Source organism: Brevundimonas sp. ZS04, assembly GCF_001956865.1.
Classification (GTDB): domain Bacteria; phylum Pseudomonadota; class Alphaproteobacteria; order Caulobacterales; family Caulobacteraceae; genus Brevundimonas; species Brevundimonas diminuta.
This window is the reverse complement of sequence record NZ_MTHE01000008.1, coordinates 56,204-157,550: the sequence shown is the minus strand read 5'-3', so window position 1 is coordinate 157,550 and position 101,347 is coordinate 56,204. Positions and strand designations below refer to the sequence as shown.

General features: G+C 65.9%; 85 protein-coding genes, 1 tRNA gene and 1 pseudogene (1 of these 87 only partly in view). 43 read left to right on the top strand and 44 right to left on the bottom strand.

Annotated features, from left to right (window positions below; genetic code table 11):
* On the top strand, positions 1-853 hold an 853-nt coding region (locus BJP32_RS11880; protein ID WP_076224267.1), incomplete at its 5' end, for an NAD regulator.
* A 98-nt stretch (positions 854-951) separates the two neighbouring features.
* Positions 952-1,041: transfer RNA gene (locus BJP32_RS11875), tRNA-Ser, on the top strand.
* Positions 1,042-1,100: 59 nt separating this feature from the next.
* On the opposite strand, the gene BJP32_RS11870 is transcribed toward BJP32_RS11875, so the two are convergent.
* Both BJP32_RS11870 and BJP32_RS11865 read right to left on the bottom strand, forming a co-directional pair.
* Positions 1,101-2,351 carry an FAD-binding oxidoreductase gene (locus tag BJP32_RS11870; protein WP_076224265.1) on the bottom strand — a complete coding sequence of 417 codons (1,251 nt, stop codon included), beginning with the start codon at positions 2,349-2,351 and terminating at the stop codon, positions 1,101-1,103.
* Complete coding sequence (locus tag BJP32_RS11865) at positions 2,348-3,523, bottom strand: Xaa-Pro peptidase family protein (protein WP_076224264.1); 1,176 nt, start codon at positions 3,521-3,523, stop codon at positions 2,348-2,350. Before BJP32_RS11865 ends, BJP32_RS11870 begins: the two co-directional genes overlap by 4 nt.
* 237 nt (positions 3,524-3,760) lie before the next feature.
* Here BJP32_RS11865 and BJP32_RS11860 point away from each other — a divergent pair, with 237 nt between their 5' ends.
* The 6 genes from BJP32_RS11860 to BJP32_RS11835 all read left to right on the top strand — a co-directional run bounded on the left by BJP32_RS11860 (position 3,761) and on the right by BJP32_RS11835 (position 11,364).
* Positions 3,761-4,108 (top strand): hypothetical protein, encoded by a 348-nt coding sequence (locus BJP32_RS11860; RefSeq protein ID WP_083673977.1) that lies wholly within the window; start codon positions 3,761-3,763, stop codon positions 4,106-4,108.
* Positions 4,109-4,162: 54 nt separating this feature from the next.
* Positions 4,163-5,416 carry a TolC family protein gene (locus BJP32_RS11855; RefSeq protein ID WP_076224260.1) on the top strand — a complete coding sequence of 418 codons (1,254 nt, stop codon included), beginning with the start codon at positions 4,163-4,165 and terminating at the stop codon, positions 5,414-5,416.
* On the top strand, positions 5,416-6,591 hold the full coding sequence (locus BJP32_RS11850) for an efflux RND transporter periplasmic adaptor subunit (RefSeq protein ID WP_076224258.1): 1,176 nt from the start codon (positions 5,416-5,418) through the stop codon (positions 6,589-6,591). The genes BJP32_RS11855 and BJP32_RS11850 overlap by 1 nt, the downstream gene beginning before the upstream one ends.
* 12 nt (positions 6,592-6,603) lie before the next feature.
* Positions 6,604-9,825: an efflux RND transporter permease subunit gene (locus BJP32_RS11845; RefSeq protein WP_076224257.1), complete on the top strand. Its 3,222-nt coding sequence runs from the start codon at positions 6,604-6,606 to the stop codon at positions 9,823-9,825.
* Positions 9,822-10,439, top strand: a complete 618-nt coding sequence (locus BJP32_RS11840; protein ID WP_076224255.1) for a cation transporter — start codon at positions 9,822-9,824, stop codon at positions 10,437-10,439. The genes BJP32_RS11845 and BJP32_RS11840 overlap by 4 nt, the downstream gene beginning before the upstream one ends.
* Before the next feature lie 91 nt (positions 10,440-10,530).
* Positions 10,531-11,364, top strand: coding sequence for a Ku protein (locus BJP32_RS11835; protein ID WP_076224254.1), 834 nt, complete (start codon positions 10,531-10,533; stop codon positions 11,362-11,364).
* 3 nt (positions 11,365-11,367) lie between these two features.
* Here the strand turns inward: BJP32_RS11835 and ligD are convergent, their stop codons facing one another.
* The 4 genes from ligD to BJP32_RS11815 all read right to left on the bottom strand — a co-directional run bounded on the left by ligD (position 11,368) and on the right by BJP32_RS11815 (position 19,130).
* Entirely contained in the window at positions 11,368-13,899 is a 2,532-nt protein-coding gene (gene ligD / locus BJP32_RS11830; RefSeq protein ID WP_076224252.1) for a DNA ligase D, read from the bottom strand.
* 51 nt (positions 13,900-13,950) lie between these two features.
* Entirely contained in the window at positions 13,951-15,630 is a 1,680-nt protein-coding gene (locus tag BJP32_RS11825; protein WP_076224250.1) for an alkaline phosphatase, read from the bottom strand.
* Positions 15,631-15,641: 11 nt separating this feature from the next.
* On the bottom strand, positions 15,642-18,200 hold the full coding sequence (locus tag BJP32_RS11820; protein ID WP_076224249.1) for a TonB-dependent receptor: 2,559 nt from the start codon (positions 18,198-18,200) through the stop codon (positions 15,642-15,644).
* Positions 18,201-18,533: 333 nt separating this feature from the next.
* Complete coding sequence (locus tag BJP32_RS11815; RefSeq protein WP_076224247.1) at positions 18,534-19,130, bottom strand: TetR/AcrR family transcriptional regulator; 597 nt, start codon at positions 19,128-19,130, stop codon at positions 18,534-18,536.
* Between the two features lie 141 nt (positions 19,131-19,271).
* On the opposite strand from BJP32_RS11815, the gene BJP32_RS11810 reads away from it, so the two are divergent.
* Positions 19,272-19,988 (top strand): lysozyme inhibitor LprI family protein, encoded by a 717-nt coding sequence (locus BJP32_RS11810; RefSeq protein WP_076224246.1) that lies wholly within the window; start codon positions 19,272-19,274, stop codon positions 19,986-19,988.
* Positions 19,989-20,000: 12 nt separating this feature from the next.
* Here BJP32_RS11810 and BJP32_RS11805 read toward each other — a convergent pair whose 3' ends face one another.
* The 4 genes from BJP32_RS11805 to BJP32_RS11790 form a co-directional block, all read right to left on the bottom strand.
* On the bottom strand, positions 20,001-20,513 hold the full coding sequence (locus BJP32_RS11805; RefSeq protein WP_143255464.1) for a hypothetical protein: 513 nt from the start codon (positions 20,511-20,513) through the stop codon (positions 20,001-20,003).
* A 38-nt stretch (positions 20,514-20,551) separates the two neighbouring features.
* A complete protein-coding gene (locus tag BJP32_RS11800; RefSeq protein ID WP_076224243.1) occupies positions 20,552-21,124 on the bottom strand; it encodes a hypothetical protein in 573 nt (190 codons plus the stop codon).
* A gap of 50 nt (positions 21,125-21,174) precedes the next feature.
* The gene (locus BJP32_RS11795; protein WP_143255463.1) at positions 21,175-21,639 is read right to left on the bottom strand and encodes a hypothetical protein; all 465 of its coding nucleotides are present in this window, start codon (positions 21,637-21,639) and stop codon (positions 21,175-21,177) included.
* A gap of 87 nt (positions 21,640-21,726) precedes the next feature.
* The gene (locus BJP32_RS11790; protein ID WP_076224240.1) at positions 21,727-22,467 is read right to left on the bottom strand and encodes a hypothetical protein; all 741 of its coding nucleotides are present in this window, start codon (positions 22,465-22,467) and stop codon (positions 21,727-21,729) included.
* Between the two features lie 403 nt (positions 22,468-22,870).
* Here BJP32_RS11790 and BJP32_RS11785 point away from each other — a divergent pair, with 403 nt between their 5' ends.
* From BJP32_RS11785 to BJP32_RS11775, 3 genes are all read left to right on the top strand, one after another.
* Positions 22,871-25,396: a TonB-dependent receptor gene (locus BJP32_RS11785; RefSeq protein ID WP_233126822.1), complete on the top strand. Its 2,526-nt coding sequence runs from the start codon at positions 22,871-22,873 to the stop codon at positions 25,394-25,396.
* Between the two features lie 14 nt (positions 25,397-25,410).
* Positions 25,411-28,023, top strand: coding sequence for a M14 family zinc carboxypeptidase (locus tag BJP32_RS11780; RefSeq protein WP_076224237.1), 2,613 nt, complete (start codon positions 25,411-25,413; stop codon positions 28,021-28,023).
* 299 nt (positions 28,024-28,322) lie between these two features.
* The gene (locus BJP32_RS11775) at positions 28,323-30,116 is read left to right on the top strand and encodes an ABC transporter ATP-binding protein (protein WP_076224235.1); all 1,794 of its coding nucleotides are present in this window, start codon (positions 28,323-28,325) and stop codon (positions 30,114-30,116) included.
* Positions 30,117-30,138: 22 nt separating this feature from the next.
* Here the strand turns inward: BJP32_RS11775 and BJP32_RS11770 are convergent, their stop codons facing one another.
* A complete protein-coding gene (locus BJP32_RS11770; RefSeq protein ID WP_198935289.1) occupies positions 30,139-31,185 on the bottom strand; it encodes a PAS domain-containing sensor histidine kinase in 1,047 nt (348 codons plus the stop codon).
* A gap of 79 nt (positions 31,186-31,264) precedes the next feature.
* Complete coding sequence (locus BJP32_RS11765; protein ID WP_198935288.1) at positions 31,265-32,536, bottom strand: sigma-54 dependent transcriptional regulator; 1,272 nt, start codon at positions 32,534-32,536, stop codon at positions 31,265-31,267.
* 81 nt (positions 32,537-32,617) lie between these two features.
* Between BJP32_RS11765 and BJP32_RS11760 the strand changes: the two genes are divergently transcribed.
* From BJP32_RS11760 to BJP32_RS11750, 3 genes are read left to right on the top strand one after another with little or no spacing between them, the layout of a single operon-like run.
* Positions 32,618-33,931, top strand: coding sequence for an efflux RND transporter periplasmic adaptor subunit (locus BJP32_RS11760; RefSeq protein WP_233126821.1), 1,314 nt, complete (start codon positions 32,618-32,620; stop codon positions 33,929-33,931).
* Complete coding sequence (locus BJP32_RS11755; protein WP_076224230.1) at positions 33,928-34,608, top strand: ABC transporter ATP-binding protein; 681 nt, start codon at positions 33,928-33,930, stop codon at positions 34,606-34,608. Before BJP32_RS11760 ends, BJP32_RS11755 begins: the two co-directional genes overlap by 4 nt.
* 17 nt (positions 34,609-34,625) lie before the next feature.
* Positions 34,626-37,040: an ABC transporter permease gene (locus tag BJP32_RS11750; RefSeq protein ID WP_076224228.1), complete on the top strand. Its 2,415-nt coding sequence runs from the start codon at positions 34,626-34,628 to the stop codon at positions 37,038-37,040.
* 457 nt (positions 37,041-37,497) lie between these two features.
* Here the strand turns inward: BJP32_RS11750 and BJP32_RS11745 are convergent, their stop codons facing one another.
* Positions 37,498-38,406 (bottom strand): alpha/beta hydrolase-fold protein, encoded by a 909-nt coding sequence (locus BJP32_RS11745; RefSeq protein ID WP_076224226.1) that lies wholly within the window; start codon positions 38,404-38,406, stop codon positions 37,498-37,500.
* 148 nt (positions 38,407-38,554) lie between these two features.
* Between BJP32_RS11745 and BJP32_RS11740 the strand changes: the two genes are divergently transcribed.
* The gene (locus tag BJP32_RS11740) at positions 38,555-38,857 is read left to right on the top strand and encodes a PadR family transcriptional regulator (RefSeq protein WP_076224225.1); all 303 of its coding nucleotides are present in this window, start codon (positions 38,555-38,557) and stop codon (positions 38,855-38,857) included.
* Complete coding sequence (locus tag BJP32_RS11735; protein ID WP_076224223.1) at positions 38,854-40,020, top strand: hypothetical protein; 1,167 nt, start codon at positions 38,854-38,856, stop codon at positions 40,018-40,020. Before BJP32_RS11740 ends, BJP32_RS11735 begins: the two co-directional genes overlap by 4 nt.
* An 18-nt stretch (positions 40,021-40,038) precedes the next feature.
* Here BJP32_RS11735 and BJP32_RS11730 read toward each other — a convergent pair whose 3' ends face one another.
* The gene (locus BJP32_RS11730; RefSeq protein WP_076224221.1) at positions 40,039-40,284 is read right to left on the bottom strand and encodes a hypothetical protein; all 246 of its coding nucleotides are present in this window, start codon (positions 40,282-40,284) and stop codon (positions 40,039-40,041) included.
* Between the two features lie 14 nt (positions 40,285-40,298).
* On the opposite strand from BJP32_RS11730, the gene BJP32_RS11725 reads away from it, so the two are divergent.
* Complete coding sequence (locus BJP32_RS11725) at positions 40,299-40,811, top strand: thioredoxin family protein (protein ID WP_233126823.1); 513 nt, start codon at positions 40,299-40,301, stop codon at positions 40,809-40,811.
* Positions 40,812-41,100: 289 nt separating this feature from the next.
* On the opposite strand, the gene BJP32_RS11720 is transcribed toward BJP32_RS11725, so the two are convergent.
* Together BJP32_RS11720 and BJP32_RS11715 are read right to left on the bottom strand one after the other, a co-directional pair.
* Entirely contained in the window at positions 41,101-42,252 is a 1,152-nt protein-coding gene (locus BJP32_RS11720) for an NADH:flavin oxidoreductase (RefSeq protein ID WP_198935287.1), read from the bottom strand.
* On the bottom strand, positions 42,249-42,641 hold the full coding sequence (locus BJP32_RS11715; RefSeq protein ID WP_076224218.1) for a RidA family protein: 393 nt from the start codon (positions 42,639-42,641) through the stop codon (positions 42,249-42,251). Before BJP32_RS11715 ends, BJP32_RS11720 begins: the two co-directional genes overlap by 4 nt.
* A gap of 146 nt (positions 42,642-42,787) precedes the next feature.
* Between BJP32_RS11715 and BJP32_RS11710 the strand changes: the two genes are divergently transcribed.
* On the top strand, positions 42,788-43,708 hold the full coding sequence (locus BJP32_RS11710) for a LysR substrate-binding domain-containing protein (protein ID WP_076224216.1): 921 nt from the start codon (positions 42,788-42,790) through the stop codon (positions 43,706-43,708).
* 223 nt (positions 43,709-43,931) lie between these two features.
* On the opposite strand, the gene BJP32_RS11705 is transcribed toward BJP32_RS11710, so the two are convergent.
* Both BJP32_RS11705 and BJP32_RS11700 read right to left on the bottom strand, forming a co-directional pair.
* A complete protein-coding gene (locus BJP32_RS11705; protein WP_143255462.1) occupies positions 43,932-44,759 on the bottom strand; it encodes a hypothetical protein in 828 nt (275 codons plus the stop codon).
* A 30-nt stretch (positions 44,760-44,789) separates the two neighbouring features.
* A complete protein-coding gene (locus BJP32_RS11700) occupies positions 44,790-45,308 on the bottom strand; it encodes a hypothetical protein (protein ID WP_076224212.1) in 519 nt (172 codons plus the stop codon).
* Positions 45,309-45,359: 51 nt separating this feature from the next.
* On the opposite strand from BJP32_RS11700, the gene BJP32_RS11695 reads away from it, so the two are divergent.
* The 3 genes from BJP32_RS11695 (at position 45,360) to BJP32_RS11685 (ending at position 48,109) form a co-directional block, all read left to right on the top strand.
* The gene (locus BJP32_RS11695) at positions 45,360-45,644 is read left to right on the top strand and encodes a helix-turn-helix domain-containing protein (RefSeq protein WP_232624015.1); all 285 of its coding nucleotides are present in this window, start codon (positions 45,360-45,362) and stop codon (positions 45,642-45,644) included.
* A 190-nt stretch (positions 45,645-45,834) separates the two neighbouring features.
* On the top strand, positions 45,835-47,031 hold the full coding sequence (locus tag BJP32_RS11690) for a hypothetical protein (RefSeq protein ID WP_128720227.1): 1,197 nt from the start codon (positions 45,835-45,837) through the stop codon (positions 47,029-47,031).
* A 1-nt stretch (position 47,032) separates the two neighbouring features.
* Entirely contained in the window at positions 47,033-48,109 is a 1,077-nt protein-coding gene (locus tag BJP32_RS11685; RefSeq protein ID WP_076224207.1) for a hypothetical protein, read from the top strand.
* A 105-nt stretch (positions 48,110-48,214) separates the two neighbouring features.
* Here the strand turns inward: BJP32_RS11685 and chrA are convergent, their stop codons facing one another.
* Both chrA and BJP32_RS11675 read right to left on the bottom strand, forming a co-directional pair.
* A complete protein-coding gene (gene chrA / locus BJP32_RS11680) occupies positions 48,215-49,408 on the bottom strand; it encodes a chromate efflux transporter (protein ID WP_076224205.1) in 1,194 nt (397 codons plus the stop codon).
* Positions 49,409-49,550: 142 nt separating this feature from the next.
* On the bottom strand, positions 49,551-49,826 hold the full coding sequence (locus BJP32_RS11675; protein ID WP_076224204.1) for a metal-sensing transcriptional repressor: 276 nt from the start codon (positions 49,824-49,826) through the stop codon (positions 49,551-49,553).
* A 66-nt stretch (positions 49,827-49,892) separates the two neighbouring features.
* On the opposite strand from BJP32_RS11675, the gene BJP32_RS11670 reads away from it, so the two are divergent.
* Positions 49,893-51,224 (top strand): MFS transporter, encoded by a 1,332-nt coding sequence (locus BJP32_RS11670; protein ID WP_076224202.1) that lies wholly within the window; start codon positions 49,893-49,895, stop codon positions 51,222-51,224.
* A gap of 65 nt (positions 51,225-51,289) precedes the next feature.
* Here the strand turns inward: BJP32_RS11670 and BJP32_RS11665 are convergent, their stop codons facing one another.
* The 7 genes from BJP32_RS11665 to BJP32_RS11635 all read right to left on the bottom strand — a co-directional run bounded on the left by BJP32_RS11665 (position 51,290) and on the right by BJP32_RS11635 (position 59,354).
* Positions 51,290-51,931 carry a transmembrane anchor protein gene (locus BJP32_RS11665; protein ID WP_076224200.1) on the bottom strand — a complete coding sequence of 214 codons (642 nt, stop codon included), beginning with the start codon at positions 51,929-51,931 and terminating at the stop codon, positions 51,290-51,292.
* A gap of 14 nt (positions 51,932-51,945) precedes the next feature.
* Positions 51,946-52,677 (bottom strand): HupE/UreJ family protein, encoded by a 732-nt coding sequence (locus tag BJP32_RS11660; RefSeq protein ID WP_076224198.1) that lies wholly within the window; start codon positions 52,675-52,677, stop codon positions 51,946-51,948.
* A gap of 111 nt (positions 52,678-52,788) precedes the next feature.
* A complete protein-coding gene (locus tag BJP32_RS11655; RefSeq protein ID WP_046653314.1) occupies positions 52,789-55,974 on the bottom strand; it encodes an efflux RND transporter permease subunit in 3,186 nt (1,061 codons plus the stop codon).
* Positions 55,975-55,988: 14 nt separating this feature from the next.
* On the bottom strand, positions 55,989-57,248 hold the full coding sequence (locus tag BJP32_RS11650; protein WP_076224196.1) for an efflux RND transporter periplasmic adaptor subunit: 1,260 nt from the start codon (positions 57,246-57,248) through the stop codon (positions 55,989-55,991).
* Positions 57,245-58,564 carry a TolC family protein gene (locus tag BJP32_RS11645; protein ID WP_083673975.1) on the bottom strand — a complete coding sequence of 440 codons (1,320 nt, stop codon included), beginning with the start codon at positions 58,562-58,564 and terminating at the stop codon, positions 57,245-57,247. Before BJP32_RS11645 ends, BJP32_RS11650 begins: the two co-directional genes overlap by 4 nt.
* Positions 58,565-58,625: 61 nt before the next feature.
* Positions 58,626-59,000, bottom strand: coding sequence for a hypothetical protein (locus BJP32_RS11640; RefSeq protein ID WP_232624029.1), 375 nt, complete (start codon positions 58,998-59,000; stop codon positions 58,626-58,628).
* Positions 59,001-59,126: 126 nt separating this feature from the next.
* Entirely contained in the window at positions 59,127-59,354 is a 228-nt protein-coding gene (locus tag BJP32_RS11635; protein WP_232464046.1) for a hypothetical protein, read from the bottom strand.
* Positions 59,355-59,590: 236 nt separating this feature from the next.
* On the opposite strand from BJP32_RS11635, the gene BJP32_RS11630 reads away from it, so the two are divergent.
* Positions 59,591-60,073 (top strand): hypothetical protein, encoded by a 483-nt coding sequence (locus tag BJP32_RS11630; protein WP_076224193.1) that lies wholly within the window; start codon positions 59,591-59,593, stop codon positions 60,071-60,073.
* Between the two features lie 165 nt (positions 60,074-60,238).
* Positions 60,239-60,568 carry a helix-turn-helix domain-containing protein gene (locus BJP32_RS11625; protein WP_052748048.1) on the top strand — a complete coding sequence of 110 codons (330 nt, stop codon included), beginning with the start codon at positions 60,239-60,241 and terminating at the stop codon, positions 60,566-60,568.
* 310 nt (positions 60,569-60,878) lie between these two features.
* Here the strand turns inward: BJP32_RS11625 and BJP32_RS11620 are convergent, their stop codons facing one another.
* From BJP32_RS11620 to BJP32_RS11605, 3 genes are all read right to left on the bottom strand, one after another.
* Positions 60,879-62,207, bottom strand: a complete 1,329-nt coding sequence (locus BJP32_RS11620; protein WP_128720229.1) for an integrase arm-type DNA-binding domain-containing protein — start codon at positions 62,205-62,207, stop codon at positions 60,879-60,881.
* Between the two features lie 468 nt (positions 62,208-62,675).
* The gene (locus tag BJP32_RS11610; RefSeq protein WP_076224188.1) at positions 62,676-63,311 is read right to left on the bottom strand and encodes an NrsF family protein; all 636 of its coding nucleotides are present in this window, start codon (positions 63,309-63,311) and stop codon (positions 62,676-62,678) included.
* On the bottom strand, positions 63,301-63,843 hold the full coding sequence (locus tag BJP32_RS11605) for a sigma-70 family RNA polymerase sigma factor (protein WP_076224277.1): 543 nt from the start codon (positions 63,841-63,843) through the stop codon (positions 63,301-63,303). The genes BJP32_RS11610 and BJP32_RS11605 overlap by 11 nt, the downstream gene beginning before the upstream one ends.
* 152 nt (positions 63,844-63,995) lie before the next feature.
* Here BJP32_RS11605 and BJP32_RS11600 point away from each other — a divergent pair, with 152 nt between their 5' ends.
* From BJP32_RS11600 to BJP32_RS11535, 14 genes are all read left to right on the top strand, one after another.
* Positions 63,996-64,289, top strand: coding sequence for a DUF2282 domain-containing protein (locus BJP32_RS11600; RefSeq protein ID WP_076224187.1), 294 nt, complete (start codon positions 63,996-63,998; stop codon positions 64,287-64,289).
* Complete coding sequence (locus BJP32_RS11595; protein ID WP_076224185.1) at positions 64,289-65,158, top strand: DUF692 domain-containing protein; 870 nt, start codon at positions 64,289-64,291, stop codon at positions 65,156-65,158. The genes BJP32_RS11600 and BJP32_RS11595 overlap by 1 nt, the downstream gene beginning before the upstream one ends.
* The gene (locus BJP32_RS11590; RefSeq protein WP_076224184.1) at positions 65,155-65,919 is read left to right on the top strand and encodes a DNA-binding domain-containing protein; all 765 of its coding nucleotides are present in this window, start codon (positions 65,155-65,157) and stop codon (positions 65,917-65,919) included. The genes BJP32_RS11595 and BJP32_RS11590 overlap by 4 nt, the downstream gene beginning before the upstream one ends.
* Positions 65,916-66,344 carry a DoxX family protein gene (locus BJP32_RS11585; RefSeq protein WP_076224183.1) on the top strand — a complete coding sequence of 143 codons (429 nt, stop codon included), beginning with the start codon at positions 65,916-65,918 and terminating at the stop codon, positions 66,342-66,344. The genes BJP32_RS11590 and BJP32_RS11585 overlap by 4 nt, the downstream gene beginning before the upstream one ends.
* A 308-nt stretch (positions 66,345-66,652) precedes the next feature.
* A complete protein-coding gene (locus BJP32_RS11580) occupies positions 66,653-67,228 on the top strand; it encodes an RNA polymerase sigma factor (protein WP_076224182.1) in 576 nt (191 codons plus the stop codon).
* Positions 67,225-68,190: a FecR family protein gene (locus BJP32_RS11575; protein WP_076224180.1), complete on the top strand. Its 966-nt coding sequence runs from the start codon at positions 67,225-67,227 to the stop codon at positions 68,188-68,190. The genes BJP32_RS11580 and BJP32_RS11575 overlap by 4 nt, the downstream gene beginning before the upstream one ends.
* A 70-nt stretch (positions 68,191-68,260) precedes the next feature.
* A complete protein-coding gene (locus tag BJP32_RS11570; RefSeq protein ID WP_076224178.1) occupies positions 68,261-71,341 on the top strand; it encodes a TonB-dependent receptor in 3,081 nt (1,026 codons plus the stop codon).
* An 85-nt stretch (positions 71,342-71,426) separates the two neighbouring features.
* Positions 71,427-73,055 (top strand): alkaline phosphatase family protein, encoded by a 1,629-nt coding sequence (locus BJP32_RS11565; RefSeq protein WP_076224176.1) that lies wholly within the window; start codon positions 71,427-71,429, stop codon positions 73,053-73,055.
* A 356-nt stretch (positions 73,056-73,411) separates the two neighbouring features.
* Positions 73,412-74,038: a DUF4129 domain-containing protein gene (locus tag BJP32_RS11560; protein WP_076224175.1), complete on the top strand. Its 627-nt coding sequence runs from the start codon at positions 73,412-73,414 to the stop codon at positions 74,036-74,038.
* A complete protein-coding gene (locus tag BJP32_RS11555) occupies positions 74,035-75,261 on the top strand; it encodes a DUF4350 domain-containing protein (RefSeq protein WP_076224173.1) in 1,227 nt (408 codons plus the stop codon). Before BJP32_RS11560 ends, BJP32_RS11555 begins: the two co-directional genes overlap by 4 nt.
* Positions 75,248-76,204 carry a MoxR family ATPase gene (locus BJP32_RS11550; protein ID WP_076224172.1) on the top strand — a complete coding sequence of 319 codons (957 nt, stop codon included), beginning with the start codon at positions 75,248-75,250 and terminating at the stop codon, positions 76,202-76,204. The genes BJP32_RS11555 and BJP32_RS11550 overlap by 14 nt, the downstream gene beginning before the upstream one ends.
* A complete protein-coding gene (locus BJP32_RS11545; RefSeq protein ID WP_076224170.1) occupies positions 76,201-77,517 on the top strand; it encodes a DUF58 domain-containing protein in 1,317 nt (438 codons plus the stop codon). The genes BJP32_RS11550 and BJP32_RS11545 overlap by 4 nt, the downstream gene beginning before the upstream one ends.
* Positions 77,514-78,518, top strand: a complete 1,005-nt coding sequence (locus BJP32_RS11540) for a stage II sporulation protein M (protein WP_076224169.1) — start codon at positions 77,514-77,516, stop codon at positions 78,516-78,518. Before BJP32_RS11545 ends, BJP32_RS11540 begins: the two co-directional genes overlap by 4 nt.
* A complete protein-coding gene (locus BJP32_RS11535; RefSeq protein ID WP_233126820.1) occupies positions 78,508-79,389 on the top strand; it encodes an RDD family protein in 882 nt (293 codons plus the stop codon). The genes BJP32_RS11540 and BJP32_RS11535 overlap by 11 nt, the downstream gene beginning before the upstream one ends.
* A 12-nt stretch (positions 79,390-79,401) precedes the next feature.
* On the opposite strand, the gene BJP32_RS11530 is transcribed toward BJP32_RS11535, so the two are convergent.
* A complete protein-coding gene (locus BJP32_RS11530; RefSeq protein ID WP_083673974.1) occupies positions 79,402-80,379 on the bottom strand; it encodes a hypothetical protein in 978 nt (325 codons plus the stop codon).
* Positions 80,380-80,441: 62 nt separating this feature from the next.
* On the opposite strand from BJP32_RS11530, the pseudogene BJP32_RS17900 reads away from it, so the two are divergent.
* Positions 80,442-80,582, top strand: a pseudogene (locus BJP32_RS17900) (hypothetical protein); the annotation flags it as partial.
* A 300-nt stretch (positions 80,583-80,882) separates the two neighbouring features.
* Here the strand turns inward: BJP32_RS17900 and BJP32_RS11525 are convergent.
* The gene (locus tag BJP32_RS11525; RefSeq protein ID WP_076224166.1) at positions 80,883-83,009 is read right to left on the bottom strand and encodes a phosphocholine-specific phospholipase C; all 2,127 of its coding nucleotides are present in this window, start codon (positions 83,007-83,009) and stop codon (positions 80,883-80,885) included.
* A gap of 96 nt (positions 83,010-83,105) precedes the next feature.
* Positions 83,106-85,232: a TonB-dependent siderophore receptor gene (locus tag BJP32_RS11520; RefSeq protein WP_233126819.1), complete on the bottom strand. Its 2,127-nt coding sequence runs from the start codon at positions 85,230-85,232 to the stop codon at positions 83,106-83,108.
* A 43-nt stretch (positions 85,233-85,275) separates the two neighbouring features.
* Between BJP32_RS11520 and BJP32_RS17525 the strand changes: the two genes are divergently transcribed.
* The gene (locus BJP32_RS17525; RefSeq protein ID WP_198935290.1) at positions 85,276-85,518 is read left to right on the top strand and encodes a hypothetical protein; all 243 of its coding nucleotides are present in this window, start codon (positions 85,276-85,278) and stop codon (positions 85,516-85,518) included.
* Positions 85,519-85,564: 46 nt separating this feature from the next.
* Here BJP32_RS17525 and phnE read toward each other — a convergent pair whose 3' ends face one another.
* The 3 genes from phnE to BJP32_RS11505 are packed head-to-tail and all read right to left on the bottom strand — an operon-like array spanning position 85,565 to position 88,325.
* Positions 85,565-86,587, bottom strand: a complete 1,023-nt coding sequence (phnE, locus tag BJP32_RS11515) for a phosphonate ABC transporter, permease protein PhnE (protein ID WP_076224163.1) — start codon at positions 86,585-86,587, stop codon at positions 85,565-85,567.
* Positions 86,577-87,344, bottom strand: a complete 768-nt coding sequence (locus tag BJP32_RS11510; protein WP_076224161.1) for a phosphonate ABC transporter ATP-binding protein — start codon at positions 87,342-87,344, stop codon at positions 86,577-86,579. Before BJP32_RS11510 ends, phnE begins: the two co-directional genes overlap by 11 nt.
* 9 nt (positions 87,345-87,353) lie before the next feature.
* Positions 87,354-88,325, bottom strand: coding sequence for a phosphate/phosphite/phosphonate ABC transporter substrate-binding protein (locus tag BJP32_RS11505; protein WP_255370627.1), 972 nt, complete (start codon positions 88,323-88,325; stop codon positions 87,354-87,356).
* 215 nt (positions 88,326-88,540) lie between these two features.
* Between BJP32_RS11505 and BJP32_RS11500 the strand changes: the two genes are divergently transcribed.
* Entirely contained in the window at positions 88,541-89,341 is an 801-nt protein-coding gene (locus BJP32_RS11500; protein WP_198935286.1) for an HAD-IIA family hydrolase, read from the top strand.
* Here BJP32_RS11500 and BJP32_RS11495 read toward each other — a convergent pair.
* The 3 genes from BJP32_RS11495 to BJP32_RS11485 form a co-directional block, all read right to left on the bottom strand.
* Complete coding sequence (locus tag BJP32_RS11495) at positions 89,338-90,198, bottom strand: MurR/RpiR family transcriptional regulator (protein WP_076224157.1); 861 nt, start codon at positions 90,196-90,198, stop codon at positions 89,338-89,340. The two genes, BJP32_RS11500 and BJP32_RS11495, sit on opposite strands and share 4 nt — an antisense overlap.
* Before the next feature lie 501 nt (positions 90,199-90,699).
* Positions 90,700-92,637 (bottom strand): DKNYY domain-containing protein, encoded by a 1,938-nt coding sequence (locus tag BJP32_RS11490; RefSeq protein ID WP_076224155.1) that lies wholly within the window; start codon positions 92,635-92,637, stop codon positions 90,700-90,702.
* Positions 92,638-92,663: 26 nt separating this feature from the next.
* Positions 92,664-93,404 carry a hypothetical protein gene (locus tag BJP32_RS11485; protein WP_076224154.1) on the bottom strand — a complete coding sequence of 247 codons (741 nt, stop codon included), beginning with the start codon at positions 93,402-93,404 and terminating at the stop codon, positions 92,664-92,666.
* Between the two features lie 147 nt (positions 93,405-93,551).
* On the opposite strand from BJP32_RS11485, the gene BJP32_RS11480 reads away from it, so the two are divergent.
* On the top strand, positions 93,552-94,271 hold the full coding sequence (locus BJP32_RS11480) for a DUF3592 domain-containing protein (protein WP_158043309.1): 720 nt from the start codon (positions 93,552-93,554) through the stop codon (positions 94,269-94,271).
* 57 nt (positions 94,272-94,328) lie between these two features.
* Here BJP32_RS11480 and BJP32_RS11475 read toward each other — a convergent pair whose 3' ends face one another.
* The 5 genes from BJP32_RS11475 to BJP32_RS11455 form a co-directional block, all read right to left on the bottom strand.
* Positions 94,329-97,292, bottom strand: a complete 2,964-nt coding sequence (locus BJP32_RS11475; protein WP_233126818.1) for a TonB-dependent receptor — start codon at positions 97,290-97,292, stop codon at positions 94,329-94,331.
* 218 nt (positions 97,293-97,510) lie between these two features.
* Positions 97,511-98,614 carry a sugar kinase gene (locus BJP32_RS11470; RefSeq protein ID WP_198935285.1) on the bottom strand — a complete coding sequence of 368 codons (1,104 nt, stop codon included), beginning with the start codon at positions 98,612-98,614 and terminating at the stop codon, positions 97,511-97,513.
* A gap of 2 nt (positions 98,615-98,616) precedes the next feature.
* On the bottom strand, positions 98,617-99,831 hold the full coding sequence (locus BJP32_RS11465; protein WP_076224147.1) for a GDSL-type esterase/lipase family protein: 1,215 nt from the start codon (positions 99,829-99,831) through the stop codon (positions 98,617-98,619).
* Between the two features lies 1 nt (position 99,832).
* Positions 99,833-101,077 carry a GDSL-type esterase/lipase family protein gene (locus BJP32_RS11460; RefSeq protein WP_076224146.1) on the bottom strand — a complete coding sequence of 415 codons (1,245 nt, stop codon included), beginning with the start codon at positions 101,075-101,077 and terminating at the stop codon, positions 99,833-99,835.
* A gap of 15 nt (positions 101,078-101,092) precedes the next feature.
* Positions 101,093-101,347, bottom strand: the end of a protein-coding gene (locus tag BJP32_RS11455) for an SDR family NAD(P)-dependent oxidoreductase (RefSeq protein ID WP_076224144.1). Its footprint extends 498 nt past the window's final position; only the last 255 of its 753 coding nucleotides appear in the window; its start codon lies off the right edge, out of view — the gene reads right to left on this strand; the stop codon is at positions 101,093-101,095.

Here is a 101,347-nt window from a genome sequence, read left to right as displayed (position 1 = left end):
CGCCCCCGCCCTGCCCTTCGGCCCCTTTGACCCCGCCCGCGACCGCACGTTCGAACTGGCCCTGCGCGCCTTCGTGGCCGACCAGACCGGCTTTCCGCTCGGCTTTGTCGAGCAGCTCTACACCTTCGGTGATCTGGGCCGCGACGCCCCGCGCGCCACGCCCGGCCCGGATCAGGCGCGCGACATCTCGGTCGGCTATCTGGCACTCACCGCCGATGCGCCCGATGACCCCAGTTTCGGCGCCTCTGGCCGCGACGCCGCCTGGACGCCCATCTTCCACGTCTTTCCCTGGGAAGACCGCCGCCGAGGCCCGCCTGCCGTTATGGAGCGCCTCGCCCCCGGTCTGACCGCCTGGGCGGGCGACGACGCCGCACGCAAGGGTCGCGTGGACGCTCTCTTCGCCCTCTCGCCCGGCGCCCGCTGGAACGAAGAGCGCGTGCTGGACCGCTATGAGCTGCTCTATGAAGCCGGCCTGGTCGAGGAGGCCGCGCGCGACAACGGCCGTCCCGTGCCCGCTTCTCCGGGCGACCTGCCCATGGCGTCGGACCACCGCCGAATCCTGGCCACAGGCGTCGCCCGCCTGCGCAGCAAACTCAAATATCGGCCTGTCCTGTTCGACCTGACGCCCCCGACCTTCACCCTGTCGGCGCTACAGGCGGCGGTAGAGGCGGTGGCGGGCCTGTCACTGCACAAGCAGAACTTCCGCCGAGGGGTCGAACGCACCGGCCTGGTCCAGCCCACCGGCGTTTTCACTAGCGACACCGGCGGCCGCCCCGCCGAACTGTTCCGCCACGTCCGCCCCGAACCGGGCGACGGCGGCGCCTTCGGCCTGTCGCTGCCCGGACAGCGTTGAACAGCCGTTCAAATTTCTTCGCCGTCATGGCTTGCGGCCATCGCAGCCTTTGATTAGAGAAGCCGCTCGCTCAGCCCCATTAGGGACTTTCGGCCTGCGGAGAGGTGGCAGAGTGGTTGAATGTACCGCACTCGAAATGCGGCGTACGTGGAAGCGTACCGGGGGTTCGAATCCCCCCCTCTCCGCCATTACTTCCTGACAAGCTGACCCGCCCGCCAGGGCGCACGGGCCTGATCGCACGCTTTGATCAGTCGAAACGCTCGATGCGCAAGGCCTCCATCCATCGCGGAGACGGCCGCCCAAGGGCGATCTGCTCCATCGCCTCCGCCGTGACGGCGGCCAGGGTCAGGCCCAGGTGCTGGTGCCCGAAGGCGTAGTGGATGGCCGGATGAGCCTGCAGCCTGCCGATCGCAGGCAAATAATCCGCCAGGATCGGGCGCGGCCCGCACCAGCGGTCCGGCGCGTCGGAGAAGGCGATGCCCAGCGCTTTCACATGCCGCTCGATCTGACGCCATTTCCGCGGGTCCGGCGGCGCCGACGGCCGCCCGAACTCGACATGGCTAGAGGCGCGCAGCCCCCCATTGAAGCGCGCCACGGCGAGGGCGCGATCCTCGAACACCGTCAACGGCAAGGCTTCAGGCCAATCGTGCTGCGCGGACTGGAGCGAATAGCCGCGCTCCCCGATCAGAGGAACGCGTACGCCGAGCGGCGTCAGCAGCGACGCTGACCACGCCCCCGCCGCGACGACGACCCGCTGGGCGTCCACGGTCGCGCCGTCTTCCAGAGCGATCTCGACGCCGTCGTCTACGAGCCTCAGGCGGCGCACATCGGCCTGAAGGATGCGCCCGCCCTGCTTCGTGAAGGCGATCGACAGGGCGTCGCGGACGCTCTGGGGTTCGCTGGCCTGTCCCGTGCCGGTGAAGCGGATGCCCCCGGCAGGGCGCGCTTTCAGGACCGCGTCATAGGCGGCCAGTTCCTCCGTCTCCATGGGGCGGAAGCGGGCGTTTCCCGTGCGCGCGCCGCGCCAGGCTTCAAGGCCCCGTCTCGCCGCCTCGGGCGTGGACCAGACGACCGCGTGGCCGGTCGGGCGGATCAGGCCGTCCGGCGCTTCGGCCAGGGCCGCCAACCGCATCCAGGCGCCCAGAGGATCATCGAGAAGTCGCGCCAGGATCTCGGCGCCGTGCGCGGCCTCCGCGGGGCGAGAGGCCGCCAGGAATCGCAGCGCCCACGGCCCCCACGACGCCACGTCTCGCGCCCGGAAATCCAGCGGACCGCCGAAAGCGAACAAGCGGCCGAACGCGCTTTTCAAGGTCGCGGCCGAGGGCATGGGTTCGCACTGCTCGGCGGCGATATGGCCGATGTTGCCGAAGGAGGCGCCGCGTCGCGGATCGCCTCGGTCAATCAGAATCGTCTCGAAACCCGCCGCCTGAAGCCTGAGAGCCGTCGCCGTTCCGACCAGGCCGCCGCCGATGACCGCCCAGCGCTGCGGCGTCCTCATGCAGAGGCGCCCTCGCCGAAGGGGTCGTCCAGGCTGTGCGACGGTTCGGTGAACCAGACCGGCCCGCCCTCGGTCATGTAGAAATGATCTTCCAGGCGGACGCCGAATCGGCCGGGAATGACCAGCATCGGCTCGTTCGAGAAACACATGCCGGGCGCCAGCGGCGTGGCGTCGCCGCGCACCAGGTTCGGCGCCTCGTGGATGTCCAGGCCGATGCCGTGGCCGGTGCGGTGCGGCAAGCCCGGCAGACGGTAGTCAGGGCCGTAGCCGAGGCCGGCCAGATAGCCGCGCGCGGCGTCATCGACGCTGTGACACGGCGCGCCGATACGGGCGGCAGCGAAGGCGCGAGCCTGGGCCTCCTTCTCGTGCATCCAGACGCGGCGGAAGTCGTCCGTCGGTTCGCCGAAGACATAGGTACGGGTGATGTCCGAGTGATAGCCGTCGACCAGAGTGCCCGTATCGATCAGCACCACGTCGTCAGCCTGCAGAGCGCGGTCGCCCTCGCCGCCGTGGGGCAGGCAGGTGTCGTCGCCGAACGAGACCAGGCAGAACCACGACCCGCCCCCTCCGCCCAGGGCGCGGTGTTCGGCGTCGATGAAGGCCATGACTTCAGACGTGCGGACCCCTGCCTTCAGCCAGCGGCGGGTGCGGCGCTGGACCTCCAGCGTGATGGCCTTGGCGCGTGTCAGCAACGCGATCTCGGCGTGCGACTTGAGGCTGCGCTGGGCCAGGATCAGCGGCGCGCCGTCGATAACTCGCTCCGCGCCGAGCGCTCGGCTGAGGCCCAGCCAGATGAAGGTCGCCGCCTGATCGTCGACCGCCAGGACGCCGCCTTCTGGCAAACGTCCCGCCGCCAAGGCGTAGGGGCTCTCTTCCTCTTCCCAGGTCAGGATGTCGCCGGCGGTGGCGTTCGACGCCGCCGTCAATCCCGCGACCTTATCCAGTTCAAACTGGGGACAGACGTACTCCACCCGACCGTCGGCGTGGATCAAGGCCCCGGTCAGCCGTTCAGAAGGATGCCAGTCCAAGCCCGTATAATAGCGTAGCGACGCCGTAGGACCGAGAAGCAACGCCGCCGTCCCTTCCGCCTTCAGCCGTGCGGCCAAGACCTGAATGCGAGCGCGCCGCTCGGCAGCAGTGATGGGACCGGCGGCAGGGGCAAGAAACGTCATGCTATCAACGTATACAGTATATTATTTATCGTTCTGTTTCTCTCATGGCTTGGGGCATCGAGCAAGAGCCGGACAGACGCGCTCCCCCGAAAACCCGCCATGCGCCCGAGCCATGATCCGTTCGGCGAGCAGCCTCAAGGCGTGACGATATGGCGCAAAAACGCCCTTTCGGACGAACCTTATAACAGATTGCCTTCAACTCGGCCCTTTCCTACCTAGGCGGCCATGCCTCGGTCGATGATGAAATTGGCGAACCTCTTCGCGGCCTTGATGCTGGTCATCGCCGTATTTGTGGTTGCGCCTGCGGCGGATGCGGCGACCTGCGCGCCCGACGCCGCGATCGCGCATCAGGCCATGGACATCGCCCACGGCGAGAATGGGGAACACGTCCAGGACGGATCCAAGGGCGATCACGACCGCATGGGCGGCGAGATTCACGGCCACTGCCATCACCCCGGCGAGCGCCCGTCCAGCGGCGATTTCAACATCGCCAGGCCCCAGGTCCAGGCCAGCCGCTACATCCTGCGCGACGACAGCACCGTGTCGTTCGCCTCTGACGGACTGAAGCGCCCTCCCAGAAGCTGATCGGAAGTCTGCGCCCTCGCGCGCCCTTCTTCTGATCATCTCTGGAAATCAAACATGTCTCCGACACATCGTCGTCGGCCGCGTCTGGCGGTCGGCTGCGCGCTCGCCGTGGTCGCCGTTTTCGGCGCCGCCCCAGCGTGGGCTGATCCCGCGCCCTCCTATGGCGAACTGCTCGCCCAACTGGGCCGAACGCCCGCCGCCGTCGAAGCCGACGCCCTCAGCGACGCCGCCGAAGCGCGCGTCCGTCAAGCGCGCGTCCGGCCCAATCCCAACCTGTCCATCAACCTTGAGAACGTCGTTGGGTCCGGCCCCTATTCCGGTCTCAGCGCAGGCGACCTCAGCTTGGCGTTCAGCCAGGATCTGGAGCTGTGGGGCCGCCGTACCGCAAGAGTGAACGCCGCCCGCGCTGATGCGGGCGCGGCGGCGTTGCGCCGCGGCCTGACCGTGGTCGAAACGGCCGCGCGGCTGGCCCTGGCCTATGCCGAGGCCGAGGCCGCCCAGCGCCGCGCCGCCCTTGCCGAGGAAGCGCTGACACTGGCCGTGGCCGACGCCCGCGCGGCCCTGGCCCTGGTCGAGGAAGGGCGCGAGCCCCTGCTGCGCGGCATTCAGGCGGAAAGCGAGGCCGCCGCCGCCCGCGCCAGCCTCGACGAAGCCAAGGCCGAGCGCGACGCCGCCTTCGCCCGTCTGAGCGCCGTCGCCATGCTGCCGACGCCCGCCACCTCGATCGAGGCCGGACTGTTGGACGCGCCGACGACGCCCTCCGCCCGATCCGAACGCGAGGCGCCGACGGTGCGGGCAGCCGAGGCCGAGGCCACGGCGGCCGAGCGCCGCATCGACGTCGAGCGCATCAACGGCCGTCCTGACGTCACCGCCAGCGTCGGCGTGACCCGCTTCGGCGAGAACGATGAGACGGCCATGACCTTCGGTCTCAGCCTGCCCTTGCCGCTGTTCGACCGAAACCGGGGCAACATCGACGCCGCGCGCGCCGAACACCGGGCCGCCGAGGCGCGCGTCATGCAGGCGCGTCAGGACGCCGGAGCCGACCGGGCCGCCGCTGGAGCGCGCCTGGCCTCTTCGGCCAGCCGGGTATCGGCCGCCGACGCGGGCGTGACCGCCTCCGAGGAGGCCTATCGCCTGTCGCGCATCGGCGCCGAGGCCGGGCGCATCTCGCAACTGGAGCTGCGCACCGGACGCGCCGCCCTGATCAACGCCAGATCCGCAGCCGTCGACGCCCGTATGGCGCGCGTCCGCGCCGAGATCGATCTGGCGCGCCTGGAAGGCCGCGCCCCCTTTGAAGGAAGCCGCTGATGCGCAAGCTGTCGTCAAACAAGAAGGTCAACATCGCCGCGGCCGCCGCCGTGCTGCTTCTCGGAGGAAGCGCGCTCTATCTGGGCGGCTTCCGATCGGACCCGTCTCCCGCCCCCGAGGCGACGAAGACCGAGACGAAGGGCGAAGCCGCCGAGGCGCCCGAGGGCTTGGTCGAACTGACCGCCGAACAGCTTCAGGCGGCCGGAATCTCGGTCGTCGCCGTCTCGCGCGGCGGAGGCGGCGAGACGCGCCTGTCCGGCCGGGTGGAGGCCATGGTCGACGCGCGCGCCGCCGTCGGCGCCGTGGTCGGCGGCACGGTCGAGCGTGTGCTGGTCGCGCCGGGTCAGACGGTACGCGCGGGCCAGCCGCTGGTCAGCCTGATCAGCGGCGACGGCGCCGCCCTCAGGGCCGAGATCGACGCGGCCTCGGCCGCCGCGACCGCCGCGCGTCAAGCGCACCAGCGCAACCGCAACCTGGCCGATCAGGGCGTCGTCGCCCGCCAGGAAGTCGAGGCCTCGCAGGCTCAGGCCGCCAGCGCCGAGGCCCTGGCCCGCGCCGCGCGGGCGCGGGCGGCGGCGGCCGGGTCGCCCAACGCCTCGGGCCGGATGAGCGTGGTCAGCCCCATCTCAGGCGTCGTGACCAATGTTCAGGTCGGCCCCGGCGGCTTCGTCGCCCAAGGCGCGGTGGTGGCCGAAGTGACCAATCCGGCGCGGGTCGAGCTGGTCTTCAGCGCCCCGCCGCATCTGGCGGCCCAAGTGCGCCTCGGCTCGCACGTTCGCGTCACCGGTCCGCAGGGCGAATTCAACGCCCTGGTCACGGGCGTCGCCGCCGACGCCGGTCTGCAAGACAGCGGCGCCACCGTGATCCGCGCTCGGCCCGAAGGCGGCCGCCTGCCGCCCGCCGGATCGCCCGTCACCGGCGCGGTCGTCACCGAAGGTCAGACCGGCGGCGCCCTGACCGTGCCGTCCGAGGCGGTACAGACGGTCGACGGCACCACGGTGGTCTTCGTCCAGGCGGACGGCGGCTTCCGCGCCCAGCCGGTGCTGGCGGGGCGTCAGGCCGGGGGGTCCACCGAGATCCTGCGCGGCCTGACCGGGAGCGAGAAAGTCGCCTCGACCAACGCCTTCCTGCTCAAGGCCGAACTGGCCAAGGGCGAAGCCGAGCACGGCCACTAAGGGAGGGCGATCATGTCCAAAGTCATCATTGAAGCGTCCGTCCGCTTCCGCTGGTTCATCGTCCTGGCCACGACCCTGGTCGCGGCGTGGGGCCTGTTCCAGCTGACCAAGCTGCCGATCGACGCCGTGCCGGACATCACCAACCGTCAGGTGCAGATCAACACCGTGGCCCCCGCCCTGGCCCCCGAACAGATGGAGCGTCAGGTCACATACCCGCTGGAAACGGCGATGGCGGGCATTCCGGGAATCCAGAGCACCCGCTCCCTGACCCGCAACGGTTTCAGCCAGGTGACGGTCATCTTCAGCGACGCCACCGACATCTATTTCGCCCGCCAGCAGGTGGCCGAGCGGATGGCCCAGGCGCGTGAGAACCTGCCCGAGGGCGTCGAACCGGCCCTATCGCCCATCACCACCGGCCTGGGCGAAGTCCTGATGTGGACGGTCGACCTCACGCCCTTCGACGCCAAGACGGCGCGCGCGGGCCGCCCCGGCTGGCAACCCGACGGCGCCTATCTGACGCCCGAGGGCGAGCGGCTGGACACGCCGCAGGCGCGGGCCACCTATCTGCGCACCGTGCAGGACTGGATCATCGCGCCCCGGATGCGGACTGCGCCCGGTCTGGCCGGCGTCGACGTCAACGGCGGCTATGTGAAGGAATACGCCGTCCGCCCCGATCCGGCGCGGCTGGCCGGCTATGGCCTCAGTCTGAATGATCTGATCCAGGCGCTGGACCGCGCCAACACGCAAGCCGGCGCGGGCTATATCCAGCGTGCGGGCGAGGCCCTGACCGTGCGCACCGACGCCCTGGCCCAGACCGTCGACGATCTGGCCCAGGCGCCCGTAGTCAACCGCAACGGTCTGGTCGTGCGGGTCGCCGATGTGGCGACGGTCGAGATCGGCCGGGCGCCGCGTCTGGGCGGGGCCAGTCGCGACGGCCATGAGGCGGTCATCGGCACGGCCCTGATGCTGGCCGGCGAGAACAGCCGCACCGTGGCCCAGGCCTCCGCCGAACGGCTGAAACAGATCAGCGCCAGCCTGCCGCCCGACATCGTGGCCGAGCCGGTGCTGAACCGCAGCGCCCTGGTCAACTCGACCATCAAGACGGTGGCCAAGAACCTGACCGAAGGGGCGCTGCTGGTCATCGTCGTGCTGTTCCTGCTGCTGGGGAACATCCGCGCGGCGACGATCACGGCCCTGATGATCCCGATCAGCTTCCTGTTCGCGGTTATCGGCATGAACCGCTTCGGCATCAGCGGAAACCTGATGAGCCTGGGGGCGCTGGACTTCGGCCTGCTGGTCGACGGCGCCGTGGTGGTGGTCGAGAACACCCTGCTGCGCCTGGGCCAGAAGCGCGCCGACCTGGGCCGCGCCCTGACCCGCCACGAACGGCTGGGCGTCGCCGCCGGCGCCGCCCGTCAGATGGTCAAGCCCGCCGCCTTCGGCCAGCTGATCATCCTCTTGGTCTTCACGCCCCTGCTGATGCTGGAAGGGGTCGAGGGCAAGACCTTCATCCCCATGGGCGCCACGGTCATGCTGGCCCTGGTCGGCGCCTTCATCTTCTCCTTCACCTTCGTCCCGGCCATGGCCGCCCTGCTGGTGAAGGAGCCCAAGACCGTCCACGTCGATGAGAACGGCGAAGCGGAGGAGCACGAGACCTTCCTGCTGCGCCACGCGCGCCGCTGGATCGAACCAGCCATCCGCGCCGCCGTTGCGCATCCGAAGACGGTGCTGGCCTCGGCCTTCGGGGCCCTGCTGGTCGGCGCTCTGGCCTTCACCCTGCTGGGGCGCGAGTTCATCCCGACCCTGGACGAAGGCGACATCGCCATGCAGGCGCTGCGCGTACCCTCGGCCTCGCTGGAGCAGTCGCTGGCCATGCAGATGGCGTTGGAGCGGGTCATCAAGGCCCAGCCGGAGGTGAAGACCGTCTTCTCGCGCACCGGCACGGCCGAGGCGGCGGTGGACCCCATGCCGCCGAACATCTCCGACGCCGTCATCGTGTTGAAGAAGCGCAAGGAATGGCCCGATCCCAAGCTGCCGAAGGAGGAGCTGATCGCTCGTATCGAGAAGGCCGCTTCGACCCAATTGGGCAACGCCTTCGAGTTCAGCCAGCCGATCGAACTGCGCTTCAACGAGCTGATCTCGGGCGTCCGCACCGATCTGGCGGTCATGGTCTATGGCGACGACTTCGCCCAGCTTCAGGCGACGGCCGATCAGGTGGCCAACGCCCTGCGCGATACGCCCGGTTCGGCCGACGTGCGGGTAGAGCAGGCGTCCGGCCTGCCGACCCTGACGGTCAGCGTCGACCGCTTCGCCGCCGCCAACTACGGCCTGTCGGCGGCCGACGTGTCCGAAGCCGTCTCGGCCGCCATCGGCGGCGCCGAGGCAGGCCAGATCTTCGAGGGCGACCGCCGCTTCGACGTGGTGGTCCGCCTGTCGGACGCGGAACGCAACGACCCCGCCGCCCTGAACGCCCTGCCCGTCACCACGGCGAGCGGCGCGACCATTCCCCTGTCCTCGGTCGCCCGCATTCAGGTGAAGGAGGGCCAGAACCAGATCAGCCGCAACGACGGCAGCCGCCGCATGGTGGTTCAGGCCAATGTGCGCGGCCGCGATCTGGGCGGCTTCGTCGCCGACGCCCAGAAGCAGGTCGATCAGCAGGTCAGCTTGCCCGCAGGCTATTCGCTCAAATGGGGCGGGCAATTCGAGAACCTGAAGCGGGCCGAGCAGCGGTTGGGCCTGGTCATCCCGGTGGTCTTCGTCCTGATCGGCATCCTGCTGTTCATGGCGCTGGGGTCATTCGCGGAGGCGGGACTGGTGTTCGCCTGCGTGCCTCTGGCCCTGGTCGGCGGGGCGCTGTCGCTGTTGCTGAGGGGGATGCCCTTCTCGGTCTCGGCGGCGGTCGGCTTCATCGCCGTGTCGGGCGTCGCGACCCTGAACGGCTTGGTGCTGATGCAGGCCATCCGCGAGCGGTTGCAGGCGGGGCAGACGCCGCGCGACGCGGCCCTGCTCGGCGCCTTCAGTCGTCTGAGAGCGGTGCTGACCACGGCCCTGGTCGCCATTGTCGGCTTCATCCCCATGGCCATCGCCACCGGGGCCGGCGCCGAGGTTCAGAAGCCGTTGGCCACCGTGGTCATCGGCGGCCTTCTGACGGCGACCGCCCTGACGCTGCTGGTGCTGCCGACCTTCGCGGCCAAGGCCGTCAAACACCGCAAGACGGAAGGAATAGAGGATTGAGCGGATCGCATCATGGAGAGGGGCTTCAGCGCCGCACCCTGCTGATCGTGCTGGTGCTGAACGTCCTGCTGTTCGTCATGCTCGGACTCGGCGGCCTGTTCGCCGAGTCCAGCGCCCTGCTGGCCAACGCCGCCGACAACGGCTCGGACGCCATCGTCTATCTGATCAGCTTCCTGGCGGTCGGGCGGGCGATGGCGTGGAAGCGCGGCGCCGCCCGGCTGTCGGGGATCATGCTGCTGATCTTTGCGGCCGGGGTGCTGATCGACGTGGGGCGGCGCTGGATCGTCGGGACCGAGCCGGTCGGTTGGACCATGATGGGCCTGGCCGTCATCGCGGCGGCGGTGAACCTGATCTGCCTGATGCTGATCCGGCGTCAGGGCGGCGACGACGTCAACATGCGCGCGGCCGAGACCTTCAGCTTCAACGACTTCGCCTCGAACGGCGGCATCCTGATCGCCGGGGGTCTGGTCATGGCGCTGAACCAGGCGTGGCCGGACTTGGTGGTGGGGCTGATCGTGGCGGCCATCGCGGTGAAGGGCGGCGTCGACATCCTCAAGGACGCCCGTGAGAGTCGGCCCGTTTCGCAAGAAACCGAGGCGAACGCCGAAACCTGAACCGTCGCGGGCAGCCGGGGAGCCCCCGCGCTTGCCCGCGATAGCGAACATTTGTCGGCGCCGGGCATTTAGCCTGTCGAGGAGAACCGACATGGCCGCTCGCCCCACATGGCAAGGACACCTGAAACTGTCGCTCGTCACCTGCCCGGTGGCGCTCTACACCGCGACGACCAGCGCCGCCGACGTGCGCTTTCACCTGATCAATCCGGACACCCACAACCGCATCCGCATGGTGCCGACCGACCCCGACGCCGGTCCGGTGGAGCGCAGCCATCTGGTGCGCGGCTATGAGGTGTCCAAGGACGAATACGTCCTGTTCGACGACGCCGATTTCGACCAGGTGCGGCTGGACAGCACCAAGACCATCGCCATCGACAAGTTCGTGGACGAGACCGACATCGACCGCCTGTATTGGGACGATCCCTTCTTCGTCGTTCCCGAGAAGGGCGCGGGCGTCGAGGCCTTCGCCGTCATCCGCGACGCCATGCAGAAGCAGGGCAAGGTCGCGCTGGGTCAGCTTGTCCTGCGCGGCAAGGAACGCCAGCTGGCGCTGGAGGTGCGCGGCAAGGGCCTGCTGGCCTACACCCTGCGCGCCCATGACGAGGTGCGCGACGCCGACGACTATTTCGACGACATTCCCAAGGTGAAGCCCGACGCCGACATGGTCGAGATCGCCGCCCGCATCATCGCCCAGAAGGAGGCAGACTTCGACCCGACCGCCTTCAAGGATCGCTACGACGACGCCCTGCGCGAGATGATCAAGGCCAAGACCAAGGGCGGCAAGGGCCTGGTCGACGTGGCCGAGCCGGACGACACCAACGTCATCGACCTGATGGCGGCGCTGAAGAACAGCCTGAAGGGTTCGGCCGGCGCCGCGCGCAAGCCGGCGTCCAAGAAACCCTCGCCGCGCAAGAAATCGGCCTGATCGTCACTCCATGCCCATCTTGCGCAGGGCGGGTCTCAGGCTGACGGCGGCGGCGCGGAAATCGGCCCAGGGATCGGGCCGCTCAAGCAATTCGGGCCAGACCCACAGATTGTAGTCCGCGGGCCTCAGTCCCGGCTTCACCTGATCCCACGACAGGGGAAAGGCGATCCCCGCCGCCGGCCGCGCACGCGGCGACCAGGGCGCCACGGCGGTCGCCATCCGGCCGTTGCGCAGATAGTCGATAAAGATCTTTCCGCCGCGCGCCTTCTTGGCCAGGGTGGTGGTGAAGCGGTCCAGCGCCTCGGCCTTGATCGCCTCGGACACGACCTTGGCGAAGGCCTTGTTCTGCTCCCAGGTCACGCGGGAACGCCCGTCGGCGCGGATCGGCGCGACCACATGAAGACCCTTGCCGCCCGTCGTCTTGACGAAGGGCTTGAGGCCCAGCGCCTCCAGCTTGGCCTTCACCACAAGAGAGGCCGCGATCACGTCGTCGAAGCCCAATCCCACGTCGGGGTCCAGGTCGAAGGTGATCTGCTCCGGCGTCTCGGGATCGCCCGGCTTGCAGCCCCAGGGATGCAATTCCAGCCCTCCCGACTGGGCGACGGCGGCCAGGCCGCCCACATCGACGACGGCGACATAGGGCGTGCGCGCCTTCACATCGATCAACTTCAGACGAGGGTTCGATCCGGTCATGGCGTGGCGCTGGAAGAAAATCTCGCCTTCGATGCCGTCCGGGGCGCGGATGATCGACGTGGGCCGGTCAGCCACATGGGGCAGCAGGCGCTCGGCCGCCGCCTCGTAATAGCGCGCCAAGTCGGCCTTGGTGATGGGCGGACGACCTTCGCTCGCCGGCCACAGCACCTTGTCAGGGCTGGAGATGACGACGCCCGCCACCATGACCTTGCCGCCCTTTTTCGACGTCGACGGCGACGCGGGCGGCTGGGGCGACTCGGTGACGTCCTCAGCGGTCTTGTCGTCGCGCAGGCCCTTGAAGGCCGCCTGCCGCAACGAACCTGACTCGGTGTAGCCGCCGTGCTCGATCTCGGCGACCAGCCTGGGTTTCACCCAGTGAACGTCCGGGCCGCCGTCGGGCGCGCCTGCGCCGGTGAAGGGGCTCTTGTCCGCCGCCTCGGCCTTCAACGCGGGGATCAGCAACCGCGTCGCCGCCTCGCCGAAGCCCGTCCCGACGCGCCCGAGGTATTTCAACCCGCCCTTCTCGCGCACCCCGACCAGCAACGACCGGAACCGACGGCCGCCCTCCGACGACCAGCCGCCGATGACGACCTCGTCGCGCCCCCGGCACTTCGACTTGACCCAGGTCGAGGACCGCCCGGCGTGATAGGGCGCGTCCAGCTTCTTGGAAATCACGCCCTCCAGATGCATCCGGCAGGCGCTTTCCAGCACCGCCTGCCCCGTCGAGGCGAAATGCTCGACGTAGCGAAGACGCCCTCCAGCCTTGGCGCCGAGGCGGTCGATATAGGCCTGCAATCGCGCCTTGCGGTGCGACAGCGGCAGCTTACGCAGATCCTCCGCCCCCTCGAACAGCAGGTCGAAGGCGAAATAGACCAGCCGCCCCGTCTCCCCCTCGGATATCGCCGCCTGCAGGGCGCTGAAGTCCGGCATGTCATCCTCGTCCAAGGCGCACAGTTCACCGTCGATCACCGCATCGGGCCAACCGGCCGCATCCGCCGCCAGCTCAGGGAAGCGATCGGTCCAGTCCAGGCCCTTGCGGGTCCGCAGCACCGCCTGACCGCCGCCGACCCCGATCTGCAGCCGATAGCCGTCGAACTTGATCTCATGCGCCCAACCAGCCGCCGAGGGCGGATGATCGACCGCCTTGCATAGCTGGATCGGCACGAAGGCGTGCGGCTGCTTCGCCTTGGACGCCGCCTTGGACGGCGCGGGCATCGGCGGCGCCTTGCGGCGGGTCGGCTTGGAGGATGTCCATTGCGCGTCCCCCTCGGCGATCTGGGCCAGCGAGCGGCCGGTCGTCACCGAGGCGTCGATCTCGGCCAGGGCGTCGCCCTCGCCAGCCACGGCGTATGCGTCCTTCTCCTTCAGCAGCAGCCAGTTGTTGCGCTTGGACGGCTTGCCCCGATCGCTCTTCAGCCGGATCAGCGCCCATTTGCCTTTCAGTCGCTCGCCGTGAAGAATCATCTTGATCTGGCCGCGCGCCCAGGCGGCCTCCAGGTCCGGCTCCAGCGGATCCCAGGTTCCAACGTCCCACAGCTGCACCGTGCCCGCGCCGTAGTTGCCCGCCGGGATCGTCCCTTCAAAGTCGCCATAGTCGAGCGGATGGTCCTCGACCTCGACCGCCAGGCGTTTGACCGACGGGTCGCGCGACGGGGCCTTGGTCACGGCCCAGGACTTCAGCACCCCGTCCCCCTCGATGCGGAAGTCGTAGTGCAGTCGGGTCGCCGCATGGCGCTGGATTACGAAGCGCCGCGCGCCGTCTCCGGCCCGCTTGGCGCCCTTGGGTTCCGGCGTCTGCTCGAAACGCCGTTTGGCCTGATAGGTCTTCAGTTCGCCGCGCATGGGCGATTAATCCGCCCGCGAGGAAACCGTTGCGCGGGGGGCCGGCGGCGATCAGACGCCCGTGATCGCTCCATCGGCGCGGCTCACGCCGACCCGCTTCAACGTCGTGACCTCGAACGGCTTGGCGAAGATGGTCGAGACCTGCATCAGGGCCGCCTCGGCCCGGTTCTCGGTCAGGGTCAAAAGGATGAAGCCCTTGGCCGACTGGTCGCAGAAGCGCACCTCGTCATTGGCCTGCATCAGCGCCGCGCCCAGGGGGAAGCCGCCGATGGCGTCGCCGATCGAGGGACTGGAGACCGCGCTGGTCCCGAACTCGACCGCCCGGCGCGCGCCGTCCGCGTCCTTCAGCTCATTGACCCAGAAGGCATGGCTGTCGCCGGCCAGGACGATGGGCTGCACCCCCGCCTCGGCGAAGGCGGCGTAGAGCCGTTCGCGCCCGGCCGGATAACCGTCCCAGGCGTCGAGGTTGAACGGCAGGCCCATCTTGAACAGGAACAGGGCCTGTTCGAACTGGTCGCGATAGGCTTCGGGGATTTGGGCCATCAGGCCCTGGACCTGGGCCTCGGTCAGGGTGCGCGACACGTCGGGACCGGCCACGCGGGCCATGACGACCTGATTGCCCAGCACCTGCCACGGACGGCCCTTGGCCTTGGAGGCGGCCAGTTCGCGCTTCAGCCAGTCGCGCTGCTGCGGCCCCATCAGGTCGCGGGACGGATCGTTCAGCTTGGCGCGGAAGGCGTCCAGGTCCAGCACCGGCTCGCCGTCCGGGCCGTCCTTGGCGGTCAGATCCCTGTCATAGGCCAGCGGTTCGGTGCGGCCGGTCAGGCGGGTCTCGACCATCATCAGGCTGGCCAGATCGCCGAAGTGGAAGCTGCGGTGGATCGCCTCCTTCAGCGCGCCGGGCGCGGCTTCGCGGATCGGCATCCACTCATAATAGGCCTTCAGCGCCGCCGCCTTGCGTTGGGCGAAGTCGCCTTCGGTCTCGGGCTGATGGTTCTCGGCGCCGTGCAGCCAGGCGTCGTTGGCCGTTTCGTGATCGTCCCAGACGCAGATGAAGGGCGCGCGGGCATGGGCGGCCTGAAGGTCGGCGTCGCGCTTGTACTGGGCGTGGCGCAGCCGATAGTCGGCCAGGGAGACGATCTCGTGCGCCGGTTCGGGCACGCGACCCAGCTTCGGCCCCGTCGCCATGCCATAGGCATCGGAATCCGCCCCGTATTCGTAGATGTAGTCGCCCAGGTGGACCACGGCGTCGAGGGTCGGCAGGGCGGCGATCGACTCATAGGCGTTGAACAGGCCGCCGGGGTGCAACTGGCACGACACCACCGCCAGATTGACCGGCGTGATCCCCTCCGCCGCCAGAGTGCGGGTGCGGCCCATGGGCGAGCGCGTCTCGCCCACAGCGAAGTCGTAGCGATAGTCGCGGCCGGGGCGCAGGCCCGCCGCGTCGACCTTGACCGTATAGTCGCGTTCAGCCCCCGCCTCGAACCGGCCCGAGGCGACGACGCGGTCGCCCTGCCCGTCCAGCACGCGCCAGGCGACCGAGACCGGCCCGACATGACCGTCCGCCGGGGTGACGCGCGTCCACAGGATCACCCGGTCGGTCGCCGGATCGCCCGAGGCCACGCCGTGGGCGAAGACGACGGCGACAGCTTCGCCCGTCGGGACCGTAGCGCAGCCCGCCGCCGCGCCCGCGCCGAACAGGCCCAGAAGGCCGCGACGGTTCATGGTCATGGCTCTGGTCCTCAGTAGCGCAGGGTGAAGGCGACGCCGTAGCTGGCGCCCCGCCCGGCGATGAAAGTCGGCAGGCCCAGCGCATCGCCGGTGTTGCCCGCGTCCTTGATGTATTCCTCGTCCAGGATGTTGTCGCCGAAGGCCTCAACGCCCCAGTTCCCCGACGACGGGGCGTAGCGCACCCGCAGGTTCAGCAGGCCGTAGCCGTCCTGGTACTCGTCCTGCACGGTGTCGGCGACGAAGTTGCCGGTCTGCAACTCCGGGCGGTCGTTGTCGTCGTCGAAGAAGACCTTGGACTGCCAGGTGTAGGTCGGCTGGACCTCGATGGTCCCGGTCTCGACCGGCAGGCGCCAGGTCGCCCCGATCGATGCCATGTGGTCCGGCGACAGGCGGAAGCGGTTGCCGTCGCGCGCGCCTCCGTCGAAGCGCGAGTGGTTGTAGCCGTAGGTGCCGAACAGATCGAAGGTCGGCGTCGCCGCGAAGGCGACCTGGCCCTCAAACCCATAGGCGTTGGCCTTGCCCGCATTGACAGTGACGAAGCGGGTGCCGTCCTGCTCGGTCGTCTGGAAGTTGTCGTAGGCGTAGTGGAACACCGCCCCGTCCAGGCGCAGGCGGCGATCCATCAGCGCCGTCTTGTAGCCGACCTCGAAGCTGTCGACGGTCTCGGCGGGGATGACTTCAAAGGTCGGGGCGCCCAGCGGAACGGACGGGCCGCGCACCTCCAGCACCTCGGGGCGACGGCCGCGCGCATAGTTGGCGTAGAGGCTGGCGTCGTCCGACAGGGCGTAGCGCGCCGTCAGACGCCAGGTGAAGCCGTCGTCCTCGTGATCCGCCTGGATCAGGTCGCCGTTACCAGCAGTCGGCTGGGCGGTCAGGGCGAACAGCGGCAAGCCCGAAGCTGCGGGCAGGTTGGCCGCGCCCGGCGTCGCCAGGCCCGTCAGGATGGCCGTGATCTGCTGCTGCAGCCGCTGGGCGCCGGCCATGTCGCCGGCCAGGGCCAGGCGTTGCGCCTGAGCGCCGAGGGTCTGCACCGCCACCAGGCCGCCGGCGATGGAGCGGCCGTTCAGCACCGCCGCCGAATAGCCCGTCGTCTTGTCGTCGCGCGTCCAGCGCACCCCGCCCGAGAACTCCAGACGATCGGTCGCCTTGAAGGTCAGGTCGCCGAACAGGTCATAGGAGGTCAGGTCGGCCCGGTTGGTCGCCGTCTCGATGTGAGCGGGCTTCAGATTGCCGACGATGCCGGGGATCAGCGGATGCGCCGCAGCGGGCAGCATGGACTGCAGGATGCCGCCCATCAGCAACGGTGTCGGCGCGGCGTAGACCATCTTCAATCGCTGGTCGCCCAGCGGCGTCGCCAGTTGCAGCAGAGCCAGACGCTCGTCGAACTGGGTCGGCATCCGTTGGAAGCCTTCCTCGCTGAAATAGCCGGCACCGACGAAGCCCGAGAAGCGGCCGCCGTTGTCGAAGTTCAGGCGGAACTCCTGGCTCCACTGTTCGCCATAGGCGTGCTCGGCCGCCGTCAGCAGCGGCAGCGACGTGCCGTCCGGATCGAACACCTCGGTCGAGTCGAACTGGCGATAGGCCGTGGTCGAGTTCAGCGTCAGCGACGGCGACAGATCCCACTTCACCAGGCCCGTCACGCCCCAGACCTCACGATCCAGACCCAGGCCGACGCCGCCGTCAAAGTCCGCGCCCGACGTCAGGGCCGCCCCGTCCCAAGGCGCACGCCCGCCCAGGGAGGCGCCCGTCCTCGGATCGAACGGATCATAGGCGATCGACTTGAACGAGGTGCCGCTGGCCGAATCCGTCTGATAGTTGGCGATCAGATCGGCGCGCAGATTGTCGGTCGGCGCCCAGGCGCCCGACAGGCGCAGCGCCTTGGTCTCGATCGAGTTGTAATCCTCGCCGCCCAGCAGGTTCTCGACCGTGCCGCCGCGCGTCTTCATCCGCGCCGCCAGGCGCAGGGCGCCGGTCTCGCTCACGGGCGCGTTCACGAATCCCTCGACGGCGCGATAGTCCAGGTCGCCCGCCTCGATGCGAGCGCCGGCGTCGAACCGGCCCGGACGGGCGCGGTTCTGCACCAGATTGACCGCGCCGATCAGGGCGCCGCGGCCGTAAAGGGTCGACTGCGGCCCCTTGGCCACCTCGACCCGCTCCATGTCGAACAGTTCGACATAGGAGCCGCGCGACTTGGAGATCGACACCCCGTCCTGGAACACCGACACGCGCGGCTCGGCGGTGGCGGCGCCAGAGTCCGAAGTGATGCCGCGCATCACGAAGCCCGGATTGTTCGGCGACTGGTTCTGCACCAGGAAGCCCGGCACGAAGGCCGACAGCTGGTCGAACTCCTGCACCCCCAGGTTTTCCAGGAAGTCGCCGCTGTAGGCCGTCAGGGCGAAGGGCACCTCGATCGGATCTTGGGCGCGCAGCTGGGCCGTCACCACGATGTCGTCCACGGCGGTCGTCGTCTCGCCCGGCGAAACGCTTTGAGCATGGGCGGCGCCCGCCGCCATCAGGCCCGCGACGGCGGCGCCCGCCAGAAATCCACGCTTGAGGCTGATCGGCTTCATGGTCTTACCCCCTGAGAAAGCAGGGCAGACCTAAAGACGCTGAATGTCGCGGGCGCGACGCGGCGGTCACGGGCGAATGAAGCTGCAACGGCAGAACCGCGAAATTCGCTCGCCGCACAGCCTATCTTTCAAATCGCGTCAGGCGTACAGTCTATCGAACACTAGGGCTTCAGACCGCTGGCGGCCTCGAAGCCATGAGCCGTCCGCCGACATCGATACGCCTTCGCGTTTAGGGCTGTCTCAAGAGTTTGGCCGCCGAGACGACAGAATGCTCACCGTCTCGCGCCAGTTTCGTGAAGACCGCATCCAACACCGCAGCCCATCGGGCGGTCGCTAGGCCGCACCGGCCTGAGACAGGCTTTCGCGGACACGTTCCAGTGCGAGCTCGACAGGCTCTTCGATGTTCATCAGAGCGAAGCTGCCGTTCAGGTCGAAGACACAGTGGCCGTGGACGACGGCGATCAGAGAACGCGCCAGACGCGGTGCGCCGGGCTGAGCCTTCGCCGGCAAGACAGCCGTCACCTCGTTGACGATGATCTGGGTCAGGTCGCCGCGACGCTGGTTCTGCTCGTCGGTCAGGGCGACGTCCGGCGGCAAATGGTGTTCATAGATGGCGCGCCAGCTATGGGGATTGGCGCGCGCGAAGCCGAAATAGGCTTCGACCAGGCATCGGATGCGGTCTGGGCCGCTGCCTTCCAGCGCCTGACGCACCTCTTCCGCCCAGAGCTGGAAGGTTCGCGTGTTGATGGCGATCAGCAGCTGATCCAGCGTACCGAACACGTTGTAGAGGGTGCCGATCGAATAGCCGACGCGCTTGGCCACCTCGCGCGCCGAGAAGCGCGCAAAGCCCACCTCGGCCATGTGCTTGTGGCCTTCGACCACGAAAAGCCGCTCCAGCTCCTGCCGCGTATGATCCGATCGCCTTCCCATTAACCCTGCATAGCAGAAGCTGCGCAGAGAGCGGGAAGAAACGTCAGTTTTCGTTTTTTATTGATCGATGCTCATTTAAGGATATGAATTGCGCCCGACAGGGTGCTTTCGCGCCCTTCCGCATTCGCCTTGAGGCTTCCCATGACCGCGCTTCGCTTCCCGTCGTCCGCTTCGACCGCCGTCCTGCTTCTCGGAGCCGCCCTGGCGGCCTCGGTCGCTCAGCCTGCGGCCGCCGAAAGCGCTGACTGCCGACGCGCCTCCGGTCCGGTCGAGACCGCCATCTGCTCGACCCCGGCCCTCGCCGCATTGGACGCCAAGATCGCTGAACGCTATGGAACGGCGATCAGGGGTTATGACGCCGCTAGCGCCGAGGCGCTTCGTCGCGACCAGCGCGCCTTTCTTGCGGCCCGCAACGCGGTCGGCGCGCGGCTGACGGGCGCCGACCTGATCGAAGAACTGACCGATCAACTGACGCGGCGTGAAGCATTCTTGACCGATCTGGGCAACGACCCGCTGGTCAGCGTGGTCGGCCGCTGGCGCAATCTCAACGGCGAGATCGTCGTCAACCAATGGGCGACCGGCGTCCTGACGTTCACGGCCACGGCCGCCGACCCGCGCGGCGATGGCTGGTCCTGCGAGGTCGACGGCAGCGGCGACTGGATCGACGAAGACGAAGCCCGCTTTGACGACATCAGCGGCGCCGCCGCCTGGTCGCTGAACGTAAAGGCCCAGGGCGCGACGCTTGTCGTCAAGGAGACGATCGAGAACGGCGCCGACGCCGTCCCCTATTGCGGTGCGGGCGGCACGCTCTCGGGAACCTACTTCCAGGCGGTGCGTCTGCCGGACCCGTCGCGATGATCCGCGCGGCCCTTAAGGGATGGTCCTCGGGCTGGCGAGAACGCCTGGGCTGATGAACTGTCGGCGCCCGGTCCAGGTCAGCAACTTGACCAAGGTTCCGCCCGGCTTGGCGAAGTCCTCGCACGCTTCGGGGCGGGGAGGCTCAGGCGCGGCCGCGACCAGCGCGCCTTGCCGCAGCCCTTCGTAGTAGAGGGCGAAATCCGCCTGCTGCGCTTCGGACAGCACGGACTGCCCGAACGCCATCTCCTCGCGGGCGCTGTCGATGATCAGGCGACTGTCGTCCTCTGACAGACGTTCGCACAGCAGGCCGATCATGACCAATCGCTCGATACGGACGGCCAGTCCCGCCTGAGCCTTGACCAGATCATACTGGAGCTTGGCGTACTCGGGACTGGCCGCCATCCATTCCTTCAGGGCGGCCCGGGCGGCCTCTTCGTCGGCCCCGGCGGGTTGAGCTGCGGCGACGCCGGCCGCACTCATGAACAGCGTCGCAACCAACCCGCTCGCGAAACGACGAAGCGCCATCAGATGCCCCTTGCAATGCATACGCGCCTTCCCCGGCCTCAGCCCGGAATCGGGCCGATCGGCCAGTTGCTCAGCGATTCCATATCGCCTTCCTCGGAGGGACAGGGCGTATAGAGGGTGAAGGCCACATCGCCTTCGAAATACCAGTCAGCGCCCTTCTCATAGCCGACGATGCCGGTGGAGTAGCAGACCGCCGCCTTGCTGCCGTCCGGGATCATCAGAATGGCCCAGTTGGTCGACCCCGCGCCCGCCGGATCATAGCCGTGAAGCAACAGACGCCCGCGTGTCTCCGTCACCACGCCGACGACGTTGCCGTCAAAGACGATGGACTTCTGGATGTCGCGATCCACGCCCGAGGCGACCATGGCCGCACGCACGTCCGGATGCTGGAAGAAGGTGACGCCCTGCACCGGCTCAGTAGGATGCTTGCCGACATAGGCCGACAGCGGCGGCGCCTCGCCGTTCCGGTCAGGCGCAGTTGCCGGCGCTGCGGACGACGCCGGGACATCGGCTTCAGCCGGGGTCGGGGCGGCGGCCGCCCCCTCTTCGGCCTGCGAACAGGCGGCGAGCGTCGCGGCCAAGGCGAACGCGAGCAAGGTTCTCAGGGTCATGCAAATTTCCTTCGACGCTTAAGCGACAGATCCTCGCCCAAGGGCAGGACTTATTGATCCACGGCGCGCATCTCGATCGTCAGCGGCTCTTCAGCGGTTCCACGCCCGAAAAGGCTGGCGGTGATCATCTGCCCTTGCGACGCCGCAAACGGCGCGCTCTTCATCGAACGGCCGCCGTCGAGTTCATCGTCGAACACGGTGAAGCGCGTGCACGTCGCCTCACCCAGGCGATCGGCGAACGCCTGATCGATCTCGCCGCGCCAGCCCGGCAGGGTCGTCGGCGCGGACATTTCGATCGTCTTGCCGACGATCCGGCCGTCGCGCCGCCAGCTGTAGCTCACCCCATCCGACGCCGCGGCCGTACAGCCCGTCCGGCCGCAATGCAGCGCGCCCACGGGCGCCTGCTCGCGAAGCTGCTGCTGTTGCGCCTGCGACAGCGTCTGGCCGATGAACAGGTCGCCCTTGTCCAGCGACGTACAGACGGTGCTTTGAGCAAAGGCGCCCGTCACCGCCAAGGAAGCGGCCGCAGTCAGGCTCATCATGAAAATACGCACGCAGACCTCCTTGGTCTCTGGCGTCGCCGCAGCGACGCTGATGTCGTCTTAGCAGCTGGGAACGCGGCTCTGGGCGTCCAGTCGAAACTGGCCGTCGGCGCCGCGCGTATAGGTCTCTTTGAAGCTGGCGGAGCCGGTGTAGGACACCGTGAAGCTGCGGCCCTGTTCGGCGGCCGTGATCACCCCGTCGACGCCCGCCTCGCCGTCATCGGCGCTGGCGTCCGAGAAATAGGTCTGGATGCGCGCGATCCGCACCGGGCCGGACGGGGTCAACTCCGTCAGTTCGGCATAGCCGCACCCGCGCCCCTGCCACACGCCGCCAGCCTCGGTATAGAGGACCGGATTGGCCGCGATCGCCTTCGTCCAGCCCCATCGCAGAGCCGGGTTGCCGACAACGCCCGCCGCGCCGACATCCAGCCACTCGCCCTGAAGCGCATAGGGGTAGCGCGGCGCGCCCGCGTCATGGTCGAGATAGTGGACCGCGTTCATGCCGCTGCAGGCCTGCCCCGTGCATTCGTTGGCTCCCGTGCTCACCAGGGCGACGCGCGTGTCGGACAGCGGAATGAAGGCCAGCGGCACAAAGCTGTAGACGTCGTCGCCGACCTTTCGCACCGCCTCGTTCCGTTGAGCCTCAGGGAAGGCGACGACAAAGGCGGCCGGTGTTCCCGTCAGGACATTGTCACGGTCCACATCCTGGATTTCGATCAGCGACTGAGCCGAAGCCGGCAGCGCCGCGGCCACGGCGAACGCAGCGAGACACACGGCGGCGATGGTCTTTGAGGATTGCATACGAGACTCGTTTCTCGACTGGAGACAGGGATCGACTAACGCCGCAACGCATGGCGCGAAGACAATTAAACACTGTTCATAATCGATGACAACCCGCCTTTTTCCATCGCGTGACCAGGGCTTGCACGCCCGGATCGGCGGACCGCGCCGCCGTGCGATCTCGGACACAAAAACTCGTCATGAAATTAGAAATTCTACATTAGAAACGCGCCGCTCACGTGCCTTATTGCGCGCCCAATTGTGACTTTTATTGCGGTGCAACATTTCCATGATCAGGCCATCCCTGACCGTTCTCGCCTTCTTCTCAGCCGCTGGAGCGTGCAGCGCCGCACACGGGGAAGTCTCTGAGAATCTAACAGATCAATCCGCAACGACGTCGGCCTACTCCGTCTCGGATGTCGTCGTGACAGGCTCCAACATCCGCCGCGCCAACACCGAGGGCTTCAACCCGGTCCAGGTGATCGGGCGCGAAGAGCTGGAGAGCTCGGGCAAGTCGACCACGGCGGACCTGCTGCGCTCGATCTCGGCCAATACCGGCAACGGCTCGAACGAGACCCAGAACAGCGGCTGGTCGTCGGGCGCGGCGGGCATCGGCCTGCGCGGCCTGTCTCAGAAGAACACCCTGGTGCTGCTGAACGGGCGGCGCGTGGCGAACTACGGCTTCCCCGGCGGCGGCCTGTCGGACACCTTCGTCAATCTGAACGCCCTGCCGATGGTCGCGACCCAGCGGCTGGAGGTGCTGAAGGACGGCGCCTCGGCCGTCTATGGCTCGGACGCGGTGGCGGGCGTCACCAACATCATCACCCGCCAGAACTTCCAGGGCCTGGAGTTCGGCGCCAGCTATGGCGTCGCCGGTCAGGGCGGCCTGGAAACCTCGACCGCCAAACTGGTCGTCGGCCACGGCGATCTGGAGACGGACGGCTACAACATCCTGCTGTCGCTGGAGGCTTATACTCGCAACCGGCTGGATCAGGACCAGCGCGACCTAACCAAGTCGGGCATCTACACCGACCTGCCTGGCGGCCGCTGGAACGGCTGGTCGGCCAAGGGCGCGCGCTTCCTGGTCGACGGCAAGTCCGTGCCCTTCCTCGACGTCCAGGGCCAGTGCCCCGAAGGCATGGTGCTGACCGCCAGCGCCCCGATCGACGGCCTGGCCGGCGACACCTGCGCCATCAACTTGGCGCCGCACACGACCCTGATCCCCTCGACCGACCGCTATCAGGCCTATCTGTTCGGGACCAAGCGTCTGACGCCGCAGATCGAGGCCTTTGGCGAGGTGCTCTATTCCTATGTCGAGGGGGCGTCCCTGTTCGGCTCCAGCCCCTTCTTCACGCTGGAAGGCGGGCGGTTCGCGCTGAACGCCGAGACCGGGCTGGCCGAGCCGGTGTCGAACCTGCTGCCCGCCAACAATCCCTACAACCCCTACGGCGTCGCCACGCCGATCGAATACACCTTCTTCGATCTGGGTCGGACGCTGAAGACCAATGAGTCGAAGTCCTATCGTGCGCTGGGCGGGGTGCGCGGCCGCCATGACCGCTTCGACTGGGAGGCCGCCGTCTTCGCCTCGGGCAGCGACGAGCGCGAGACGGTGTCGGGCGGCTTCGCCCATCGCTGGAACCTGGTCGACGCCCTGGCGAACGGCACGCTGAACCTGCATGAGCCCGGCGCCACGCCGCAGGCCGTGCTGGACGGCATCCGCCTGTCGACCCTGCGTCCGGCGGAATCGCGCCTCTATGGGGCCGACTTCAAGATCTCGGGCGAGCTGTTCAACCTGCCCGCCGGTCAGATCGGCTACGCCGCCGGGGTCGAGTTCCGGCACGAGAGCCTGGTCTCAAGCAATCCGTGGCAGATCGACGCCGGGCTGCAGATCCGCCCCGCCATCGCCGCCGTGGACGGCGAACGCGACGTCTGGGCCGCCTATGCCGAGTTCAACATTCCGGTCCTGAGCAACCTCGACGTTCAGGTCGCCGCGCGAGCCGATGAATACAGCGACTTCGGCAGCGCCTTCTCGCCCAAGGCGGGCGTGCGATGGAAGCCGCTGGACTGGCTGGCGCTGCGGGCCTCGGCTTCGCGCGGCTTCCGGGCGCCGTCGCTGTCGGAGAACTCGGCCTCGACCATGATCTCCTACGGCTCGGTCATCGACCCCTATGACCCCGACCTGCCCAATTCACGCCAGAGCCCGACCTTCTTCACCGTCGGCAACACCAATCTGGAGCCGGAAAAGACCCGCTCCTACAATCTGGGCGTCGTCTTCACCCCGACGCGTGACACGGCGCTGAGCATCGACTGGTATCAGATCAAGCTCGACAACCTGATCGGCACGGGAAACACCACCGCCATCGTCCAGGGCAACAACCCCGCCGACGTCATCCGCGACCCGCGCGGCAAGCTGCAGGCCGTCTACAACCGCTATCGCAACCTGTCGGCGCTGGAGACCTCGGGCATCGACGTGGACTTCAGCCAGCGCTGGCGCACCGAGGACTGGGGACTGGGCGATTGGGGGACGTTCACCGCCTCCAGCGCCTATACGCATCTGCTGGAATACAAGCGGCCGAACGCGGCGGGCGGGCCGCTGCTGGACTACGCCGGATCGAACCGGGGCGCGACCCTGCCGGCGCACAAGGCCACGACGCGCCTGGCCTGGAACCGCGACGTCTTCGACGCCAACCTGACCTGGTATTACACCTCAGGCTATGATCAGGTGCCGGTTGTCGGGGGACAATCGCGCGTGGACGCCTATCACCAATTCGATCTGTATGCGGCGTGGTCCGGGCTGGAGCGCGTGACGCTCTACGCCAAGATCGAGAACCTGCTGGACGAAGCGCCGCCGCACGACGCCTCCTTCCCCGGCGTGCGCGCCCCCTATGACTTCGGCCAGTACGATCTGCGTGGACGCTATTTCCGCGTCGGCTTCGACGTCCGCTTCTGATTGAGACCACCACAATGAACGCCAGAGCCGCCCCTTCCCTGTTCACCCGCCGCAAACTGGCCGCAGGCGCCGCTCTGGCTGTTCTGTTCAGTGCAACAGCGCTGTCCGCAGCGGCGCCCGCCGTCGCACAGAGCGCCTACTTCTTCCCTCAGGCGGCGGCGGGGGATTTCGACCCCGCCATTCCGACGCCCGAAGCCTTCCTCGGCTATCCGATCGGAACCCACTACACCCGCCACGACCGCATCGTGGACTATCTGCGCGAGCTGGCCCGCCTGTCGGATCGGGTCACGGTCGAGGAGATCGGCCGCAGCTATGAACAGCGCCCCCTGCTGTCCGTGGTCATCACCTCGGGCGCCAATCAGGGCCGGATCGACCAGATCCAGCGCGCCCATATCGCGGCGGGCGATCCCGGCGGCCCGGCCGCCACGGCCGACGCCCCGGTCGTGGTCGGCCTGTTCTACAGCGTCCACGGCAATGAGACGTCCAGCGGCGAGGCGGCCCTGCTGACCGCCTACTACCTGGCCGCCGGGCGCTCGCCCGAGGTGCTGGACTGGCTGGACAAGGCCGTGGTCGTCATCGACCCGGCCCAGAACCCCGACGGCCGCGACCGCGCCGCCAACTGGCACAACGCCTGGAAGAACCAGCCCGCCGTCGCCGACCCGCAGGACAAGGAACACGTCGAGGCCTGGCCCGCCGGACGCACCAACCACTATTTCACCGACCTGAACCGCGACTGGCTGGCGGTGACTCAGAAAGAGACCCGCGCCAAGCTGGAGGCCTTCCACCGCTGGCGGCCCCACATCCAGATCGACTTCCACGAAATGGGCGCGGGCAGCACCTATTATTTCGAGCCCTCGCCCGCCAGCATGGAAAGCCCCCTGCTGCCGCGCGCCAGCTACGAATGGAACGTGACGCTGGCCAAGTATCACGCCCAGGCGCTCGATAGCCTCGGCTCGCTCTATTACACGCGCGAGGTTTTCGACAACTTCTCGCCGGTCTACGGCTCGACCTATCCAGACTTCCATGGCGGGGTCGGGGTGACGGTCGAACAGGCCAGTTCGCGCGGGCTGGTGCAGGACACGGCCAACGGCCCGCTGACCTTCCCCTTCACCATCCGCAACCAGACCAATGTCGGCCTAGCCACCATCCGAGGCGCGGTGGCCGAGCGCGCCGGATTGCAGGCCTTCCAGCGCGACTTCTTCCGCTCGGCCGTCGAGCAAGGGCGTCGCCATTCCAGCCAGGCCTTCGTCTTCGGCGATGCGGCCGATCCCGGCCTGACGCGCCAGACCCTGGACCTGCTGCTGGCCCACCACATCCAGGTCCACCCGCTGACCGAGCGGGTGACGCAGAACGGCCGCGCCTATGAACCGGGCAGCGCCTATGTCGTACCCTCGGCCCAGCCGCAGTTCCGTCTAGTGCACTCCATCTTCGACCGGACGCCCCCGACCAGGGGCAGCGTCTACGGCAGCACCTCCTATTCGGTCGCCCTGGCCTATGGGCTGAAGAGCGACGGCCTGCGCCGCCTCCCCGCCCACGGGTCCGCCGTGACCGAAGCGCCCGTCGCAACCGGCGGCGTCAGCGGGCCTCAGGACGCCTATGCCTATGTCGTCGACTGGCGCGATCTGAACGCCCCGCGCGTTCTGGCAGCCCTGCTGCGTCAGGACGTGCGCGTTCGCGCAGCGTTCGAGCCGCTGACCGCAAGGACGGCGCAGGGCGACAGCGCCTTCGGGCGCGGCTCCCTCGTCGTCACCACGGCGGGACAAACGCTGGACGCCGCCGCCCTGCGCGCCGCCGTGGACAAGGGCGCGCGCGAGGCGGGCGTGGTCGCCCATGCCGTCTCGACCGGCCAAAGCGTCGCGGGTGTCGATCTGGGCAGCGACAATGTGAAAGTCGTGCGCGCCCCGCGCATCGCCCTGGTCATGGGCGAAGGCGTCAACGCCACCGAGATCGGCGCGACCTGGTTCGCCCTCAGCGAGCGGCTGAACTATCCGGCGACGCGGCTGGACCCGTCGCAACTGGGCCGCGTGTCGCTGGGCGACTATGACAGCATCGTCCTGTCCGGCGGGCGCTACGACAACCTGAGCCAGCCGACGGTCGACGCCCTAAAGGCCTGGGTGCGGGCGGGCGGCTCTCTGGTGGTGTTCGGCAGCGCCGTACGCTGGGCCGCCGCCAACGGCCTGGCTCCGCAGGCCGCTTCCGAAGATGAGAAGAAGACCGAGGTCGAGCGCCGCGACTACGCCGACCGCAGCGCGATCCAGGGCGAGCAGCGCACGGCGGGCAACGCCCTGTCGGCCGACGTCGACATCAGCCACCCGCTGGCCTTCGGCCTGTCGCGCCGCGACCTGTTCGTGAACAAGGAGACGGACGTGGTTCTGGCGCCCGTGTCCGATCCCTTCGCCAATGTGGTGCGGATCGAGGCCAGCCCGCAGGTCAACGGCTACCTGCCCGAAGCCCTGCGCGCCAGGGCGGCGGGCTCGGTCTGGGCTCAGGTGAACCCGATCGGGGCGGGCAACGTCGTCCTGTTCGCCGACGACCCGGCCCACCGCAAATACTGGCTGGGGACGGAGCGTCTGCTGATCAACGCCCTGTTCCTGTCGAACCATCTGGGCGGTTCCGGACGGCGCTAAACGCACCGATTCAGAGCGGTAGCGCCTGGGAGGCGCTGCCGCCCGCTACGCTGAAAAACCGACGTCCGGTCAGGGCGCCGGAAAGCATTGTCGTCGGAATCTGGACCTGCTACTTGTGAAGCGTCCAGCTGTTCCAGGGAAAAGGAGGGCACGATGATCGACAAGACCACGCCCGCCTGCGGGTTCCCGATGGTCTTCGGCCGCCACGGCCGCTGACGTCCCTTTCGGCTCAGTGCTGAGCCGTTCCCCTGATCATTGCTGACACAAGGACCGCGCGGATCTGCGCGGTTGCTCTTTTCATGACCGACTATGATGACGCCGACGCGCGCCTGCGCGCGTCCGTGCTGCGCAAGGTGCTCGCCTTCACCTTCCGCCTGTGGCGCCGAACCCCATGGCTGGCCGTCGCCTGCGCCGGAACGATGCTGCTAGCGACCCTCACGGAAGTCTTCGCCCCGCTCTACGCCGGGCGCATCATCGACGCGGCGGGCCGCGGCGACGTCGGCGCCGCCTGGGCGGCCTTCGCCGTCATCACCGCCCTGGGCGCCGCGATGGTCGTGCTGCGCCACCTCGGCTGGTGGGCGATCACGCCCCTGACGCTGAAGATGATGCAGGACGTGACGCAGGAAGGCTTCGCCCGCGTCCAGCGACTGTCGACCGACTGGCACGCCAACGCCTTCTCGGGCTCGACCGTCCGACGGATCACGCGGGGCATGTGGGCGCTCGACACGCTGAACGACGTGCTGCTGCTGTCGCTTCTGCCGTCGCTGACGGTGCTGGCGGGGACGGTCATTCTGCTGGCGCTGCACTGGCCGGTCCTGGGCCTCGTGATGGGCGTCGGCGCGATCGCCTATATCGCCCTGACCGTCGGTCTGGCGACGCAGGTGCTGGCGCCGACCGCGCGGCTGTCGAACCAGTGGGACACCCGGATCGGCGGCGTACTGGCCGACGCCATCGGCGCCAACGCCGTGGTCAAGGCCTTCGGCGGCGAGGCGCGCGAAGAGGCCTTGCTGGCGAAGACCGTCGCCAAGTGGCGCAAGCGGACGCACCGCACCTGGATGGCCTTCACCTGGGCCGGCTCGGGACAGATCGCGCTTCTGTGGCTGATCCGGCTGGCGGTCACGGGCGTGGCGCTGTGGCTGTGGATGCGCGGCCAGGCCAGCGCCGGCGACATGGCCTATGTCATCACCAGCTATCTGGTCCTGAACGGCTATCTGCGCGACATCGGCATGCACATTCACCAGCTTCAGCGTTCGGTGAATGAGATGGAGGAGCTGGTTCAGCTTCATCAGGAGCCGTTGGGCGTGCCCGACCAGGCCGATGCGCAGCCGATCCAGGTCAGGCACGGCGCTATCCGTTTCGACGACGTCACCTTCCGGTACGGCGGCCAAGAAAAGCCGTTGTTCCGAAACCTCGACGTCGCCGTTCCTGCGGGACAGCGCGTCGGCCTGGTGGGACGCTCAGGCTCAGGCAAGACCAGCTTCGTCAAGCTGGTCCAGCGGCTCTATGACGTCGATGCAGGCCGCGTGACGATCGACGGACAGGACGTGGCCCACGCGACCCAGGCGTCCCTGCGTCGCCAGGTCGCGATCGTGCCTCAGGAGCCGATCCTCTTCCATCGGTCGATCGCCGACAACATCGGCTACGGCCGCCCCGGCGCCACGCCCGAAGAGATCGAACGGGCCGCGCGCCTCGCCAATGCGCACGACTTCATCGCCCGCCTGCCGAAAGGGTATCAGACCCTGGTGGGCGAACGAGGGGTCAAGCTGTCCGGCGGCGAACGCCAGCGCGTGGCCATCGCGCGGGCCTTCCTGGCGAATGCGCCGATCCTGATCCTCGATGAAGCGACGTCCAGCCTCGATTCCGAGAGCGAGGCGGCGATCCAGGAGGCGATGGAACGGCTGCTGATCGGCCGCACCGCCATCGTCATCGCCCACCGGCTGTCGACCGTCCGGGCGCTGGACCGCATCCTGGTCTTCTCGGGCGGCGAGATCGTCGAAGACGGAACCCATGACGACCTGCTCCAGGCCGGCGACGGCCACTATCGCCGCCTGTTCGAACGGCAGTCAGGGAAGACCCCCGAGATCATGGAGTAGCGCATGACGGCAAGGCGCACCGCTACGACAGGCTCAGCCGGAACACGGTCGCCGGAGTCCGCTCAAGGGTCAGGGCGCCGCCGTGGGCGTGGGCGATCTGGCGGGCCAGGCTGAGGCCGATGCCCGAGCCGTTCGGCTTGGTGGTCACGAAGGGACGGAAGATGCGTTCGGCGTCGGCCGGCGATACGCCGGGGCCGTCGTCGGCGACCTCGATCACCAGCGTCTCGTCGGCCCGCTTGACCGATAGCCGAACCGCGCCGGAAGGCGCGCGGTCGACCTGCGTCGCCTCGGCGGCGTTCTGAAGCAGCGCCCACACAGCCTGGTGCATCTGATCCCGGTCCAAGGCCCAGGACAGGTCTTCCTGCACATCCACATGCAGGGTCGCTGCCGGCCAGCGGCTGGCGAACAGGCGCGCCAGATCGTCCGCCATCTCGCGCACGGACACAGGCCGCCGGATCGGCTCCGGCAGGCGAGCCAGCGTGCGATAGGCCTCGGCGAACCGCTGCAGCCCGTCGGCGCGGCGCGCCAGGACGCCCAGGATTTCGCGCAACAAATCCGGGTCGTCGTGCGCCCCGTTCAGAACGTCGAGGGCGCTTTCCGAGAGTGAGGCGATCGGCGCCAGGCCGTTGAGCAGTTCATGGCCCAGCACCTCGACCAGTTCGGCCGTCACGCGGGCCTCGGCGACACGCTCTTCCTGCTCCACGTCGATCAGGGCCGCCAAGGACGAGTCGCCCTCGGACGCCAGTTCGACGCGATCCAGCCGCCAGCGTCGACCGGACTGGCGGAAATGGGCGACCTCGCGATCGAACAGGGCCGCCGGCGGCGGCAGGATGCGGTCTTCGGCGCTGAAAAGGTCGCGCGCTGCGCGGTTCAAGGCCCTGGCCGTCGCCCCCTCGACGCCGACCAGGGGCGTCGGCGCGGCGTCCAGCAACACCCGCAGCGCCATCGCCTCCCCCTCGTCGGGCGACGCCGCCGCGACAGATGCAGGCGGACGCCTGTCCCACATCCGCGCGTTCAGCACGCCGAGCCAGACCGCCGCAAGCGCCGCGCCGGTCAGCGCGCCCCACATGCTGGACCGCCAGGCCAGAACAGCCGCTACGCCGCTGGCCGTCAGGCCGAGCGCACAGGCGAGCGCTGACGCCGCCCGCCTAGAGACCATGACGGGCCATGCGCCGATAGAGCGCCCCCCGGCTCAACCCCAGGGCCGCCGCAGTCTGAGAGACATTGTGCCGATGTTCACGCAACGCCGCGGCGATGATCGCCTTCTCGGCGTCGCCGAGATCAAAAGCGTTGTCGGCAGGCGTATCCAGCGCATCCGACACCGGCGACAGCGGAGCAACGACGGCCGCCGCCTCGATCTTTCCGTCCTCCGACAACAGCACCGCGCGCTCGACCGCCAGGGCCAGACCGCGCGCCTCGTCGGGCCACACGGCCGCGCGGATCGCCGCCTCCGCGCCAGGGGTCAGTTGCGCAGCCGGGCGGCCGAACCGCTCGGACGCTTCACGCGCGAAGTGGCGGGCCAAGATGACGGCGTCGTCCTCGCGCTCCGCCAGGGAGGGCGTCGCCGCCTCGACCGTCGCCAGCCGCCGCCGCAAGGCCGCAGACAAGCCGGCCGTTCCTGAAAGCAGGCTGAAGCAGCGCAGCGTCGGGGGCAGTTGATCCAGCAGCCGCGACTGCGCCACGTCGTCCAGCGCCTCCGCATGACGCAGGATGACCGCCCCCTCTTCCAGATCGAAGCGCCAGGCGGCCGGATCGCGCAGGTCGATCTTGCGCAGCGGCTGATCGGCCAAAGGCGAAGCCGCGTGGATCGCCCTGGCCGTCAAGGTGCGGCCCGCTCCCGACGGTCCGACCACCGCGACGCTGGCCGACGTCGGGCCGATGCGACGGATCAGATCGCGCAATCGCTGGACGGCGGCGCTGTCGCCCAGCAATCGCGCCGGAGCGGCCTCGCCCGCGACGGGCGGCGCCGACGGCGTTTCAATGGGCGCACGGCGGGCGATCGCGGCCTCGACCTTGGCGATCAGGTCGCGATTGCGCCAGGGCTTCATGACGAGGTCGCGCGCCCCCGCCTGCATGGCCGCCACCGCGATGCCGACGCCGCTGTGGGCGGTGATGACCACGACACAGGCCGTCGGATCATCCGCCATGATCCGCCGCAGACAGGTCAGGCCTTCTTCGCCGCTCGTTTCGCCGGGGCCGAAATTCATGTCCAGCAGCACGGCGTCGTATCGCGCGGAGGCCAGACGCGACAGCGCCTCCTGCGGCCCTGGCGCGAACTCCAGACGATGGCCCGCCACCTGGAAGGCGATCTCCATCGCTCGAGCCACCACCGTATTGTCGTCCACCAGCAGAACCGAAGCGCCTCTTGACGTCCCCTGCGACTGTCCATCGCCGGACACTGTGGCCGGACGCGGACGCACGCCGCCCTCCTGATCTTTAAAAATAACTTTGATCATAGGGACTTAGGTTTCTCCGCGGCGCCGGGCGAGACTGAAACCATAATGTCCGAACACGCAAAGCACGCAACCTCATCGACCGGCCCCGCGGGCGGCGCCGCCATGGACCGCCGCCTGGAGCGACAGCGCCCGCCGTGGTGGCGACGGCGCGCGGTCCTGGCCGTCGTCGCACTGGCCGTCGTCGGCGGCGCGGCCTGGCGTCTGCTGCCCTCGAGCGGCTCGACCAATATCGCCGCCGCCGATGTCGAGACGGGCGTGGTCCAGCGCGCCGCCTTCGACGACTACATCCCCGTCCGGGCCGTCGCGGCGCCGCGCGTCAGCACCCTGGTCGGCGCCCTGGCCGGCGGACAGGTCGAACGACTTCTGGTCGAGGACGGGGTGATGGTCGCCGAGGGCCAGCCCCTCGCCGTCCTGTCCAACCCCGAGCTGAAGCTGGAGGTTCTGACCCGCGAGGCCCAGATCGTCGGCCAGCTGGGCGACGCCTCGGCGCAGGATCTGGGCCTGCAGCGCAACCGCCTGGACCGCGAGGCCCAGATCGACCAGGCCAGCTACGACCTTCTGCGGGCGCGCCGCGAACACGACATCCGCCGCCAGCTGTACGAACGGGGCTTCCTGTCCGAGGCCGGCGTCCGCTCCTTCGCCGAAGAGGCCGGCTATCAGGAGAACCGGCTGAAGCAACTTCAGGCCGGACAGGCGACGGAATCCCGCATCACCGCCGCCCAGGCGAACCGTTTGGCGGAGGTGCGCCAACGACTGGCGGGCAATCTGGAAGCGGTGCGCGCGGGGCTCGACGCCCTGGTGATCCGCGCCCCGACAGCCGGGCGGCTGACGAACTTCAACCTTCAGCCCGGCCAAGCTCTGAAGGCCGGCGACCCCGCTGGTCAGGTCGACAGCGAGGGCGCCTGGAAACTGGAAGCCGACGTCGACGAATACTACCTCGGCCGCATCACCACAGGTCAGAAGGCCCGAACGTCAGAGGGAGCGACGCTGACGGTCTCGCGGGTTCTGCCCGCCGTGTCCGAAGGCCGGTTCAAGGTCGAGCTGACCTTTGACGGGCGCACGCCGAACGGGCTGAATCGCGGCCAGACCCTGGACCTGCGCATCACGCTCGGCACCGCACGTTCAGCCCTCGTCGCCCCGGTCGGCGGCTGGCTGGAAGGCGCAGGCGACGCGGCCAACGTCTTCGTGCTGGACAAGGACGGCGGACACGCCCGCCGTCGCCCCATCGAATTGGGCCGTCGCAATCCGACGCAGGTCGAAATCCTCTCCGGCCTGTCGCCCGGCGACCGTATCGTCACCTCCAACACCGCCTCCATCAGGGGCGACAAACTGAACATCCGTGGAAAGGGCCACCTGTGATCCGTCTCGAGAACATCCAGCGCCGCTACATCTCCGACGATGTCGAGACCACCGCGCTTCATGACATCGATCTCGAGGTCGCCCAGGGCGAATTCCTCGCCATCATGGGTCCGTCAGGGTGCGGCAAGTCCACCCTGCTGAACACCCTGGGCGCCGTCGACCGGCCCAGCGGCGGCCGCTATCTGTTCGGCGATCGCGACTTGGCGACCTTAAGTGAATCGGCCCTGGCCCGCTTCCGCGGCGAGACTCTGGGCTTCGTCTTTCAGAGCTTCAACCTGATCGACGAACTGACCATCGCCGAAAACATCGAACTGGGGCTGATCTACCGCAAGGACCGCCAGACCGATCGGCGCGCCCGCGTCGCCGCCGCCATGGACAAGGTCGGCATCGCCCACCGCGCCCAGCACTATCCGCATCAGCTGTCCGGCGGTCAGCAGCAGCGCGCGGCCATCGCCCGCGCCATCGTCGGCGCCCCCAAATTGATCCTGGCGGACGAGCCTACCGGCAACCTCGACACCCAGAACGGCCAACAGGTCATGGACATCCTGAGCGGGCTGAACGCCGAAGGAGCCACCATCGTCATGGTCACCCACTCGCCCAGCCATGCAGACATGGCCAAGCGCCGCATCGACATGCTGGACGGCCGGATTGTCGCCTCCGCCTCGCGCGCCGCCTGAACCCGAGGGACACGTTGATGAACCGTTTCGCGCTTGTGTCGCTCTACCGCAGCCTGATCCGCCATCCGCTGTATACGGCGGTGAACGTCGGCGGGCTGGCGATGGGCATCGCCGTCTTCATCCTGCTCGGCCTCTATGTGCGGTTCGAGACCAGCTTCGAGACCTGGCTGCCCGAGCACCAGACCGTCTATCAGATCCAGAACGAGTGGAACCTGCCCGGCAGCCCGTTCAACGGCGTCATGCCGAACACGCCCAGCGGCCTGCTGGAGATGATTCAGGAGGACTTCCCCGAAGCGAAGGGAACGCGGATCCTGACCTCAGGCAAGATCATCCACAACGGCGTGGCGACATCCGAAAACATCGCCCACGTCGACCCTGACTTCCTCGACATCTTCCGTCTGGAGATGGTGCGCGGCGACGCCCGCACGGCGCTACGCGACCCGGCCAATCTGCTGCTGAGCGAGACGGCGGCCAGACGCTATTTCGGTTCCGCTGACCCGATCGGCCGCACCCTCGCCCTGTCCGACGGCGAAGACGCCCAGCCGCGCAAGGTCGTGGGCGTGTTCCGCGATCTGCCCGCCAACACCGGGCTCGACTTCACCGCCCTGACGCCGATGAAGGGCCCCGCGCCCGACGACATGGCGATGTGGCGCAACCTCGGCGCGCTCACCCTTACGACCTATCTGCGTTTCGACACCCCGGCCCAGGCCCGCGCCTTTTCTCAGAAGCTGCCCGCCTTCGTCGAGCGCCATGGCGGCGACCTAGGAGAAAAGCCGTCCGACACGCTGCGCTATCTGCTGACGCCGATCGCAGACCTGCGCCTCGCCCCCGGCGGCAGGGCTTCGGACAGTCGGCGCCAGACCATCGCCATGCTGGGTCTCGTCGGCCTGCTGGCCCTGGTCATCGCCGTCGTCAACTATGTGAACCTGGCCGTGGCCCGCGCCGGGCTGCGTGCGCGTGAAGTGGCCATGCGCAAGGTGGTCGGCGCCTCGCGCGGGGCGCTGATCCGACAGTTCCTGGGCGAGGCGATGGTGCTGGTCGCCCTGGCCGCCCTGGTCGGGCTGATCCTGGCGGAGCTGGGACTACCGCTGATCAACGCCGCCGCCGACCTGTCCCTGACCCTGCCCTATGGCGTGGTTCTGCCCGTTCTGGCGTTACTGGTCGTCGTCATCGGCGCCGTGGCGGGCTTCTATCCGGCCGTTCTGCTGTCGCGCTATCCGGCCGCCCTGGTGCTGGCCTCGGCCCGTTCGCCCGGGGGCGGACGCGCAGGGGCCCGCGTGCGCGAGGCCCTGGTCGTCCTGCAGTTCACCCTGGCCACCGGGTTCATCATCGCCGCCGGAGTGCTGTTCGCCCAGATGCAGCACGTCCGCAGCGCCGACCTGGGCTTCCAGCGCGAAGGCCTGCTGATCGTGCCCGCCATGACGGATTCCAGCCTGTCGGAAAGTCAGCGCCTGGCGCTTCTGGCCGCGTTTCGCGACATTCCGGGCGTCACCCATGTCACCACGGGCACCCTCGCCGCCGGCGGCTCCTACAGCCACTCCGCCGAGAACATTCAGCTTCCCGGCGTGCCCGGCGACGGCCCGAGCCTGCGCAAGATCGCCGTCGGGCCGGATTTCTTCCAAACCTACGGCATGACGCCAGTCGCCGGCCGCGTGTTCGACCCGAACTATCGAAGCGATGACTCCACCGAGACCGAACGGGTCGGCGGCTTCAACATCGTCATCAACCGCAAGGCGGCCGAAACCCTCGGCTTCGCCTCGCCCCAAGACGCGATCGGCAAGACGGTCGGCGGCGGCCGTCCCCGCACCATCGTCGGCGTGGTCGAAAACGCCCGCTTCTTCTCGCCCCGCGCGACCATCGACCCGGCGGTCTATGTCTACAAGGCGCGCATTCCCGACTGGCCGATGGCGACCCTGCGTTATCAGGGCGATCCCCGTCAGGTGATGGAGCAGACGCGCGCCGTCTGGCGGAAAATGGCGCCCAGCACGCCCTTCGACGGCGCCCACGCCGACCGCCGCCTGATCGAACTTTACGCCGCCGACGACCGCGCCGCGCGCCTGTTCGGCATGGGCGCCGGGCTGGCCATCCTGATCGGCTGCGTCGGCCTGTGGGGCCTCGCCTCCTTCAGCACCCAGCAGCGGGTGAAGGAGATCGGCATCCGCAAGACGCTGGGCGCCTCGTCCTCGGACATCGTCAAGCTGTTGGTGGCCCAGTTCCTGCGACCGGTGCTGATCGCCAACCTGTTCGCCTGGCCGCTGGCCTTCTTCGCCGCGCGCACCTGGCTGGCGGGCTTCGACGACCGCATCGCCCTGTCGCCGGCCTACTTCATCGGCGCCAGCGTCGTGGCCGTGTTCATCGCCGTGCTGACCGTGCTCAGCCAATCGGTTCGAGCCAGCCGCGCGGCCCCGGCATGGGCCCTGCGCCACGACTAGAACGCCCTTCGCCCTCGCCGCGATGCGGCCCGCTCAGCGGCGAGGGCGCTCCGAGACCCAGATAGAGCCATTGCTGGGTACGCCGCTTCATCGGCTCGCCGTGGGGCATCAGGCTGGCGACGTTGAGCGAGGAGACCCCCGCCGCCTCAGCCAGGTCCGGCGATCGCCTCGACCCTCGCCGAGGTCGCCGAGGAGTTGGACCGTGAGGCGGGAGAGATCACCCGTCGCCCTGATCAGTTGGAAGAAGCCCCGGCGCGCAAGTCGCTCTTTGAGCGCATCATGATCCGGGCGCGTTGCAGGCGAACGATCTTGCGAGCATTCTCCTTGGCCGTAAGTGCGTACGGTCAGGATGGAGCGCGGCGCCAGGCCATACATCGATCCCATGGGAGCGTCTTCGACCATGGCGACGCCATATCAGGTTTTTCGACCGCCGCTTACGGCTCCGCGCCGAGCCCGGTCAGTCTGTAAGAAAGCCGGCGAGCGAGGCCATGTCTGAAGCGCAGTGGCCGCCGTAGATCGGGCGCCACTCTGTCTGCACCCCGTGCTTGGCCGCTTGTTCCGCCAGTAGTCTAGATCCCTCATAGTTGCCGTAGGCGTCGTAGAGACCGTTGGACAGATAGAGTGCGGGGAAGTCCGGCCCGGCACGCTCGATCAGCGCCAGCGGCGAGATGCGACGCCACTCGGCTTCGTCGGCGAGGTATTTTCGCGCCAACAGCCAGATTCCAAAGGCCATCTTGGGGTTGGCCCCCGTGCGCTCGATCGCCGCCTTCGTCTGCGGCAGAGGGCCGAACGGCGAAGCGACATACACTCCCGGGCACAGGGCCGCGATTTTGTCGAACGACTGCGGTCGGGACAGCCCCGCCACCAGAACATTGAGACCGCCCATGGACTCGCCCATCAGAAGACGACGGCGTGGCGCGCCGATTTTCGTCTCGATCTCGGGCAGGCGGCTCATCATGTCGTCCAACAAGCCGCTTTCGGGACGCGCTCCCTTGGGCGTCAGCAGCCAGGTCGGCCCATAGGAAAGCGTCACCACCGTAGGGGGCGGCGTCCCGCGATCTCGCCACTGCGCCTGCAGCATGGCCGTGAGGTAGGTGTCATCGTTCCAGATGCGCTCATCCAGACCGCGACCGTGCAGGTGGTAGAGCACATCGCCGTTCGTCCCCTGCCTGGCCCGATAAACGCAATAACGAAGCGCCCCCGAGGCGTCGCAGGTCGCCGCAGCGGGCTCGAAGTGAACCGCCTGATCCCCCCAGGGGCGGGTCAATCGCGACCATCCATTGTGGGCGATCAGGCCGATCACGAGAAACGCGGCAAGGCCCCACAGCCAGGGGCGGCGCAGAACGCGCAGGACAGTTTTGGACATGTGTTCAGCTTTCTTGAAATCAGCGACGCTCGCCCCGGCGACGACCTTCGACGAGCGATTCAAGATAAATCTATCTATGTAGATTTAGAGTCAATGCCGCGAACCCAGCTATGGTCCGATTTCAATTCAACCTATATAGAATTGGTCGATGAGCCGCTCCCGATCCTTGTCGCCTGCCGCCCGGGCCGTCCTGTTTCTGCTCGCCGAAGCAGGCGCCGGCTGGTCCCATGGCTATGACCTTTGCCGCAGAGCCAATGTGAAATCCGGCACCCTCTATCCCCTGCTGATCCGCCTTGAGGAACAGGGACACCTGGAAGCGCAATGGCTGCCGGCGGAGCCCGGACGTCCGCCCAGACATGCCTACAGGCTCACTGCCGAAGGACGCCGCCTGGCGATTGAGAATCCTCCGCGTGCTTCCCCCTCGTCGACGCCGGTTGAACGCCCGGCATGACAGCCGCCGAGTGGATAGTCCGGCGGATTTGTCGCCTGCTTCCCCCACGCCTGACCGACTGGGGCGAGGCGATGGCTCAGGAAGCCGCTTCGATCGAGCGGCCTAGCGCCGCCTTGATCTTCGCTGTCGGCTGCGTGGCCTGGGTCATCCGTCAAGCTCTGGGACAGGCGCTGCAATCAGCGCTGACGCCTTCAAAGGCGACTTCCGACCAACCGTCGCGATCTCGCACGACGGCGCTGGCTTGCGCGATCGCGGCGACGGGGCTGGGCCTCGTGTATCTCGCGGTCGCCGGCGCGCCGATGCGCCACCTGACCTTGAACGCAACGGCCTTGATCGCAGGCTTGATCCTCGTCCTGCCCTTCCGCCGGCGCGACCCCGTCTGGCCCCCGTTCATCGGCGTGATTTCGATAGCGCTAGGCATAGGCCTTCTCCTGACCGCAGCCTTGGGCGATGAAGCCTCAGGAGCAAGACGCTGGATATCCCTGGGCGACGTGGTTCTTCAGCCGAGCCTTATCGGCCTCCCCTTCCTTCTTGTGGCGTTCGCACGAACTCGAAACATCCTCACCGCAACAGGCGTCGTTCTGACGGTCGTCGCCCTCGCCTTGCAGCCCGACGCTGCAATGGTCGGAGCCGCAGTCGCCGCCCTTGGCGCCGCAGCCTTGACGAGACGCGACCGGCCATCCCTGATCGTGCTGACTGTCGCCTCGGCCTGTTTCATCGTAGCGCTCGCTCAGCCAAACGCGGTCCCCGCAGCACAGTTTGTGGACGGCGTGTTCCGCACCGCCTCAGCAGCCGGCGGCGTCGCGAGCCTCGCGGTGTGGATAGGCGCCCTGCTTCTGCTGCTGCCGTCTTTGTCGGGCCTCCGACGAGATCGAGAAGCGGCAGCGGCTCACACCGCCTTCGGCGCGGCCTGGCTGGCGATCATGGCGGCGGCCCTTTTCGGCGACTACCCCACCCCGGTGGTCGCCTACGGCGGAAGCGCCATTGTCGGATACCTGCTATCGACGCTCGCTCTTCCGCGAGAGAGTCACAGACCTCCACTGCAGGCTCCAGGGGACGCCGGTCCCGCGCCCAAGGCAAAGTCTGGCCGTCTCTCCGACGCGGGATATCGTCGCCGTATCGCGGGGCATCCGGCTCGCACGCAAACTCGGCTCTCTTCCTAGACTTGAACTTTCGCCTGCTCATTGCGCCGCCGCGCGCCTCAGGTCTTTCGGTCGGTGCAGACGGCCGTCCTCCACCACGGCCGCTGGAATGTCGGCTTCGACGTGCAGTTCGGCTTCGCGCGCGAGGCTGACGCCCGACGCTTCAGCAAGCCGCCTCTGCCCGACAGAGGCTACCGCAGCTTGACTGATTCCCGAATTCGTGGCGAAGCAAAGCTTCGGCGTCGGCGACATCACATGAATGACCTCGCTCACAGCGCCGTCCATGGGGGGACCGCTTGGTGAAACAAATTACGCTGATCGTCTCAATGGCGATGGCCCTGACGGCCTGCGCATCCGCGCCTACGCCTGCTTCTGCGCCCGTAGTGGAGACAAAGCCTGAGGCCCGCTCCTATCACGTAAGCGACAATGCGTCGGCCGACGTGGACCTTGCGCTGACACGCGCCAGACAGTCGGGAAAGCGAGTCCTGCTGGTGATGGGAGCCAACTGGTGCAGCGACAGTCGCGCTCTTGCCGGCTGGCTGGCGACCGACCGCTTCGCCGAACTGATCGAACGCAAATACGAACTCGTCTTCGTGAACATCGGGATGCCCCGCAGCGGTGATGGACACAATCTGGGCATCGCGCGTCGCTTCGGGGTTTCGGAGTTGCCAGGTCTGCCGAACGTGCTGGTGCTTACGGGTGACGGGGTTCTGGTGAATCCCACCACCGCAACCAGTTGGCGGGACGCCGAAAAGCGGACCGGCGACGCGATCTACAATGAGTTGTCGACCCTGGCCGATCTTCCAATCTGACCTGGCAGGCCTGCCGATCCGTAGAAAATGAGCGGAAGATCCGCTCTTCAGTCATCAGCCCATTTTTCAAACGCCCCATTGCGGACATCGCTTCTGACAAACGACGCTCGCGACTAGAATCTCAGCCTTCGCCGCCTGACGCGGGATTCCAGACAGCAGAAAGCCCCGAGGCGTATGCCATCGGAGCTTTATAAGTTTGGGTGCGGGAATTCGTGTTGGTCAGCACAGCATCGGCGGCGCGATGAGCATCTCAGCCTGAACCGAAACACCTATCCCGCCACCTCCGTGATCAGCAGGAAAGCGTCGCACGACCATATCGGTCCGCATTCTGGAGATCTGCGATCGGAGACAAGACGCCGGGATCAAACGGGTCCAAGCGCATGTGCGCCGCGATCCGACGGGGACGATCCGGATAAGCGAGCGCGCCCCGCCCTAGCGAGATGAAGTCCGCCTCCTTGCGCTCGACCAAGCCGACCGCCTGATCCAGGTCATGTAGCGATCCATTGGCCAATACTGGAACGGAGACGTGCCGCTTCGCCAGAGCCGCGAGGCTCTCACCCGCATCGAAGGCGGGACGCCAAGCCTCGAACTCCGTTGTGTGGAGGTAGTCGATCGGCAAGCGCCCCAACTGCTCGAAGATGGCGACGGCCTCGCCCTCTCCCTCCCACTTGTACAGGAAGTCGTTCACCTTGCCTTGCGAGATGCGCAACCCCACGATGAAGCTTGGACCGACAGCCGCTCGCACGGCCAGCACGACTTCGACGATCAGCCTCAGTCTTCCCTCAAGATCGCCTCCGTAGCGATCGTCGCGGTGATTGACGCCTTGCGACAGGAATTGGTCGAGCAGATAGCCGTTGGCGCCATGGATCTCCACGCCGTCAAAACCCGCCGCCTGCGCAAGACACGCCGCCTGAACGAAGCCGGCCACCGCCTCGCCGATCTCTGCGAACGACATGGCGCTCGGAAGCGGATAATCGCCGGCGCCGCGATAAAAGGCCATTTGCCGCCCCTTGGGGCGCACAGCCGAAGGCCCTCGCGTATCGCCACGATGGGGGTTGCCTTGTGAAAGCGCCCCGGCATGCATGAGCTGGGCGATCATGAACGCACCTTGGCCGCGGACACGCTGGATGATCGGCCGCCAGCCGCCTTCGTGAGTTGAATCAATCAGCCCAGGCTGAAACAGATATCCTTGCGAAAAGGCCTTGTCGGTGTAGAGGCCCTCCGTAATGACCAAGCCAAATCCGCCATCGGCGAAAGACGCATAGTAGTCGGCCATTCTTTGCGTCGGCACGCCCTCCGCAGTGGCGCTCACCCGCGTCATCGGCGCGACAGCGAACCGGTTCCGAAGAGTGAGGCTCCCAAGCTTCATAGATGAGAACAGAGCATCCGTTTCAATCGGATCATCTTTTCGATTTTCCAGTAAAGCGTTCATGATCATCATGCTCTGCGCGGGCGGACGGCCGCGATCGCTTCAATCTCAATCTCGACCTCAGGATCGTAAAGGGCGCTCACCTGCGCGATCGTGTCCGCGGGATAAGGCTCCGAAAAGAACTCCCGCCTCAGTTCCACGACATCCTTGAAGTTATTCATATCAGTGACGAAAATCGTCACCTTGATCACGTCGTCAAGACTGGCCCCTCCTGCCTCCAAGGCACGTCGAAGATTGGCGAACGCTTGCTCGCCCTGAGCGCGAAAGCCGCCCTTTACGATTTTTCCGTCCTCGCCAGCTCCAGCCTGACCTGAAATAAACAGAAAATCCCCAAACCTTATACCCTGAGAAATTAGAAACGGCTCATAGTTATCAGGCTTAGTTACGACACGTTCAAACATGCTGATTGCTCATTATTTATCTTTGATAAGTTGCTATTTTCAGCTTCACCTATCCAACAGAGAGAGATTGACGATTTCGGCGCAGCGCGACAAACGCTGAATAATCAGGCATGAGATGAGGTAAATTCATCCAACGAGCAGCACCTGTGCGACGCCTTCCTCCCCTCTCTTCGCTGCGCGCCTTCGAGGCGGCGGCCCGGCACGGCAGCTTCAAACAGGCGGCCGACGAATTAGCCGTCACCCCGACAGCGATCAGCCACCAGATACGATCATTGGAGGCGCACGCCGGTCAGGCGCTCTTCGAACGCAGCGCTCGTAAGGTCAGTCTCACCGCAGTCGGAGGGCAGCTCTACCCCGTCCTGAGAAAGGGTTTTGACGCCTTTGAGGCCGCCTTCGAAGACGTCTTGCAGACTAGGCCCAGGGCCCAGGTAGCCATCTCGGCGACCAATGCCTTCACCGCCCGATGGCTTGTCCCGCGCGTCGCTCGCTTCAGGAGCCTGCAGCCGGCCATAGACCTGCGGCTTCATGCGTCAGATGAAACGGTCGATCTTGAGGCTCACTCGATCGACATCGCCGTCCGATACGGGGTCGGCCCCTATCCCGGCCTTTGTTCAGAGCCGATGTTTGCGGATGAATACGCTCCGCTGGCCAACCCCGCTCTTGGGATCAAAGGTCTGGAAGATCTGGAACAAGCCCCCTTGATCCACTTCGAATGGAAGAAAAAGCACCCCCTCAATCCAACCTGGCCGCATTGGTTTGAAACGATCGGTTCGCCCCCGCCGTCAAACCTCGGCCATCTCAAGTTCAACGATGAGAGCCATGCCATCCAGGCTGCGGTGGCGGGCCAGGGCGTCGCCCTCCTCAGCCTGCCGCTCGTGGCCGACGAACTCGCCGCGGGCCATCTCATCTCTCCCTTTGGTCCGGTGCTGAAGGGCTTCACCTATCACCTTGTTATGCGCCAGGACCGGTCAACCCATCCCAATGTCCAGGCGGTCGTCGACTGGCTCCGATCAGAAGCCGCGAACATCAAGGCCGCCCGCCTCCCCCTTCCAACAAGCGCCGGTTGAGGTCGTCAAAACAGAAGCCCGCTAGGAACGATGCTCCCAGAATAGGGAATGTAGGGCGGGTAGGTGAGCAAGAACCTCTTGGTTTTCAGATCGCTGATCGACAAGGAGCGCCCGCTCTAAATGTCGTGCCACCCAAGGTGCCACTTTGCGACAAGATCGGGAAAATCCTTGAACGACAACGTTCTAACTGTAGCACAAAAACGTACTGCAGTGCGAACTGCAGCTATTCGATCACCGGCATGCCCTTGAAGATCGCCGGCGACGGCGGCGGGCCGTCGGTCCAGTGCCAAGTCTGGCGGGTGCGCATCAGCTCCTGCGTGATCTGGGCGGGGACGGCCGGGATGTCGACCGGCGTCGGGGCGTAGGTGCCCGACGGAGCCAGGTTCAATCGGAACCGATGCGGGAAGCCGCCGAAGCGCACTTCGATCACCATGTCGCGGACCATGCCGTCAGGAATGACGATCTGTTCGGCCAGGATGGCGCCGCCGTGGGCCGTGCCGGGATCGATGGTCGTCGTCTCCAGCATGGTCCGTCCCAGAGTGGAGATAGTTTGCCGCAGGCGTCGCTGGATGTGGTCGTGCGACGCCTGCAACTGCCCTGAGGCGCTGCGGTAGGCGATGTCGTGGCGGCGCGGATGGTCCTCCATTTCCTGAACGGTGAGGAAATACTCCACCGCCGCGTCGGCCCAGGCCAGGTTCATCTCGCGCTGGGCGGTCGTGCGCGCGCTGTGGCGCAGATAGTCGAAGTCCTGAACGCTGTAGGGCTGCCCATCCAGATAGAGCCGCACGTCCTCCGAGCCGATGTTGATCGGGTAGCCCGAGGTGTTGAAGGCGGCGATCGAGAAGAAGAACTTCTGGGTGTCGTTGTACCTGACCGGCAGCAGCATGATCGCTCCGGACGGCCCATTCGACACCATCAGGGCGTTGCCGCGCGAGAAGCGGACGCCCACGCCGTGATCGGCGGTCGGGATCATCCGTACCTCCGGTAGCGGCGTGGTGGCGCAACCGGCCAGGACAGCCATGGCAGCTACGACCGCAGTCTTCGGAAACATCGACTTCATCCTCACGATTGTCCCCTTCTGTCAGAACTGAACCGGCGTGCCGGCGATGCGGCCGCAGAACTGGTTCCAGGCGCCTTCGAAGTAGGCGGTGTTCAGTTCTTCGCCGCCGTCGATCAAAGCGGAGGCGTCGCCTGCACGATCCACGCCGGCCTCGAAACGCTGAAAACCTGACATGCCGCCATAGGCGTTTCGGCCGTTCACTTCGCCGCAGAACATCGTCGAACCGTTGGAGTGCTCGATGCGGCGTACATTCCGGAACTGGGCTGACGACGGATCGCGCAGCTTGTTCGTGACCGCCTGACGCGCTGCCGTACGAATGCGCGTCGGCGTCCAGTTCACGGGCGGCGTTCGGGCGCGTTGGGCCTCAACGCAGGCCGCATAGGCGCCGCTGGCGATGTTCCTCATCCGCGCCATGACCGCATTGGGGCTACCGGGCGGGTAGCCGCCATTCGTGGAACAGGCGTCGGCTTGCGCAGATGCGGCGCCTCCGAACGAAACGACCGCAATCAGAACCGAAATGGCGAAGACAATCTTCTTCATCAGAACCCTCCAGATTTAATATGTAGGATATATCCCGTGGTTTAACGAGCGGTGAAGCTGTCGCTTGCCGCCATGAACGGACGGGCGCTGGTGGCGTGGAATCTCAAGAAGCTGCGGACCGAACGCGGCGTCTCGCAGGAGCGTCTAGCTGCCGACGCAGGCATAGATCGCGCCTACTTGAGCGAGATTGAGCGCCAGTTAGGCAACGCGTCTGTCGATCTTCTGGATCGACTCGCTGGTGTGTTGGGAGTGTCAGTTTCGGCGTTCTTCGTGCGGCCTGAGCAAGACGAGAACGCCCCGCAGTCTCTGCGGAGCGGCCGTCGCCCCAAGTCCTAAAGAGGGCTCCTGGCTCTGGATCGTCTTAAGAAGGCCCCCCTTCCGTTGGCCATCCCCCGACGTAGCTATTGCAAACTGTCCCTGCGGCCATGAGCAGAGCATTATCAACCGCCGCGACGAAACTGAGGAAGGAGTTGGTCTTTCGACTGTTCGCGTGATCGGCTACGGTCCCTGCTTGGGGGAGAACCAAGTGGCAGAAGCACCGCAAACACAAAAACTCCGGGACTATCGCGTGGATTGCTGGTCCGTCATGACCGGCATGACCGTCGATGACTACCTTGCCTTGGTTGAGGGCGCGTACCGAAAACGTGGGGGCTTGAAGGGCCAACGCGAACCGCTCAAGACAACGACCGGACGCCGTATCCGCGGGAGGATGGTCGAGGATATCAGACGAGGCGCCATTCTACCGCCGGTTGTGATCGGAGTCGTGATCACCGATGATCTGGATTCCATTGAAGCCATGAGCCCCGACGAGGTAATCGCGCGGGTGACGGCAGACTGGATCGACTCCATCTCAATAATCGACGGCATGCAACGGACCACGGCGCTTCTCGATGCCGTAGAGGCTGATCCGAAAGTCGGTGAGCAAACCGTGCGCGTCGAATGCTGGTTAGCCCAGAGCACGGACAGTTTAATCTATCGCATGCTGGTGCTGAACACAGGGCAGGTTCCTTGGAACATTAAGCGCCAATTGCTGGTGATCTATGCGCCCTTGGTCGAGCAAATGAAGGCGAAGATCAATTTTGAACGACTGCTTAGCTTGGAGAAGGCGGAGCGGCGCTACAAAGGCGGCGAGTTCAGCGCTGACAGCCTAGTTGAAGCGTATCTGGCGTTCGGCATCCGGCGGACGGAGATCGACACTCAGGAGACCTTAGCCGACGAATTCTCACGCTTGGACATAGCAGAGGCGATCGCCTCCAAGAAATACGATCATTATTTCTATCCAATTGTCCAAATTCTGGTGGACGTGGACAAGGCGTTCTCGCGGCTGGAGGCCTCCGATACCGAGGGCTCGGACGAGACCGTGAGCTCGAAATTCACTATCGGCCGGAATATTTTTGACAGCCAACCAGCGCGCATCGGCTTCATCGTCGCCTGCGCCTTGACGGTCCTCGGGCGGTTGGGAATGGATCGAACAGATGCCGACAGCCAAGTGGCATTGGAGGCGATCCAAAGCGCTGCCGCTGAACTCGTGCAAAAGCTCGAGCATATGTCGCCAGAAGACCTGACGGCCTTCTTATCGCTTGACGTGCTACGGGAAAAGCTTGGTGGGCAGAAGCGATCGGCCGTGGGACGGCACGAGCGGGCATTCTTTGAGACAGCGTTCAAGGTGCTGATCGAGGAGAACTTCGCCGTCCCCTCAATGGGGGTGTGCTGGAGAGCCTGACGTGTCCCGCAATCGTATCGACATGAGCAACGCCCTCTTCGGTCGCCTCGCAGATTTCGCTGCTCAGCTCGATGATCCTGTCATCAATCCTGAGGCAGGGCGATGGATCAAGAACGAAGATGCGGGCGACTTGAGGCTGATGTCCCACGCCGAATCCGATGTGCGGATCGTGACTCGCCAAATTCGCTTGGTCCGCATCGAGCACGAGGGAGCTCTTTACTTCTGCACCTTTGGTTTGCCGGAAGCCGATGAGATTCCGCCAGACCTTGAAACGGTTGACGCTACGCCTGGAGTGTTCGCCTTGGCTGTGTTGGAGGCTCAGGTGCGGCCGCCAACGAGCGTGACTGCGGCCGCCATCAAGCAGGCTTTGGACGAGCAATTCATCAACAATGGTGGAGGCTACGGGGGGCACGAACTGTCTGACATCGCACCCCTGTTCCCGTCACTATGCGTTTACCGCGCCACGGGCGTGGCAGACTATCACAACTTGACTGATAGGGTCCTCGGATCGATCCTAGTTCGGACCTACTTCGATGGACCAATTTCGCTCGAACCGGAGACGGTAAAAGTCCTAACGCGGGTTTTCGAAGCGGACTCGCCGCTTATTCCTTATCGCAATCTAGTCCAAGGAGTGCTGTCGATCTCCTGGGAAAACCTGTTCCTTGAGGCGTACCGCTGCGTTGAACAGCTCTACGGCATGAAGCGTTTCAGTACGCTGAAGGCGCAGCTCAATATCGCTGCATCACCGCGCGAGTTGGCCAAGATTATTGAAGATCAACTCTCTTGGCGCCCTAAGGAGTCGGAGGCCTTTGTGGGCCTCGCCTCATTGTGCGGCGAGGCATTGGTGTCGACGGTTTGCACCGGACTATCTGTGCAGGCAGACACGCATGACAAACGCTATTCGCGAATGGCGGAGGAGCTGTATGGCCTTAGGAATATGATAGTGCATTACCGCCCAGCGCACGAGGCAGTGCAGAAGAACGATGCAGACTGGAATATCATAATTCGCGGGATGCTCGATATCGTAGCGCACCTATACAACGACCATGCGGTCGAGTTTTTCGGCCCGGCCGCATAGTGGCTGTGCGGTACTGAAACCACGTCAGGCGTTAGTGCGCACCTAGGAGTGTCCAAGTTTAGAGCCCACTAAAGGTCTTGACGTGGCGCTGGATCTCCTACGACCTCAGTATAAAGCAAGGCCGCCAGCAGCAGCGCCCCCTAAGATCAGCAGCGGCATCCAGCGCGGCTTGAGCCGCCACGCAGCGGCCAGTGCGGCGATGAAGATCAAACCTGCGATCCACAACGACGGCGCCGATTGGGCTGTGGTCCAGGCCAGTTGAAGCGAAGTGGCGGCGATGACGCCGACAACGGCGGCCGCCACGCCTGCCAGGAGGCGGTGCAACGCCGGGTTCTCGACCACGGCCTCCAGGTGATTGAACAGCACCATCGAGAAGGCGAAGGCGGGCAGGAAAATGCCGGCAGTGACCGCCAGCGCGCCCGCCCAGCCGCCGACCACATAGCCCGTGAAGGTGCCGAAAATCACCAGAGGCGCCGGCAGAACGCCGGCCAGCGCCACGCCGTCCAGGAAGACGCCGTCCGGCAACCAGCCGCGTCCGACGGTGTCGGCGCGTACATAGGGAATTGCGGTGTAGGCGCCGCCGAAGGTCAGCAGGCCGCCCTTCAATCCGGCGACGAACAGAGCGGCGAGTTGAGGCGACGGCTCGGCCGAGATCGCGACCGCAGACGGGGCGATCTCCAGATGGAGGCCGAACAGGATGGCGGTGAAGACGGCGACAACGGCGATGGCGACGCCTGCCCACGGCCGTTGCTCCAGGGCGTAGATCAGGCCGCAGGCGGCAAGCGGTATCCAGAAGGGCGCATGGAGGAGAGAGGCGATGAAGGCCCCGATCGCCAGCATCCACAACAAACGGTCTTCCAGGACGTGGGAGCCGATCCGATGCACGGCGCGGATGATGATGGCGACCACGACGATCTGGACGCCCAAAAGCAAGCCGGTCAGGCTCGACTGCCCGGCGATGAAGCGCTCATAGAGCCATGCCGCCGCCAGCATTAGAACGAAGCCGGGCAACATGAAGCCGAGGCCCGCGAGCAGACCGCCGATCCGACCGCGCGCCATCATGCCCATGTGGACGCACAGTTCGTGGGCTTCAGGTCCGGGAAGCACCTGCATCACCGCCAGAAGGCGGTTGAAGCGCGGACTGGAAATCCATCGCTCTTCATCGACGAGGGTGCGGCGGATCATGGCGATCTGGGCGACGGGGCCGCCGAACGCCAGGAAACCGAAACGCAGGAATTTGAGAAACAGCGCCGCCAGCGAAAGGCGGGGCGGACCGAGGGTGTCTGGCGACGTAGTCATGGCCTTGCCTCACGGGTCGCGCGGACGACGACGTGCGTTTGACGCATCGCACCAGCAGGGCAGCCGCGACTGCCTGCCCGCCGATCATAGCGTTACCGGAGGCGGATTGGCAGGGCGACGTCCTGCCGGTTGGAAGCTGACGTCACAGGTACTTGGTGATTTCCCGGAACTCGGCCATCGCCTGCTTCGCCTCGACAGGGTCGCCGTCAGCGGCATGGGCCAAGCAGTGGTCGATGTGGTCGTGGATCAGGGTCTTCTTCGCCGCTGCGACCGCCTTCTCGATGGCGTGAAGCTGTTGGGCGAGATCAACGCAGGCCCTCCTGTCCTCCATCATCTGGATGACGGTCCGCATATGCCCCTCGGCGCGCTTCAGGCGTTTGATGACTTCGGGATGAGACGCGTGAGAGATGTGTGCCATGCAATTTGACCTATCCCCCTGGTGGGGATAGGTCAAACGCGAAAACGCCGCATCGAAAGGCCCGTGATGTTCTCTCCCCTCAGGAACGCCGCCTATCGTCACCTGTTCATCGCCCAGGTGGCGGCCCTGCTCGGAACCGGCATGGCGACCGTGGCCCTGGGCCTGCTGGCGCATGACCTGGCGGGCGCCAGCGCGGGTGAAATCCTCGGCGTGGCCCTGGCGATCAAGATGATCGCCTATGTCGGGGTGGCGCCTTTCGCCAGCGCCCTGGCGTCTCGCCTGCCGCGCAAGACCCTGCTGGTCTCGCTGGATGTGGTGCGCGCTGGCGTTGCGGCTTCGCTGCCCTTCGTCAACGAGGCCTGGCAGGTCTACGGACTTATGACGGTGCTCTACGTCGCCTCAGCCGCCTTCACCCCGGCTTTCCAGGCCATGATCCCCGACCTGCTGGAGGACGAGGGCGAGTACACTAAGGCCCTGTCCTTGTCCCGACTGGCGGCCGATCTGGAAAGCGTCGCCAGCCCCGTGCTGGCGGCGGTGCTATTGGCCTTCATCAGCTATCACAACCTCTTCGTCGGGACCGCGCTGGGCTTCATCCTGTCAGCGGGCTTCGTCGTGACGGCGGTCCTGCCCAAGCTGTCGGCGTCGCAGAGCCTGCCGTTCCTGCGTCGTCTGACCGGAGGCGTGAAGCTGTTCGCCCTGACGCCACGCCTGCGCGGCCTGCTGGCGGTTAGCCTGGCGACGGCGGCGGGCGGCGCCATGGTCTTCGTCAACACTGTCGTCCTGGTGCAGTCGAACTTCGGCCTGTCGCAGCAGGCGACCGCCTGGGCCTTGGCGGCATTCGGAGGCGGGTCGATGACGGCCGCCTTCCTGCTTCCCAAGACGCTGGAGCGGGTGACGGATCGCAGCGCCATGGTGTCGGGCGCCGTCCTGATGACCGCCGTGCTCATCGCCGGTGCGCTGTTCGCCCGCAGCTATCCGGTGCTGATCGGTCTGTGGATCGTCATGGGCTTTGGCTACTCGCTGACCATCACGCCTGCGGGCCGCGCCCTGCGGCGGTCCTCGTCGGCGGCGGAACGGCCGGCCCTGTTTGCGGCCCAGTTCGCCCTGTCGCACGCCTGTTGGTTGATCGCCTATCCGGTCGCGGGGATGGTGTCGGCCGAAGCTGATCCTCAGATGGCCTTCGTCGTTCTGGCGGGACTGTGCGGCCTCGGCGCCCTTCTGGCGCTCTTCGTCTGGCCTGCGCACGATCCGCTGAACCTGCTGCACGACCACCACGACATGGAGCCGGATCACGCGCACCTGAGCGAGGGAATGCGCCCCGATGCGGAAGGCGTAGCACACGCCCACCCTGTTGTGATTGATGACAATCACCGCCGGTGGCCCAAGAATCGCGTGTGACGCCGTAAAGAAATCAGGGCGCGCCGTGCAACGGCGCGCCCTGTCTATAGGTGTCGGGATTTACGTCAGACGACGCGCTTGATCTCGGTATAGGCGCCAATGGTTTTAAGGGTGATGGTTACGGGCTGACCGGTGCGGTTGCGCCAGAACCAGCCATGGCTACCGGTAAAGGCCGCCGTCAGAACGCCTTCCTCCCTTTGGGAGGAGCCCTTGCCGTAGCCGTGGTAGGAGACGCCTGGTCGGTCTGCGTGGGTGTCGAAGTTGATCTTGCCGCCGCTGCTGGTCCAAGTGAAGCGCGCTGTCGCGCCTTCTTCCATGACCAGCTTGATCTCGGCACCTTGATCAGGCTGCAGCGTCAGGACGGTTTCGTCCGTGCGGCCGACGCTGGGCGTGGCCGTCGGGGCGGCGGCTGGAACGGTGGCGGCTGGCGCAACGGGGCTCGGCGACGCCGCCACAGGGACAGCATCTACAGCGGCCGCGTCAGCTGCGGCGTCGGCTTCGGCCTCCTTGGCGAGTTGCTGCTTGATGCGGCCCATTTCGGTGAGACCGAAGACCGAACCGATGCGGGTCGGATCGACGCCGTATTCGGCGGGCAGGACGACGGTGACCAGGAGCACGGAGGCCACAGCGGCGGCGATGCCGGTCGACTTCAACAGTTGGCCCGTGGTCGGCAGGTCGGCTTTGGAGGGGCGGTTTGCATTGTACATGAGGGTGTCTCCGATCACATGACGAAGAAGCCGACGAGCTGATAGCCCGTCAGAATGAAGCCGAGCGTCATCAGCACGACGTTGGTGAGGTAGGCGTGTTTCCAGAAGCCGTTCGTGCGGCGCCAGAAGCCCATTAGGATGAGGATGCCGCCCAGGGCGAGCAGTTGTCCGATTTCGACGCCGATGTTGAAGGCCACGAGGTTCCACAGCAGGCCGTCGGGCGAGAGTTGGAAGTCCTGCAGCTTGGTGGCGAGACCGAAGCCATGGAAGAGGCCGAAGATCATCGTGGCCGCCTTGGTGGAGGGCTGGAAGCCGAACCACCTTTGATAGGCGCCCATGTTGTCCAGGGCCTTGTAGACGACGGACAGGCCGATGATGGCGTCGACCAGATAGCTGGAGACGCTGATGTTCATCAGCACCCCGAGCAGGAGGGTCGACGAGTGGCCGATGGCGAACAGAGTCACATAGATGCCGATGTCCTTCATCCGGTAGAGGAAGAAGATCACGCCAAACAGGAACAGCAGGTGGTCGTAGCCGGTGACCATGTGCTTGGCCCCCAGATAGACGAAGGGCCAGAACAGGAAGCCTGAAGTCTCCTGGATGTAGCCCTTGTCGCCTGCGGCGACGCCGTGGGCGAGGACCTGGCTGAGCAGGCCTTCAAGGAAGAGGAAGCCGACCGCCAGGACCGCCAGGGTCCAGGGTGATCGAAGCCACGACAGTCGGTCGCGGCAGGGTGCGGAAGTCATGTGCATCCTTGCGATTGGAGGGAAAGCGCGACGTCCGCCGTCATCGGCGGGCATCGGTGATGGGTTGAGGCGCTGACGAGCGGCCGCCCCGAAACAGGGCGGCCGACCGCTTCAGAGCGCCCGACGGCGGCGGAAGGGGAGGTGGTCCAGCCAGGCGGGCCTGGGCCGATCCGTCGGGGCGTCCCGGCCGTGCACCAGGCTGTAGAGCGCCGGGAGCACGAGCAGGGTCAGGATCGTCGAGGAGACGATGCCGCCGATGACGACGGTGGCCAGCGGACGCTGGACCTCCGCGCCGGCGCCGACGTTCACCGCCATGGGGACGAAGCCGAGGCTGGCGACCAGGGCGGTCATCAGCACCGGGCGCAGGCGCGTCAGCGCCCCCTCCCGAATGGCCTGGCCCACGGGCTTGCCCTCTTCGATCAGGCCCCGGATGAAGCTGACCATGACGACGCCGTTCAGCACGGCCACGCCCGACAGGGCGATGAAGCCGACGCCGGCCGAGATCGACAAAGGCAGGCCCCGCAGCGCCAGCGCCGCCACCCCGCCGGTCAGCGCCAGGGGCACGCCGGAAAAGACGATGGCGCTGTCCCGCCAGGAGCGGAACAGCGCGAACAGCAGGCCGAAGATCAGCAGCAGGACCGCCGGAACGACCAGTTGCAACCGCTTGGCCGCCGAGATCAGCTGCTCGAAGGTGCCGCCATAGGAAATCCAGTAGCCGGCGGGCAGATCGACTTCCTGTTCGACGCGCTCGCGCACCTCGCCGATGAAGGAGCCGAGGTCGCGGTTCCGAACATTGGCGGTCACGACGATGCGGCGCTTGCCGTCTTCGCGACTGATCTGGTTCGGGCCGGTCTCCAGCGCGATCGTCGCGATCTCGCTGAGCGGCACGAAGCCGCGCGGCTGACCGTTTGCACCCGGAAGCGGCACCTGAATGCGGCCGATGGCGTCAGTGTTGCGCCGCAGGTCTTCCGGCAGGCGCACGACGATGTCGAAGCGTCGGTCGCCCTCGAAGATTTGCCCCGCCGTGGCCCCGCCCATGGAGGTCGAGATCACCGACTGAACGTCGTCGATGCTCAGGCCCAGGCGCGCAATGGCGTCCCGGTTCGGCGTGATCTGCAGCATGGGCAGGCCGGTGACCTGCTCTGACTGCGGATCGGCGGCGCCGGGCACGGAGCCGACGATCTCCTCGATCTGGGAGCCGAGCGCCACGAGTTGATCCAGGTCGTCGCCGTGGACCTTGATGGCGACGTCGGCCCGGACGCCGGACAGCAGTTCGTTGAACCGCATCTGGATGGGCTGGGTGAACTCGTACTTGCTGCCCGGCACCGCGTTCACCGCCTCTTCCATCTCGCGAACGAGCTGGAGTTTCGGCTTGCGGGGATCAGGCCAGTCCTTGCGGTCCTTCAGCAGGATGAAGGTGTCCGCGACCGAGGGCGGCACAGGGTCGGTGGCGACCGCCGCCGTGCCGATCTTGGCGACGACGCGTTCGACCTCCGGGAACTTCGCCAGACGGGCTTCGAGAGCGGTCTGCATCTCGACGGCCTGGGTCAGGCTAGTGCCGGGGATGCGCAGGGCGTGCATGGCGATGTCGCCTTCGTCCAGGTTCGGCACGAACTCCGAACCCATGCGTGAGGCGATCAGGGCCGCGCCCACGACGAGGGCCACGGCTACGGCGACCATGGCCACGCGCGTCCTCAGGGCGAAGTCGAGCGCCGGCTGATAGCCGGTGCGCGCCCAGCGCATCAGGAAGCTGTCCTTCTCCTGCACCTTGCCGGTGACGAACATCGCCACCGCCGCCGGCACGAAGGTCAGGGACAGGACCAGGGCGGCGGTCAGGGCGATGACCACGGTGATGGCCATGGGGTGGAAGGTTTTGCCCTCGACCCCGTCCAGGGCGAAAATCGGCACATAGACCAGGGTGATGATCAGGACGCCGAACAGGGACGGCCGGATCACTTCGCTGGACGCGCGCGCCGCCAGGGAGAAGCGTTCGTCACGGGTCAGCAGGCGGCCCTGCTGATGCTGGGCTTCGGCGAAGCGCCGCAGGCAGTTCTCGACGATGATGACGGCGCCGTCGACGATCAGGCCGAAGTCCAGCGCGCCCAGGCTCATCAGATTGCCCGACACGCCGGTGCGCACCATGCCGGTGATGGTCATCATCATGGTGATCGGGATGACCGCCGCCGTGATCAGGGCGGCGCGGAAGTTCCCCAGAAGCAGGAACAGCACCACGATCACGAGCAGGGCGCCCTCAAGCAGGTTCTTCTCGACCGTCTTGATGGCCCGCTCGACCAGGTCGGTGCGGTCATAGACGGGCGAGGCGACCACGCCGTCCGGCAGGGCCTTGGCCGCTTCCTCCAGCCGGGCCGCCGCCGCCTGGGCGACGACGCGGCTGTTTTCACCGGCCAGCATCAGGACGGTCGCCAGGACCGTCTCCTTGCCGTTCTCCGTCGCCGCGCCGGTGCGAAGCTGTTCGCCCAGGCCGACTTCGGCGACCTCGGCGATCCGAATGGGCACGCCGCCGCGCGTGGTGATGACGATGTTGGACAGGTCCTGCGTCGTCGAGGCCTGACCCGGCACGCGGATCAGCCACTGCTCGCCGTAGCGTTCGACATAGCCGGCGCCGACGTTGGCGTTGTTGCGCTCCAGCGCCGAAACGACCTCGTCCATGGTGACGCCGAAGGCGGCCAGCCGTTCGGGACGGGGCGTGACGTGGTACTGGCGCTCGAAGCCGCCGATGGTGTTGACCTCGGTGACGCCGGGCGTGTTGCGCATCTGCGGACGGATGACCCAGTCCTGCAGGGTGCGAAGGTCCTCAGGCGAGTAGGGCGTGCCGTCGGCCTTGCGGGCGCCGGGCTTGGCCTCGATCGTGTACATGAAGATTTCGCCCAGGCCGGTGGCGATCGGCCCCAGTTCGGGCGACAGGCCGGACGGAAGCTGGCCGCGCGCGGTCTGAAGCCGCTCGTTGACCAGTTGCCGCGCCCGGTAGATGTCGGTCCCGTCCTCGAAAACGACCGTCACCTGGCTCAGGCCGTAGCGCGAGACGGATCGGGTGTAGGACAGGCCCGGCACGCCGGCGACCGCGGTCTCGACCGGGAAGGTGATGCGTTGTTCGGCTTCAAGCGGCGAATAGCCGGGCGCCTCCGTATTGATCTGAATCTGGACGTTGGTGATGTCGGGCGTGGCGTCGATCGGCAGCTTCTGGAAACTCCAGACGCCGATGACGACCGCCACGAGGACGAGCGCCAGCACGACCCAGCGATGCCGGATCGACAGGCTGATGATGCGTTCAAGCATGGTGACGCATCCCCCTAGTGGTCGTGGCTCGCGCCGGACTTGTCGATGTCCGCGCGAATGAGGAAGGCGCCGTCGACGACATAGGTCGTGCCCGGCTCGATGCCGCCCAGGACCTCGGTCCACTCTTCGGTGCGACGGCCCAGGTCGAGCATGCGCACCTCATAGGTGTCGCCGACCTTGGCGTAGACCACGGTGAAGTCGCGGAACGGCTGCAGCGCCTTGGTGCGCACCGCCAGCGGCACCTCGCCCTGGCCGACCTGCACCAGTCCCGAAACCCCGAGGCCCGGCCGCCAGACGCCGCCCTGGTAGGGCAGTTCGACATGGGCCACGAGGGTCTGGCTGAGCACGTCGTCGGCCGGCAGGATCGCCTCGATGACGCCGCTGGCCGTGTGCTCGCCCGCCTGGCTCTTGATCTCGATCCTTTGACCGACGCGAACGCGTTCGGCGTCGCGCGGATAGAGGAAGAACTCGGCGTGAAGCCGGGTCGGGTCGCCGATCGTCAGCATGGGGGCGCCGCCGCCGGTGATGGAGCCGGGATTGACGTTCTTGGCGGTGATCACGCCCGAGATGGGCGCGGTGACCGAATAGGTCTGGAGGCTTTCGCTCGACTCCACGCGGGCGACGACCTGCCCGCGCGAGACGCGCTGGCCCAGTTCCACGGTCATGGACATCACCCTACCCGGATAGCGGGCGTGAACCTCGGCCTGGCCCTCCGGCGTGATCTCGACCCGGCCGCTGAGCGGCAGGCTCTCGCCGAGAACGGCGGGGCCGGCCTGCTGGGTGGTGACGCCGCCGGCTTGGGCGGCGTCGGCGCTGATGACCGTCCGGCCCTCATAGGACTGATAGGACCAGGCCGAGCGCTTGCCCGCGCGAACGGCGCTGACCGCGACGTCGAACGAGTGGGGCTCGGACACGACGCCCGGACTGGCCAGGTAGTCGTTCTCGGGGGTGAAGACGAAGCGATCCACCTTCGGCCCCAGGCGGCTCAGGGCGATGTTCGCCTGCACCTGCTTGGGATCGAGCGGCTTGTCGTTCAGGTAGGGATAGAGGCGGAAGAGCGGTTCCGGCCCTTCCTCGTAGATGGTCACCTCGATGGCGAAGTCGCCGTCGCGAAGCAGGCGGCCGTTGTGCGGTCCGCGTTCGTAGTCGGCGGCGGCGGCCGCCTCGCCTTCGGGCTTGGCGGCCTTGTCGCCGCCGCCGCAGGCGGCCAGCGTCAGGGCGACGGCGGCCAGGACGCAGCCGAGTGCGGTTGCGGAAGTGCGGGACGTCTTCATGGTTGGGTCTCCAGGCCGAGCAGGTCGGCGTGCGCGCCGGTCAGGCGGTCGAGCCGCGCGCGGTCGTTGTGGAAGGTCTGCAGCACCGCGACGCGACGGGCCTTGGTCTGCAGCAAGGCCGCATGGGCGCTCATCACGTCGTTGTAGGTGAAGCCGCCGCGCGCAAAGCCCTCGCGGACCAGGACGACGGCCCGTTCAGCCTGGGGCTGGGTTTCCTCAGCGATGCGCCGGGCTTCATTGGCGCGGGCCAGAAGCTGCACCTGGAGGCGGGCGATTTCCCGCTCGCGCTCAAGGCGCAGGGCGTTTTGATCGGCCTGGGCCGCCAGACCGTCAGCGCGGGCGCGGTCGATGGCGCCCTGGTTCCGGTCGTAGCGCTGCAGCGGCACGGACCCGCCGAAGACCAGAGCCACCTCATTGTCCCAGATGTGCCGGACGCCGACGCTGACCGTGGGATCGGGCACGGCGCGCGCCTGCTCCAGGCGAACCTGGGCGTCGGAGATAGCCTGGCGGGCGCGGAAGGCTTCGAGGTCCGCTTGGGCCACAGCGCCGGCGGCGACGCGAGCGGCGCTGGTGTCCTCGAAGTCGGAGGCTCCCATTCGGAAGTCGGCGGCGCCGTCCCAGAACTTGGCCAGGACGATGCGCGCGACGCGAACGGCGATCTCGGCCTGATCGAAATCGATCTGGGCCTGAGCTAGTTCGGCCTCGGCGCGCGCCCCCGCGAACAGGGGATCGCGGGCCGCGTTCACGCGACGCTGAACTTCCGTCTGGAAGCGTTCCGCGAGCGAAAGCCGCTCCCGCGCGATCTCCAGCTGGGCTTCTGCCGCCATGGCGTCGACCCAGGCGCGCTGCACCAGTTCGAGGCGATCCAGTTGCGCGATCTGGGCCTGGGCCGTGATCAGCAGGCCTTCGCTTTGCGCCAGGCCGGTGCGGGCGGATCGATCGCCGCCCCGTTCCAGCTTCTGCTCATAGGTCAGGGTGGTTTCGGTTCGCCCCAGAATGTCGCCTCCGCCCAGGGTGGGCAGGTTTTCGACCATCAGACCCAGGGTCGGATTGGGACGAAGGCCGGCCTGGCGGACTCCGGCCTCGACGCCGCGCAGGCGCGCGTCGAGACCCGGTCGCGCCGGATCGGCGGCGGCGGCGCGCCGCAGCGCGCCTTCAAGGGTGAGGGCCGGACCAGAGGCGGCTTCAGCAGAAGCCGGCGACTGGGCAAGCGCGATGGCGGGCGGCGACCATGCCGCCGCCAGGGCGAGCGCGAGGGCGGATACGGCCGCGCCTCGCCCTCGCCATCCGGCAACGCCGGATTGGGAAGGTTTCAAGAGATGTCTCCAACAGGACGCGCACGGCCATAAGGCCGCGCAGGATCAGCTTTTCAGGCGATCAGGCGTTCTGTCTGGGAGGCTGGAGCGGCGCGTCGAGAACGGCGCCGGGCGGCACGGCGTCGGGCGCCGGGCCAAGGTCGAGCGAGGTCACCACGCCCGCGCCGATCGGATGGACAGGCGTCGCCAGGGCCACATGAATGTCGCCCCCGCTGTGATGGTGATGGCTGAGAGGGGATTTGCCGCTTTCATCGGCGACATCCATCGCCTGAGCGTTAGCCGAGCCATCGTCGTTCGTCGCCGCGTCATGGCTGTGACCGTGGTCATGGTCGTGAGCCAGATCGGCTGTGTCTTCATAGGAAACGCCAGGGAACTGAAGGCCGTGTTCGATCCTGTGCTGATTATTCTGCACGCCATGCATCTGCACCGCGACCATGACGGTCACGCCCAGGCAGACGCAAAGGAAACGGAACAAGCGTGGCAAATCGAAATTCCCCGATCGAATTTCGTTACGGGGAAACCGTCCACGATGCAACTGCGTGAAGGTCGCAGCGGTTTGGCCCTACTCGCCTTTATAATCGCGCCGTCGCTTCAGTGGCTCCTGGTCCGGAAAGCGTAGCTGCACTCCGGCTCCGAGCATTCCTGCAGGGATGAATACGACACCAGCGTCTTCCAAAGTTGCAACAAGCAACCGTGCATTTGCCGTTGTGACGGGCGCAGCGGCGTTGGTGCTTTCGGCCTTTCGAACGGTGTTCAGCGCCAGCCCCGTACGCTCAGCCAGATCGGACACGGACATATTCAAAAGCCCGCGCGCTGCGCGCAACTGCGCCCCAGTAACGACGGCGCCGGAGGGGCTTGTGTCGCGCTCAGAATTCATGATTGACCAATAGCACCATATTTGATAAATAGCACCAATACATGAAGGGAGGTGCCTCTATGAATGACGTTAAACCGGATCAACCGACTTGTCCGCTCCATGGAAAGCCGAGCCAACGCCGAACCTGCCGAAGCTGCAATGCTGCCTACATGCGCGGCTACCTTAGCGTTGCGCGTAAAACTCGTCCCACTTCCGCGCTTTTGACGCGAGCACGTCAGCGCGCTGTCCGTCAGGGCGTACCCTATACGCTTCGGCGTCAGGACATCTCCATGCCGCGCCGTTGCCCCGTTCTTGGTCTGCCCTTGACCGTGGGTACGGCGAGGTCCGCCAGTTCCCCCTCTCTTGATCGGATCAATCCCGCCAAAGGCTATCAGCCTGGCAATGTCAGGGTCATCAGCGACCAGGCTAATCGCTTGAAAAGTAACCGCAGTCTTGAAGAGGTCGTCCGACTGAGCCAGCGAGGGGCGCCTGAACGACGCGCGCAATATGCTGCCGTTGCGGCCTACATGGAGCGGGAAGCGCTCTTGGCTGAGGTGAAGCGAAAGGCGGCTATTGACCCGTCGCCGAGTAAGCCTTGGCAGGTGATTGCTGATTTCTTGGAGAACCGCTTTCGCGAATACATTCCACGATAATCACGATTCAATGTAGATTTTGTTTACGCTAATACTGAATTAACCAACAAATCGTCTAGTTTTTGCTATTTTTTTCTTGACTAATGTTTTCGGTTAAGTTTTCGTAAATCTCACTATTAACTCGCACTGACCCACAGGAGATGTGCAACGAAGCAAGGAGAAACCATGAAGAACGACGAACGTGATGCGCCCAGCCTGAGCCCGCTGGAGAACCGCTGGCTGACAGCCGAAGAAGCCGCCGCCTACATCGGCGTGAAGGTCGAGACGCTTTCGAAATGGCGCCTTCGCGGCCACGGCCCTCGCTACTCGGCCGCCTTGCGGCGCGATCCGCGCTATCGCCTGTCCGACCTCATGGAACACATGGCCGCTCAAATGGTGTCCAACACCCGCGAAGCGCGCACCGTTCGCATCTCCTATGCCGCTGACCATTCCCCGATGACGCTACGGCGACCGATGCGCCCGTTGCGATCGGTGCAATCCACGGATCGTGGTTAGTCTCCCCGACGCGCGAACCCTTCACTCGACGGCTCCATCAATTTCACGCCGCCTCGCATACCTGAGAGGCGGCGTCCTCGTACCCCGCCGGCCTAAACATCAGCGCGCCGTCAGGCGCTGGCAGCGCGATCGGCGCTCGTGGATGTGGGGCTTTGGGCCCATATGAACGTTGCCAAATTGAAGGGATGAGGCCTCACCAATTGTAAGACGCCGCATGTCAGAATCTCTGACACGCGGCGCCTGGGGCTGCCTCAAATGCATTGACAGTTATTGTCGGAATTTGCGGCAGGAGAAACGTGCTTCCGGGACGTTACTGCTTATCCGAAGGCGCAGGGCTAAACGCGTGCGGCCCCACCATTCGAGCGATTTCATCGCTCCAGGCATTCTGAGCGGCCCGCACCTTCTCGCGCATTGTACGAACGTTGTAGCGGCGCGAAGGCTGGTTTTCATCGTAGTGGTTGATGACGTGCTCTGCGACACGCTCCGGAAAGCCCAAGTCTTCTTCAATGACAGTGCGTCCGTATCGTCGACCGTCGTACAATTGCAGTTCTTTCGACGGAAGTTCGCCAGCCTCAACCATCTGGTTGCGCATGGCCATAAAGGCACCTCCCATCGACCCCCTCAAGAGGTGGTCGCCGCGCCCACATGTCGGGAAGAGATACGTGCTGGAACTGCGCTCCATCTGCGTCTGGATCAACCGCATAGCCAGCGGAGTCAGAGGCACATAGTAGGGCTTCCGCTTTTTCTTGGTCAGATGTTTCGGAACAATCCAGGTGGCCTCCGACAAATTGATATGCTCCCGCTGCGCGCGAGCAACATCAACGGGTCGCTGGAGTGTCACCAGATAGATCAGCGTCGCAAGCGCGACACTGATCCGCGTGTCCTTACCGGTGGCGCGTGCGACGTTCGCATGCCAGATTTTGGCAAATGAATCCGGATCAAAGTACTCGGGACGTTGTTCCAGATTGTCTTCAAAGAGGGCCGGGAACGACGCGGGGTTTTCGGACAACCACTCCCGATCAGAGATCGCCCAGTTGTACATTCTGCGGACAATGGACTGGATTTGGTTGGCCGTGGAATGCCCATTGAATCGGGGATGGCGGGCATCTATCGCAATCTGGCTTTGGATGCTGCGAACCAAATCCTTCATCTCAGGTTTCGAAATTTCCCTGAAGGGACGATCGCCTATGCGTGGCAACACGAAGCGCCCCAGCAGGTAGCTTCTCGCCTTCTTATCCCCCTCCGAAAAATGCGGGTGGGCCTCGTCGAACAACTCCGCCAGGGCGCTGACCGTTTCCACCTTTCCGCGTTTCGCGGCTGCAATGTCGTCACGACGTTCAACGGCGGGATCAATTCCTTCCAGTTGCAGCGCAGCCAACCGCTGAAGCGCTCCACGGCGTGCGTCTTCGGGCGGAAGGGAAGCTGCGCACAGCCGAAAGTCATTCTTGCTGCCGTCAGTCCTCGGATAGCGGATGTAGTAGCTGGCGGACCCTCCGGGCGTAATCTGGACGTACAGTTGGGGCACGTCTGTGTCCCATAGGCGCACCCGCTTTCCCTGCACATGATCGGCTTGCGCTTTGTCGATCAGCTTGCGCGTCAAGCGGGCGCGATTGCCCTTTCTGTTCTTGTGGTTTGTCATTCTTTACCTCGTTCAAAGTTCGAGGTTCGAGCAGCACTTCCCACGCCAGACAGACCACCCACCGTGCCACTAACAGTGGTCGTAAGTCGTCCTAAGTGATCCCAAATGGCCCCCGAGAGCCTCTCTGACAGCGACCAAAGGCAGCGTTCAGAAATGAGATAACAATCTGAATTACCGTCCATTTTTGGGACACTAGGCAATTCATGATTCTTCAGGCCTTCCTGCTCCCGAAAAGCGCAGACGATGGTTCGCAACACGGCCTTCGATTTCGGGGCCGTCAGCGTCGAGTGAAACACGATCTCTGATGATGGCAACGGCGGCAAACCAAACCGCTCGCCGATATGCGTCAGTCGGCGTGGGCGAAGTTCTGGATATTCAATCCAGCCAACCTCAAGACGATGCTCCCTCCACTCAAAGAGCCGTTCGCTCTGACCAGCGGACAGATGTCTCAGACCTCATGAGGCTGTTTCACCAGCGCAGGGCGAAGCGCCCAATAAGAGCGCCGATCGCGCCGGCGGCGGCCACGCCCAGGGTGTACCAGGTGGCGACGAAAGCGACCGTGGCCTCGGGACAGTGCAACAGACCGTAGGCGGTCGCCGCCACGGCGCCGGTCATCATGCCCAGCGCCGCCCCGCCCGCCGACGGCCGTGTCGGCGCCAGACGCCTGGCCGACAGATAGACGAACGGGGCTGTCACGGCCGAGATCAACAGGATGTTGCGGCCGCAGACGTCCCACGTCCGGCCCAGCCATACGGCCATACGTTGGTCCGGCGTCGTCAGCGCCAATTCAATCGCGCCAGCGGCCGTCACGACCGCCACGACAGCGAACAGGAGCATCGCGGCCGGGCGAGCGTCCGCACCGGGCCGCCCCAGTCGCGTCGTCAGGCGCAGAGCGGCCGCCGCCAGCGCCAGGGTGTAGAGGCCTTTCAGCCAAGACGTCAGTCCGCCCATGGCCTGAATCAGATCAGGACGGACGCCCAACAGCACGACCACGCCGACGACTGACGCGACGACGGCGGCGGCCAGCAGCAACGAACTGGCGCGCGCAGGCTTCACCGGCTCCAGCCCGACGGCCAGGGCGTCGATCAGGTCGTCAGTCTTCATCAGCGGACACGCTGGCGGTCAGGGTCTTCATGGAGCGATGGACGCTGACCTTGGCCGCGCCCTCGGTGAATCCATTGCGCGCCGCCGCCTCGGCCAGGCTGTAGCCGCCGATGCGGACATCCTCGATCAGTCTGCGCTGACGCAGCGGCAGGATGGACAGCACGCGCCGCAGGTCGCGACGCACGGCGCCGTCCTCGACCGTATGCTCGGCCAGCAGAACCGAGGCGTCCTCCAGCGGAACGTCGTGCCGACGCCCCTGACGGCGCAGATGGTCGATCAGCTTGTAGCGAGCGATCGCATAGGCCCATGCCGTGAACGGCAGCGACCGGTCATAAGTCGCCCGTTTGGCGTGAATGGCGATCAGGCAGTCTTGCACGAGATCCTCCGTATCCGCCTCGCGACCGATCAGACGGCGCTTGAAGAAGGGCGTCAGAGCGCCGCGCATCTCCATCAACAGGGCGCGCCAAGCCACGGGGTCGCCGTCGAGCCCCCGCACCATCAACCTCTTCAGTTCGGCTTCTCTGTCGACCACGCCCTCCACCATTCGCGTCGGCCGGGTCAAAGGTTACACGCCCACAGGCCCCGAACGTCGAAATATTTTTCGTAACCTGCCGCCCCTCGCCGTCGAACCCTCCTGAGTCAGGCCGCCTCGATCCCGGGCGGCCCATCACAGGAGACGATCCGATGAATATCCCCGCCAAGCTTCTGGTCGCCGCCGGCGCCCTGCTGGCCCTGGGCGCGAACGCCGCCGTCGCCCAGACCATCCCCACGGCCGAGCAGGAACGCGGCATGGAGAAGTGCTACGGCGTCGCCAAGGCCGGTCAGAACGACTGCGCCGCCGGCCCCGGCACCACCTGCGCCGGCACGTCGACCCGCGACTATCAGGGCAACGCCTGGAAGCTGACCCCGCGCGGCACCTGCACCGCGATCAAGACGCCTAAGGGCAACGGCTCGCTGAGCCCGATCCCGAACCGCTGATGTCCGCCGCACCGACCGCCGGGCTGGGTCTGAAGCCCCAGCACTACGCCGAGGCCGAGGCCTGCCCGGCGGTCGGCGCCCAGGACGGCCTGTGGTTCGAGGTCCACCCCGAGAACTACATGGTCGCGGGCGGGCCGCGCCTGACCTGGCTGGAGCGCATCCGTTCGCGCCGGCCGCTGTCCCTGCATGGGGTCGGCCTGTCCCTGGCCGGGGACGAACGCCCGGATCGCGGGCATCTGGCCCGATATCGCGCCCTGATCGACCGCTTCGAGCCCTTCGTGGTGTCCGAGCACCTGGCCTGGTCGCAACGGGGCGGGGTCTATCACCCTGACCTGCTGCCCGTTCCGCGCAGCCGCGAAATGCTGACGCTGGTCTGCCGCCACATCGACGAAGCGCAGAACGCTCTGGGGCGCCGGCTGCTGATCGAGAACCCAACGGCCTATCTGCCGATGGCGGGCCACGACTGGGACGAGGTCGACTTCCTGACCGAGATCGCGCGTCGCACCGGCTGCGGTCTGCTGATCGACGTGAACAACGTCCACGTCAGCGCCGCCAACATGGGCTTTTCCGCCGAGGACTGGATCGATCGCGCGCCGGGCGAACTGGTGGGAGAAATCCACCTAGCCGGCCACAGCCTCGATCCGACATGGGGCGAGGCCCTGCTGATCGACAGTCATGACGCCCCCGTCGCCGAGGCCGTCTGGCGCCTGCATGAACGGCTGATCGCCCGCATCGGCTCCCGACCGACCCTGATCGAGCGCGATGGCCAGATTCCCGATTTTTCCGAACTGCTGTCCGAGCAGGCCCGCGCCGCCCAGACCCTTGCTCAGGCGCAGTCTCAGGCCTCTTCGACAAGGACGCCGGCATGACCGCCTTTCACGCCGCCTTCTCGATCGCGCTGGAGGGTCGTTTCGGCGACCTGTGGCCGCACCTTGAGCCGGACGAGCGCACGCTCGGCGCCCTGGCCGTCTATCGCAACACGGCGACCAAGGGCTGGATCGACGCCCTGGAAGCCAACTACCCGACCATCGTCGACATGGTCGGACGCGACTGGTTCCGGGCTGTCGCGCGCGAATACGTCGAGGACGAGCCCGCCATGTCTCCTGTTATGGCCGCCTATGGAGAAGGCTTTCCCGCCTGGCTGGCCCGCTTCGAGCCCGCGCGTCCGATGGCCTACCTGGCGCCTGCCGCTCGCCTGGACCGCGCCTGGACCGAGGCGCACCTGGCCCAGGACGCCCCGGTGATGAACGCGCACCAAGCCGCCAACCTGGGCCTGGCGCTGACCGGGACGACCGCCCGCCTTCTCCCGTCCGCGCGCCTGTTCTGGTTCGACTGGAGCGCGCCGTCGTTGTGGCTCGCACACCGCGCCCCGCACGCCGGGGCGGAACTGTCCTGGCGGCCGACGCCCGAGGGGCTGCTGATCCATCGCCCCGAGGATCATGTGCTGATGCACCGCCTGTCCCGCGCCCAGTGGGCCTTCCTGGACGCCGGCCGCCGCAGCGCCTCCTTCGCCGCCTCCGCCATGGCGGCCCAGGCCGCCCAGCCCGGCGTGGATATGCCCGCCCTCTTCGCCGAACTGATCGCCTTCGGCGTCTTCATGTCCCCCTCTCGCCCGAGTACGCCTTCATGACCGCCCTAGCCCGCCTGCACCGTCGTTTCGCCACGGCCGTTCCCGAGTGGTTTCTGGCGCTTCTTTTGCGCCTGGGCGTCGCCGCCCCATTCTTCATGTCTGGACGCACCAAGGTCGAAGGTTGGCTGACCCTGTCGCCCTCAACCCACTACCTCTTCGCCGAAGAATACCGCGTGCCGCTGCTGGCGCCTGAAACGGCGGCCTACCTCGCGACCTATGCCGAACATCTGCTGCCCATCCTGCTGGTGCTGGGCCTGCTGACACGTCCGGCGGCGCTCGGCCTGTTGCTGATGACCCTGGTGATCCAGATATTCGTCGCGCCCGGCGGTTGGCCGACGCACCTGCTATGGGCCGGCCCCCTCGTCTACCTGATTGCGCGCGGCCCCGGCGCCATCAGCCTCGACCGCACCCTGCACATCGACTGACGCTGCAACAGCAGGCCGCACGGTCCGAGCCTGCATGAAATGAGGCTCTCGTGGCGAGGAAGCCCTACGCAGTTCCGCGGTGAACGCTGTGTTGTTCAGCGCCAGCAGCGGACGTTGGCTCAGACGCGCAAAGCGAACTTCTAGCCAGCCAACGGGTGCTGCTACGCGCTGAAACCATGGGCACGACGGAATCCTCAACCATCTCGGATTTCTTCTCGTTTTCGGGATTGGTCTTGTAGGGGGATTATCGAACTGAAGTGTCTGATGAATCGCCCTGGGCGCGGCCCAGCGCGGCGGAATGGAACGTGATGGTCGAAGATGAAGAGCTGAGGGCCTGGTTCTTTCGAGAGGTGTTTCCTCTCGAAGCCGCCCTGACTCGATTCATCCGTCGCAACTGGCGCAACGAAAGCGACGTGGCCGACTTGAGGCAGGACATCTACACCAAGGTCTACACGGCGGCCCAACGACAACTCCCGATTCAGGCTCGCGCCTTTCTGTTCACCACGGCTCGGAACCATCTCATCAACACCGCCAAACGCGCCAAGATCGTGTCCTTTGATCTGGTGGCCGATCTTGAAGCCTCCTTTCCAGAGGCGATGTCGGCCGATCTGGACAGACAGTTGACGGCGAGAGACGAACTGAGGCGCGTTCAGGCGGGCCTGGAACGGCTCCCGGCGCGTTGCCGACAGGTGATGACGCTGCGTCGCGTCGAAGGCCTATCGACCAAGGAGGTGGCGGCTCATCTGAACATCAGCGTCAGCACTGTTGAACAGCAGATGGTTCATGGTCTTCGAGCCCTCACCGACTACATGATGGGCGGCCAAGGACGAATACGACGATCTCCGCCCAAGACGGCCGCCTCCAAAAGCGAGTCTCAACCATGAGCGCCCGCAATGAAATTGAAGATACCGCAGCCTACTGGCTGGTGCGCCAGGCGGATGGGCTCTCAAGCGAGGAGCAAGCCCGCCTCGACGCGTGGCTGAACGCCGCCGCCGAACACAAAACCGTCTTCTGGCGCCTCGAGTATATTTGGGAAAAGACTGGGCGCCTGGGCGCCCTTCGCGGTCCCGACACCCTGGCTGAAGCCGTCACGGAAACGCCGCCTCCCGCCATGCCCCGCCGAGTCCGGCCTCGCTGGGTCGCAGGCCTGGCGGCCGCCCTGGCGGTGATTGTGCTGTCGTCGGCCGCCCTGCTCTGGCCCCGACCGGCTCACTATGCGACCGACACCGGAGAGCGCCGCCTCGTGGCCTTGTCCGATGGGTCGCGCGTCGAGCTGAACACAGAAACCCGCCTGCGAACCGCCATGTCGCCCGACAGCCGCGAAGCCTGGCTGGACAAGGGCGAGGCCTATTTCGAAGTCGTCCACGACGCATCGCGCCCCTTCACCGTTCATATGGGCGCACGGAGCGTGCATGTTCTGGGCACACGCTTCAGCGTTCGACGCGACGGCGACAAGGTGCAGGTTCTCGTCGCTGAGGGACGCGTCCGCCTCAGCGGCTCGAAGGCAGACCCCGTTTCCAAGCCCGTCGTACTGGATCGCGGCGACGTCGCGACGGGCATGGGCGCCTCTGTGCTGCAAAGCCGGACGTCGGACCAGCACGTGGACGACCAACTCGCTTGGCGTCGCGGCCTTCTGGTGTTCGATCAGATCACCCTGGCGGACGCTGCCGTCGAGTTTAATCGCTACAACCAGACCCAGTTGAAAGTGCTCGACTCTCAGACCGCCGCCATTCGCATCGGCGGGAGTTTTGAGGCCACCAACGTCGAAGCTTTCGTGCGGCTGCTGCAAAGCGCCTATGGACTGAAGATCGACCGCGACGACGAAACGGTGAAAATATCAGAATAGCTGTAGAGGGTTTCCGCCTTCGTCTTGTCACAATCCCATAGCCGTCCAATCCGGACGACAAGGGGGGTTTATGACCAAGATCTCGTTCTTGCGGCACATGCTGACAGGCAGTGCTTGCGCGTTGATACTGGCGGGGGCGGCAGCGGCTCAGACGCGAAACTTCGACGTTCCATCGGGCGAGCTGCAAGGCGCATTAGACGCCTATGCGCGCCAGGCCAGCGTGCAACTGGTCTACAGGACCGAGGACGTACGAGGCGTTCGGACGCGCGGCGTTCGAGAGGCTGTTGATGCTGAAACCGCGCTTCGTCGCCTGCTGGAGGGCACCGGCCTGACGGTTCAACGCGACAGCTCCGGCGCCCTAGCCATCGTGCGCCAGCCTGTTCAGAAGACAACGGCGAACGACGACCACGCCTCGACGGTCGATGAAGTGGTCGTCACCGGTTCGCGCCTGAAGAACGTCTTCGACGCCGCCACACCCGTCGTCAGCATGGAACGCGAAGCCCTGCTCGAGGGCGGCTACATGGATCTGGCCGAGGCGCTGACGGACATTCCTGGGGTTGAGGAAGGCAGTTCTCTCGCCAACAACCAGAGCGCGACCCAGGCCAACGGCCTTTCGACCATCAGTCTGCGGAACCTGGGAGAGAACCGCACCCTGACCCTGATCGACGGCCACCGTACGGTCTCCAACGCCGGCAACCGCAACGCCGTCAGCCTCAGCTCCATCCCCGAGTTTTTCGTCGACCGCGTCGAAGTGACGACCGGCGGCGGCTCGGCCGTCTATGGCTCCGACGCCATCGCCGGGGTGGTCAACATCATCACCGAGCGCAATCTGAACGGCGTGCGCGCTCGCATCGTCGGCGGAACGACCCACGACGGCGGTGGCGACTCGATCGAGTACTCGGTCGGCGCCGGCGGTCGGTTTCTGGATGACCGCCTCTATGTGATGGCCGGTGCGACCTATGATCGTCAGTTCAAGCTGAAGGCGACCGATCGGCAACGCGCCCTGCAGTCCATTCTGTACATGCCCGCCAGCAATACGGTCGTCACGCCGGATCGCTCGACCTCCATCGCTGGCGGACGCTTCGTCAGCGGACGCTGGTTCTACGATGACAGCGGCCTGCGCCCCAACATGGTCACCGCCGTCGACGGTTATGAAGACCGTCCCGAGGGCACGCTGATCACCCCGCGCGACAATCTGAACGGCGCCGTCAAGTTCGACTACGCCGTAACCGACGGCATCAAGCTCTGGGGGCAGTTGCTCTATTCGAACGTCGTGACGGATTCGACGCGCGCCCCAACGACCTTCAGCAACACGACCTCGTTCGGCGTCAACGACGAGTTCACGCTCGGACGCATGTCGCGCACACTGAACCCCTTCGCCCCCGCCGAAATCAAGGCTGCGGCCTCCAGCTCCGGCATCGACTTCCGCCGCCGCGTGGTCGAGGTCGGTCCCAACCTGATCCACAATGAGCGCGAGACCATCCGCAGCTGGGTCGGCATCGAAGGCAGCCTGCCCAATGACTGGGACTGGAAGTTGACCTACGGCTACGGCAAGTTCTCGGGCGAGCAGATCCGCGGCAACACCTTGAATCTGCAACGCGTTCAGTGGGCTCTGGATTCCGAACGCGTCAACGGCGTCGTTCAGTGTCGCAGCGCCGCGGCACGCGCCGACGGCTGCGTGCCGCTGAACATCTTCGGGGTCGGTTCGATCACGCCTGAGATGGCGAACTACATCCGCGCCAACACCTTCTATCGCCCGACCAATCGTCAGGACACGATCGAAGGCTACGTCTCGGGCGCCCTGTTCGAACTTCCTGCCGGCCCCGTCGAAACCGCCTTCGGTTTCGAAAGCCGCCGCGACCACACCCAGACGCGCACCGACCCGCTGATCCAGAGCGGCGTGGCCAGTTCGTCCTTCCTCCCGGAATACGAGGGGACCATCAAGGCGAACGAAGTCTTCGCCGAAGCCTCGGTTCCGCTGCTGGCTGACCTGCCGTTCGCGCATCGCCTGGTGTTCAACGGGGCCGTCCGCGTCGCCGACTACAACCTGGAGGCCGTCGGCACGACCGTCAGCTATCGCGCCGGCCTGCAATGGTCGCCGATCTCCGACCTACGCCTCCGCACGGAGTACGCCCGCGCCCAACGTGCGCCTGACACCAGCGAACTCTTCTCGCCGCCGCGCGATGACGCCGACACCGTCGCCGACATCTGCAGCGGGGTGACGGCCGGCACAGCCGGCGTCGTCGCCCAGAACTGCCGCGCCGACAGCCGCATCGCCGCCGCCATCGCCGCAGCGCCCGACGGGACGTTCCGCCAGCTGAACACGCAGATCAAGGCGCCGAACGCCGGCAATCCGAACCTGTTCGAGGAAACCGCAGACACCCTGACGGTCGGCTTGGTCTATCGTCCCAGCTATCTGCCGGGCTTCGAAGCCAGCGTCGATTATTATGACATCAAGATTAGCGACGTGATCGCGTCGCTCAGCAACTCGGCCCTGTTGCTGGGCTGCTATTCAGATGCGTCCGGCGCCGACAACGTCTTCTGCGACACCATCACCCGTGACGAAGACGGGCAGCTGGCGCGCATCCTGAACCAGGAGCAAAATCTCAACGAAACCCGCGCCCGTGGCGTGGACGTAGCCGCTTCCTATCGCTTCGATCTGGAGCAGTGGAAGGTGCCCGGCACATTCCGCGCCAGCGTCAACTACAGCCGCCGCCTTGAATTGAGCACCGAGTACGACAGCATCGACAAGGTCGAGCTGGTGGAAACGGTCGGCGAGGTCGGCACAGCCAAGAACGAGGCCCGCTTCGGCCTGTCCTGGTACGATGACGCCTGGAGCGTGCGCTGGTCCTCGCGCTTCATCGGCGAGGTGGTCGACAGCCTGGAACGCCAGCAGCAAGCTGTCGCCGCCGGCTGGGCGGACCCGCTCTATCTCTACCTCGATGAGTACTGGCGCCACGACCTGAGCGTCAGCTTCAAGCCGAACATCAACAATTCGAACCTGAAGATTTTCGGCACCGTGAAGAACATCTTCAACGACTACGGCCCCTTCCTGCCGGACGGCACCGAAAGCGGAAACGCCTACAACTACAGCTCAGCCTATGGCGTCATCGGCCGCGCCTTCACCCTGGGCGTCCAGATCGAGTTCTAAAGCGACGACGGGTCCGGCGACGCTCGCGCGAGCGTCGCCGATCTCCGCCGCGTTCAACGCGCCCAACTCTCCTTCAGGATCAGTCATGTCCAAACGCTTCGCAATCGCGCTGACCGCGCTGCTCTGCGCTTCGTCGACCCTCGTCCATGCTCAGGACACGGCTGCGTCCTCATCCCATCCTCCGAAACTGGTCGTCGTTGTCGTGGTCGATCAGTTCAGCGCCAACCTGTTCAACCAGTATCGCAGCCGCTGGACCAGCGGCCTGCGACGCTTGTCGGACGAGAGCCTGGTGTCGACCAACGGCTATCAGACCCATGGCCTGACCGAGACCTGTCCCGGCCACGCGACGGTCCTGACCGGCATGCATCCTGCCCAGACCGGCATCCCCTCGAATGACTGGATCGATCCGACGACGGGGAAGGAAGTCTATTGCCTGTCCGCCCCGCGCAACACGCTGGCGCATGGCCGTAACAGCGATAACGGCCCCGTCGGCCCCGACAATATCCGCGCCTCCAGCCTGGGTGACTGGCTCAAGGACCAACGCCCCGCCTCGCGCGTCTTCGCCGTATCGGGCAAGGACCGGGGGGCGATCAATCTGGCCGGCCACCATCCCGACGGCGCCTACTGGTTCACCGACGACTACGGCCTGACGACCTATGTCGAGCCGGACCAGAGCGCCCCGGCGCGTCTGGCCGCCGTCGACGCCTTCAACGTCGAGTTCCGCCGCCGCCAGGCCGCGACGCCCCACGCCTGGACCTACAGCCAGCCCCAGTGCCGCGCGTTGGAATCCGACTGGGAAGTCGGCGGGCGGACGTTTCATTCCAAAGTCCCGCCGGCCCAGGACGATTTCGATTCCTCTCCCGCCCTAGATGAAGAAACGCTGAAGGCCGCCGCCTACCTTATCGACAGCCAGCGCTTGGGCCAGAGCGAGACGACGGACCTTCTCGGCGTCAGTCTCTCGGCGACGGATCGCATCGGCCACGCCTACGGCACTCAGGGACCGGAAATGTGCGAGCAGATGCACCGCCTTGATCAGGCCTTGGGCCAGTTCCTGACCCGATTGGAGACCATCCCCGGCGGCGTTGTCTTGGCCCTGACGGCGGACCATGGCGGCTCTGACTTTGTCGAGCGGCTGGCGCAACGCGGCCATCCCCATGCCCATCGGATCGATTCCGCCCCGCTCGCGGCCGTCAACGCCGCCTTGCGTCAGCGCTTCAACCTAGACGCCTCTCCGCTTCAGTCCGGTCGCAACGGCCTGATCGTGGCGGACCGGGCCCGCATGAGCTTGCCCGAACCGCTGCGGAGCCAGATCATCGAGGCCGCCCTCCCCCTGCTTCGAGACTTGCCCGACATCGTCTTCGTTGAAGCGCGCGACCGCCTTCTGACCGATCCCTTGCCCGTCAGCGAGCAGCCTGAAATTCTTTCCCTTCGCGAACGCATGCGCCTGTCGACGGTAGCCGTGCGGTCACCTGATATCATCATGGTGCGCGCCCCGAACGTGACCGGCGGCGGACGGGTGGGCGGCAATATCGCGGGCCATGGCACGCCCTGGGACTACGACCGACGCGTGCCCATTCTCTTCTGGACGCCAAGCGCGCCGGCTCAGGAGCGCTTCCTCCCCATCCGAACCATCGACATCGCCCCGACGCTGGCGACTGTCATCGGCATCCAAACCCCGCCGGTCTCGGGGCGCGCCTTGCCGCTCTGGGACTGACGGGCGCGTTGACTGCTTCCTAGTAGCAAGGACACGTCAACCTGGCTGACGCTTCTGACGCTGAAGTGGTCCAAACAGCAGAAAGCCCCGAGGCGTATGCCATCGGGGCTTTGTAGGCTTAAGTGCGGGAGCAGGATTTGGGCGACGCCTCACAACGGCTGCCCACGAGTTTTTCGGACCACAGCCCTGAACGGGAGATCAGAGGCAAACGCCCCGGATTGGCCGACGACAGAACACCATCAGCCAACAGCGCACCTGATCGCCGAAGAGATGAACGGACAGCCAAAGCGTTTCTCGCGATTGACTTGAGCAGCCCCCCCTCTATGGCTTGAATAACGAAGCGAAGGGGCGTTGGAATGCAAGGCGAGGCTGCGGCTTCCTACGAAAAAGCCGCCCAGGCCCACGCTATCCTGCTGAATGATCCGTCGTTTCAGTTCGACCGCGCCAATTTCGACCCGCCGCAGACTCCCGGCTGGCTGCGCTGGATCGGCGAGACGTTGCAGTTCCTGGCGCCGGTGCTGAAATGGGTGTTCTGGATCGGGCTGGCACTGCTGGCGGGGCTGATCCTCTACGCCATCGTGCGCGAGATCCTGCGACTGCGGAAGCCCGCCGCCAAGCCAGACAAGCCTGCGACGCCGGTCGAAGCCGACTGGCGTCCGGACGCTCAGGCGGCCCGCGATCTGCTGGCCGAGGCCGACGCCCTGGCCGCGCGCGGACAATATGCGGACGCCGCCCACCTGTTGTTGCTGCGCAGCGTGCAGGACATTGAAAAACGCCAGCCGCGCGCGCTGCGGGTGTCGCTGACCGCGCGCGAAATCGCCCGTCTGAAAGCCTTGCCCGAGGCGGCGCGCCCCGCCTTTGAACGGATCGGCCGGGTGGTCGAACGCAGCCTGTTCGGCGGCGCCGCCGTGGACGCCCAGGATTTCGCCGACTGTCGCCAGGCCTATGAGGCCTTCGCCCTGCCCGAAGGCTGGCGCGCATGAGCCGTTCCGCCAAGGCGGCCGGGAGCGCCTTTTCACCCGTCGTCCTCATCAGCCTGCTGCTGGTCAGCGTCGTGGCCCTGGCCGGGCTGGGCGTGCTGTCGGCCTATGCCCCCGAACTGAAGTCCGGCGACGACGGCGGCGGCCACGGCCTGTCGCGCAGCTCGACCGGCTTCGGCGCCATGCCGGTGCTGCTGCGAAACTTCGGCGTGCCGGTGACGATGAGCCGAGGCCGCCTGACGCCGTCCTCGGACGAAAGCCTGCTGGTCCTGACGCCGCCGCCCGGCGCCCCGCCCGAGCAGCTCGACGACATCAACCATGCCGGCGCGACCCTGATCGTCCTGCCCAAGTGGAGCGCGACGCCCGACCCCAAGCACCCTGGCTGGGTTCGCACGACGGGCCTGCTGCCTGACCAGGCCTCGCTGGCGCCGCTGAGCGAGCACCTGCGTCAGGGCGCCCGCCTGCAATCGCGCGACGGCCGCGCGAGCGTCGCCTTGAAACGCCCTGACGGCACGCCCTTCGGCGCGCCGGTGGATGTCGATGCGCTGAAGACCTTGTCCGGCCCCGACTGGGTTCCTGTCGTGACGGACGATCAGGGTCGCCCCGTTCTGGCCATGCACGCGACCACGCGAGTCTATGTGCTGGCCGACGCCGACCTGCTCAGCACCCACGGGCTGAAGACGCTGAACGGCGCGCGCACGGCCATCGCCCTGCTGGACGTCGTGCGGGCGAAGGACGCGCCGGTCATCTTCGATCTGACGCTGCACGGGATGCAGCGCACGCGCAGCCTGTTGCGGCTGATGCTTGAGCCGCCGCTGCTGGGCATGACGCTGGTGCTGGCGGCGCTGGCGGTCTTCGCCGGCTATCAGGCCGTCGTGCGTTTCGGCCCCGCGCGCGAGAGCGGCCGCGTCATCGCCCTGGGCAAGCGCGGGTTGGCCGACAATACGGCGGGGCTGGTGCGGTTGGCCCGGCGCGAGCATCACATGGCCGCGCCCTACGCCCTGCTGACCCGCGCCGCCGTCGCCCGCGCCATCGGCGCCCCGCGCCGCCTGAGCGAGGACGAACTCGACGCCTTCCTCGACCGCGTCAGCCGGACCACCGGCGCGCACGCGACCTATTCCGCCCTGGCCGATCAGGCCAGGACGGCCAAGACCCCAGGCGACCTGATGCGGGTCGCCGCCGCCCTCTATCGCTGGAACCAGGAGCTGACCCGTGCACGTCAATGAGGTGAAGACGATCGCCGAGCGCATCCGCGCCGAGATCGCCAAGGCCGTGGTGGGCCAGGACGGCGCCGTCGACCTGTTGCTGACCGCCCTGTTCGCGGGCGGGCACGTCCTGCTGGAAGGCCCGCCCGGCACGGCCAAGACCCTGCTGGCCCACAGCTTCGCCCGTTCGGTCGGGCTGGACTACGGCCGCATCCAGTTCACGCCGGATCTGATGCCGGGCGACATCCTGGGGTCGAACCTGTTCAACTTCCAGACGTCCAGCTTCACCCTGACGCGCGGGCCGATCTTCTGCGAGCTGCTGCTGGCGGACGAGATCAACCGCACCCCGCCCAAGACCCAGGCCGCCCTGCTGGAAGCCATGCAGGAGCGCAACATCACCATCGACGGCCAGGCCCATGCGCTGAGCCCGCGCTTCACCGTCGTCGCCACCCAGAACCCGATCGAGCAGCAGGGCACCTATCCCCTGCCCGAGGCGCAGCTGGATCGCTTCCTGTTCAAGCACGTCCTCGACTATCCAGATTTGGAGCAGGAGCGCGCCATCATCGCCGCCCACGGGTCGCGCACCGGGCAGATGGATCCCGTGGCCCTGGGCGTCGAGACCGTGGCCGAAGGCGCCGCCATCGCCGCCGCCGTGGACGCCGTGGCGCAGGTGCGGCTGACGGACGAGGTCGTCGGCTATGTCGCCGCCCTGGTGCGAGCCACGCGCGATTCCGCCGATGTGGAGACCGGCGCCTCGCCGCGCGCGGGGGCCATGCTGGCCGTCGCCGCCCGCGCTCGCGCCGCCCTGGACGGGCGCGACTACGTCATCCCCGACGACGTGAAGGCGTTGGCGGTCCCGGCCCTGCGTCACCGCCTGGTGCTGTCGCCCGCGGCCGAGATCGAAGGCCGTCGCGTCGAGCAGGTGCTGGCCGGCCTGGTGGATCAGGTGGCGGCGCCCCGGTGATCTATCCGACCCGACGTGCGGTGACGGTCCTGGCGGCGGGGGCGCCCGTCGCCCTGCTGGCGGGCGTGCTGACGCCTGTCGGCTGGCTGGCCGGTCCGGTCTGGATCGCCGGCGTCGTGCTGCTGTTCGCGGCGGACGCCCTGCTGACCGGCTCGCGCTCTAGCCTGACGCTGGACCCGCCCGAGCCGGTGCGCGCCGCCGTCGGACGACCGGGCCTGGTCGGACTGACGGCGCGCTTCGCCGCGCAAGGCCGCGCGCCGCATCAGGTCGAAGCCGCCCTGTCGGGCGAGGCCAAACTGGGCGTGGCCGACGCCCCGCGCCAGGCCGAGGTGCGTAGCCATGTCGCCTCCCTCGCCTTCCCCTTCACGCCCGAACGACGCGGCGACGCGGCGCTGCATGAGCTTTGGGTGCGTTGGCGCGGACCGATGAATCTGGCTTGGAAGCAGAAGACGTTCCGCCTGGATCTGTCGGCGCCGGTGCTGACCGACCTGCAGTGGGTGCGCGATCAGGCGGTGCGCCTGTTCGCCCGCGACGCCCTGTTCGGAACCAAGGCCCAGCTGGACATCGGCGAAGGCGCCGAATTCCAGGCCCTGCGCGACTATCAGCCCGGCATGGACCGACGCGCCATCGACTGGAAGCAGTCGGCCCGCCACGCCGCCCTTCTGGCCAAGGAATTCCGCACCGAGCGCAACCACAACGTCATCATGGCCCTGGACTGCGGACGCGCCGCCTGCGAGCCGGTCGGCGGCATGCCGCGCGTGGACCGCTTCATCCACGCGGCCCTGCTGCTGTCCTACGCCTGCCTACGCTCGGGCGACCGGGCGGGTCTGTTCGCCTTCGATTCCCGGCCGCGCCTGTCGACCGGCGCCGTCGGCGGCATGAACGCCTTCCGCACCCTGCAGACCGTCGTCGGCCGGGTCGATTATTCGACGCACGAGACCAACTACACCCTGGCCCTGGCCACCCTGTCGGGACAGCTCCAGCGCCGATCCCTGATCGTGGTCTTCACCGACTTCACCGATTCCACCGCCGCGGAACTGATGATCGAATCTCTGGGTCGGCTGCTGAAACGCCACCTGGTGCTGTTCGTCGTCCTACGCGACGAGGAGTTGGAGACCCTCGCCGCCGCCGCGCCGGAAACGGCCGAGGACGTGTCGCGCGCCGTCGTCGCCGCCAGCCTGCTGCGCGAACGCGAGACGGTCATCAACCGCCTGCGCCGCATGGGCGCCCACATCGTCGACGCCCCCGCCGATCAAGTCGGGCCCGAGGCGGTCAACGCCTATCTGGACTTGAAGCGGAGGGATCTGCTGTGACCGACGCCCCGCGGCTGAAAAGCCAACGCTTCCGCCAGGCGCGCGAAGAGGACTGGCGCCGCCTGGAGCGGTTGATGGACAAGGCTGAAAAGGGTTCGGCGTCCAAACTGACCGATGAAGAGATCCTGGCCGTGCCGGTGCTGTACCGCTCGACCCTGTCGGCCCTGTCGGTGGCGCGCGAGACCTCGCTGGACCAGGGGCTGATCGACTATCTGGAGACGCTGTCGGCGCGGGCCTACTTCTTCGTCTACGGCTCGCGGGCGACGCTGCGCGACCGGCTGACCGCCTTCTTCCGTCATGACTGGCCCGCCTCGGTCAAAGGCCTGTGGCGCGAGACCTTGGTGTCCGCCGCCCTGATGCTGCTCGGCGCCGTGGTCGGCGGCTGGCTGGTGATGTACGATCCCGAATGGTTCTACGCCTTCGTGCCGGGCGATCTGGCGGGCGGACGCGATCCAGGCGCTTCGACCGCCACCCTGCGCGCCACCCTGGACGGGACAGGGAGCGCCGACGGCCTGTCGGTGTTCGCGGCCTTCCTGTTCACCCACAACGCCAAGGTGGCCCTGTTCGCCTTCGCGCTGGGTTTCGCCCTGTGTCTGCCGACCGGATTGCTGGTCCTCTACAACGGCGCGACGCTTGGCGCCTTCTTCGCCCTGTTCGCCAGTCGCGGCTTGGGGGTGGAGCTGGGCGGCTGGCTGCTGATCCACGGCGTGACCGAGCTGTTCGCCGTCGTCCTGGCCGGCGCCGCGGGACTGAAAATCGGCTGGGCCGTCGCCTTCCCCGGCCGGGCGCACCGATTGGACGCCGCCGTTCAAGCCGGACGAACCGCCGGCGTGGTCATGGGCGGCGTCATCGTCATGCTGCTGCTCGCCGGTCTGCTGGAAGGATTCGGGCGGCAGTTGATCGCCGACACCGGCCTGCGCTACGCCGTGGCGGCCGTGACGGCCCTGATCTGGGGGCTCTACTTCTATGGTCCGAGACGGGAGACGTTTCGTGTCCGCTGACGCCGCGAAGATCGACAAGACCGAGCGCCCCTTCATCACGCCCGAGGGCGTCGACCTGCGGCTGAACATCGGCGACGCCGGGCAAAGGGCGGCGGCCTTCCTGCTGGACGCTGGAATCATCATCGGCGTGCTGATCGCCTTCACCCTGGCCCTGATCTTCACCGGCGTCGGCGCCATAGGCGCGGCCGGCCTGGCGGGCGCAGAACTGGTCGCCGTGCTGTGGTTGGTGGTCTTCTTCCTGCTGAGGAACTTCTACTTCACCGCCTTCGAGCTGTCGGCCGCCGCCGCCACGCCCGGCAAACGGGCGATGGGCCTGCGCGTCGCCTCGCGCGACGGCGGGCGGCTGCGGGCGGAATCGGTGTTCGCGCGCAACGCCATGCGCGAGCTGGAGGTATTCCTGCCGCTGTCCCTTCTGGTGACGCAGGCGGGTCAGGGCGGAGTCGACAGCTGGATGTATCTGCTGGCCTTCGTCTGGGCGGCGATTTTCGTCTTCTTCCCCCTGTTCAACCGCGACCGCCTGCGCCTGGGCGACCTTGTCGGCGGCACGTGGGTGGTGCGCACGCCGCGTCGCAAGCTGACCCGCGACATGGCCGATGACGGGTCGGAACAACTGGCGAGATATGACTTCACCCTGGCGCAGCTGGACGCCTATGGAGCCAAGGAGCTGCACGTCCTGGAATCCGTCCTGCGCACCGGCGAGCGCAGGACCATGCGCGCCGTCGCCGACCGCATCATGGGCAAGATCGGATGGTCGCGCGATCCGCACCAGACGGACCGCGACTTCCTCAGCGCCTATTATGCCGCCGTGCGCGGGCGACTGGAGCAGAAGCTGCTGATGGGCGTACGGCGTCGCGACAAGCACGACGTCTGACGCCGCGGCCCATCAGTCGAACACGGCGGCCAGGGCCTCAGGCCCCGCCCCTTCCTTGACGGTCCGCAGTTCGTAATAGAGCGCCGCCACCCCGGCCGAAGCGACCACCGCCGACAGGATGTTGACCACCACGCCGGACGCCGCATTGACCCACAGATTCGGGCTGCCGTCGAGGAAGCCGCCGCCGGTCGCCAGGCCGAGCGCGCCGACCGCCGCCCCGATGATCCACGACAGGAGCATATAGATGACCATCAGGCCGAACACGTTCCAGCGATAGCCGCGCGTCAGATCGCGACTGCGCTGCAGGCTCTCCAACACGCCTCGCTTCTCGACCACCACGGCGGGCGATGCGACCGACCACATCACCGAAATGATCACGCCCGGCACGATCAGGGCCAGATAGCCCAGTCCCGCGCCCAGCGCGGCGATGATGGCCAACCCCAGCAGCGGCAGAAACATCTTCACGCCGACATCAAACGCCTGGCCAAAAGAGGTCGCCTTGCCGTTGAAGCCGTTGACCGCCGCCTTCACCACCATGCCCTGAAGCATGTAAAGCCCCACCAGATAGAACACCCAGCCCGCCGCCATCGTCAGGAATCCGACGGCGGCGCCGCCGGTGACGGCCGTGCTCTGGCCCAGGCCCATGACGGCGCTGGGCGCCCCGACCATGACCGTCGACGCGCCGAAAAAGATCGCTGCGTTTTCGCGAATGGTCGTGAAGGTGCGCTGGATCACCCGCCCGAGGTCGAACTGGCCGCCCCGGCTGACGGCCTGCCCCGACCAGGTCGGCGGAGCGACCGCCTGAAGTATGAATATCTCGGTCGCCTGCAAATCCGCGCTGGGCACGAAATCGACCTTCTGCCCGCGCGTTAGCGGCAAGGATGTCCGTACCTGCGTGACATTGAACAGATAACGCGCCGTATCATCGCCCAGTATCGCCCCCATCCCGGTCGCCTGATCGAATGTCAGAACCTCACCACGCATGATCATGCCCCCGAATGCTCTCACATCCGGCCTATCGATGTAGCAGCGGATTGACCAGAACTTTCAAACTGACGGGACAGTTGACACCGGATCACAAGACCATCGCCGACTTCCGCCGCAAAAAATAGCCTGTGACCCAGGCAGTCTGCGCCCAGTTCGTGGTTCTGTATCGTCAACTGCGCCTCTTCGAATCGGCGCTGGTCGCCATGAGGGCGAGGCTGCTTGCTGAAGTTCGTCCAAACTAGGTGCCTGGAGGGCGCGGTCGAGACGGACGAACTCAAAACGATCAGCGCCCCGCTGAAGACCCGCCGAAACGAATCCAGTGAAAGGTGCACGGTAGCCGAACGGCGTTGCTGGCGATGAGCCAGGCCCGGAATGCAAAAAGCCCCACGGCGATGAGCCATGGGGTTTCTGTAGATCAGAACCTCACGTCCGGGTGTGAGGCAGTGCTAGGTGCCGGAGCAGGATTTGGGCGATACCTCACACCTGCGATCCGCTTCACGACCTCATCAGGCGGGCCCTGTCTCGCTTCCCATCAGAGGGTCGGACATGCTGTCCATGCCCGTCTCCAAACGGCCCGCTAAGCGGCGCTCAAAACCACCTTCGGCGACAAAGACCAAGTCGTACCACGACCCATAGTCCTGCAACCGCCAAGTATGGGTGCGCTGAGATCCAGGCCGCAAGATGACCTGCACAACGTCTTCCTCCTTGCGATAGGCGTCCTCGATCTGGATGACAGCAGGGGTTCGGCTCTTGTTGTGCATCGTCACCGTCAGGCTGGCGTCCGCCTTGTTTTGACGCACGTCGAGACGCAGGCCCGCGTTGACGCTTGACGCCTGTCCCTTGAAGGATCGCAGGAAGCCGTTGGGGCCCAGAACCCACAGGTCGTAGCCGCCATCCTCGCCCGTCAACGCCCATTGGTCGTCCAGCGCTTTACCCGCCTCCACCGTGTAGCGCTGAGGAATGCGGTCCAGATGCAGCTTGTCGTAGACTTGGAATACGGCGCCCGCAGCGCCCGTGTTGACGAAGTTCAACGTCACCCCGTTGCGCGACACGCCGGCTCCGACCTCCAGCATATAGGGCAAGGCGCGCGAGGGCCGCACGCCCGGCTCCTGAAAGAGCGGCTGCGGCGTCGACGGCGGCTGGATACGGGGCCGCTGCAGGTGATCCAGTAGGGCTGCGGAAGAACCCGAAACGTCCGGCAATGCTGGAAACTCGGCGTCCGACGGCCCGCCGAAGTCGAAGGCGGAAACCAGGTCGCTGCACACCGACCGATGCCAGGCGCTGATGGCCGGTATGGTCACGCCGAAGCGTTTCTCAATGAACTGTCCGACCGAGGTGTGATCGGCGACCTCGGAGTTGACCCATCCGCCCTTGCTCCAGGGCGAGACGATGTAGAGCGGTACGCGCGGTCCCAAGCCCCAAGGCCGCACCGCGCCGCTGATCTTGTCGTCAGGGTGCAGGTACTTGCCTTGATCGTCGTTGAAATAGAGCCCCTTCACATCGACGGTGCTCTTGCCCGCCAGCGTGCCGTCCGCGCGATAGGACGGGACGCTGGGCGGCGCGAGGTGATCGAACTGCCCGTCGTTCTCGTCGAACGTCAGGAAAAAGACGGTTTTGCTCCAAACCTCGGGATTGGCGGTCAGGGCGTCCAGAACCCGCGCTGTGAACTCGGCGCCCTGAATCGGCGTCGAAGCCGAGGGGTGCTCCGAATAGATGCGCGGCGGCAAGATCCAGGAAACGGCGGGCAGGGTTCCCGCCTTCACATCCGCCTCCAGCTGCTCCAGCGACCAGTGACGCATCCCCTTTTCATAAAGGGGCGAACCCGGCTTGGCTGTGCGGAAGCTGTCGAACGCCAGACCGCCGTGCATGGCGCCGGTCCAGTTGTTGTTCGGATCCTGATAGAATTTCCAGTCGACCCCCGCAGCCTCCAGCACATCGGGAATGGTAGGCCAGGTCAGGGCCGAACCCTGATAGGTATAGCCGGGCTCGGGCATCTCGCCCTTAACCCAGCACCGCAGATTGTTGGGCTCCGAGTTCCCTTCGACTCCCGGCACGCCCTGATCGCGGCTGATCGGCTCCTGGGCCGAGCCTGACCAGAAGACGATCCGGTTCGGGTCCGTGCCCGTCGTGATCGAGCAGTGATAGCTGTCCGCCAAGGTGAAAGCCTCCGCCAGGGCGAACTGGAAGGGGATATCCTCGCGGCGATAGTAGCCCATCGAATATTTGGTCTTGAAGCGGGGCCATTCCTTCAGCTGCCCCTGCCCCCAGGCCGCCTGGGCGTCCGAAAAGCTGTGCGGCGTGCCCGGCACCTGCATGGCGTCGGTCCGCGCCGTATCCAGATGGAAAGGCGGAATGTCCTTCGCGCCGTCCGACTGGCTCCACACCGACTTTCCGCCCGGCAGCGGGATCGGATGGCGATCGCCGAACCCGCGAACGCCGCGCATGGTGCCGAAATAGTGGTCGAACGAACGGTTCTCCTGCATCAGGACGACGATGTGCTGAACGTCCTGAATGGAGCCATGCACCCGTGAGGCTGGCATCGCCGCCGCCCGCGCGATGCTGGGAAGCAGGCTGGCGAGCGCGGCGCTGCCGGTCGCGCCGAGCAGGAAACCGCGGCGGTCGGGGTTAGGCATGGCGTCTATCCTTCTGTGCCGGAGCGCCCCGAAGCTCGGGGCGGAATGTCAGAGTTCGGCGGGGCGGGCCAACAGATCCGACCCGCCGAAATCACCCTAGAAATCGCTGGAGAACGAGAGGTAGAAGCTTCTCGGCTTGCCTTCGAACGGATAGGCGAAGAAATATTCTTCCGAGTTGCGAACAATCTCGCCTCGATTATAGGCCGAGCTATAGAACATATTTCCGTAACCGAAACGCTCCGCATAATATTCATCGAATATATTTGCGATTCGAAGCTGGATACGTTTGTTCTTATCCTCCCCCAGAAGATAGGCGATCGTCGCATTCACAACCGTATAGTTGCCGAAGTTATGCCGAAACATCGGCACGCCGTTCACGCTCGGACCGCCCGTAGCGAACTCGTCGCCCTGGAAACGCGGGTTCACCTGGAGGTGCAGCCTGCCGTCCTGCGACTGCCAACTGGCGGTAGCTGTCGCGAACCAGGTGGGCGTCTCATTGGTCTGGACGCCCGCCATGGGGCCTTCGGCCAGAGACGAGTCCTGCTTGGTGTAGCCCGCATTGAAACGCCACTGATCGCCGATGCTGATGTCCAGCTCTGCATTCAGACCGCGGATTTCCGTCACGGCGTCATTGTTGAAGTATGTATTGACCTCAAGACCCGAGGTCGTCTGGATTCGGTCGGTGATGTCGGTCCAGAAGCCGCCGATCTCGGCCGATATCACCGCATCGCCGAAAACTCGGGTGCCGCCTACGCCGGCGCTGTAGCTTTCGGTCTCCTCGGGACGCAGGTTCGGATTGCCGATCACCGTGATCGGCGTGCCTTCGGGCACGTCGAAGTTGCGATACAGCTCCGTATTGCGCGGCAGGCTGTAGGAGGTGCCGCCGTTCGCACGCACATAGAAGCCGCCCGGCAGCGGCTGCCGGAAGCCGAATTTCCAGATGGTCTTGCTGTCGAAGGCGTTCGAGAAGTCCGTGCGCACGGCCAGAGAAATGGCCGTGTCCGGGCTGAAGGGCAGACGCGGCCGCGCATCGACGAACAGGCCGGTCACCGTCGTCGCTTCATTGCCGACGAAATAGACCGGATCGGAGTCGTTCTGGAAACGCACCCACTGGGCGCCGGCCACCATCTCGAAATGCGAGCCGAAGTTCAGCGTGTTCCGAACCGTGGCGCCGTACTCCTTAAAGCCGCCCTTGTTCTGGTTGCCTTCACCGAAGCCCTTGCGCAGGAAGGGTTCGACCGCGCCGGTCCAGGCCCCCTTTGGGATCACGACCTGCGGGTTGTTCGGATCCACGCAGCCCGCATCGATCAGGCAGACTTCGGGATACAGCTCCGTATTGTAAAGCGTCGGATTGGAATAATAGGCGTTGACCTCGGTCAGGACGGACTCGTTCCAGCGATGGGAAAAGGCCGCGTCGATGATCGGGTAGCGCGTCGTGTTCGGAGAGAAGACCTCAGTGTTCGGGAAGGCGTCCTGGAACCACAGCTCGGTATATTGAGCGTTGAGCAGAAGCTCGGTGTCCGTGTCGATCTTCCAGAGATATTTCGCCCCGATATTGTTGCGGTTCAGGGCATAGGTCTGGATGCCGCCGGCCAGGGCGACGTTGTCCACGAACTTGGTCGGATCGAAGATGCGCGGCCCGTCGGTCGCCAACTCGGAGCCGTAGACCATCAGCGAATGCCGTCCATCCTTGTCTAGAGGGAAGGAGTAGTTGGCCCAAAGTTCGCGCGTCTCAAACGAGCCGTAGGTGACGCCGATCTCGCCCTTGGTGGTTCCGTCAGGCTTTTTGGTCACAAGGCTGATGACGCCCACGCCGCCGTTCGATCCGAAGAAGAGGGAGTTCCCGCCCCGGAACACCTCAACCCGCTCAATCATATGCGGATCGATCGTCGTGGAGCCCCAGATGTCTTCCAGCGCCGGGCCGCGATCGTAAAGCGGCACCCCGTCAAGAACGACCAGGGTGTCGCGGTCGCCGCCGCCGTCCAGGCGGATGGTGTATTCACCCTCATCGGGCGAGTAGCCGATGTTAACGCCCTTGGCGAGGAACTGCATCAGTTCGGCCATGTTGGTGGCGCCGCTCGCGCGGATTTCCTCTGCGCGGATCACCTGGACCTGATTGCCGAACTCAACAGCCTCGGCGGCCTTCTGGGACGCACGAACGCCCGTCACCACCACATCGGCAACCGTCGCAGCCTCCCCGCGCGGGGCGGCCTGCTGCGCCATCGTGGCGCCCGGCAGAGCACATGATGCCAATAATAGCGCCGTCATGGACGGCCAATACTTCTTGAGCGGAGACACAGGGTCACTCCTTGTCGCTGACTTCGGGGAGGACGGCGCGGCGGATGGTGCGGCCACGACCGGCATCGACTTCGACGTCATCGGCTCCCCTCCTCCCAGCCATCGAACAGGCTTTCGTCAGGACGGACCGCGCCGCCTGACCATCAAGTCCATAGCGGCGCGAAGCGACAGTTTAGTGAATAAATCTCATTTTTATGCGAACAATTATTGAGCTAGCCGTTGCTCATATAGACGCAATCACCGAACGCCGCGCGCCCTCAGAGGTACTTCCTGCGGATACAAACCGAGAGGTGATCAAGCGCTAGAACAAGCAGGAAAATGGCGATCAGAATGGTCGCGACATGCCCGTAGTCATACATGTCATAGCGCCCTTTCAGCTCCTGCCCGATGCCGCCGGCGCCGACCAGGCCGATGACGGTCGCCATCCGCACGTTCCGATCCAGGATGTAGAGGGTGTAGGCGACATACTGCGGCGTCACCTGCGGCAAGATCGCAAATTGAAATATTTTCAATCTACTCGCTCCAATGGCGCGCAGGGCTTCCTGGGGTTTCACATCCGCGTTCTCGATGTCCTCGGCATAGAATTTTCCAAGGAAGCCCGCGCCGTGCAGCCCCAGCGCCAGAATCCCGGCGATCGGTCCGAAACCGTAGGCCAGAACCAGGAACAGGGCGCTGATCAGTTCGGGCACCGCTCGCAAGAGGCTGGACAGCCCTCGCGCCAGCGTCCGTAGCCACGGATGCGGCGTCAGCGGCGCGGCTCCCGCCAGCGCGAGGGGCGCCGCGATCACCACGGCGATGACTGTTCCCCAAAGGCCGATCTCCAGAGTCTCCAGCAGTTTGCCGAAAACACGGACGACATAGCCGAACGGCTCGATCAGATAGTCGACGGTTTCAGTCTGGACCCGCGTCTCGAGCGTGACAGGATCAATCCGTTCAGACCGAACCGTCCGCGTTTCAACGCGGCTGAACAACGGCTTGCGATCCGGGTCGAAGCCTTCGATCCGGCTAATCGGCGTCTCTTCCGCCAACTGGATCGGAAACAGGGAACGCGCCACCGTATCGACCGCAGCTGCGACAGGCGATTCCGCTTTCAATCCCGCCGTGTGCAGAACCGCGTCGATGGACAGCCCCGCCATCCGATCAATCTCGACCCGTCGCCCCGTATGGGCCAGAACCGCCAGAGCGATCAGCAGGATGATCAGCGTCTTGAGGCTCCATACGCGCGGAAAACGCCAGTCGCCGGCGCCTCCCCCTGAGACGGAAGTCAGATCACGATCCATGGCGCGAGCTTTCGGCCGTCGCAGTGGCGGCCTGTTCGTAGATGTCGTTCAGAATCGACGGCTCAAGCGCTTCGGGAGCGCCGTCGAAAACAATGCGCCCCCGGCTCAGCGCCACGATACGGTCGGCATAGGTTCGGGCCAGGTCGATCTGGTGCAGGCTGCACAAGACCGCCGCGCCCGAAAGACCCGCTTGAGCCTTCAGCAGCTCCAGGACTTCCCGACTGCTTTTCGGATCCAGGCTGGCCACGGGCTCGTCGGCCAGGATCAGCTTCGGCTCCAGCATGAAGGCGCGGGCGATGCCGATGCGCTGCTGCTGGCCGCCGGACAAGCCTTCCACGCGACGCGCGAGATGGACCTCATCCAGGCCGACGGCCTCGATCAGTGCGCTGGCCCGGCGAACATAGTGTTCGGGAAAGAGATGCAGGGCGGCCCGCCACGCCGGAATGTCCGGCAGGGCCCCGCTGATGACGTTGACGGCGGCCGAGGTGCGGGGCGTCAGATTAAACGCCTGATGGATCATGCCGATGCGCGGGCGCAGCGTCTTCAACGTCGCCGCGGACACCTCGACGCCGTCCACGCAGACGCGTCCCGCCGACGGCGAAACAAGGCCGTTTACCGTGCGCAGCAAGGTCGACTTGCCCGCCCCCGACGCCCCCAGCAATACGCAGAACTGCCCCGCCGGAACCGCAAACGAGACCGAGTTCAGCACGCGCGTTCCATCCGGATAGGTCTTCTCGACCTGATCAAAAGCCAGCATTCCCGCCCCCTATCGCCTTGAGGCGGCCTGTAGGATTTCGCCCTTCATCGCATCGGACTGACGCGCCATGGTCGCGGCCACGGGGTCAAAAACAGCGGCCTCTACATCGCTGCGATAACCGTCCACCTGCTTGCCGCCATAGCCCCGAATCATCTCCGGCCGGACGCCCGGCGCGTCAGCGACGCCCGCGAAGGCCGCCTTCAACTGGCTCTTCAAGGCCGGCGACAACGCCGAACGCATGACCAGAGGCGGATAGGGGATGGGCTCGCTGCGGGCGATGATGCGGACATCTTCCGGACGAGCAGCGCCCTGCGCTACCGCCTTGTCGAAACTGTCGAAGGACAGGGCCGCCACGTCGACCTGATCGCTCAACAGAGCCGCCAGGCTGCTCGTATGGCTACCCGCCAGCCGCAGTTGCGAAAAGTCCCTGGCGGGATCCAGCCCCGCCTTCGCCAGCATGTCCATGGGGATCAGGAAAGACGAAGTGGAGTTGACGTCCCCGAACGCGGCTCGGCGTCCCTTCAGGTCTTCGATGGAGCGAATGTCGGAGCCCGCGCGGACGAACAGTCCAGCGTAATAGGTCGAGGCGCCGTCTTCTTCCGCTACCGCCAGCAGCTCGGCGCAGCCGCGTTCACGCGCCTGGATATAGGTGACGGGGCCGACGAAGGCGATGTCGGCCCTGCCCCCGCACAGCGCCTCGATGACCGTCGCGTAGGACTGAGCGACGGTGAGCTTGAACTGCAGCCCGGTCGCCCGTCCCACGGCGTCAAAGATCGGCTGATAGTCCGCCCGAGTGCCGTCCTCCGTACCGCCGTCGGCGGGGATGAGCACGACATTCAGGCTCTGAACCTGCTGATCCGAGACGACCGGCCGCCCCATGATCAGAAACGCAGCCGCAGCCATCCCGGCGAGGGCGAGCCCTCCCGCTATCAATCGAACCTTCACTGACCGCCCTCGACCTGAATCCAAACCTCGAAACATCGGGCCAAGCCGCCCCCTCAGGTCGGACCCCATCGGCGCGCAAACGGTCTCAGCCGATGGCTGGCCGACAGCGGCGCCGATCAACATGGGACGCTAAATCCGTCAGTTTCACCCCTCCCGCTACCGCGTTTATGTGACACAAAAATGAATGGATTTCATTTTTTTGCTTATGTATCTAGACAAATATTGAACTGAATTCACCGCGAGGAGGCGGCGTGTTTTCTGAGGCTAGCAAGGCGAACACCGCAAATATGGCGACGGGGCACGACCTCATCGCATCGGCGGGCGGCCTGTTGATCGACTGGGACGGCTGCATCGCTCTGGGCGACGCCCCCCTGCCCGGCGCCATACGCTTTCTACAGGCGAACCAGTCGCGCGTGGCGATTTTGTCCAACAATTCCACGGCCTTGCCGCAGGATTTCTCCGCTATCCTGGAACGTGCGGGCGTGACCTTGCCGATCGAGCGGATCGTACTGGCCGGAGCCGAAACCCTGCGTCAGGCCGCGGCCTCAGGCCTGCGACAGGTCACGGTCCTGGCCAGCAGCCGCATGAAGGCCCACGCACGCGCCCTGGGCCTGACGCTGGTGAAAGAGCGGCCTGAAGCGGTCATCCTGATGCGCCATACGCGCTTCAGCTTCACCGACCTGCAACGCGCTGTGGACGCCGTCAGCGGCGGCGCACGACTTATCGTCTCGAACGCCGACAACACTCACCCCGGCCGCAACGGCCGGCTCGTGCCGGAAACCGGCGCTCTGCTGTCTGCCCTGAGGTCATGCCTTCCCCACGCCGAGCCTGAAATCGTCGGCAAGCCTCAGGCCTTGCTGTTTCACCGCGCGTGCGAAGTGCTGGGGATTTCGCCCGATCAAGCGGTCATGATCGGCGACAACCCCGACACCGACATCAAAGGCGCGCGCGCTCTGGGCATGGGCGCCGTACTGATCGGACCACAGGGCGATATGTCCGCGCTGGACTTGCGCCTGCCTGCCGTCCATGCCGTCGCCCTCCGACGCCCCTAGAAACGCTTGATGGACAGGATGTCGGACGTCGACTGCAACGCCGCTACCGAGGTCTCGTAGTCCGCCATCGCCAACGCGGCGATCAGCGCGTCGACCACGCACAGTTGAGCGATGCGGCTGGTCATGGCTTCGGTCCGAAACCGCGTCTCGCGCGCCATGGTGAACAAGACGATGTCAGTGTGCGCCTGCAACGGCGAGCGCCCATAGTTGGTGATCGCAATCGTTTGGGCGCCCGCCGCCTTCGCCAGCTTGGTGGCCACCACCGTCTCATGCGTCGCGCCGGTGTGCGAAATGGTCAGCACCGCCACATCCGGTGAGGTGCGCGAAGCGCTGATCGCCTGGATGTGGCTGTCGGTCACGACCTTGGCTTCCAGGCCGATACGCAGCATTCGATACTGCACGTCCTCGGCCACCGACGCCGACGACCCGACGCCATAGATCTCTATACGCTTGGCCGCGCGAAGGACGTGCACCGCCTTCTGCATGGCCTGAGTATCCAGAACGGACAGGGTGTCCCTTAAGGTCTGAATTCCCGAATGGAAGATCTTACGGCACGTGGTTGCGACGTCATCGCCCTCGACCAGGTCTTCATGGATGAACTGGACCGGCTGCACCGCTTCCTGCGCCAGGCTAAGCTTCAGCTTCTGAAAACCTGACAAGCCCATCTTCTTGCAGAAGTTGACGACGCTGCCTTCGCTGGAAGACGTGGCTTCCGACAACTCCGTCACCGACATACGGATGACCTGTTGCGGATTTTTCAGGACAAAGTCCGCGATCCTTCGCGCGCCCTTCGCCAAACCCGGGTAGGCGATACGGATACGCGTAAGGGTGTTATCGAAAAGAGCCTCTTCCGTCATACCGTCCCAATGCTGTCTTGCGCGTCCTCAACGCCGACTGTCGCCGCATGACGAGCAAGTCCGCACGGCATCCGACCGCCGTCAATCATGTCAGCCATTGGCCCTTTCATTCAAGGACCGCACTCACAAAATGAGATATTTTCATCACGGTTCAGCGCACCGCTGAAAACCCGCCTGAGCGAGATCCTGACCAGCCTGGCGGCTGACGCCGCCTCTTCCGTGACCCAGTTCTACCTGGGCGTAGCGGAGGCCTACCGCCGGCTTGGCGAGAAGCTGCTCCAGGCGAACGAGAACGAGAACGAGAACGAGAACGGCAAGGAGGCGCGCATCGAGCTAGGCAAATTGATCGACCGCGTAGACTTCATCCCAATAGAGGGCCTGGGCAAGTACAAGCCGGAAGTCCACGGCAGCGTTCCCCCGGATGCGGGTAAGGACTTCGCCAAAACCGGCTCTATCAACTCGGATAGGCATATCGCCTGGGATTCCGAAGCCCCAAGTCCATTACGCGCCGTCGTCCTCCAGAAGTGTCTGCTTCAGCTGCCCACTGGAAACATGGAACCGCGTTTTTGCGACACGCACCGCATATGGCCCGGCCGGCTGGACAAGATCGCGGTCGATTTCGCCGCATAATAACAATCCGCTATCGGTCAGTGCATAGGCGTGATGCGCGTCTACGGCGAACGCCCGGTTGAGGAATGTAAGCGTGGCGGGATCAAGGTCTGCGATCGGCTTGCGATAGGTTCCTCTAAACAGCATGTGGCCGTTTGCATCGATCAAGAGCTGGTCATGTACGCCGCGCGCCGTGTCTGGGTCGATCTTGCCGGGCTTGGCGACCGGCTTGCCGCGATAGAGCAGCGTTTCCCCCATGCGCGCAAATGTGTGTCCGAGCGCCTTCACGGCGGCGGCATCGTCAATATTGCGCTTGCGCGCGCCTTCTACGATCAGCCCGTTCGCATCACGGGCATAGGCGCCGCCGAGCACCTCGAAGCTCGTCATGTCGGCCCTGACGATGGCCAGCTCCGACATTGGGATTTTGCTGTCAAAATAGTAGGCTTGCCGTTTGTCTCTGAACCACGGGCCGTCAATAGTCTCAAAGCTTGCGGGGTCAGCCCCCTTCACGGGCTCCTGTCCGTACCGTTCCAGCCCCGGCGTGAAGTAGCGCAGACCGTGCCTGTCCCGCCCGAAAACATCCGTGAGATGGCGGAAGCTGTCATGGTCAAAATGATCGAGCGACACCCATTCACCGTCACACGGCGCCTCCGGCTTGACTAGAATTCTGGTTCCGTCGCTGTAGAAGGGGCCGCCGACCGGCGTCAGTTGATCGGTCGATTGGGGTGGAGCCTCTCGCCGGGCCTTTTCCTTGCGCCACCAGCTGTCGACGATCTCAGGGCGTTCCTCAAAATAGCGGCTCCAGTGATCGAATTCGCCTGAAACGGATTGAGGCTGCCCCGCATAGTATGGCCGGTCTTTGTCATAGGCGCGATATTGGCCGGCGTCAGAGGCGCAGGTGAAGCTGTCTCGATCCGCGCCCAGGATCGGTTTATTCTCCCAATAGATGCTGTTTTTGTCTGCAAAATATTGGCCTTCATCGCCGATGGAATGAAAGCTCGGCGCATCTGCGCCTTCGATTGCGACGCCATAAGCATAGACCTTGCGGCTGTCCTTTGCGTAGTGGCTCTCCCACACATGGATACCGGGCTTCTGTCCCCTCCCGTAATAGTAGGAGACGATCCCGAATGTACCAGGTTCTTCCGTCGGCAGACGAAGATTGGTGATGTAGTAACCTGCGGCCTTGTCCGCTCCGTAACGCTCATTCAACACAAGAAAGCTGTCTGGATCAGCCCCGCGCGCGACAAACCAGAAGCGCTTCGTGGGCGTCTCGCCTTGCCCGTAAACACGGCTGTCGTCGCGAAACCACCGGTCGCCAAGCTGACGAAAGCTCAAGGGATCGACCCCGGTCAGCGCCGCGCCCTTGCGGTCAGAAATCGGCTCACCGTCCACGAAGACATGAGCGCCATCATGCACATAGCGGATGGTCGGGAAGCATTGCTCGCAAATGTAATGCGCGATCCAATCGGAATTCGCGAAAGGGCCGATACGCGGATCAGCCTCGATCGCTTGTCGCAGCGCCTCAAGCTCCCGGCGCATGCTGAACGAACCAGGGATAACTAGATCCAAGCCGTCATGGGCTCTCAGATGATTGAAGAGTTTCCGATCTTCCTCGGGGGCGGGAAGGCCGTCATGCCGGTAAGCACTGGCGACCCAACTCGTATTGGCGAAATGAAGCTGTCTGTAGCGTTCATTGCATTGCCGCCATTGATCAAGCCTTGCGCCGAGCCGGGCTAGAACCTCCGCCCTCGGACGCCCGGCATCAAGAAACAGGCTTGCCGCATACCAATGGGCATAGGGAAACGGGAAAAGAGCATTGAGATCCGGCACCGTCGTCCTTCGCCAATTCTACAGGGTCATCTAAATCGCAGCAGCGAGGATAACACCGGGCGTTCAGCCTCCGCCAACGCATCCGCGCTCCACGTCGCGGCGTCGGGATTTTGGTCCACCACCAGGCGCGATAACGTCGACGTTCGAGGAATGAGGTCAACGCCGCGTCGGGCGATCTTGACCTTGCCGGCCAGGTAGACGCCATCGTCATAGCTTCTCAGTTTTGCCGGGGGCGCCTCTCGGTAGGCTCCAGTCGCCTTTTCAGTCACCGCGACATAGAGCAGCGACGGCTCGGACCCGCTTCCGATCGTCGTCGAAATCTCCACAAGCTGACGGGCTGAATCCTTGACCTTTAGCAGGAAACGACACTGGCTCCCCGCATCGGCCACGGTCTTGGCCGTTCGGTCGATCAGCGCGCTGTCTTGCGGCTTCAGCGCCTTCAGACAGGCAATGAGGCCGTCGGCGGCGACCCTAAAGGCGTTTTCACCGACAAGTTCCTGGGGAACCCCAACAGCAACGGTACGAAACCACCAGTCATCCGGCGTGAATCTGGGCGGTTCTGCTTCAATGACGCCGACCGGCAGATCGGTCGTGTAGCTGACGTAAAGAGCCGGGTTGTGACCGATGCTGAAACCTTCACCGTTCAGCCACCAAGTCAAGCGACGCGCAAAAGCCCAAGCATCATCCTGGCCCTTGAGATAGTCGCCGCCTCGTCCAGTGAAGAGTCGGGTGTCGTTGAGGCGAGAAGGACGTCCGTCTTTCGTCATGCGTTGGCTTTATAGAGCAAAATCAGACAATGCGATCACGGGCATTTAGGGAAGTGAGGGAGCCTGAAATCCTACATTCAACGAAACGCCCTCAAGGCGCGACGCCTTACACTTGCGGTCTCGACTGCTGAGATGCCATTGGTAGGAATGAAAAGTCTTTTCCTAAAGGTAGGCGGCCTTTTCGCCGCGGTTGGGGTGATCTTCCTCATCGTCAGCGCCGTGCTCTTTCAGAAGCAGGCGGATTTTTCCGCGAAGGCGGCAAGAGCGCAGGGAACCGTCACGGAACTCATCCGCCATGTCGAACGCGACCGCGATCGCGCGCGAAGCACGGTTAGCTATACCGCGGTCATCGTCTTCTCGGACAAAAGCGGGCGGCGGCGCGAGTTCAGCGAAGCCGTCCGCTCCAACCCGCCGCGTTTTTCCGAGGGAGATGACGTCCCGGTTCTCTATGACCCTGCACGACCATCGCATGCGGTTGTCGATGACTTCTGGGGCCGTCGAGGCGTGATGACGATTTTCCTCGGTCTCGGAGCGATATTTTCTACACTCGGCACGATTATTCTGGCCATCGACCTGACGCGAAGCCGAAAAATCTCGCGTTTGATGCGCGAAGGGAAGCCCGTGGATGCGGACTTCCTTCACGTGTTTCGCGATACGCGCACCACTCGCAATGGCGATCACCCCTTTCGGGTCGTGGCGCAGACCACGGACCCGAAAACCGGAAGATTGCGCCGGTTCGAGAGCGAGGAAATCTGGGTCGATCCCACGCAGCAACTAACCGGACGCAAACTACGCGTGCTCCTCGATCCCGCCGATCCGCGGCGGTACCATGTCGACCTTTCTGACATCATCACCTCAGAGGACTAAGACGTCGACCGATGGCGGTTTGTCCGCCGTCGGCGTCAATGACGCAGACGCGCTGCCTCAGAAACGCAGGCTCAGCCCCGCGACGATGCGGCGGTCCGTCAGCCCGTTATAACAAAGGAGCGCATCGTCATTAATGCAGTACTCATTCGCGTCTTCGCGCGTCAGATTGATCGCCTCCAGACCCACGGTCGCCCAGCTGTTGATCTCATAGTTGACGCTGGCGTTCAGTTGGCCGCGGTCATCGCTGACGCGCGGAACGTCGAAGGCCGAGGTGAAGGCTTCCGTGTTGATGAAATCGGAGCGCCACGTATAGCGCATCCGGGCGCTCAGCCCGCCTCGTTCATAGAAGAGCGTCGCATTGTAGGAATACTTGGAGAGGTTCTCCAGCTCGACGCGATCCTGGGGCAGCGGATCAAAACCTAGGTCGCGGGTCGTGTTCCGCGTCAGGCCGATGGTCCGGTAGCTGTCAACGTTGCCGCCGGTCTTCTGATAGGTGAAGTTGCCGATGAAGCCGAAGCCGGACATCCAGCCGAGGCGATCCTCCCATTGGGACAGATCGTACTGGAAGGCCGCTTCAATGCCCGTCTGGGTCGTCTCGCCATCCACGTTGAACGTCGATGTCAGCGGAACGCAGATGCCGGTCTGCCCCTTGTCCGGGTGATTGACGTTGATGACGGCGATCGGGTTGTAGATGCCGCCGCCGGGGCAGGACGGATCGCGGCTTCGGTTCACCACGCCATTGACGGCGTTGTCCGGCGGGCTTTCGGTGACGCTAGCGAACAGATTGTCTCGGACTTTATGGAAGACGCCCAGGCTGATCAGGCTGGACGGCGCGAAATAGTATTCAGCCGACAGGTCGAACGACAGCACGGTTTCCGGCTGCAGGTTCGGGTTGCCGCGATTGACCGCAGTGTTTTCACTGGTGGCGAAGGTCACCGAGGACGACAAGCGGTTGAAGTCCGGTCGACGGATATCGCGAGCGACGCCGGCGCGAATGATCACGTCCTCGCGCGGCTCGGCCACAAGGTTGAAACGCGGCAGCCAGAATTCATACGAGGTGTCGTGCACGACCCTGTTCGAGTTCGTGCCGCTGGCGACCGTATTCCCGACCGAACTGAGGTCTGTGCTGACGTAGCGCACGCCGGCGTTGCCGCGCATGGGGATGCCGAACGCCTCGGCGTCAAAATTGGCCTGCAGATAGGCGGTGCTGGTCTTTTCGGTGATCTCGAAGAAGGCGCTCGCCTGCGAAGTCGGCTGACCGATCAGCGGAATATTGGAGCCGTTGGCGGCGTTGCTGGCGGCGATGGCGGCGTTGATGTCGGCCAGGGTTCCGGCCGGATCGCCGAAGGCCTTGGCGCCGTCCAAGATCAGGAAGTCGGAGAAGTATAGGCGACGATCATCGGCCGCGTTGAAATTGTTCGGGCCGGCGATCAGCAGATTTGAGAAGCGGTCGCCGCTGGGGCGGAAGAAGGACGAATTGACGTTGGTGAAGTTGGTGTTGCCCGTGACGTTGTCATTGAGCGCGCTGGTCTCGTTCCAGCGCAGGCCAGCATCGATCGAACTGATGAAAGGCACAATGCCGTCCATGGCGTAGGAGGCGTCCAGGCGGAACGCCTTCTCCTCATTCTCGCGAATGCTCCGGCCTTGCGACACCTGACGCAGGCGATAGTTGGCGGGGTCCAGCAACTGGGCCGCGCTGGGCGTCGAGAGCTGCCCCTGAGCGATGCCGAACTGCAGCGTTCCGCCGCTCAGGTCGAACTCGATGGGCACCCCATTCGCCAGCGACACGCCCTGAACCGGCTGGGGAGCGTTGGGATTGACGAATTCCAGCGTCGTATTGAAGCTGGGCAAGACTGAGTCCGAGGTCGACAAGGCCGCCTGGGCGCTCAGCGACAAACGGTCGAGATCCCATTCACCGCCCAAGGCGAACACGCGGCTCTCGGTCACTCGCGAGCCCGTATCGCTGGTCGTCCGAAGATAAGGCGCAAGATTGCCGTCCGTCCGGGGCAGGATGAGTCCCTTCAGCGCGGCCTGGACGGAGCCCAGATCCATCGTCCCGTTCGGGCCCTGCACCTTGCCCAGATTGACGGTTTCGAACGCCGTGTTGGTCGTATTGTCGACCACGCCGTTGTCCGAAATGGTGGATATCTGGACGGTCGAGCTCTGTTCGGCGCGCTGCTGATCGTTCAGCGTCATGTCGAAATAGAACTTCAGATTGTCCCTGGGCTTCCACTCCGCCGAACCCGAGAAATTCTTGGTCTCATACTCGAAATTTTCCAGACTCTGATTGAGGAACTGGATGCGCATGAAGGGGAAGGCCTCGGCGCTCAGGCGTCCCGAGTCGGGAGTGACGATCGCATCGCGGTCGACGCGTGGACGAAAGGCGGCGACGTCCTGCTCGGCATAGCTGAAGCTGCCGACCAGGCCGAACTGACCGAAGTCCGTGTCCCAGCGCTTGCCGATCGTGCCCGAGTAGCGCGGGGTCAAGGTATCCGACAGGTCGCTGTATTCAGTCTGGGCGCGGAAGGCGAACAGAGGATCCTTCAAATCCAGCGGCCGGATGGTCCGCAGATTGATGGTGCCGCCCACCGAACCTTCGATCGTCTTGGCTTCCGGCACCTTGATGACCTGCACCGAGTTGATCATCGAGGCCGCAAGGTCATCGAAGCTGATGCCCGACCGGCCCGAGCCCGACCCCACCGTCGAAACGCCGTTGATTTCGACCCGGTTGGCGTCCGTGCCGCGGATCTGCACGCCGCGCCCGACGCCCGCTTCGCGCGTGATCTGAATGCCGGTGACGTTCTCGAGCACTTCGGCGAGATTCTGGTCCGGCAGCTTGCCGATGTCTTCGGCCTCGATGACCTCGACCAGGTTGTCGGCATTGCGCTTCTGCGACAGCGCGTTCTGCAGCGACGCGCGAATGCCGGTGACGACGATCTCATCGACCTGAGTGACGTCGGCGTTCCCCGCCTCATCCTGATCCGGCTCAACGCTTTGGGCGAACGCCGGAGCGGCCGCCATCAGCGCCGTCGTCGTCAGCAGTATCGCTGTCAGTCGTTTGCCGGAATTCGCTCGAACGCCAGCATCCCCCAATTCCCTCATCGCCTGCCTCCCAGTGCGCTTTTTTTATTATCCGAACGCTGGATTGGCCTTACCTGACTGTCAACCTTTTTTAGGACCAGATTAGAATAATTTAATAGACCAATTGGTCTACAAAATAGCGAGACCAGACCGTTCTTTCAGCGGCTTCCGCCACGTTCGCCGCGAATAAGCGCCTCGATTTCAGCCAGATCCGTCTCAGCGTTGTCGCCGGGCGTCGTCATCGCCAGGGCTCCGTGGGCGGCCGCCAGCTCCACCGCCCGTTGGGCGTCTTCTCCCGCCATGAGGCCGTGGATGAGCCCCGAGGCGAAGGCGTCGCCGCCGCCGACACGGTCCAGCACCTCCAGGTCCGGCCAGGCCATGGAGACGTAGCGCTCATCCCGCTCATGGAAGACGCCCTGCCAACCGTTGACGGTCGCGCTCTTCGGATCGCGCAGGGTGTAGGCCAAGCCCCTCAGTTGCGGGAAGGCGTCGAAGGCCATCCGCGCCGCCTTAGACGGCGGCCCCGCATCCGTCGGCCAGGCCCGCCGCCCGACCTCTTCGCTGACCAGGCCGAGGCAGGCGGCCAATCCCCGATCGTCCGCGAAGATCAGATCGCATTCCGCCACAATGGCGCGATTGATCGCGCGCAGGGCTTCCGCGTCCGGATGGCTGCGCCACAGACTTTCACGATAGTTGAGGTCGTAGGACACGGTGACGCCGAGACGCCGCGCCTCGCGCACAGCCGTCAGGGCGGTCTGCGCGGTGTCAGCCGACAGCGCCGCAAAAACCCCGCCGGTATGCAGCCAGCGCGCACCGCTAGCGCCCAGGACATCCTCCCAGTCGAACGCCTGCGGGTCGAGCGCCGAGGCCGCCGAGTACGCCCGGTCGGATACCCCCTGGGGCGGGCGGACGCCGAAGCCTCGCTCGGTGAAGTTGAGGCCCATCCGCGCCTCGCGCCCGACGCCGTCGTAGTCGCGCCAGACGATGGCGCCGACATCCACGCGCGCCTGGGCGATCAGGCTTTCGGTCAGCACGCCCAGGGGATTGCGCGGCAGAGCCGTCAGGACCGCCGTCGGCCGCCGGAAGGTCCGGCTGAGCCCGCGCGCGACATTGTACTCGCCGCCGCCCTCCCAGACGTCGAAGGCGCGGGCGCTGCGGATCCGCCCCTCGCCCGGATCCAGGCGCAGCATCACTTCGCCGAGAGCCGCCAGATCCCATCGCTTGTCGCCGCCGTCAGACAACGCCCATGAATGCTTCGCCACGTTCATTGCGCGTCGCACCCGAACAACGACAGATCGACGGCTTCGGCCATCAACCGATACCCCTCATCATTGGGGTGCAGCATGTCGGGACGAGCGGCCTCCGCCCGAAAGGCCTCTGGATCCGCCGGATCGCGGACGGCCGCATCGAAGTCCACGACCCCGTCGAAGGCGCCGCCGTCGCGGATGAAGGCGTTGAGAGTCCGGCGCGCCTCGGACGACGGGGCGTCATAGCGCTCCGATCCCTTGAACGGCGTCAAGGTGCCGGCGACAGCCTTCACCCCGTGATCGTGCAGGCGGGCGATCAGCTGGCGATAGCCCTGGATCATGTCCGCCGCGTTGCGTCCCGGCTTGGCGGGGTCGCCCCCGTGCCGGATGTCGTTGATGCCTTCCAGCAGGATGACGTAGTCGATCTGCGGCAGGGCCAGGAGGTCGCGGTCCAGACGCGCCAGGCCCGAATGAGACCGGCCGTGGTCCAGCAGCTTGTTGCCGCTGATCCCCTGATTCAGCACGACGAACCGCCCCGGGCAGGTCGCCTCGAAGCGGCGCGCCAGGACGCTGGGCCAGTCGCGCTCGGCGCCCAGGGTGGCGGTCGCGCCCTCGGTGATGGAGTCGCCGAACGCCGCCACCACCGTCGGCGCCGTCTCGCGTTCGCCATAGACGGCGGAGATCACGTTCTGGCGGTAATCCAGGGCGACCGCGTCGCCGGGCGTCGCATCGCCCTGCCCTATCCGCACGACCGTGCGGCGCACGGCGGGGCGGGTCGGCTCGGGGAAATGCAGACTGACCGACACCTGCGAAAAGGCCGGCGCCTCCAGCGCCACGGGATCACTGATCAGGACGGAGCCGACCGGGATCACCGCTTCGTCGCGCCCGTCGAACAGAACCGGCGCCATTTCAGTTTCGCCTTCCCGGCCCAGCCGAATGTCGGCCACGCGCAGCGGCGCATCGCCCAGTTCGTTGCTGACGCGCAGCCGCAACGCGCGCACCGAGGCGCCCAGACGCATGTCCTGGCGGACGGTCTGCCCCGCGAACTGCACGGGGGCCTCGGGCGTGCCGTCCTTGCGGTCGGGCGCGGGCGAGGCGGTCCAGACCGGGCTCCACGCCTGGGCCGCGGCCGCGCCCGCCGCGCCCCAGGCGGCGCCGGCGAGGGCGAGGGCCAGAACGGCCGCGCGGCGGCGCCCGGCGGCGGAAGGCTGGACAGGGATCGAACGGGTCATGTCAGGGCCTTGAGACAGAACAGGGACTAGGGGCGAAGACTGCGGGGTCGACCGCCTCGGCCATCAGGCGGTGGCCTTCGTCATTGGGGTGGTAGCCGTCCTCCCGATGCGCGCCGGGACGGATGCGGCCAGGTCGGGCGGGATCGTCCAGCGCCGTCTCGAAATCGATGACGCCGTCGAAGATGTCGCCGTGGCGGATCAGGGCGTTGAGCGAGCGGCGCTTGTCGTCGGTCGTCGGGCCGGGGATGGCGGGCTCGGCCACGGGCGAGGCCAGGATGGGCGTCAGCACCCCGCCGACGACCTTGATGTGACGGGACTGCAGCGCCTGTGCGGCCTGTCGATATCCGGTGGCGACCTCGTCCACGCCAGCGCCGGGGCGATCGCGCGCGGGGCCTTTCTGGCGTACGTCGTTGAGGCCGGCCATCAGCACCACATGGGTGACGCCCGGCATGGCCAGAACGTCGCGCTCCAGGCGCGACACGAGCGAGGGCGAGCGGCCGTCCGAGGCCACCATGTTGCCGCCGATCCCCGCGTTCACCACCACGAAGGCGCCGGGGCAGGCCGCTTCCAGGCGGCGGCCCAACTGGTGCGGCCAGGCGCGGTGGGCGCCCAGGGTGGTCGACCCGCCCTCGGTGATGGAATCCCCGACGGCGACGATGACGGCGGCGGGCGCCGTCGGCCGCTCGGCCAGCACGGCCGAGACCACGCTCTGCCCACGCAACAGCGGCGCGTCGTCTGCAGGTGCGGCGTCCCCTGCAGCGATCCGCACGGGGCCGAGCCGGACAGCGGGCCGCGTCTCCTCGGGCAGATAGGCGCTGACCGTCAATTCGACATAAGCGGGGACGGCCACGGCCAGCGGATCGCTGAGCGCGAAGCCGCCCGGCGGAATAACCACACGGACCGCGCCGTCGAAGCGCAGGGGCTGGGCGGCCCCGCCCTTCAGCCCCGCCTCGGCCCGGCCGATGACCAGCGGCGTCCCGCTCAGTTCATTGCTGAAACGGACGCGCACCGCCGACGCCGCCGTCGCCATCAGCATATCCTGGCGCAGGGTGACGTCAGTCAGCAGCGGCGGCGCGCCATTGGCGGCGGCCTCGTTCCGCCAGGGCATGGGCGAAGCGAGCCAGGCGGGAACCCAGACCTGAGCCATCGCGACGACGGGCGCCGTCAGCGTCACGCACAGACCGGCGGCCAGGGCCGCCAGGGACCGCCGCGCGACTCTGCGTCGTGAGAAGGGATTGCCCGCCATCGCTCGCCTCGCGCCTTAGGAGAAGTAGGTTCCGCCGTTCACGTCGACGTTGGCGCCGGTCATGAAGCTAGCAGCGTCCGACGCCAGGAAGACGGCGACGTCGGCGGCTTCCTGCGGGCGACCTTCGCGACGCAGCGGCGTGCCGTTGGCCACGGCCTGGCGCACCTCGGGCTTGGTGAAATCGTCGTGGAAACGGGTCGAGATCATGCCGCAGCACAGGGCGTTGACGCGGATTCCCTTGGGGCCCAACTCCTTGGCCATCGCGCGGGT

Excerpts from the sequence above, each read along its gene's own strand:
- BJP32_RS11870 (WP_076224265.1), bottom strand. The coding sequence starts at position 2,351 with ATGAGGACGCCGCAGCGCTGGGCGGTCATCGGCGGCGGCCTGGTCGGA.
- BJP32_RS11865 (WP_076224264.1), bottom strand. The coding sequence starts at position 3,523 with ATGACGTTTCTTGCCCCTGCCGCCGGTCCCATCACTGCTGCCGAGCGG.
- BJP32_RS11860 (WP_083673977.1), top strand. The coding sequence starts at position 3,761 with ATGATGAAATTGGCGAACCTCTTCGCGGCCTTGATGCTGGTCATCGCC.
- BJP32_RS11855 (WP_076224260.1), top strand. The coding sequence starts at position 4,163 with ATGTCTCCGACACATCGTCGTCGGCCGCGTCTGGCGGTCGGCTGCGCG.
- BJP32_RS11850 (WP_076224258.1), top strand. The coding sequence starts at position 5,416 with ATGCGCAAGCTGTCGTCAAACAAGAAGGTCAACATCGCCGCGGCCGCC.
- BJP32_RS11845 (WP_076224257.1), top strand. The coding sequence starts at position 6,604 with ATGTCCAAAGTCATCATTGAAGCGTCCGTCCGCTTCCGCTGGTTCATC.
- BJP32_RS11835 (WP_076224254.1), top strand. The coding sequence starts at position 10,531 with ATGGCCGCTCGCCCCACATGGCAAGGACACCTGAAACTGTCGCTCGTC.
- ligD (WP_076224252.1), bottom strand. The coding sequence starts at position 13,899 with ATGCGCGGCGAACTGAAGACCTATCAGGCCAAACGGCGTTTCGAGCAG.
- BJP32_RS11825 (WP_076224250.1), bottom strand. The coding sequence starts at position 15,630 with ATGACCATGAACCGTCGCGGCCTTCTGGGCCTGTTCGGCGCGGGCGCG.
- BJP32_RS11820 (WP_076224249.1), bottom strand. The coding sequence starts at position 18,200 with ATGAAGCCGATCAGCCTCAAGCGTGGATTTCTGGCGGGCGCCGCCGTC.
- BJP32_RS11815 (WP_076224247.1), bottom strand. The coding sequence starts at position 19,130 with ATGGGAAGGCGATCGGATCATACGCGGCAGGAGCTGGAGCGGCTTTTC.
- BJP32_RS11810 (WP_076224246.1), top strand. The coding sequence starts at position 19,272 with ATGACCGCGCTTCGCTTCCCGTCGTCCGCTTCGACCGCCGTCCTGCTT.
- BJP32_RS11805 (WP_143255464.1), bottom strand. The coding sequence starts at position 20,513 with ATGGCGCTTCGTCGTTTCGCGAGCGGGTTGGTTGCGACGCTGTTCATG.
- BJP32_RS11800 (WP_076224243.1), bottom strand. The coding sequence starts at position 21,124 with ATGACCCTGAGAACCTTGCTCGCGTTCGCCTTGGCCGCGACGCTCGCC.
- BJP32_RS11790 (WP_076224240.1), bottom strand. The coding sequence starts at position 22,467 with ATGCAATCCTCAAAGACCATCGCCGCCGTGTGTCTCGCTGCGTTCGCC.
- BJP32_RS11780 (WP_076224237.1), top strand. The coding sequence starts at position 25,411 with ATGAACGCCAGAGCCGCCCCTTCCCTGTTCACCCGCCGCAAACTGGCC.
- BJP32_RS11775 (WP_076224235.1), top strand. The coding sequence starts at position 28,323 with ATGACCGACTATGATGACGCCGACGCGCGCCTGCGCGCGTCCGTGCTG.
- BJP32_RS11770 (WP_198935289.1), bottom strand. The coding sequence starts at position 31,185 with ATGTGGGGCGCGCTGACCGGCGCGGCGCTTGCGGCGGTCTGGCTCGGC.
- BJP32_RS11760 (WP_233126821.1), top strand. The coding sequence starts at position 32,618 with ATGTCCGAACACGCAAAGCACGCAACCTCATCGACCGGCCCCGCGGGC.
- BJP32_RS11750 (WP_076224228.1), top strand. The coding sequence starts at position 34,626 with ATGAACCGTTTCGCGCTTGTGTCGCTCTACCGCAGCCTGATCCGCCAT.
- BJP32_RS11745 (WP_076224226.1), bottom strand. The coding sequence starts at position 38,406 with ATGTCCAAAACTGTCCTGCGCGTTCTGCGCCGCCCCTGGCTGTGGGGC.
- BJP32_RS11740 (WP_076224225.1), top strand. The coding sequence starts at position 38,555 with ATGAGCCGCTCCCGATCCTTGTCGCCTGCCGCCCGGGCCGTCCTGTTT.
- BJP32_RS11735 (WP_076224223.1), top strand. The coding sequence starts at position 38,854 with ATGACAGCCGCCGAGTGGATAGTCCGGCGGATTTGTCGCCTGCTTCCC.
- BJP32_RS11730 (WP_076224221.1), bottom strand. The coding sequence starts at position 40,284 with ATGGACGGCGCTGTGAGCGAGGTCATTCATGTGATGTCGCCGACGCCG.
- BJP32_RS11720 (WP_198935287.1), bottom strand. The coding sequence starts at position 42,252 with ATGATGATCATGAACGCTTTACTGGAAAATCGAAAAGATGATCCGATT.
- BJP32_RS11715 (WP_076224218.1), bottom strand. The coding sequence starts at position 42,641 with ATGTTTGAACGTGTCGTAACTAAGCCTGATAACTATGAGCCGTTTCTA.
- BJP32_RS11705 (WP_143255462.1), bottom strand. The coding sequence starts at position 44,759 with ATGTTTCCGAAGACTGCGGTCGTAGCTGCCATGGCTGTCCTGGCCGGT.
- BJP32_RS11700 (WP_076224212.1), bottom strand. The coding sequence starts at position 45,308 with ATGAAGAAGATTGTCTTCGCCATTTCGGTTCTGATTGCGGTCGTTTCG.
- chrA (WP_076224205.1), bottom strand. The coding sequence starts at position 49,408 with ATGACTACGTCGCCAGACACCCTCGGTCCGCCCCGCCTTTCGCTGGCG.
- BJP32_RS11675 (WP_076224204.1), bottom strand. The coding sequence starts at position 49,826 with ATGGCACACATCTCTCACGCGTCTCATCCCGAAGTCATCAAACGCCTG.
- BJP32_RS11670 (WP_076224202.1), top strand. The coding sequence starts at position 49,893 with ATGTTCTCTCCCCTCAGGAACGCCGCCTATCGTCACCTGTTCATCGCC.
- BJP32_RS11665 (WP_076224200.1), bottom strand. The coding sequence starts at position 51,931 with ATGTACAATGCAAACCGCCCCTCCAAAGCCGACCTGCCGACCACGGGC.
- BJP32_RS11660 (WP_076224198.1), bottom strand. The coding sequence starts at position 52,677 with ATGACTTCCGCACCCTGCCGCGACCGACTGTCGTGGCTTCGATCACCC.
- BJP32_RS11655 (WP_046653314.1), bottom strand. The coding sequence starts at position 55,974 with ATGCTTGAACGCATCATCAGCCTGTCGATCCGGCATCGCTGGGTCGTG.
- BJP32_RS11650 (WP_076224196.1), bottom strand. The coding sequence starts at position 57,248 with ATGAAGACGTCCCGCACTTCCGCAACCGCACTCGGCTGCGTCCTGGCC.
- BJP32_RS11640 (WP_232624029.1), bottom strand. The coding sequence starts at position 59,000 with ATGGTCGCGGTGCAGATGCATGGCGTGCAGAATAATCAGCACAGGATC.
- BJP32_RS11630 (WP_076224193.1), top strand. The coding sequence starts at position 59,591 with ATGCGCGGCTACCTTAGCGTTGCGCGTAAAACTCGTCCCACTTCCGCG.
- BJP32_RS11625 (WP_052748048.1), top strand. The coding sequence starts at position 60,239 with ATGAAGAACGACGAACGTGATGCGCCCAGCCTGAGCCCGCTGGAGAAC.
- BJP32_RS11620 (WP_128720229.1), bottom strand. The coding sequence starts at position 62,207 with ATGACAAACCACAAGAACAGAAAGGGCAATCGCGCCCGCTTGACGCGC.
- BJP32_RS11610 (WP_076224188.1), bottom strand. The coding sequence starts at position 63,311 with ATGAAGACTGACGACCTGATCGACGCCCTGGCCGTCGGGCTGGAGCCG.
- BJP32_RS11600 (WP_076224187.1), top strand. The coding sequence starts at position 63,996 with ATGAATATCCCCGCCAAGCTTCTGGTCGCCGCCGGCGCCCTGCTGGCC.
- BJP32_RS11595 (WP_076224185.1), top strand. The coding sequence starts at position 64,289 with ATGTCCGCCGCACCGACCGCCGGGCTGGGTCTGAAGCCCCAGCACTAC.
- BJP32_RS11590 (WP_076224184.1), top strand. The coding sequence starts at position 65,155 with ATGACCGCCTTTCACGCCGCCTTCTCGATCGCGCTGGAGGGTCGTTTC.
- BJP32_RS11585 (WP_076224183.1), top strand. The coding sequence starts at position 65,916 with ATGACCGCCCTAGCCCGCCTGCACCGTCGTTTCGCCACGGCCGTTCCC.
- BJP32_RS11580 (WP_076224182.1), top strand. The coding sequence starts at position 66,653 with ATGGTCGAAGATGAAGAGCTGAGGGCCTGGTTCTTTCGAGAGGTGTTT.
- BJP32_RS11575 (WP_076224180.1), top strand. The coding sequence starts at position 67,225 with ATGAGCGCCCGCAATGAAATTGAAGATACCGCAGCCTACTGGCTGGTG.
- BJP32_RS11570 (WP_076224178.1), top strand. The coding sequence starts at position 68,261 with ATGACCAAGATCTCGTTCTTGCGGCACATGCTGACAGGCAGTGCTTGC.
- BJP32_RS11565 (WP_076224176.1), top strand. The coding sequence starts at position 71,427 with ATGTCCAAACGCTTCGCAATCGCGCTGACCGCGCTGCTCTGCGCTTCG.
- BJP32_RS11560 (WP_076224175.1), top strand. The coding sequence starts at position 73,412 with ATGCAAGGCGAGGCTGCGGCTTCCTACGAAAAAGCCGCCCAGGCCCAC.
- BJP32_RS11555 (WP_076224173.1), top strand. The coding sequence starts at position 74,035 with ATGAGCCGTTCCGCCAAGGCGGCCGGGAGCGCCTTTTCACCCGTCGTC.
- BJP32_RS11530 (WP_083673974.1), bottom strand. The coding sequence starts at position 80,379 with ATGATCATGCGTGGTGAGGTTCTGACATTCGATCAGGCGACCGGGATG.
- BJP32_RS11525 (WP_076224166.1), bottom strand. The coding sequence starts at position 83,009 with ATGCCTAACCCCGACCGCCGCGGTTTCCTGCTCGGCGCGACCGGCAGC.
- BJP32_RS11520 (WP_233126819.1), bottom strand. The coding sequence starts at position 85,232 with ATGGCGCAGCAGGCCGCCCCGCGCGGGGAGGCTGCGACGGTTGCCGAT.
- BJP32_RS17525 (WP_198935290.1), top strand. The coding sequence starts at position 85,276 with ATGGACGGCCAATACTTCTTGAGCGGAGACACAGGGTCACTCCTTGTC.
- phnE (WP_076224163.1), bottom strand. The coding sequence starts at position 86,587 with ATGGATCGTGATCTGACTTCCGTCTCAGGGGGAGGCGCCGGCGACTGG.
- BJP32_RS11510 (WP_076224161.1), bottom strand. The coding sequence starts at position 87,344 with ATGCTGGCTTTTGATCAGGTCGAGAAGACCTATCCGGATGGAACGCGC.
- BJP32_RS11505 (WP_255370627.1), bottom strand. The coding sequence starts at position 88,325 with ATGTTTCGAGGTTTGGATTCAGGTCGAGGGCGGTCAGTGAAGGTTCGA.
- BJP32_RS11495 (WP_076224157.1), bottom strand. The coding sequence starts at position 90,198 with ATGACGGAAGAGGCTCTTTTCGATAACACCCTTACGCGTATCCGTATC.
- BJP32_RS11485 (WP_076224154.1), bottom strand. The coding sequence starts at position 93,404 with ATGACGAAAGACGGACGTCCTTCTCGCCTCAACGACACCCGACTCTTC.
- BJP32_RS11480 (WP_158043309.1), top strand. The coding sequence starts at position 93,552 with ATGAAAAGTCTTTTCCTAAAGGTAGGCGGCCTTTTCGCCGCGGTTGGG.
- BJP32_RS11475 (WP_233126818.1), bottom strand. The coding sequence starts at position 97,292 with ATGGCGGCCGCTCCGGCGTTCGCCCAAAGCGTTGAGCCGGATCAGGAT.
- BJP32_RS11465 (WP_076224147.1), bottom strand. The coding sequence starts at position 99,831 with ATGACCCGTTCGATCCCTGTCCAGCCTTCCGCCGCCGGGCGCCGCCGC.
- BJP32_RS11460 (WP_076224146.1), bottom strand. The coding sequence starts at position 101,077 with ATGGCGGGCAATCCCTTCTCACGACGCAGAGTCGCGCGGCGGTCCCTG.